At 72.2% G+C, this 99,085-nt stretch carries 79 protein-coding genes and 2 pseudogenes; 53 read left to right on the top strand and 28 right to left on the bottom strand.

The annotated features are described in order from the left end of the window. Nucleotides 1–292 precede the first annotated feature (292 nt). The 4 genes from DT019_RS33435 to DT019_RS33450 all read right to left on the bottom strand — a co-directional run bounded on the left by DT019_RS33435 (nt 293) and on the right by DT019_RS33450 (nt 6,519). On the bottom strand, nt 293–1,207 hold the full coding sequence (locus DT019_RS33435) for a LysR family transcriptional regulator (RefSeq protein WP_114040742.1): 915 nt from the start codon (nt 1,205–1,207) through the stop codon (nt 293–295). A gap of 145 nt (nt 1,208–1,352) precedes the next feature. After that, entirely contained in the window at nt 1,353–1,886 is a 534-nt protein-coding gene (locus DT019_RS33440) for a hypothetical protein (protein ID WP_114040743.1), read from the bottom strand. 29 nt (nt 1,887–1,915) lie between these two features. After that, on the bottom strand, nt 1,916–6,196 hold the full coding sequence (locus DT019_RS33445) for a trypsin-like peptidase domain-containing protein (RefSeq protein ID WP_114040744.1): 4,281 nt from the start codon (nt 6,194–6,196) through the stop codon (nt 1,916–1,918). Continuing rightward, nucleotides 6,193–6,519 (bottom strand): CU044_2847 family protein, encoded by a 327-nt coding sequence (locus tag DT019_RS33450; protein WP_189390154.1) that lies wholly within the window; start codon nt 6,517–6,519, stop codon nt 6,193–6,195. The genes DT019_RS33445 and DT019_RS33450 overlap by 4 nt, the downstream gene beginning before the upstream one ends. Nucleotides 6,520–6,944: 425 nt before the next feature. Between DT019_RS33450 and DT019_RS33455 the strand changes: the two genes are divergently transcribed. The 22 genes from DT019_RS33455 to DT019_RS33565 all read left to right on the top strand — a co-directional run bounded on the left by DT019_RS33455 (nt 6,945) and on the right by DT019_RS33565 (nt 36,787). Continuing rightward, complete coding sequence (locus tag DT019_RS33455; protein WP_114040808.1) at nt 6,945–8,243, top strand: phosphatase PAP2 family protein; 1,299 nt, start codon at nt 6,945–6,947, stop codon at nt 8,241–8,243. Between the two features lie 957 nt (nt 8,244–9,200). Then, on the top strand, nt 9,201–10,631 hold the full coding sequence (locus tag DT019_RS33465; RefSeq protein WP_223279886.1) for a sugar transferase: 1,431 nt from the start codon (nt 9,201–9,203) through the stop codon (nt 10,629–10,631). A gap of 70 nt (nt 10,632–10,701) precedes the next feature. Beyond that, on the top strand, nt 10,702–12,015 hold the full coding sequence (locus tag DT019_RS33470) for a nucleotide sugar dehydrogenase (RefSeq protein WP_114040746.1): 1,314 nt from the start codon (nt 10,702–10,704) through the stop codon (nt 12,013–12,015). Beyond that, a complete protein-coding gene (locus DT019_RS33475; RefSeq protein ID WP_114040747.1) occupies nt 12,005–13,285 on the top strand; it encodes a glycosyltransferase family 4 protein in 1,281 nt (426 codons plus the stop codon). The genes DT019_RS33470 and DT019_RS33475 overlap by 11 nt, the downstream gene beginning before the upstream one ends. Further along, nucleotides 13,282–14,646 carry a Wzz/FepE/Etk N-terminal domain-containing protein gene (locus DT019_RS33480; RefSeq protein WP_114040748.1) on the top strand — a complete coding sequence of 455 codons (1,365 nt, stop codon included), beginning with the start codon at nt 13,282–13,284 and terminating at the stop codon, nt 14,644–14,646. Before DT019_RS33475 ends, DT019_RS33480 begins: the two co-directional genes overlap by 4 nt. Beyond that, entirely contained in the window at nt 14,643–16,169 is a 1,527-nt protein-coding gene (locus tag DT019_RS33485) for a Wzz/FepE/Etk N-terminal domain-containing protein (RefSeq protein WP_114040749.1), read from the top strand. Before DT019_RS33480 ends, DT019_RS33485 begins: the two co-directional genes overlap by 4 nt. Before the next feature lie 3 nt (nt 16,170–16,172). Next, nucleotides 16,173–18,101: an asparagine synthase (glutamine-hydrolyzing) gene (gene asnB, locus DT019_RS33490; protein WP_114040750.1), complete on the top strand. Its 1,929-nt coding sequence runs from the start codon at nt 16,173–16,175 to the stop codon at nt 18,099–18,101. A 33-nt stretch (nt 18,102–18,134) separates the two neighbouring features. After that, nucleotides 18,135–20,312, top strand: a complete 2,178-nt coding sequence (locus DT019_RS33495; RefSeq protein ID WP_114040751.1) for a bi-domain-containing oxidoreductase — start codon at nt 18,135–18,137, stop codon at nt 20,310–20,312. After that, nucleotides 20,309–22,267 (top strand): heparinase II/III family protein, encoded by a 1,959-nt coding sequence (locus DT019_RS33500; RefSeq protein WP_114040752.1) that lies wholly within the window; start codon nt 20,309–20,311, stop codon nt 22,265–22,267. The genes DT019_RS33495 and DT019_RS33500 overlap by 4 nt, the downstream gene beginning before the upstream one ends. Before the next feature lie 13 nt (nt 22,268–22,280). After that, nucleotides 22,281–23,819, top strand: a complete 1,539-nt coding sequence (locus DT019_RS33505) for a right-handed parallel beta-helix repeat-containing protein (RefSeq protein WP_114040753.1) — start codon at nt 22,281–22,283, stop codon at nt 23,817–23,819. A gap of 1 nt (nt 23,820) precedes the next feature. Continuing rightward, on the top strand, nt 23,821–25,113 hold the full coding sequence (locus tag DT019_RS33510) for an O-antigen ligase domain-containing protein (RefSeq protein WP_189390156.1): 1,293 nt from the start codon (nt 23,821–23,823) through the stop codon (nt 25,111–25,113). Nucleotides 25,114–25,115: 2 nt separating this feature from the next. Then, nucleotides 25,116–26,357: a glycosyltransferase gene (locus DT019_RS33515; RefSeq protein ID WP_114040754.1), complete on the top strand. Its 1,242-nt coding sequence runs from the start codon at nt 25,116–25,118 to the stop codon at nt 26,355–26,357. After that, entirely contained in the window at nt 26,354–27,643 is a 1,290-nt protein-coding gene (locus DT019_RS33520; RefSeq protein WP_114040755.1) for a class I SAM-dependent methyltransferase, read from the top strand. The genes DT019_RS33515 and DT019_RS33520 overlap by 4 nt, the downstream gene beginning before the upstream one ends. Beyond that, on the top strand, nt 27,640–28,434 hold the full coding sequence (locus DT019_RS33525; RefSeq protein WP_114040756.1) for a glucose-1-phosphate cytidylyltransferase: 795 nt from the start codon (nt 27,640–27,642) through the stop codon (nt 28,432–28,434). The genes DT019_RS33520 and DT019_RS33525 overlap by 4 nt, the downstream gene beginning before the upstream one ends. Then, complete coding sequence (locus tag DT019_RS33530) at nt 28,431–29,078, top strand: PIG-L deacetylase family protein (RefSeq protein ID WP_114040811.1); 648 nt, start codon at nt 28,431–28,433, stop codon at nt 29,076–29,078. Before DT019_RS33525 ends, DT019_RS33530 begins: the two co-directional genes overlap by 4 nt. A 3-nt stretch (nt 29,079–29,081) precedes the next feature. Beyond that, entirely contained in the window at nt 29,082–30,107 is a 1,026-nt protein-coding gene (locus tag DT019_RS33535) for an NAD-dependent epimerase/dehydratase family protein (protein WP_114040757.1), read from the top strand. Then, nucleotides 30,095–31,378: a DUF4910 domain-containing protein gene (locus DT019_RS33540; protein ID WP_114040758.1), complete on the top strand. Its 1,284-nt coding sequence runs from the start codon at nt 30,095–30,097 to the stop codon at nt 31,376–31,378. The genes DT019_RS33535 and DT019_RS33540 overlap by 13 nt, the downstream gene beginning before the upstream one ends. Beyond that, nucleotides 31,375–32,670 (top strand): hypothetical protein, encoded by a 1,296-nt coding sequence (locus tag DT019_RS33545; RefSeq protein ID WP_114040759.1) that lies wholly within the window; start codon nt 31,375–31,377, stop codon nt 32,668–32,670. The genes DT019_RS33540 and DT019_RS33545 overlap by 4 nt, the downstream gene beginning before the upstream one ends. After that, a complete protein-coding gene (locus tag DT019_RS33550) occupies nt 32,667–33,614 on the top strand; it encodes a glycosyltransferase family 2 protein (RefSeq protein WP_114040760.1) in 948 nt (315 codons plus the stop codon). Before DT019_RS33545 ends, DT019_RS33550 begins: the two co-directional genes overlap by 4 nt. Beyond that, nucleotides 33,611–34,846 carry a polysaccharide pyruvyl transferase family protein gene (locus DT019_RS33555; RefSeq protein ID WP_114040761.1) on the top strand — a complete coding sequence of 412 codons (1,236 nt, stop codon included), beginning with the start codon at nt 33,611–33,613 and terminating at the stop codon, nt 34,844–34,846. The genes DT019_RS33550 and DT019_RS33555 overlap by 4 nt, the downstream gene beginning before the upstream one ends. After that, the gene (gene rfbC, locus DT019_RS33560) at nt 34,843–35,391 is read left to right on the top strand and encodes a dTDP-4-dehydrorhamnose 3,5-epimerase (RefSeq protein WP_114040762.1); all 549 of its coding nucleotides are present in this window, start codon (nt 34,843–34,845) and stop codon (nt 35,389–35,391) included. The genes DT019_RS33555 and rfbC overlap by 4 nt, the downstream gene beginning before the upstream one ends. 37 nt (nt 35,392–35,428) lie before the next feature. Further along, the gene (locus DT019_RS33565; RefSeq protein ID WP_114040763.1) at nt 35,429–36,787 is read left to right on the top strand and encodes a glutamate-1-semialdehyde 2,1-aminomutase; all 1,359 of its coding nucleotides are present in this window, start codon (nt 35,429–35,431) and stop codon (nt 36,785–36,787) included. Nucleotides 36,788–36,851: 64 nt separating this feature from the next. Here the strand turns inward: DT019_RS33565 and DT019_RS33570 are convergent, their stop codons facing one another. Together DT019_RS33570 and DT019_RS33575 are read right to left on the bottom strand one after the other, a co-directional pair. Then, entirely contained in the window at nt 36,852–37,511 is a 660-nt protein-coding gene (locus DT019_RS33570) for a phosphatase PAP2 family protein (protein WP_114040764.1), read from the bottom strand. Between the two features lie 126 nt (nt 37,512–37,637). Beyond that, nucleotides 37,638–39,173 (bottom strand): FMN-binding glutamate synthase family protein, encoded by a 1,536-nt coding sequence (locus tag DT019_RS33575; RefSeq protein WP_114040765.1) that lies wholly within the window; start codon nt 39,171–39,173, stop codon nt 37,638–37,640. A gap of 761 nt (nt 39,174–39,934) precedes the next feature. Here DT019_RS33575 and DT019_RS33580 point away from each other — a divergent pair. Further along, nucleotides 39,935–40,795 carry a class I SAM-dependent methyltransferase gene (locus DT019_RS33580; protein WP_114040766.1) on the top strand — a complete coding sequence of 287 codons (861 nt, stop codon included), beginning with the start codon at nt 39,935–39,937 and terminating at the stop codon, nt 40,793–40,795. Between the two features lie 16 nt (nt 40,796–40,811). On the opposite strand, the gene DT019_RS33585 is transcribed toward DT019_RS33580, so the two are convergent. Next, nucleotides 40,812–41,777 carry a pirin family protein gene (locus DT019_RS33585; RefSeq protein ID WP_114040767.1) on the bottom strand — a complete coding sequence of 322 codons (966 nt, stop codon included), beginning with the start codon at nt 41,775–41,777 and terminating at the stop codon, nt 40,812–40,814. 366 nt (nt 41,778–42,143) lie between these two features. Between DT019_RS33585 and DT019_RS33590 the strand changes: the two genes are divergently transcribed. Genes DT019_RS33590 through DT019_RS33605 form a run of 4 tightly spaced genes read left to right on the top strand, consistent with a single transcriptional unit; the run spans nt 42,144 to nt 45,588 of the window. Then, the gene (locus DT019_RS33590; protein WP_223279883.1) at nt 42,144–43,451 is read left to right on the top strand and encodes an MGDG synthase family glycosyltransferase; all 1,308 of its coding nucleotides are present in this window, start codon (nt 42,144–42,146) and stop codon (nt 43,449–43,451) included. Then, entirely contained in the window at nt 43,448–44,197 is a 750-nt protein-coding gene (locus DT019_RS33595) for a polysaccharide deacetylase family protein (RefSeq protein WP_223279884.1), read from the top strand. Before DT019_RS33590 ends, DT019_RS33595 begins: the two co-directional genes overlap by 4 nt. Before the next feature lie 56 nt (nt 44,198–44,253). Then, nucleotides 44,254–44,637, top strand: a complete 384-nt coding sequence (locus DT019_RS33600; protein ID WP_114040768.1) for a BlaI/MecI/CopY family transcriptional regulator — start codon at nt 44,254–44,256, stop codon at nt 44,635–44,637. A gap of 3 nt (nt 44,638–44,640) precedes the next feature. Then, nucleotides 44,641–45,588, top strand: coding sequence for a M56 family metallopeptidase (locus tag DT019_RS33605; protein ID WP_114040769.1), 948 nt, complete (start codon nt 44,641–44,643; stop codon nt 45,586–45,588). 3 nt (nt 45,589–45,591) lie between these two features. Here the strand turns inward: DT019_RS33605 and efeB are convergent, their stop codons facing one another. Next, nucleotides 45,592–46,863 carry an iron uptake transporter deferrochelatase/peroxidase subunit gene (gene efeB / locus DT019_RS33610; RefSeq protein WP_114040770.1) on the bottom strand — a complete coding sequence of 424 codons (1,272 nt, stop codon included), beginning with the start codon at nt 46,861–46,863 and terminating at the stop codon, nt 45,592–45,594. Between the two features lie 44 nt (nt 46,864–46,907). After that, entirely contained in the window at nt 46,908–48,947 is a 2,040-nt protein-coding gene (gene efeU / locus DT019_RS33615) for an iron uptake transporter permease EfeU (RefSeq protein WP_114040771.1), read from the bottom strand. Between the two features lie 365 nt (nt 48,948–49,312). Between efeU and DT019_RS33620 the strand changes: the two genes are divergently transcribed. The 3 genes from DT019_RS33620 to DT019_RS33630 all read left to right on the top strand — a co-directional run bounded on the left by DT019_RS33620 (nt 49,313) and on the right by DT019_RS33630 (nt 51,783). Then, complete coding sequence (locus DT019_RS33620) at nt 49,313–50,140, top strand: hypothetical protein (protein WP_114040772.1); 828 nt, start codon at nt 49,313–49,315, stop codon at nt 50,138–50,140. 107 nt (nt 50,141–50,247) lie between these two features. Further along, the gene (locus DT019_RS33625; protein ID WP_114040814.1) at nt 50,248–50,625 is read left to right on the top strand and encodes a tetratricopeptide repeat protein; all 378 of its coding nucleotides are present in this window, start codon (nt 50,248–50,250) and stop codon (nt 50,623–50,625) included. Nucleotides 50,626–50,733: 108 nt separating this feature from the next. After that, a complete protein-coding gene (locus DT019_RS33630) occupies nt 50,734–51,783 on the top strand; it encodes a M4 family metallopeptidase (RefSeq protein WP_114040773.1) in 1,050 nt (349 codons plus the stop codon). On the opposite strand, the gene DT019_RS33635 is transcribed toward DT019_RS33630, so the two are convergent. The 4 genes from DT019_RS33635 to DT019_RS33650 form a co-directional block, all read right to left on the bottom strand. Beyond that, nucleotides 51,746–52,297, bottom strand: a complete 552-nt coding sequence (locus DT019_RS33635) for an MgtC/SapB family protein (RefSeq protein WP_114040774.1) — start codon at nt 52,295–52,297, stop codon at nt 51,746–51,748. The two genes, DT019_RS33630 and DT019_RS33635, sit on opposite strands and share 38 nt — an antisense overlap. Nucleotides 52,298–52,541: 244 nt before the next feature. After that, complete coding sequence (locus tag DT019_RS33640) at nt 52,542–53,798, bottom strand: phosphodiester glycosidase family protein (RefSeq protein WP_147267376.1); 1,257 nt, start codon at nt 53,796–53,798, stop codon at nt 52,542–52,544. A 340-nt stretch (nt 53,799–54,138) separates the two neighbouring features. Then, complete coding sequence (locus tag DT019_RS33645) at nt 54,139–54,696, bottom strand: GNAT family N-acetyltransferase (RefSeq protein WP_114040776.1); 558 nt, start codon at nt 54,694–54,696, stop codon at nt 54,139–54,141. A gap of 14 nt (nt 54,697–54,710) precedes the next feature. After that, nucleotides 54,711–55,724: an ArsR/SmtB family transcription factor gene (locus tag DT019_RS33650; RefSeq protein ID WP_114040777.1), complete on the bottom strand. Its 1,014-nt coding sequence runs from the start codon at nt 55,722–55,724 to the stop codon at nt 54,711–54,713. 59 nt (nt 55,725–55,783) lie between these two features. On the opposite strand from DT019_RS33650, the gene DT019_RS33655 reads away from it, so the two are divergent. The 3 genes from DT019_RS33655 to DT019_RS33665 all read left to right on the top strand — a co-directional run bounded on the left by DT019_RS33655 (nt 55,784) and on the right by DT019_RS33665 (nt 58,867). Beyond that, the gene (locus DT019_RS33655) at nt 55,784–57,001 is read left to right on the top strand and encodes an MFS transporter (protein ID WP_114040778.1); all 1,218 of its coding nucleotides are present in this window, start codon (nt 55,784–55,786) and stop codon (nt 56,999–57,001) included. A gap of 64 nt (nt 57,002–57,065) precedes the next feature. Continuing rightward, on the top strand, nt 57,066–57,794 hold the full coding sequence (locus tag DT019_RS33660; RefSeq protein ID WP_114040779.1) for a rhomboid family intramembrane serine protease: 729 nt from the start codon (nt 57,066–57,068) through the stop codon (nt 57,792–57,794). A gap of 65 nt (nt 57,795–57,859) precedes the next feature. After that, on the top strand, nt 57,860–58,867 hold the full coding sequence (locus DT019_RS33665) for an SDR family NAD(P)-dependent oxidoreductase (RefSeq protein WP_114040780.1): 1,008 nt from the start codon (nt 57,860–57,862) through the stop codon (nt 58,865–58,867). 11 nt (nt 58,868–58,878) lie between these two features. On the opposite strand, the gene DT019_RS33670 is transcribed toward DT019_RS33665, so the two are convergent. Beyond that, complete coding sequence (locus DT019_RS33670) at nt 58,879–60,318, bottom strand: dihydrolipoyl dehydrogenase family protein (protein WP_114040781.1); 1,440 nt, start codon at nt 60,316–60,318, stop codon at nt 58,879–58,881. Nucleotides 60,319–60,445: 127 nt separating this feature from the next. Between DT019_RS33670 and trxA the strand changes: the two genes are divergently transcribed. From trxA to DT019_RS33720, 10 genes are all read left to right on the top strand, one after another. Then, on the top strand, nt 60,446–60,811 hold the full coding sequence (gene trxA / locus DT019_RS33675; RefSeq protein ID WP_114040782.1) for a thioredoxin: 366 nt from the start codon (nt 60,446–60,448) through the stop codon (nt 60,809–60,811). A gap of 294 nt (nt 60,812–61,105) precedes the next feature. Further along, nucleotides 61,106–61,639, top strand: a complete 534-nt coding sequence (locus DT019_RS33680) for a hypothetical protein (protein WP_114040815.1) — start codon at nt 61,106–61,108, stop codon at nt 61,637–61,639. Between the two features lie 566 nt (nt 61,640–62,205). Continuing rightward, nucleotides 62,206–64,317 carry a hypothetical protein gene (locus DT019_RS33685; RefSeq protein ID WP_114040816.1) on the top strand — a complete coding sequence of 704 codons (2,112 nt, stop codon included), beginning with the start codon at nt 62,206–62,208 and terminating at the stop codon, nt 64,315–64,317. Nucleotides 64,318–64,417: 100 nt separating this feature from the next. Continuing rightward, the gene (gene pelF / locus DT019_RS33690) at nt 64,418–65,968 is read left to right on the top strand and encodes a GT4 family glycosyltransferase PelF (protein ID WP_114040783.1); all 1,551 of its coding nucleotides are present in this window, start codon (nt 64,418–64,420) and stop codon (nt 65,966–65,968) included. Next, nucleotides 65,965–67,353: a hypothetical protein gene (locus DT019_RS33695; protein ID WP_114040784.1), complete on the top strand. Its 1,389-nt coding sequence runs from the start codon at nt 65,965–65,967 to the stop codon at nt 67,351–67,353. The genes pelF and DT019_RS33695 overlap by 4 nt, the downstream gene beginning before the upstream one ends. Nucleotides 67,354–67,456: 103 nt before the next feature. Then, nucleotides 67,457–68,458, top strand: coding sequence for an SDR family NAD(P)-dependent oxidoreductase (locus DT019_RS33700; RefSeq protein WP_114040785.1), 1,002 nt, complete (start codon nt 67,457–67,459; stop codon nt 68,456–68,458). 31 nt (nt 68,459–68,489) lie between these two features. Continuing rightward, entirely contained in the window at nt 68,490–69,203 is a 714-nt protein-coding gene (locus DT019_RS33705) for an NDP-sugar synthase (protein ID WP_114040786.1), read from the top strand. Nucleotides 69,204–69,210: 7 nt separating this feature from the next. After that, on the top strand, nt 69,211–70,119 hold the full coding sequence (locus DT019_RS33710) for an NAD-dependent epimerase/dehydratase family protein (RefSeq protein ID WP_114040787.1): 909 nt from the start codon (nt 69,211–69,213) through the stop codon (nt 70,117–70,119). Continuing rightward, entirely contained in the window at nt 70,116–70,778 is a 663-nt protein-coding gene (locus DT019_RS33715; protein ID WP_114040817.1) for a spherulation-specific family 4 protein, read from the top strand. The genes DT019_RS33710 and DT019_RS33715 overlap by 4 nt, the downstream gene beginning before the upstream one ends. Further along, nucleotides 70,775–71,692 carry an endo alpha-1,4 polygalactosaminidase gene (locus tag DT019_RS33720; protein WP_114040788.1) on the top strand — a complete coding sequence of 306 codons (918 nt, stop codon included), beginning with the start codon at nt 70,775–70,777 and terminating at the stop codon, nt 71,690–71,692. Before DT019_RS33715 ends, DT019_RS33720 begins: the two co-directional genes overlap by 4 nt. 10 nt (nt 71,693–71,702) lie before the next feature. Here DT019_RS33720 and DT019_RS33725 read toward each other — a convergent pair whose 3' ends face one another. The 5 genes from DT019_RS33725 to DT019_RS33745 all read right to left on the bottom strand — a co-directional run bounded on the left by DT019_RS33725 (nt 71,703) and on the right by DT019_RS33745 (nt 77,129). Continuing rightward, the gene (locus DT019_RS33725; protein WP_114040789.1) at nt 71,703–72,626 is read right to left on the bottom strand and encodes an AEC family transporter; all 924 of its coding nucleotides are present in this window, start codon (nt 72,624–72,626) and stop codon (nt 71,703–71,705) included. Between the two features lie 77 nt (nt 72,627–72,703). Continuing rightward, nucleotides 72,704–74,140, bottom strand: a complete 1,437-nt coding sequence (locus DT019_RS33730; protein ID WP_114040790.1) for an aldehyde dehydrogenase family protein — start codon at nt 74,138–74,140, stop codon at nt 72,704–72,706. A gap of 221 nt (nt 74,141–74,361) precedes the next feature. Further along, nucleotides 74,362–75,546, bottom strand: a complete 1,185-nt coding sequence (locus DT019_RS33735; RefSeq protein ID WP_114040791.1) for a thiolase family protein — start codon at nt 75,544–75,546, stop codon at nt 74,362–74,364. A gap of 150 nt (nt 75,547–75,696) precedes the next feature. After that, complete coding sequence (locus DT019_RS33740; RefSeq protein WP_114040792.1) at nt 75,697–75,990, bottom strand: hypothetical protein; 294 nt, start codon at nt 75,988–75,990, stop codon at nt 75,697–75,699. Nucleotides 75,991–76,106: 116 nt separating this feature from the next. Next, on the bottom strand, nt 76,107–77,129 hold the full coding sequence (locus DT019_RS33745; RefSeq protein ID WP_114040818.1) for a LacI family DNA-binding transcriptional regulator: 1,023 nt from the start codon (nt 77,127–77,129) through the stop codon (nt 76,107–76,109). Nucleotides 77,130–77,921: 792 nt separating this feature from the next. Here DT019_RS33745 and DT019_RS33750 point away from each other — a divergent pair. From DT019_RS33750 to DT019_RS33760, 3 genes are all read left to right on the top strand, one after another. Continuing rightward, complete coding sequence (locus DT019_RS33750) at nt 77,922–78,617, top strand: alpha/beta fold hydrolase (RefSeq protein ID WP_114040793.1); 696 nt, start codon at nt 77,922–77,924, stop codon at nt 78,615–78,617. Between the two features lie 130 nt (nt 78,618–78,747). Next, on the top strand, nt 78,748–78,951 hold the full coding sequence (locus DT019_RS33755) for a hypothetical protein (RefSeq protein WP_114040819.1): 204 nt from the start codon (nt 78,748–78,750) through the stop codon (nt 78,949–78,951). A 142-nt stretch (nt 78,952–79,093) separates the two neighbouring features. Beyond that, nucleotides 79,094–80,587, top strand: coding sequence for a flotillin family protein (locus DT019_RS33760; protein WP_114040794.1), 1,494 nt, complete (start codon nt 79,094–79,096; stop codon nt 80,585–80,587). A 72-nt stretch (nt 80,588–80,659) separates the two neighbouring features. On the opposite strand, the gene DT019_RS33765 is transcribed toward DT019_RS33760, so the two are convergent. Further along, nucleotides 80,660–82,108 carry an APC family permease gene (locus DT019_RS33765; RefSeq protein ID WP_114040795.1) on the bottom strand — a complete coding sequence of 483 codons (1,449 nt, stop codon included), beginning with the start codon at nt 82,106–82,108 and terminating at the stop codon, nt 80,660–80,662. A 159-nt stretch (nt 82,109–82,267) separates the two neighbouring features. Between DT019_RS33765 and DT019_RS33770 the strand changes: the two genes are divergently transcribed. Together DT019_RS33770 and DT019_RS33775 are read left to right on the top strand one after the other, a co-directional pair. Beyond that, complete coding sequence (locus tag DT019_RS33770; protein ID WP_114040796.1) at nt 82,268–83,443, top strand: ROK family protein; 1,176 nt, start codon at nt 82,268–82,270, stop codon at nt 83,441–83,443. Nucleotides 83,444–83,683: 240 nt separating this feature from the next. Continuing rightward, on the top strand, nt 83,684–86,440 hold the full coding sequence (locus tag DT019_RS33775) for a glycoside hydrolase family 2 protein (protein WP_114040797.1): 2,757 nt from the start codon (nt 83,684–83,686) through the stop codon (nt 86,438–86,440). Here DT019_RS33775 and DT019_RS33780 read toward each other — a convergent pair. Continuing rightward, nucleotides 86,418–87,563, bottom strand: coding sequence for an RNA polymerase sigma factor (locus DT019_RS33780; RefSeq protein WP_114040798.1), 1,146 nt, complete (start codon nt 87,561–87,563; stop codon nt 86,418–86,420). The two genes, DT019_RS33775 and DT019_RS33780, sit on opposite strands and share 23 nt — an antisense overlap. A gap of 8 nt (nt 87,564–87,571) precedes the next feature. Then, nucleotides 87,572–87,979 (bottom strand): YciI family protein, encoded by a 408-nt coding sequence (locus tag DT019_RS33785; protein ID WP_114040799.1) that lies wholly within the window; start codon nt 87,977–87,979, stop codon nt 87,572–87,574. Between the two features lie 276 nt (nt 87,980–88,255). Between DT019_RS33785 and DT019_RS33790 the strand changes: the two genes are divergently transcribed. After that, a complete protein-coding gene (locus tag DT019_RS33790) occupies nt 88,256–89,146 on the top strand; it encodes an NAD(P)H-binding protein (protein ID WP_114040800.1) in 891 nt (296 codons plus the stop codon). A gap of 263 nt (nt 89,147–89,409) precedes the next feature. Then, nucleotides 89,410–89,775, top strand: coding sequence for a darcynin family protein (locus DT019_RS33795; RefSeq protein WP_114040801.1), 366 nt, complete (start codon nt 89,410–89,412; stop codon nt 89,773–89,775). 146 nt (nt 89,776–89,921) lie between these two features. Here the strand turns inward: DT019_RS33795 and DT019_RS33800 are convergent, their stop codons facing one another. Further along, nucleotides 89,922–90,443, bottom strand: a complete 522-nt coding sequence (locus DT019_RS33800; RefSeq protein ID WP_114040802.1) for a GNAT family N-acetyltransferase — start codon at nt 90,441–90,443, stop codon at nt 89,922–89,924. Between the two features lie 161 nt (nt 90,444–90,604). Between DT019_RS33800 and DT019_RS33805 the strand changes: the two genes are divergently transcribed. Continuing rightward, a complete protein-coding gene (locus DT019_RS33805) occupies nt 90,605–91,492 on the top strand; it encodes an NAD-dependent protein deacetylase (protein WP_114040803.1) in 888 nt (295 codons plus the stop codon). A gap of 93 nt (nt 91,493–91,585) precedes the next feature. On the opposite strand, the gene DT019_RS33810 is transcribed toward DT019_RS33805, so the two are convergent. The 4 genes and pseudogenes from DT019_RS33810 to DT019_RS40505 all read right to left on the bottom strand — a co-directional run. Beyond that, nucleotides 91,586–92,185 (bottom strand): LAETG motif-containing sortase-dependent surface protein, encoded by a 600-nt coding sequence (locus DT019_RS33810; protein ID WP_223279885.1) that lies wholly within the window; start codon nt 92,183–92,185, stop codon nt 91,586–91,588. Nucleotides 92,186–92,744: 559 nt separating this feature from the next. Next, nucleotides 92,745–92,867: pseudogene (locus DT019_RS33815) on the bottom strand (IS5/IS1182 family transposase); the annotation flags it as partial. Nucleotides 92,868–92,972: 105 nt separating this feature from the next. Then, nucleotides 92,973–94,754 (bottom strand): reverse transcriptase/maturase family protein, encoded by a 1,782-nt coding sequence (locus DT019_RS33820; RefSeq protein WP_189390160.1) that lies wholly within the window; start codon nt 94,752–94,754, stop codon nt 92,973–92,975. Nucleotides 94,755–95,290: 536 nt separating this feature from the next. Next, nucleotides 95,291–95,994: pseudogene (locus DT019_RS40505) on the bottom strand (IS5 family transposase); the annotation flags it as partial. Nucleotides 95,995–96,103: 109 nt separating this feature from the next. Between DT019_RS40505 and DT019_RS41145 the strand changes: the two are divergent. Beyond that, entirely contained in the window at nt 96,104–96,937 is an 834-nt protein-coding gene (locus tag DT019_RS41145; protein ID WP_411292763.1) for a tyrosine-type recombinase/integrase, read from the top strand. After that, nucleotides 96,829–97,143, top strand: a complete 315-nt coding sequence (locus DT019_RS41150; protein WP_411292764.1) for a tyrosine-type recombinase/integrase — start codon at nt 96,829–96,831, stop codon at nt 97,141–97,143. The genes DT019_RS41145 and DT019_RS41150 overlap by 109 nt, the downstream gene beginning before the upstream one ends. Before the next feature lie 461 nt (nt 97,144–97,604). On the opposite strand, the gene DT019_RS33840 is transcribed toward DT019_RS41150, so the two are convergent. Continuing rightward, nucleotides 97,605–99,085 (bottom strand): polymorphic toxin-type HINT domain-containing protein (locus tag DT019_RS33840; RefSeq protein WP_262985359.1); only part of this gene is annotated, 1,481 nt, incomplete at its 5' end.

Here is a 99,085-nt window from a genome sequence, read left to right on the forward strand (position 1 = left end):
CCCCACATGACGCCCGCGCCCCAGCCACACGGAATCGGGGACAGTGGTCGAGAAAATACTGTTCTTGGCCATGGAATCGTTCTGTCGGAGATCAGGGCCCGACCAGTATGGTCCGCCCACCCCCCGCGGTGTAAGCAGGGCCACGTCCATGGCTTCGGAAACCTGGCGCCCGGCACGCGGGGTCGCGCGGTGGCCGGTAGACCAGCTCGTGCCCGGCGACCAGCCTGGCCCCTGGGGCAACTCGCCTTCGCAGCAAGCGCATTGGGCGTCATGCGACCGGCTCGTCCGATGATCAGCCGCGCGTGTTCTGGTCACCCGGCTCCGGCGGGGCGAGCACGGCGGCCAGGTGGTCACGGAACCAGCGGTGGCCGGGGTCGGCCGAGTTGCGGGGGTGCCAGGCCATCCCGAGGTCGACGGGGCCCACCTCGACGGGGATCGGGAAGGTGCGCAGCCCCAGTGCCGCGGTGGTTGTGGGCAGCCAGTCGGCGAGGGTGAGGGCGACGAGGTCGGTGTCCCGGGCGAGGATCATCGCGCTCGTGTGGCTGGGGACGACGACCGCGATACGACGTCGCAGCCCGCGTTCAGCAAGGGCGTGGTCGATGGGGCCGAGGCGCTTGCCGTGCCGGGAGATGCCGATGTGGTCGGCGGCGGCGAACCGGCGGGCATCGATCCGCTGGTCGAACAGCGGATGACCGCTGCGGGCGACCCCGACCAGGGTCTTCCGTGCCAGGGGCCGGGTACGGATCTCCGGATCCAGCTGTCCGAGGACGCCGAGCTCCACGTCCACCGTGCCCTGCCGCAGGGCGGGCCCGCCCTCCAGCGATTCGGGCAGGAACACCACGTCGACGTGCGGGGCCTCCGCCCGGACCCGGTCGGTCAGGGGCCCCGCGAGCCCGGCCAGCAGGAGGTCGGTCGCCTGCACGGTGAACGTGCGCTGGAGGTGTACGGCCTCGAAACCGGCGCCCGGCCGCAGGACGTTGTCGAAGCCGCGCAGCAACGCGCCCACTTCCTGGCGCAGTTCGAGGGCCCGGGGCGTGGGGACCATGCCCTGACCCGCCCGTACGAGGAGCGGATCGCCCACCGCCCGGCGCAGCCGGGCCAGGCTGCGGCTGACCGCCGCGGGCGATGTGCCGAGACGCTCGGCGGCGCGGCTCACGCTGTTCTCCTGAAGCAGGGCGTCCAGGACGCGTAGCAGATTGAGATCCATGAGCCGCCCCTGAGCTGGACTTTTACGGTGAAGCCAATGCCGGTGCGTTCATCCTCGCACTGCCGGGGGCATGGACGGTGCGCGGGAGGAGCCGAGCCGTCTGGTCACGGCCGCACCCACCGGAGGCACGGAAGTGGGCCGCCACTCAGTAGCACACGTGGTCGGGGGCGTTCGGGCCGCAGTAGGTGGTGCCTGCCGTGCTGATGCTGTCGGTGGTGGGATTCAGGGTCATGGTGAGCGGGCCGGGGCGGAGCCAGGACAGGACATTGGACTGCGCCACCTCGCCGGTGGCCGCGGTTCCGTCGACGGTGGAGAGGCGTCCGGCGGCATGGCCGCCGTCGGTGATCTGCCCGTTGGCCACGGTGTCGCACGGCGGGGCTGCCTGGCCGCAGGTGACGTACAGCCGCTTGCCGATCTCGAACGAGCCGTCCGCGTTGACCTGGAGCCAGTTGCCGTGGCCGGTCCAGTGGCCGACGAACGACGACACGTCGGCCGGCTTGGCGGGCGGCGATGAGCTGGAAGTGGCGTGGCCGGGAGCCGGGGCGGGGTGGGACGGGGCGTGCCCACCGCTTCCCGAGCACGCGGCCGTCAGGGCGAACGCCGTCAGCGCCGCGACGGCGATGCCGAGCGGTCGCAGGTGTCGCGACGGCGCGGGGGTGGGGCGCGGAACCAGGACCACGTGGACTCCTCGAGCGGGTGGGGTGGGTGTCAGGGGCGCTGTTCCTTCGGGGGGCACGCGGGGGTGTAGTCCGCGTCGGGCACGTACTGCCGCCACTGGGCTCGGCTGAGCGGATCGCCCGTGGTGGAGCAGAGGCGCTGGACGAGACTTCGGGGGTCGGTGCTCCGGATGGCGATGCCCCCTTGGGCTCCCTCGGCGATGAGGAGTCGGCCTCTGCCGGCAACCGGTGCGGTGAGCAGGAGGCTGTTGTCGACGTCGTTAGTGGCCGGGGCGAAGTCGGCGGTGGCCACGGGGTGCTCCGGGGAAGAGAGGTCCCAGAGGTGGATCCCTCCGCTGTTGTCCAGTCCGGCCAGGGCGGCGCCGTCCGGGCTGAAGCGCAGCGCCCGCAGCGGGCCGGTGGTGGCGGGCGTGGTGCCCAGCGGCTTCGGCGCGGCGAGCTGCCGGGTGTCCCACACGGTGAGTACGCCATCGGCGCCGGACGTCGCGAGCAGGGATCCGCGGGGCGACAGGGCGGTCGCGCTGACCGGACCGAGACGGCTCGTCGCGGAACTCGCGGGCACCGGGTGCGCCGGGTCGCGCAGATCCCAGAGTGCCCCGCGGAAGTCACTGGTGTCCGAGGCGGCCCCCTCGCTGACGGACAGCACGTTTCCGGTCGGCCCGAAGCTCGCACTCGGTGTTCCGCGACCGCTGGTGGGCAGGGTCGCGAGCTGGGACGGGTGGGCCGGATCGGTGACGCCGAGGAGACGCAGGCGGCCGTCGGAGGCGAACCCGGCGGCGAGCAGGCGCCCGTCCGGGCTGAAGTCCAGGGTGGTCGGTTCGTTCGCGTCGTCCTGCCTGAGGTGGATCGAGCCAAGTGCGGTGGGGTGCCGGGGATCGGTGAGGTCCCAGAGCGATACGGCTCCGCTCGCGCCGACCGCGAGCACCCGCCCGTTGAGCGCCACCGCGGCTCCGGCGCCCGGGAGACGGGTGGTGAGCCGTGGCTCCTCCGGCGTTCCCAGGTCCCAGAGCTCCACCCGGTCCGCCGAGCCGGCGGCGAGCAGTCGCCCCTCGGGGGCCAGGGCGATGCTCGGGGTGGGCCTCGACCGGTCGGGTTCTCCCGCGCCGGCCAGGGCCGTCCGCTCCGGGCCTCCACCCACCTCCCAGAGCTGCACCTCGTCATCGGGTGCCCGGAAGGCGTGCCGGGCCTGGTCCAAAGTGGCCAGGGTCCGCCCGTCCGCGGTGAAGGCCAGGGCGGCGCTGCCACCGGTCAGGGCGGGCAGCCCGACCGGGCGCGCCGGGGTGGAGATGTCCCACAGCAGGACGCCCGCGGGCTCGGGGGCCGGCACCGTCGCGGCGAGTGCCCGCCCGTTGGGGCTGAACGCGACGGCGGTCAGGGGCCCTCGCTGCCCGGGCAGGACGGCCTGCGGGCGCGGGTCGGCCGGGTCGGCGAGGTCCCACAGGTGTACGGCACCGTCGTCGCCGGTGGCCGCGAGAAAGTGGCCCACCGGGGCGAACGCGACCGCGCGCGCCGGTGCGGGGAGCGTCAACCGGGCTTTCGGCCATGGGTGTTCGGGATCCTTCAGGTCCCACAGCCGGACACCGTGGTCCAGGCTCGCGCCCGCCACCGCGTGCCCATCCGGACTGATGGCCAGGCCCGAGACCGGAGCCGCGCCTGGGTCGAGGGACGGCAGGCTGCGCGGCCGGGCGGGATCGGTGAGCTGCCAGAGGCGGATGCCGTGGTCCCGGCCCACCGCGGCGAGCAGCCGGCCCGCCAGGGCCACGGCGCGGACAGGTCCCGGTCCCACCGCCAGTTCGGCGAGCCGGGCGGGCCGGGCCGGGTCCGTCGTGTCCCAGAGGTGTACGGTCCCGGCGCCGGACGCGATCGCGAGGAGTCGCCCGTCGGGGGCGAACGCGAGGGCTGTGCTCGCTCCCGGCACCGCCAGTTCGGCCCGGTCGGCGTGGTCGGCGAGGCTCCACAGGCGCACCGTCGTGCCCTGGGCGATGGCGAGCAGTCCCCCCGCGGAGCTCACGGCGGTGACACCGGGCGCGGCGATGGTGCCGGGCAGCGGCAGGGCCGCCGTCAGCGAGTCGAAGGCGTCCTTGGAGGGCGCCAAGTGGTAGGCGGCCAGCCGTAGTTGCTTGGCGACGCCGGGCTGGGAGGCGTCGAGCGCGGCCGCCTCGGTGTCGAGCCGGTGCGCGAGAGCGGCGCGGCGACCGGCGTCACCGGCGCGGTGCTGCTGTACGGCGACGACGGCGGCGAGCGAGGCGGCGACGAGGGCCAGGCAGAGCGATACGTACCCGAGGGTGCGCCGGCGTCGGTCGCGGGCCCGCAGCCGTTCGCTGTGCCGGACGAACTCCGTTTCCTCGGCGGAGATCTCCGCCGCCCGGGTGCCGAGCCATCGCCGTGCCTCGTCGACGCGGCGCCGGTCGAGGGTGAGTCCGGGCGGCTCGCCCTGCTCCTGCCAGGCGCGCAGGGTACGCCGGAGCTCCTCCTGCCAGCCGCGGAAGTCGCGGTTGCGCTCGATCCACCGCCGGAGCCGCGGCCAGCTCTCCACCAGGGCCTGGTGGGCCAGTTCGGCCGTGTCGAGGCCCGTCGGGCGGCGGGTCACGACGACCAGCCGGGTGCTGGCCAGGCGATGGACCAACGACCAGTCGTGGTCGGTGAACTGGTCCCGGGCGGCGACCCTGCGCGTGTCGGGGCCGCGCTCCCCCGCGTCCACCTGCTCGCCCGGACGCACGAGCTGGATGAAGATGCGCTCCAGCGCCTGGTGGTCGCAGGCGTCCGCCCACTCCCACAAGGTGCGCTCGGCGTTGCCGACCAGTGCTCCCTGGACCCCGCCCAGCTCCTGGTAGGCCGTGGCGGTGAGGTAGCCGCGCTCCTGCCGGGCCCACAGCTGGCTCAGGGTGTACTCCAGCATGGGCAGCGCGGCGGCGCCGCCCGGGGTGTCGCGCAGCAGCTGTTCGGCCAGACCGTCGGCGAAGCGGACGCCCGGGTGGTCCGCCAGCGGGCGGGTGATGGTCTCGCGCAGCTGGTCCCGCGTCATCGGCGGTACGACGACGTGGGTCGCCTCCCAGGCGGCCCGCAGCACCGGCAGCCGCTCGACGTGCGGCAGGAAGTCGATCCGGGTGACGACCACGGCCTGGGCGCGGCGGGTGCCGTCGGCGCGGCGTGCGGTCAGGACGCCCAGCATCGTGTCGAGCCGGCGGGCGGTTTCCGGCGCGTCCACCAGCAGGCTCTCGAACTGGTCGGCCACCAGCAGCAGCCGGCGCCTGCCCTGGTGCGGGGCGAGTGTCCGCTCCAGCGCGGTGTGCAGCCCGTGGGGTTCCTTGAGCTGCCGGGCAAGGGCCGACCACCTCGTGTGCCAGTCCGCCGTGCGCGTGTCCTCGTCACCGGCGGAGGCGAGCGCCCAGGCCAGTAGCTCCTCGGCCGTCAGTCGCAGCCCGTGGGGTACCCGCGCGACGAGGAGGGCGGCGGGATCGGCCCGGGCCAGCAGGCCCGCCCCGATCAGCGACGACTTGCCGACGCCCGAGGCGCCGAAGACGGGCAGGACCGGAACCCGCTGCTCCTCGACCAGTTCGAGCAGCCGGCGCGTCTCGGTGGCGCGCCCGTGGAAGACCGGCCGGTCCTGCTCGGTGAACGGCCACAGCTCGCGGAAGGGACTGCCGGTGATCAGCCGCGAGCGCAGCTGGGGCCACTCGCGCGCGAGCGACTCCACGGTCAGCGCGTATCCGGTCCGGCGGCGCTGGTCCCCCTCCACCGCGACGACCACCCCGATGACGCCCTGGTACTCCTCGTCCCACACGGGCGCCCCGCTGAAGCCCCCGGCCAGCGGGAAGCCCGCCTGTTCGTCGCACGTCAACTGCCACCAGCCGGTGCCCTCGCGGCCCTCGACGGTGCCGCGGGTCCAGATCCCGGCGTCCTTGCTGCCGTTGGACCCCGGATATCTCGGGAACCCGAACGCCCGCCAGCGGTGCCCGGCCAGGTCGTCGGCCTCGAGCACGCGCATCGCCACGGCGTCCGCCGGTAGCGGCCCGACCAGCCGCAGCACGGCGACGTCGCCGCTGTTGTCGGCGGCCACCGGCACGCTGAAGTGCACCGTGGCCGACGCCTTCGGGCGGCCGGCCAGGAGGGGGAAGTCGAGGCTCACCTCGAAGCGGGCGGGCAGCGGCCGGTCGTCCGGGAGGCCGGCGACGGTCGAGACGACATGGGCGCACGTGAGCAGCAGCCGGCCGGGGATCAGGAACGCGACCCCGACCGGGTGCCCGTCGTGCAGGACCCGGGCCGTTCCCCGCTCCCACGCCGGGGCGCTGGGCGCACCCGGCCGGTTCATTCGTCGCCCTGGTGGCGGCTCCACTCCAGTTCCAGTGCGATGTGAGCGTCCCCGGACCCCTTGGCCACGACGAGCCCCGCCTCGGCCGTCACCTTGATCCCGAACTCCGCGCGGATGCGGTCGGGGCTCCTGGGCAGGTCCGTCAGCCGGTTCACCACGGCCTCGGCGACGTGCCGGACACGGGTCAGGCCCGCTTCGAAGGTATCGACGGAAGATGCGATCAGCCCCTCGCCACGGCTCGCCCGCACGACGCCGGAACCCTGGTCGTCGGACAGCTCGACGACGACCGACCCGCCGTTCTCGAAGGGCACACTCAGGTACATGCGACGACCTCTCTGGAGGCTGATGTTCCGTCAAACAACCATCATCAGAGCCAAGTTGAGAAGACCTGTCGCTGTACTGTCAATGGGCCGGGCAGCTCTCGGCGTGTCCCGAGGGCTCTTGAAGCCCCGCCTGCCGCAACCGGGCCGCGATCACGCCCGCCCGGATCTCCTCCCGCCCCGGCGCCGGACGAACGATCCCGCCAGACCCGCCGCATCGCGGCGATGGCATGATCGACCTCACGACAAGCGCCCGCATCACCCTTTCCTCACCGGAAACGACGTCCTGTCGGACAGAGGGTGATCCACGCACCACAGCATCTACCAAAACGGCCAGACAATTGATACCTACAGACTCGCGGTCACAACCGCGAATATCGCGCATACGCCGCACCATCGACTCCACCGCGTGGCGCCGGCCACGCGTGCTGTGGTGGACCACGGCGGGCGTGGTGGCCGTCGGACTCCTCATCGCCCTGGAGATCGCCGCGCGTCGCTACGGCGGCGTGCCCGGGCCGATCACCAACCAGGCGCGCGAGGTGATCTTCGCGCCCAAGCCGGGACCGCTGTACGGCGGGCTGGCGCTGATGATGGTGGTGCTCACCTGGCGGCAGCGGTTCATCGCGGCCGGCGTGGCGGTCGGTGTCGACGTCGTCTTCGTGCTGGCGCGGTGGGCGCTGGGCGCCGAGGTGCCCGAGGACCACTTCTTCGGCAACGGCGCGCTGTGGGCGATGCTGGGCTGTGCCGTCTTCGCGCTCACCCGCCGTACCGGCAAGGAGCGCGCCCTGCTCCTGAAGGGCGTCGGCCTTGGCCTGCTGCTCGTCGCCGGCCGCAAGACCGGTGACACCTGGCTGCTGATCACGTCGAAGACCCGCCCGACCGTGCTCGACCCGTATGTGGCGACCGCCGACCACGCGCTGGGCAACCCGTCGTGGCTGGCGGGCCGGCTCCTCGACGCCGCGGGCCCGCTCGTGAGCAATGCCCTCGGCCTGGTCTACGCCCAGCTCGCGGTGGCCGCGGTCGTCGTCGCCCTGTACCAATTGCGCAACGTGGCGACCGAGCGCCGCTTCCCCCGCCACCACCTGGTGCGCACCTTCCTGGTGATCGGCCTCCTCGGGCCGGTCGTCTACATGGTCTTCCCGGTGGTCGGACCGGTCTTCGCCTACGGTCCGGGCGCCTCCGGCACCGGCGGCGTGCAGTGGGCGGTGGCCAACCTGTGGCCCCACACACCGCCCCCGATCCACATCCCGCACCCGGTTCCGTACGACGGGATCACCCCACGCAACTGCATGCCCAGCCTGCACACGGCGTGGGCCACGTCGATCTTCATCCACTCCCGCAAGGGTCCCCGCCTGCTGCGGTACGCGGGGACGTTCTGGCTGGTCGCCACCCTCAGCGCCACGCTGGGGTTCGGTTACCACTACGGCGTGGACCTCGTCGCCGGTGTGGTGTTCGCGCTCACCGTCGAGACGGCGCTGCGCACCTTCGACCGCGGCTGGGACCGGTCGGGCCTGCGTCTGGTCGCGTACGGCACGGTGGTCTTCGCGGCGCTCCTGGTGTCGTACGCCTGCCTGCCGGTGCGGATGGCCACCCATCCGTGGGTGTTCGGTCCGCTCGTCCTCCTGTCGATGGCTTCAGTGATCTACGGCTTCGTCCGGACCACCGGGGCCTGGGAGGCGAAGACCACGCCGGTGCTGCTTCCGGAACCCCAGCCAGAACCGGCCTGAGGGGATCAACTCCGCCCGACCCGTGGCGGGCGTGCCTCCCGGGGTCGGCGCGGGTGACCCCCCGGGGCAGCGAGGCACCGCAGCCGTCAATGGCCCTACGGCCCAAGTCGGCGCGCCCGCACGGCCGTTGACCGGATTCGCCGAGGATCCACGCCGCGAACCGGTGGCCCGTCCGGAGGAATCTGGCCATCACCGGGACGTTCATCACCGCCCCGGCCGTCCGGGGCCCGACCGTCGTCCTCCCCCAGCCCCGGGGGTGGCCGGACACGAGAGGTCCACCCTCGTCGTCGGCCTGAACGGGCCGCGTCCGTTGCGCGGGGCCGCCTGGCGCCGGCGCGCCCGCGACACCGGCCGGGGCCGCGGACCGGCCACCCGGCCCCGGCCGGGCGGGGCCACGGCTCCGATCTGGAGGCGGTCACCGATTAACGGATTCCGTCTCAAAGCTGACCACGAATTACACACATCCCCTCTACATCCTGGCTTCGATGGTCTAAGTTGTCCGTGCTTCAGCAGCTCTGGCACGAGGCGACCGTTAATGATCATTAGGTCCGGCACCACGGACCTCCAACCGTCGCGCCCTCGTCGCCGGACAGGGGGGTGATCAGTCATGGAGCCCGGGAGGGGGGCCTTGGATGCGGGGAGCACCCGAGGCGTCGACGGGCTCCCGCGTGCCCCGAAGGTCCGGCGGGAGGTAACTCCCGTACGGCCAGGGCGAGTTGCACGCGGCTCGACGGATGACGGGATGTCCCGCGCGGGGGCGCGGGTCTTTCGAGGGGGGAAGCGGGGCGGGGGGCGGGGGCCTTCCGGCACGAAGAGAGAGCGGGTGTTGGGCGAGCACGTCGAACCACTGGTGACCTGGGGGGTCCTGTGCGGCAGACACGTCGAACCACTGGCGACCTGGAAGTTGCTTTACAGCCGGACGGAAGAGTCAGCCCGTTTCCGCCGACGCGCGGGCGTCTGGGGAACGGGGCGATCGGCCGGCCCGCGATCGACTGGGAGCAGCGGTACCGACGTACCGTGATCACCGGCGACACCCTGGCCACCGCCTTCGTGGTGGCGGCGATCGGCGGCTTCTTCGGAGTGCGGGACGCGGCCAACTGGCACGAGAAGTGGAGAATCCTCGCCTTCGGCACCGAACTCCTGGTGCTGGGAGCGCTCGCGGTGAGCCGGGCCTGGGCCCCGGCCGTACTCGGCCAGGGAGCCGAGGAGTTCCGCCGGCTCGGACGCTCGCTGTTCACGGCGGCCGTCGTGCTGGCACTCGGGGGCATCGCCCTCACCTCGCGCAACATCAAGCTCTGGATCTTCGTCGCGATCCCGGCCATCGCGCTCGTCACCATGACCGAGCGGTATCTGCTCCGGCTCTGGCTGCACAAACAGCGCAAGGAAGGCCGGTGCCTGCGTCCGGTGCTCGCCGCCGGCAGCCCGGACACCGTGCGCGACCTGATCGCCAGGACCCGCAAGTTCCCGCACCTGGGCTGGCAGGTGGAGGCGGTGTGCACGCCGGACGGTCTCGGGTTCGACGGGGACCAGGTGGACCAGGTGCCGGTCGTCGGCCCGCTCGCGGACGTCGCCAACCACGTCCGCCGCGACGGCTACCGGGTCGTCGCGGTCACGCCGGACCCGCACTGGTCGCCGGACCGGCTGCAGCGCCTGGCGTGGAACCTCGAGGGCAGCGACGCCGAGATGGTCGTCGCCCCCGTCCTGATGGAGGTGGCCGGACCTCGGCTGCATGTCGACGCGGTGCTCGGGATCCCGCTGCTGCGGGTCAGCATGCCGACCTTCACCGGAGGTCGCCGGGTGGTCAAGGAGGTCGTCGACCGGATGGGCGCGGCGGTCCTGCTGATGCTCTTCGCGCCGCTGATGGCGCTCGTCGCGCTGCTCGTGCTCGTGGACAGCCGGGGCGGGGCGTTCTACCGCCAGCGCCGGGTCGGCAAGGACGGCCGCGAGTTCACCATCCTCAAGTTCCGCACCATGGTCGCCGGGGCCCACCGGGCCCGTGCCGAACTGGCCGACCTCGACGAAGGCGCCGGCCTGCTGTTCAAGGTCCGCCGCGACCCTCGGGTGACCCGGGTGGGAGCGGTGCTGCGCCGGTACTCGATCGACGAACTGCCACAGCTCCTCAACGTGCTCACCGGCTCGATGTCGCTCGTCGGCCCCCGGCCGCCGCTGCCGGAGGAGTCCGCCGCGTACGGCCCCGACATCCGGCGGCGCCTGCTGGTCAAGCCCGGTCTCACCGGCCTGTGGCAGATCAGCGGACGCAGCGACCTGCCCTGGGAGGAGGCGGTCCGCCTCGACCTGCGGTACGTGGAGGACTGGTCGCTCGCCCTGGACTCGGTGATCTTGTGGAAGACGCTGCGTGCGGTGCTCCAAGGGCAGGGGGCCTACTGATGGGCGAGGGGCCTTCGGCCGCCGCACGGACCGCGGGCCACCAGCGCCTGCCTGGGGGGAGGAACGGGACATGAGGATCAGCGTCTTGGGGCTCGGCTACGTGGGCTGTGTGTCGGCCGCGTGCCTGGCCGGCATGGGCCACGAGGTCATCGGGGTGGACGTGAACCCGACGAAGGTCGACCTCGTCAACGACGGCAAGGCCCCGGTGGTCGAGGAGCGGATCGGCGAACTCGTCGCCGAGGGCGTGCGCACGGGAGCGCTGCGCGCCACCGTCGACGTCCGCGAGGCGATCATGGGCAGCGAGGTGTCGCTCGTCTGCGTGGGCACGCCCTCGGAGCCCAACGGCAGTCTGTGCACCACCTATCTGGAGCGGGTCACCGAGCAGATCGGCGCCGCGGTGGCCGAGCGGGGCGGGCGGCACACCGTCGTGTTCCGCAGCACCATGCTCCCGGGCACCTGTCTGAACCTGCTCGTGCCGATCCTGGAGAAGCACGTGGGCACGGCCGGGGTGGACTTCGGGATCGCGGTCAACCCGGAGTTCCTGCGCGAGGGCACCAGCGTGCGGGACTTCTTCGACCCGCCCAAGACCGTCATCGGCGAACTCGACCCGGCGAGCGGCGACGTGGTGGCCGCGCTGTACGACGGCCTGCCCGGCGAGGTGTTCCGGATGCCGGTCCCGACCGCCGAGGCGATCAAGTACGCGGACAACGCCTTCCACGGGCTCAAGATCGGCTTCGCGAACGAGCTGGGCGCGGTGTGCCAGGCGCTCGGGGTGGACGCGCACCAGGTGATGGACGTGTTCCTCGCCGACCGCAAGCTGAACATCAGCCCCGCCTATCTGCGGCCCGGCTTCGCCTTCGGCGGCTCCTGCCTGCCCAAGGACCTGCGCAGCCTGCTCTACGCGGCGCAACGGGCCGACGTCTCGCTGCCCATCCTCGCCCACGTGCTGCCCTCCAACTCCACACATCTGCAGCGCGCGGTGGAACTGGTCGAGCGCGCGGGCAAGCGGCGGGTGGGCCTGTTCGGCCTCTCCTTCAAACCCGGCACCGACGACCTGCGCGAAAGTCCCCTCGTCGAGCTGGCGGAGAGACTTCTGGGCAAGGGGTACGACCTGCGGATCCACGACGCCAACGTGAGCCTGTCGCGGCTGCTCGGCGCGAACCGCGAGTACATCGAGACCCGGCTGCCGCACATCGCCCAGCTGTTGGTGGACTCCGTCGACGAGGTGCTCGGGCACGCGGACGTGTGCCTGGTCGGCACCAGGGACCCGGCCGTGCTCGCGGCGCTGCCGCGCGGCGACGGCACGGTGCTCATCGATCTCATCCGCATGCCCGACGCCGAGGCGCGCCGGACCGAACCGGGGTACGTGGGCCTTGTCTGGTGACACATCGTTGGATGCCACGGCCGGCGGCCACCGGCCGGGCCGGCGCGCGCTGATCCTGGTGGAGAACCTGTCGGTGCCGTTCGACCGGCGGGTGTGGCAGGAGTGCACCACGCTGCGCGACGCGGGCTGGACCGTGCACGTCATCTGCCCCCGGGGCGAGAAACGGGACACCGAGCCGGAGGCCGAGGTCGACGGGGTGCGGATCCACCGCTACCCGCTGCGCGCGGCCACCGGAGGGCCGGCCGGGTATCTGCGCGAGTACGGATCGGCGCTGTGGCACACGGCCCGGCTGGCCCGCAAGGTCGGCCCGGTCCACGTGGTCCACGCCTGCAACCCGCCCGACCTGCTGTTCCTGCCCGCCCTGTGGCTCAAGCGGCGCGGCGCGCGGTTCGTCTTCGACCAGCACGACCTGGTGCCCGAGCTCTACCTCTCCCGCTTCGACCGCGGCGAGGACCTGCTCCACCGCGCCGTCTGCGCGCTGGAACGGCTGACGTACCGGGCCGCCGACATCGTGCTCGCCACGAACGAGAGCTACCGCGACGTCGCGGTCCGCCGCGGTGGCCGCAGGCCCGAGGACGTCTTCGTGGTGCGCAGCGCGCCCGCCGTCGAACGGTTCCAACCGGTGCCGCCCGAGCCGGAGTTGAAGCGCGGCAAGCCCCATCTGCTGTGCTATCTCGGCGTCATGGGCCCTCAGGACGGCGTCGACTACGCCCTGCGGGCGCTGGCGAAGCTGCGCGACGAGCTCGGACGGACCGACTGGCACGCGGTGTTCGTCGGCGGCGGTGACGCCTTCGACGCGATGGTGGAACTGGCCAAGCAGCTCGGGCTCGGCGACCAGGTGGAGTTCACCGGCCGCATCCCGGACGCCGACCTGGTGCGCTACCTGTCCACCGCCGACGTGTGCCTCTCCCCCGACCCGCGCAATCCGCTCAACGACGTGTCGACCATGAACAAGGTCCTGGAGTACATGGCCATGGGCCGGCCGATCGTCTCCTTCGACCTGCGGGAGGCACGCGTCTCCGCCGGTGACGCGGCCCTCTACGCACCCGCCAACGACGAGGGCGCGTTCGCCGGACTCGTCGCGCTGCTCCTCGACGATCCGCACAAGCGCGCCCTGATGGGCAAGATCGGCCAGGACCGCGTCACCGGACCGCTCTCCTGGCGCAACTCCCAGAAGGCCCTGCTCGACGCCTACGCCGCTGCCTGCGGTGACGGCCCCCCGGCGGCGGTCGGCGCCCCGGTCAAGGGCGTTCGAAGGAAGCGCCGTTGAGCGAGGACACGATACGCCTGGTCACCATCGGCCGGATCCTTCGCCGGCGCTGGCGGCTCCTCGCCCTCCTCACCATGGTGGGCGCACTCGCCGGCTACGGCACCTCGGCGCTCTTCCCGCCGCGCTACACGGCCTCGGCGTCGGTCCTGCTGCCGGGGCAGTGGGAGGAGCGCGAGCTGCTGACCCAGGCGGGGATCGCGACCAGCTCCGCGGTGGTCGACCGCGCGGCGACCGCACTCGGCTGGACGGCCGTCGGCGACAGGCTGCGGGACCAGGTGAGCGCCTCGGCCGCCGACGGCAACATCATCAAGATCTCGGGCACCGCCGACACCCCGGAGCGCGCGCAGCGGCTGAGCGACCAGGTGGCCCAGCAGTTCGTCGGCTTCGCCGCCCGGATCGCGGGCGGCAGCGCCGACACCGACACGACCACCGGGCCCGACGCCCTGCGCCAGCAGGTGGCGGAGGCCAACCGCCGCATCACCGACCTCGCCAACGCCGCCAACCCGGGGCAGACCGTGGAAAGCGTGCAGGCCCGCACGGAACTCGAGAACCTGCGCACCTCGCTTCAGGCGGCGATGAAGAAGCTGGACCAGAACGGCCCGGCGGCGAACAAGGCGGGCATGGTCGTCATGGGGCCCGCAGCCCGGCCGACCGGCCAGGCGCCCCCGACCAGGACGCAGCTCGTCGCGGCCGGGGCCCTGCTGTTCTTCCTGCTCACCGTCGTCGGCCATCTCACCGCCGCACGGATGAACCGCAGGCTGCGGAGCGAGGCGGAGATCGCCACGGCGCTCGGCTCGACGCTGCTCGGCACCGTCGACGTGCCCGGCGAACGGGCGGCACACCGGCTGCGGGGACATGGCCCGCGGGCCTGGATCCGCCGTCTCCTCGGCACCGACACCCGGTGGGACCTGCCCACCCCGCGGCGGTCCGACGACGAGGCCGGCCGCCGGATCCGCTACCGGCGGGTGTGCCACCGCCTCCGGGAGCAACTGCCCGCGCCGCGGCGCCTGTTGGTCGTCGTACCGGACGGCGACGAGACCGCCCGCCGGGCCGCGGCGCAGCTCGTGGCCGAGGCCAAGAGCGGTCCCCTGCTGCGGGTGGTGGATGTGCCGGTGGCCCGGCCGATGGTGCCCGACCGCGACAGCGAGTCCGGCGCCCTGGTCGTGCTCAGCGCGGGCAGCTGGACCGCGGAGGAGCTGGCCAAGATCGCCGAGGCGTGCGCGGACGCGGGGCACGACGTCGTCGGCTTCGTCGTCGCGGGCCTGGTCCGGATCCGTCCGGCGCGGACCTCCGGGCGCCCTGCGGACGACCTGCCGTTGACGCCCGCGCTGCGCAGCCACGCGAGCGGGGGTTCTGTGTGACGACGAGCAACACGTCCCCGTCACCGGACGCCGCGCCGCTCCTCGATGTGCAGGCGTTGGTGGTGTCCGTGCGCAGGCGCCGCCGCCTGTGGTGCGCCACGGCGCTGCTGGGACTGCTGATCGGCGCGGCGATGGCGGTCCTCATGCCCGCGCCCCCGGCCGCGGTGACCAAGCTCCTGGTCGCCCACCAGGAGGACCAGCCGAACGACACCGGAACGCTGATCCGCACCGACGTGGCCCTGCTCGGCACCACGCGGATCGCCGGCCAGGCCCTGCGCTCCCTCAAGTCCACGGAGAAACCGGAGGACTTCCTGCGGGAGTACCACGGCACCGGCCTGACCAACAACCTGTTGCAGATCGACGTGACGGGGGCCAGCGACACCCAGGCGGTGGCCCGGGCCAAGGCGCTGGCCGACGCGTTCATCACGGACCACGTGACACGGATGCAGGATGCCGCGAACGCCGAGGCCAAGGCCCTGCTCGACCAACGCGACCGCATGCGGGACGAACTCGCCCAGGTCAACAAGGCGATCGGGAACCGGTCGCCGGGCAGCGACCCGAAGGCCTCGGCGAGCATCGAGTCGCTCTTCGCCCGCCGGGCCGAGCTCAACTCGCGGATCGCCGACTTCGACCAGCGCGCCGCGCAGGCGCGGACCGGCGCGCCCCGGCTCGTCGCCGGCACGCAGATCGTGGACGCCCCGCGCGCGGTGGCGCACTCCCTGCCGAAGACCGCTCTCACCGACGCCGGGATCGGCCTCGTCCTCGGCCTCGTCGTCGGGATCGCGCTGGCCGCGGTCGCCACGGTGGTGGCCGACCGTCCCGTACTGCGCCGGGAGATCGCGGCGAACCTGGGCGCCTCGGTCATCGCGGAGCTGCCCCGCGTGCCGCGCCGGTCCGGCGTGCCGTGGCAGCGCCGCCGGGTGCGGGCGGCCCGCGAACGGCTCCGCGCGACCCTGGCCCGCACGGTGCGCGGTTCCGCCGAACCGCTCTCGCTCCTCGAACTGGGCTGTGCGCACACCACGAGCGTGATCGCCCTCGACCTCGCCGAGGCGCTGGCTGCGGACGGGCCCGTGGTGATCGTCGACGGTCTGCCGGGGCCGCTGCTCGCCGACCAGGACAAGCCGGGTGGCCCGTTGGTGGTCCGCGGCGAGCGCGCCGCGCGGCTGTCGCGCCAGGAGCGCTGGTTCGGCGTCGGCTCGGTCGCACCCGGCACGGCGTGGACCGACCTCCCCCACCTCGGAGGCCAGACCGTGCTCGTGGTGCGGGCCGGGCACGGCAGCGCGGCCTGGCTGCACACCGTGGCACGGCAGCTCGCCGACCTGAGCATCGTGGTCATCGGTGTCGTACTGATCGACCCCGACCCGCGTGACAAGACCGACGGCACGCTGTGGGACGGGCTGCACACCGCTCTGCGCGGGCACAACGAGCGGCTGGCCCGGCAGAGCGAGCCGGACCGGCGGCCCACGGAGCGGCTGACGACCTGGGCCTCGCGGGTCCCGGACAGCGACCAGGAGGCACGTTAGAAGATGTGCGGCATCGCAGGCACGTACCGGTGGCCGGACGGAAAGGCCGTCACCGACCGGCTCACCGAAACCCTCGTCCACCGCGGCCCGGACGGGGCGGGCCGCTACAGCCACCCCGTCGGTGACGGCGAGGTGCACCTCGGGCACCGCCGGCTCGCCATCCTCGACCTGTCCGCGACCGGGGCCCAGCCGATGGTCTCGGGGGGCCTGGCCCTGTCGTACAACGGGGAGCTGTACAACGCCCCCGAGCTGCGTGCGGAGTTGACGGCCGCCGGGGTGCGCTTTCGCGGCACCTCCGACACCGAGGTGCTGCTTGAGGCCTGGCGGCGCTGGGGCACCGACTGCCTGCCCCGGCTGCGTGGCATGTTCGCGTTCGCCGTCTTCGACGAGCGCACCGGTGAACTGGTGCTCGCCCGCGACCAGTTGGGCATCAAGCCGCTGTTCCTGCTCCGGCGCGGCATGGGCCTGGTGTTCGCCTCCGAGCTCAAGGCGCTCGCCGCCGTGACCGGGGAGTCGCTGCGGGTGGACCACGCGGCCCTGGTGGCCTCGCTGCTGTACTACTGGGTGCCGGACTCGCGGTGCGCGTTCCGCGAGGCGGAGAAGCTGCCGCCCGGAAGCTGGCTGCGGTGCCGGCCCGACGGGCGGGTGGAGCGCGGCCGGTTCTGGAACCTCCGGGACGTCGCGGCCGAGGGCCAGGAGCGGGCCCGCGCCGGCGAACGGCCCGACCTGGCGGCGATCGTCGAGGACTCGACCCGGCGCCACCTGCTCTCCGACGTACCCGTGGCGACATTCCTCTCCGGCGGTCTCGACTCCAGCTATCTGACCGCGCTGGCGGCCCGCCACCACCCCGGCATCTCCGCCTACACGATCGGGTTCCGCGCCGAGGACGCCAGGTTCGAGGCGATGCCGGACGACCTGCGCTACGCCCGGCAGGTGGCCGGACGGTTCGGTGTCGACCTGCACGAGATCGAGATCGCCCCGGACGTGCTCGACCTGCTGCCGCGCATGACGTACCACCTGGACGAGCCGATCGGCGACCCCGCCGCGATCAACACGTACCTGATCTGCTCGGCCGCCCGGGAGGCCGGTGTCAAGGTGATGCTCTCGGGGATGGGCGCCGACGAGCTGTTCGCCGGGTACCGCAAGCACCTCGCCAACCTGATCGCGCTGCGCTACCAGCGCGTCCCGCGGCCGCTGCGGCGCGGCCTCGCCAGGGGTGTGGACCGGCTGCCGGTCGCCACGGCGCGGCGGGGCTACCGGTCGGTGCGCTTCGCCAAGCGGTTCCTGTCCTTCGCGGACCTGCCGGAGGAGACCGCGTTCCGGCGCAGCTACACGCTGTACGACCAGGACGAGCTGCTCGGCCTCATCGACCCGGACCTGGCCGGCACGGTCGAGGACGTGCTGACCGAGCACGCGGACACCTACCGGGACAACGAGCTCGACGACTTCGTCAACCGCATGTGCCTGGCCGACGCCCGGATGTTCCTGCCGGGCCTCAACCTCGCCTACACCGACCGGTCGAGCATGGCCGCGTCGATCGAGGTGCGGGTGCCGTACGTGGACGTCGAGGTGGTCAGGGCGGCGTTCGCCGTGCCGGGCGAGCGCAAGATCGCCGGACGGCAGGGCAAGGCGGTCCTCAAGGAGGCGGCCGCCTCGGTCCTGCCACGGGAGATCGTCTACCGGCCCAAGGGCCTCTTCAGCGCCCCGCTGCGGGCCTGGATGAGCCGGGACCTGGCCCCGCTGGTGCGTGAGGTCGTCCACGACGGCGTGCTCGTGAACTCCGGGCTGCTGCGCCGTGACGCGCTGGCCCGCATGGTCGCCGAGGACGCCGCCGGACAGCGCGACTTCTCCAAGCATCTGTGGCATGTGCTGACCCTCGAGTACTGGTATCGCGGCGCGACCTCAGGACCCGGCCAGAGCCAAGCGGCCTGACGGTGTTGACAGTTGGAACACAGAGGAGCTCGGGTGAAACAGGTTGTTCAGAACTACAAGAGCGGCGAGCTGGCGGTGCTCGACGTGCCGGTCCCGGCGTGCAAGCCGGGCGGTGTGCTGGTCCGCACCGCCTACTCGCTGATCTCGACCGGGACCGAGCTCATGAAGGTGTCCGAGGCCGGCCTGTCGATGGTGGGCAAGGCCCGCTCCCGGCCGGACCAGGTGGCCAAGGTCATGCAGAGCGTGGCCACCAACGGCGTGGCCGCCACCTACCAGAAGGTGATCAACCGGCTGGACTCGTACACACCGCTGGGCTACTCGCTGTGCGGGGTGGTCGAGCAGGTCGGCACCGGCATCGACGACGTGGCGGTCGGCGACCTCGTGGCCTGCGCCGGCAACGAGCACGCGCTGCACGCCGAGCTGAACTGGGTGCCCAAGAACCTCTACACCCGGGTGCCGCGGGGCCTCGATCCCCGGCACGCGGCGTTCGGCACCGTCGGGTCCATCGCGTTACAGGGCGTGCGCCGCGGCGAGCCCCGACTCGGAGAGGTGGCCCTCGTCATCGGCCTCGGGCTGATCGGGCAGTTGGTGGCGCAGCTCCTCTCCGCCTCCGGGGTCCGCGTCGTCGGGGTCGACCCCGACCCGGCGCGCTGTGCCCTCGCCGAGCGCCTGGGCGCCGCGGCCTGTGGCGATCCGCAGTCCGCGGCCGTGGAGAGCGCCGTCGCCGAACTCACGGACGGCCACGGCGTGGACCAGGTGTACCTGGCGGCCGGCGGCGCCGACAACCAGCCCGTCGAGGTGGCCGCCCGGCTCTGCCGCGACCGCGGCCGGGTCGTCGACATCGGCAAGTGCCGCCTGGACCTGCCGTGGAACGCCTACTACGAGAAGGAGCTCGACGTCCGGTTCTCGCGCAGCTACGGCCCCGGGCGCTACGACCCGGAGTACGAGCTGGAGGGACGCGACTACCCGATCGGCTACGTGCGCTGGACCGAGCGCCGCAATCTGGCCTGCTTCCTCGATCTGCTCGCCCGCGGCCGCGTCGACGTGGAGCCGCTGGTCTCCCACACCGCCGACTTCGCCGACGCCGTGCGGACGTACCAGGGGCTCAAGGACGGCGACCTGAAGGCCGTCGCCGTGCTGTTCCGGTACACCGGACAGGCCCAGGAAGCGGCGGCCCCCACGGTGGCCGTGCCCGCGGTGAAGCGTCAGGGCAGCGCGGCACCCGCGCGGCCCGCCGGCACACCGGTGCGGCTCGCGTTCGTCGGCGCGGGCAACTACGCGACGTCGATGCTGCTGCCGCACCTGGCGCGGCGCGAGGGGGTGGAGCTGTCGACGGTGGTCACCACCACGGCGCTGTCCGCGGCCAACGCGCAGCGCAAGTTCGGCTTCGCCAGGGCGACCACCGACCTCGACGCCGTGCTCGGTGACAAGTCCATCGACGCGGTGTTCGTCGTCACCCGCCACAGCTCGCACGCCGAACTGACCAGACAGGCGCTGCTGGCGGGCAAGACGGTGTTCGTGGAGAAGCCGTTGGCGCTCACCGAGGACGAGCTGGCCAAGGTGCTCGCGGCCGTCGAGGAGTCCGGCAACGACCGGCTGCAGGTGGGCTTCAACCGGCGGTTCGCGCCGCTGCTGCGCGAGGCCAGGAAGCGGTTCGGCCCCCGCACCGGGCCGGCCGGCCTGCGCTATCTGGTCAACGCGGGCCGCCTCGACCACGGCAGCTGGTACCTCCAACAGGGCACCGAGGGCTCGCGGTTCGCCGGCGAGGGGGGCCACTTCATCGACACGGCGAGCTGGCTCCTGGACGCCGATCCGGTCTCGGTGTACGCGGTCGCCCCGTCCGGCACCGAGGACCTCCAGGTCCTGCTGCGCTACCCGGACGGATCCACCGCGACCATCAGCTACGTCACCACCGGCGCACCCGGCTACCCCAAGGAGACACTGGACCTGGTGGCGGACGGCAAGGTGCTGCGGCTCGACGACTTCGTCCGTGCCTCGGTCCACGGCCGCGAGCGGTGGGTCAGTTCGCGGCTGCCCAAGGCACGGGACAAGGGCCAGTCCGCCGAGCTGGCCGCGTTCATCCGGGCGGTGCGGACCGGCGGGCCGATGCCGGTGCCGCTGGAGTCGCTGGTCGCCACCACGTCGGCCACCCTCGCCGTGCGGGCCGGCCTGGCCGGTGGCGCTCCGGTCACGCTGGCGAGGACGCGATGACGGTGAGCTCGGGGAGCGCGGGCTGGTACCTGCGGCGGCTGTCGCGGATGGGGCCGCGGGAGGTCGGCGGCCGGGTGGGCGACACGCTGCGCAGGCGGCGGTGGCGCTCGGCGCCGCCCAACTGCCCGAGGGTGCGCGGCTCCCGCTTCACCTCGGTCCTGCCCGCCGGGACGCTCGCCGGGATCGCGCCGGACGCCGCGAAACGTCTCATCGCCGAGGCGGACCGCCTGATGTACGGCCACGTCGAGTACTTCGGGGTGGTCCGCGACGATGTGGACCGGCCGGACTGGTGGTACGACCCGAAGACCGGCCGCCGCGCCCCGGGGGGTTACGCCTTCGACGTCCCGTACCGGGACGAGGACGCGGTCGGGGACATCAAGCAGATCTGGGAGCTGTCGCGGCACCAGTACCTCACGGTGCTCGCCGCCGCCTACGCGGTCACCGGGAACGAGCGGTACGCCGAGCGGGTGGCCAGGCATCTGCGGTCGTGGTGGGCGGCCAACGCGCCGCTGCGCGGGGTGCACTGGACCAGCGGCATCGAACTGGGGATCCGGCTGCTGTCCTGGGTGTGGATCCGCCGGCTGCTCGACGGCTGGCCGGACGCGGCCGGGCTGTTCGAGGACAACCCGGTGGCGCGGACCCAGATCTGGCACCACCAGCGCTGGCTGGCCGCCTTCCCCAGCCGGGGGTCCTCGGCGAACAACCACGCCGTCGCCGAGGCCGCCGGTCAGTTCGCCGCGGCCTGCGCGTTCGGCTGGTTCCCGTCCTCGGAGCGCTGGCGGGCCGACGCGCTGCGCTCGCTGGAGCGGCACCTGCGCGGCAACACCTTTCCCTCGGGCCTCAACCGCGAACTCGCCACCGAGTACCACGGACTGGTGCTGGAACTGGGCCTGGCCGCGGTGGCCGAGGCGGACGCCGCCGGCGTGCCGGTCCCCGATCCGGTCCGCCTGGTGCTGCTGCGGATGACGGACGCGCTCGCCGCGATCGTCGACAACCGGCTGCGGCCGCCGCGCCAGGGCGACGCCGACGACGGGCAGGGGCTGGTCGTGGACGGCTCGGGCACCGACCGCTGGGCCTCGCTCCTGGCCACCGGCGACGCCGTGTTCGGCCGGCTCCCCTGGTGGCCGACGGTGACCGCCACCGATGTGCGCACCCCGCTGCTCGCCGCCCTCGTCCGGCCCCGCCCGCAGGACGCGAGGACCCGCCCGGCGAGCCGGCCGGCGCACTTCGCCGACGCGGGACTGACCATCCTGCGCGGTCCGCAGGAGATCTGGTGCCGCTGTGACGGCGGGCCCCACGGCTTCCTGTCCATCGCGGCCCACGCCCACGCGGACGCGCTGTCCGTGGAGGTCCGGCACGACGGGGTCGACGTGCTCGCCGACCCGGGGACGTACTGCTACCACGGGCAGCCCGAGTGGCGGCAGTACTTCCGCTCGACCCTCGCCCACAACACCCTGCGGCTGGACGGCCGCGACCAGTCCGTCTCCGGCGGCCCGTTCCTGTGGATCCGGCACGCCCGCAGCCGCGTCCTGACGGCGGACACGTCCGCGCCGGGCATGTCCCACTGGTGTGCCGAGCACGACGGCTACCGGCCCTCCGTGCACCGCCGTCGCGTTGAACTGGCCTCCGCACAAAGCGAGTTACGGGTGGTGGACGAGGTGCCCGGTCCGCGGCGGCCCGTGCAGCTGGCGTTCCACCTCGGCCCGACGATCACGGCGGACCTGTTGGGGAGCCGGGCGGTGCTCCGCTGGACCCGCGACGGCGAGGACCGCTCCGCCGTGTTCGAGCTGCCCGGTCAGCTGTCCTGGCGGGCGCATCGCGGCGAGAGCCATCCGCCGCTGGGCTGGTACTCCGCCGGGTTCGGCCGCAAGGAGCCCGCCACGGCGCTGGTCGGCACCGGGTTCACCGACGGCGCCGGGGAGTTCACCAGCGTGCTCAGGTTCCGGGGCGAGTGAGGAGTAAGGACACGTGGGGATCACATGGCGACGCTGGGCGCTGCCGACGGCTGCGCTGGCGCTGGTCGTGCCGGTGGCGACCGGCTGTACGAGCACGCCGGATCCCGGGTCGGAGCCGACCGCCTCGCCCTCCCCGACCACGGCGGCGGCCGCGAACGCGGCCCGGGTGTGCGCCAAGCCCCCGGCCGGGCCCGCGAGCGCGCCGGCGGGCGCGGTGAGCGTCGACCCCTCCGTCGCCGGCGACCTGGCGGCGAAGACCAGGAGCAGCCCCCCGAACACCACGTTCTGGCTCCGGCCGGGCCGGCACACGCTCGAACAGGACCGCTACGCCCAGGTCATCCCGAAGGACGGCGACAGCTACATCGGCGCGCCGGGCGCGGTGCTCGACGGCCGCAGGACCAACCAGTACGCGTTCGGCGGCACCGCCCGCGACGTCACCCTCCGGTACCTGACCGTGCAGGGCTTCGTTGCGCCGCAGAACGAGGGCGTGGTCAACCACGATTCGGCCGACGGCTGGGTGATCGAGCACACCACCGTCCAGAACAACTCCGGCGCCGGGCTGATGGCCGGTGCCCGCCAGCAGGTCCGCGCCAGCTGTCTGCGCGGCAACGGGCAGTACGGCATGAACGCGTACAAGACCGGCGCTGCCCTCACCGGCCTGGTGCTCGAAGGCAACGAGATCACGGCGAACAACACCGACGACTGGGAGCGGCAGAAGCCGGGCTGCGGCTGCACGGGAGGCGTCAAGTTCTGGGCCGTGGGCGGCGCCGACATCCGCGGCAACTGGGTGCACGCCAACCGAGGAACCGGCTTGTGGGCGGACACCAACAACAACGATTTCCGCATCGAGGACAACCTGCTCGAGGGCAACGACGGCGCCGCGCTGATCTATGAGACCAGCTACAACGCGGTCATCCGGAACAACACGATCCGGCGGAACAACTGGGTCGAGGGCCGCAAGTACGCCGACCGCGGCGACACCTTCCCGTATCCGGCCGTCTATCTGTCCGAGTCCGGCGGCGAACCACGGATCCACGCCCGCACCGACAAGATCGAGATCTACCGGAACGTGCTGGAGGACAACTGGTCCGGCATCACCCTGTGGGAGAACGCCGACCGGTTCTGCAACAGCCCGGCCAACACCTCCTCCGGCGACTGCACGCTGCTGGTGCCGCACTCGGACCGCTGCGCGCGGCCCGCGATCTCCGCCGCACCGCTCTACGCCGACTGCCGGTGGAAGACCCAGCGGGTGGACATCCACGACAACCGCTTCCTGCTGAACCCGTCCGTCGTCGGCTGCGCGGCGAAGTGCGACCGCATGGCGATGCTGGCCAATTACGGCACCTATCCGGACTGGTCGCCGTACCAGGGCGAGCAGGTGGCCGACGCGATCACCCTCGACCAGCACAACCGCTGGCACGACAACGTCTATGTCGGACCCTGGAAGTTCGTCGCCCACGACCCGAGCCGGGTGCTCGACTCCGGGCAGTGGCAGGGCGCGCCGTACCGGCAGGACCCGAACAGCACCTTCGACCTGCGGGCCGGTGGTTGAGATGGCCCAAGACCCGGCCCGCGGCGCGCCGCCCGCGGCGGACGCCCGGCCCGGCGACGCACCGCGCCCGCCCGGCACCCCGAAGCTCGTCGGCACGGTCTGGGGGCTGCTGATCCTCAACACCCTCGGCTCCGCCGGGGCCAGGACCATCGTCCCGCTGCCGCGCTCCCTCATCCAGCTGGTCACCATGGGCTCGCTGGTGGGCGCGTTCGCGCTGGCGCTCACCCTCAACCTCCGGCTGCGCATCCGGTCCAGTTCCTTCCTGTTCCTGCTCACGCTGCTGCTGGTGGCGAGCGTCATCTCCAGCGCCCATCTGGAGTCCGGCTTCGGCGCGCTGTTCCGGTGTTTCCGGCTGACGCTCTTCACCGGCACGCTGTGGCTGCTCGGCCGCTGGTGGGACGGCGGCCCCACCTTCGTGCGGCACCACATCCGGATGTACTTCGCGGTGCTCGGGTCGGTCGCCGCGGGCCTGGCCATCTCGCCGGGGGCGGCCATGCCCGACCTCTACGGCGGGCGGCTGGTCGGCGCGCTGTGGCCGCTCACACCGCCGCAGATCGCCCAGTACGCCGCGGTGATCGTCGGCCTGACCGTGCTGCTCGTCCTGGGCCACCGCACCGACCGGACCAGCGCGGCGGTGATCATCGTGCCGTCCCTCGTCCTGCTCGCGCTGACCCATACCCGCACGGCCACGCTCGGCCTGCTCGTCGGTCTCGCGCTGGCGATCGGCTCGCTCGTGCTGACCAGCGCGGCGGCCCGCCGGTTCTTCACCTGGGCGGTGCTGTGCGCGACGGTGGCCGCGGTCGGGTTCAGCTCCGCGCTCCAGACCTGGTTCCTGCGCGGGCAGACCGAGGAGAACTTCTCCAACCTCACCGGCCGGGCCAAGGTCTGGGACGCCCTGCTGGCAGCGCCCCGCACGACCGCGCAGCAGTGGCTCGGCGTGGGCCTGGGCGACAAGTCGTTCGGCGGGCTGCCGATCGACAACAGCTGGCTGGCCGTCTACAACGAACAGGGGCTGATCGGCATCGCCCTGGTCGCACTGATCATCCTGGTCCTCGGCACCATCGCACTGCTGCGGCCCCCCTCGCTGTCGCGGGCGTGCGCGATCTATCTGATCAGCTACTGCGCCATCGCCTCGTACACCGAGGCCGGTCTCGGCGACGCCTCGCCGTACCTGCTGCACCTGGCCGTGGCCGCCTCGCTCCTTTCGGCGCCCGCCGCGGCCGCTCCGCCCACCGCACCCGCGGCCCCTCGACGACATGTCCCGCGCTGGGCGCGGAGATCGGAGGTGACGTGAGCATGCACGTCCTCGTGGTGCACAACCACTACGCCTCGGCCCAGCCGAGCGGCGAGAACAAGGTCGTCGAGCAGGAGGTGGCACTGCTGCGCGCGGCCGGCCACCGGGTCGAGGTGTTCGAGCGGCGCAGCGACTCCATCGCCGCCCGCTCCCTCCTGTCCAAGGCGGCCGTGCCTCTCCTGGTGCCGTGGAACCCGGCGGTCCGCGCCGAACTCGCCGCGCGGCTGCGCGCCGAGCGGCCGGACGTGGTGCACATCCACAACGTCTTCCCGCTCCTGTCGCCCGCGGTACTGGCCGCGTGCGCCGACGCCGGGGTGCCCGCCGTGGCCACGCTGCACAACTACACCCAGGTCTGTCCGCCCGGCACGCTCCAGCGGGACGGCCGGCCCTGCACCGAGTGTGTCGGGGCGACGCCGCTGCCCGCCGTGCGGCACGGCTGCTACCGGGGCTCGCGGCTCGCGACGGTGCCGCTCGCCGTCAGCCTGTCGGTCAACCGGCGGCGGTGGTGGTCGGGCGTGGAGCGGTTCTTCTGCATCTCCGCGGCGCAGCGCGACGTGCTGGTGCGGGCCGGGATGCCGCCCGAGCGGCTGGCGGTGAAGCACAACTTCGTACCGGAGCCGGACACATGGCGCGAGGGCGACGGCGAACACGTCCTCTATCTCGGCCGGCTCGCGGAGGCCAAGGGCCTACGGCTGCTCATGGCCGCGTGGGACGAGATCGCGGCGAGCGGCGGCGTGGGCGTGCCGCTCGTGATCGCGGGCGCGGGGCCGCTGGAGCCGGAGGTGGCCGCGTGGGCGGCGGGCCGGGACGACGTGCAGTTCGTCGGCCTGTACGACCCGGCCCAGTGCCGCCGGGCCATCGCGCGATCGGTCGCCGTGGTGGCTCCCTCGACGTGGCTGGAGGCGTTCGGCCTGGTCGTGGTGGAGGCGATGGCGGCGGGGGTGCCGGCGGTCGCGGCCGGGCACGGCGCGTTCGTCGAACTCGTCGAGGACGGGGTGACGGGGCTGCTGCACACGCCGGGCGAGGCCGCCTCGCTGGCGGCGTGCCTGCGCCGGATCACGGCCGGAGCGGCGTCCAACCGGGAGATGGGGCAGGCGGCCCGGCGCCGTTACGAGCAGGGGTTCAGCCCCGCCGTGGGTCTTGAGCGCCTGATGGAGGAGTACCGGACCGCGATCGCGGGTCGGTCGGCACTGGCTCGCGGCGGGGACACCCGCGCGGGCAGGGGGAATGGGGACAGCAGATGACACGATGCCGACTCTGCGGCTCACAGGCGATGGCGAGCGTCGTCGACCTCGGGGCGACGCCTCCGTGCGAGAGCTTTCTCGCCGCGGACCAACTGGACCTGCCGGAGCCCGCGTACCCGCTGCACCTGCGGGTCTGCACGGAGTGCTGGCTCGCGCAGATCCCGCCGCTGATCACACCGGAGGAGACGTTCAAGGAGTACGCGTACTTCTCCTCCTACTCGACCTCCTGGGTGGAGCATGCGCGCACCTTCGTCACCGACGCCGTGGGGCGGCTGGGGCTCGGGTCCGACGCCTTCGTGGTCGAGGTCGCGAGCAACGACGGATATCTGCTCCGGCACATGGTGGACCGGGGCATCCGCTGCCTGGGCATCGAGCCGTCGGTGAACGTCGGCGCGGCGGCCCGGGACGCGGGCGTGCCCACGCTGACGGAGTTCCTGGACCCGGAGGTCGGCTCGGCCGTCCGCGCCGAGCACGGCCCGGCGGACCTGGTCGTGGCCAACAACGTGTACGCGCACATCCCCGACGTGGTCGGGTTCACCCGGGGGCTGCGCGCCCTGGTCGCCGACGACGGCTGGGTCTCCATCGAGGTGCAGCACCTGCTGACCCTCATCGAGGAGAACCAGTACGACACGATCTACCACGAGCACTTCCAGTACTACACGGTCGCCTCCGCCGCCCGGGCGCTGGCGAGCGGCGGACTGGCGCTCGTGGACGTCGAGTTGCTGCCCACGCACGGCGGCTCCATCCGGCTGTGGGCCCGCCCCGCCGAGGTCGCCGGCGAGCCGAGCATTGGGGTATCCCCTGATCGAGCGGAGCCGAGAGCTTGGGGAAGGGTCGCCGACGTGCTGGCCCGGGAGAAGGCCGCCGGGCTGCAGGAGCTGTCCGGGTACACCGAGTTCTCCGCCCGGGTGGCCAAGGTGCGCCGGGACCTGCTGCGGTTCCTCATCGAGGCGGCCGAGCGCGGCGAGACGGTCGTCGGCTACGGCGCCCCCGGCAAGGGCAACACCCTGCTCAACCACTGCGGCGTCCGCCCCGACCTGCTGCCGTACACGGTCGACCGCAATCCCTACAAGCACGGCAGGTTCACCCCGGGCACCCGCATCCCGATCCTGCCGCCCGAGCGGATAGCCGCCGACCGGCCGGACTATGTGCTCGTCCTGCCGTGGAACCTGCGGGCCGAGCTGGTCGAGCAGCTGTCCTTCGTGCACGCCTGGGGCGGCCGACTCGTCTTTCCCATACCCGAGTTGAGCGTTGTCGAGGTCGCGTCCGGAAAGGTCACAGCATGAAGGTCGTCCTGTTCTGCGGAGGCTACGGGCTGCGGATGCGCAACGGAGCCTCCGACGACATGCCCAAGCCGATGGCCATGGTCGGCCCGCGGCCGCTGATCTGGCACGTCATGCGCTACTACGCGTACTTCGGGCACACGGAGTTCATCCTGTGCCTCGGATACGGGGCCCACCACATCAAGAAGTTCTTCCTCGACTACGAGGAGACCACCTCGAACGACTTCGTCCTGCGGGGCGGGCGGACCGAGCTGCTGTCCACCGACATCTCCGACTGGACGATCACCTTCGTGCAGACCGGCGTCGAGTCGCCGATCGGGGAACGCCTGCGCCGGGTGCGCCACCACCTCGACGGCGACGACATGTTCCTCGCGAACTACGCCGACGTCCTCACCGACGCACCGCTGCCCGAAATGATCGACTCCTTCGCCCGGCGCGACGCCGGTGCCTCGATGATGGTGGTGCCGCCGCAGTCCTCCTTCCACTGCGTGGACCTGGGCGAGGACGGCCTGGTGGGTGGCATCACCGCGGTGAGCGAACTGCCGCTGTGGGAGAACGGCGGCTACTTCGTGCTCCGCCAGGAGATCTTCGACCACATCCCGGAGAACGGTGACCTGGTCGCGGACGGATGCGCCCAACTCGCCAAGCGGGGAAGGCTGGTGGCCCACCAGCACCGCGGTTTCTGGAAGCCGACCGACACCGTCAAGGAGCGCGCCGCGCTCGACGCCGCCTACGCCCGGGGCGAGCGCCCCTGGGCCGTGTGGGAGCGGGACAGCGCCGGGGCGCGGGCGTGATCCGGCTCGGGGCCGGGCCCCTGGACCGGATCGTCGCGGTGGGCGCGCACTGCGACGACATCGCCATCGGCGCCGGCGGCACCCTGCTCACGCTGTGCCGCGCGCGGCCGGGTCTCCGCGTCGACGCCCTGGTGCTGTCCGGCGGAGGCGGCGAGCGCGAGCAGGAGGAGCGGGCCGCGCTCGACGCCTTCTGCCCGGGCGCCGACCTGCGGCTGAGTGTGCTCAAGCTGCCGGACGGCCGGATGCCCGCGCACTGGGACGAGGCCAAGGCCGCGGTGGAGGAGCTGCGCCTGCGGACCGAGCCGCATCTCCTGCTGGCCCCGCGCACCGATGACGCGCACCAGGACCACCGCGCCCTGGCGAAGCTGGTGACCACCGCGTTCCGCGACCACCTCGTCCTGGGGTACGAGATCGCCAAGTGGGACGGCGATCTCGGCCGTCCGGCGGCCTATCAGCCGTTGTCACCGGAAATCGCCGACCACAAGGCGCGGCTGCTGCACGAGCACTATCCCTCGCAGCGGCACCGGTCCTGGTTCGACCGGGAGGCCTTCCTCGGCCTCGCACGGATCCGCGGCATCGAATGCCAGACGCGCTACGCCGAGGCGTTCGCCGTCACCAAACTCACTCTCGATCTGGGGGAATGAACCTTGCGCGTACTGCTCACCGGACACCAGGGCTATCTGGGCACCGTGATGGCCCCGGTCCTCGCGGCCGCCGGACACGAGGTCGTCGGCCTTGACTCCGGCCTGTTCGCCGACTGCGTCCTCGGCCCGCCTCCCTCGGACCCGCCGGGGCACCGGGTCGACCTGCGCGACGTGACGGCCGAGCACGTGGCCGGGGTGGACGCCGTGATCCACCTGGCCGCGCTCTCCAACGACCCGCTGGGCTCCCTGGCCCCGCAGCTCACCTACGACATCAACCACCACGCGTCCGTGCGCCTGGCCCGGCTGGCCCGCGACGCCGGGGTGAAGCGCTTCCTGTACGCCTCGACGTGCTCGGTCTACGGTGCGGCGGGCGGTGACGAACTGGTCGGGGAGGACGCCCCGTTGCGCCCGGTCACCCCGTACGCGGAGTCCAAGGTGCGGGTGGAGGACGATCTGCACGCGCTGGCCGACGCCGACTTCACCCCCGTCTTCATGCGCAATGCCACCGCCTTCGGCCACTCCCCCCGGCTGCGCGCCGACATCGTGCTGAACAACCTGGTGGGCCACGCGCTGCTCTCGGGCGAGGTGCTCGTCCTCTCCGACGGCACCCCCTGGCGCCCGCTGGTGCACGCCGGTGACATCGCCCGTGCCTTCGCGGCCGCGCTGACCGCGCCCCGGGAAGCGGTCCACGACCGGGCGTTCAACATCGGCAGCGAGGCCAACAACGTCACCGTCGCCGAGATCGCCGAGCAGGTCGCCGAGGCGGTGACCGGCTCCAAGGTGGTGATCACCGGGGAGACCGGCGCCGACCCGCGCTCCTACCGGGTGGACTTCGCCCGCTTCCGCGCCGCGGTGCCCGGCTTCGACTGCGAGTGGACGGTCAAGCGCGGAGCGCTCGAACTCGCCGACGCCTACCGGAGGTTCGGGCTGACGACGGAGGACTTCGAGCGGCGCTTCACCCGGCTCGCCGTCCTCCGGGCGGCGTCGGAGGCCAACACCGTGGACGAGACGCTGCGGTGGCGCCGGTGACCGCGGCCGGCGAGGAGATGCACGCGCTGGTGGAGCGGTTGTTCCCGCTGTGCCGCAGCATCACCGGCGACGGCGTGCGCGCCACCCTCGCGATCGTCGACGAGTACGTCCCGCTGGAGCTGCACGAGGTGCCGACCGGGACCCAGGTGCTCGACTGGACGGTGCCGCAGGAGTGGAACATCCGGGACGCCTACGTCGCCGACGCCGCGGGGAACCGGGTCGTCGACTTCGCCGAGTCCAACCTGCATGTGCTCGGCTACAGCGTGCCGGTGGCGGCGACCATGCCGCTGGCCGAGCTGCGGAGCCATCTGCACACCCTGCCCGACCACCCCGCGTGGGTGCCGTACCGGACCAGCTACTACGAGCCGCGCTGGGGGTTCTGCCTGGCGCAGGACACCCTGGACGCACTGCCGGACGGCGACTACGAGGTGCGCGTCGACTCCACGCTCGCCGACGGCCACCTCACCTACGCCGAGCACGTCGTGCCCGGGCAGACCGCCGACGAGGTGATCGTCTCCTGCCACGTCTGCCACCCGTCCCTGGCCAACGACAACCTGGCGGGCATCGCGGTGGCGGTGTTCCTGGCCCGGGCACTGGCGGAGCGAACGCCCCACTACACCTACCGGTTCATCTTCGCCCCCGGCACCATCGGGGCGATCACCTGGCTGGCCCGCAACGCGGAACGCGTCGAGCAGATCAAACACGGCCTGGTGCTGGCCTGCGCCGGGGACCGGGGCGACCTGACGTACAAGCAGAGCAGGCGCGGCGACGCGGAGATCGACCGGGTGATGCGCCACGTGCTGGCCGCCTCCGAACGCCCGCACCGCACAACGGAGTTCACTCCGTACGGCTACGACGAGCGGCAGTACTGCTCGCCCGGGTTCGACCTCGGTGTGGGCTCGCTCAGCCGCACCCCGTACGCCGGCTACCCCGAGTACCACACCTCGGCGGACAACCCGGACTTCGTCTCCCCCACCGCGCTGGCGGACACGCTGGCCGTGTGCCGCGAGGCGTTCGCCGTCCTGGACCGCAACCGGCGCTACCTCAACCTCAGCCCCTACGGCGAACCCCAGCTGGGCCGGCGCGGGTTGTACGACGCGCTCGGGGGGCGCAGCGACGCCCAGCAGGCCCAGATGGCCATGCTCTGGGTGCTGAGCCTCTCCGACGGCGAACACAGCCTGCTGGACGTCGCCGAGCGGTCCGGGCTGCCGTTCGGCGCCGTCGCCGCCGCGGCCGACGCCCTCCAGGGCGCAGGACTGATCAAGGCATGACGCGCGTGACCACCGGGCGGGAGACGACGACACCGGCCGGGGCCGCCCGGCGGGCCGTCGTCGGCCGGCTGTCCTGGGGACTGGCCGACCAGGCGGCGTCCAGCCTGTCCAACTTCGTGGTGGGCATGTACGTGGCCCGCTCGCTGGGGCTGACCGCGTTCGGCGTGTTCAGCCTGGCCTGGGTGACCTACGGCGTGGTCCTCAGCGTCTCCCGCGGCCTGGCCACCGACCCGCTGGTGGTGCGCTTCAGCGGCGTGCCGGACGCTTCCTGGCGCGCGGCGGTGGCCCGGTCCTCGGGCACCGCGCTCGGCGTCGGCACCGCGGTCGGCGCCGTGTGCCTGGTGGTCGGCCTGGCGCTCGGCACGAGCGTGGGGACCGCGTTCGCCTGCCTCGGCGCCGTACTGCCGGGGCTTTTGACGCAGGACGCCTGGCGGTACGCGTTCTTCGCCGCCGGCACCGGGCGCAAGGCCTTCGTCAACGACCTGGTGTGGGGCGTCGCGCTCGTCCCGGCCATGGTGGTGGCGGCCGTCGTGGGCAGCGTGGCCGCCTTCGTGCTCGCCTGGGGCGCGTCCGCCGCGGTGGCCGCGGTGTACGGCTGCTTCCAGTCCGGCATCCGGCCCCGGCTGTCCGGCGCGCGCGCATGGCTGCGCGCTCACCGCGACCTCGGCTACCGGTACTTGGTCGAGAACATCGGCGTCAGCGGCGCGAGCCAGCTGCGCGCCTATGGGCTCGGCGCCATCGTCGGGGTCAGCGCGGTGGGTGTGGTCCGGGGCGCCGAGCTCCTGCTCGGCCCGTTCATGGCCGTGCTCATGGGGCTCTCGCTCGTCACCGTCGCGGAGGCGGCGCGCGTGGTGCGGCGGGCCCCGCACCGCCTCGGCAGGTTCTGCCTCCTGCTGGGCGGAGCGCAGGCCGCCGCCGCGCTGGCCTGGGGCGCGGCACTGCTCCTGCTGCCCGACCGGCTCGGCGAGTTGGCGCTCGGCGACGTGTGGAGCGCGGCCTCCCGGCTCATCGTGCCGGTCACCCTCGGCGTGGCGGGCGCCGGGCTCGGCACCGGCGCGGCGGCCGGGCTGCGCGCGCTCGCCGCGGCCCGCCGCAGCCTGCGCTGCCAGTTGTTCGCCTCCGCCTGCTACGTCGTCGGCGGGCTCGGCGGGGCGGCCGCGGGCGGCACGGTCGGGTCCGCCTGGGGCGTCGCCGCCGCGACGCTGAGCGGCTCGGCCGTGTGGTGGCTCCAGCTGCGGTCCGCCCTGCGCGAGCGCCACCGCATCCCCATCCCCGAAGTGAGGACGTCATGACCGCCCATCCCCGGCTGAGCATCGGACTGCCCGTGTACAACGGCGAGGAGTACCTCGCCGAGTCGTTCGAGGCGCTGCTCGGCCAGACCTACGAGGACTTCGAGCTGGTCGTCTGCGACAACGCCTCGACCGACGGGACCCAGGACATCTGCCGCGCGTACGCCGCGCGGGACACCCGGGTCCGCTATCTCCGGCTGCCCCGGAACATCGGCGCCGCCCCGAACCACAACTACGTCTTCACCCAGTGCCGCGGCGAACTGTTCAAGTGGGCCTCGCACGACGACCTGTACGCCCGGGACCTGCTGCGGCGCTGCGTCGAGGCGCTGGACGAGCGGCCCGAGGTGGTCCTGGTGCACTCCGGCCAGGCGGTCATCGACGGCGACGGACAGGTGAAGGTCCCTTACGAGTACAAGATCGCCACCGACTCGCCGCACGCGCCGGAGCGCTTCCGCAGCTTCCTGTTCGAGCCCGGCGGCGACGACTTCTACGGAGTGATGCGGGCGGACATGCTCCGCCGGGTGAGGCCGCACGACAGCTACCACCACGCGGACCGCACCTTCGTCGCCGAGATCGTCCTGCACGGGCCCTTCCACCAGGTGCCGGAGCTGCTGTACTTCCGCCGCGACCATCCCACCCGCGCCGAGCGGGCGAACCCCTCCAAGCGCTCCCGCTGCGTCAACCTGGACCCGCGCCGGGCGGGCCCGCTGCACCCGACGCCCCGGCTGCTCGCCGAGTACGTCTGGGGCTTCGCCGCGGCGATCCGGCGGGCACCGCTGTCCGCGGCCGACCGGCGCGCCTGCTACCGCCACCTGGCCGCCTGGATGGCCAGCCGGGCCCGGCCGGGCGCGGGCGAGCGGGTCGAGGACCGGGCCCCGGTCGACCCGGGCCGGCTCACGGTCAGCGTCGACGCCCTCGTCGCGGGACGGGAGGGGAGGCGCGCATGACGTCGGCGGGCCGAACCCCGGTGCGCGTAGGGGTGTTCGGGCTGCTCGGCTCGGGGAACCTCGGCAACGACGGGTCGCTCGAAGCCGTGCTCGGCCACCTCCGCGCCGAGCATCCCGAGGCGGTCGTCGACGCGCTGTGCGGCGGTCCGGAGGTCGTCGCGGCCCGGTACGGCATCCCCGCGACGCGACTGCACTGGTACCGCGGGGAATACCGGACCGCGTCGCGTGCGGGCGCGGTCGCGGCCAAGGGCCTGGGCAAACTCGTCGACGCCGTCCGCACCGCCGCCTGGGTGCGTCGGCACGACGTGGTGATCGTGCCCGGCATGGGCGTCCTGGAGGCCACCCTGCCGCTGCGGCCGTGGGGGTTTCCGTACGCCCTCTTCCTGCTCTGCGCATCGGGCCGACTGCTCGGCACCCGCGTCGCCCTGGTCGGTGTCGGAGCCGCCCCGATCGGGAACCGGGCGACGCGGACCCTGGTGCGCTGGTCCGCGCGGCTCGCCTCCTACCGCTCGTACCGGGACGCCCCGTCCCGCGCCGCGATGCGGGACATGGGTGTGGACACCGCGGCCGACGAGGTGTACCCGGACCTCGCGTTCGCCCTGCCGGCGCTCCCGGCCGCCGGCCCCCGCGACGGGCCGGGCCCGGTCTGCGTCGGCGTGATGGACTTCCACGGCGGCGACGACGACCGCGCCCGCGCCGAGGACATCCACCGGCGCTACCTCGACGGGACGATCCGGTTCGTCCGCGCGCTGGTCGACGACGGCAGGCCGGTCCGGCTGCTCACCGGCGACGCGTGCGACGAGCCGGTGGTCGTCGCGATCCTCGGCGCGGTGGACTCGCCGCTCGTCACCGCCGCCACGGCGGGCTCGCTCGCCGACCTGATGAAGGAGACCGCGGCCGCCGACGCCGTGGTGGCGACCCGGTACCACAACCTGGTCTGCGCGCTGAAGGCCGGCACCCCGACGCTCGCCCTCAGCTACGCCGCCAAGAGCGACGCGCTCATGGCGCGGATGGGCCTCGCCGCCTACTGCCACCCGGCCCGCGAGGTCGACGCCGACCGCCTGCTCGACCAGTTCCGGGCGCTGGAGCGGCGCTCGGCGGAACTGCGGCGGATCCTCGCCGAGCGGAACGCCGTCGCCACCCGGCAGCTGGAGGACCAGTTCACCGCCCTGACCGCGGCCCTGTTCCCGGCCGCCCCCACCCACCATCACGCCCTGCGGGAGGCACCATGAAGGCGACCGAGGTCCCGGCGATCGACGGGGCGTACCTGTTCGAGCCGACGCCCTACGCCGACGAACGCGGCTTCTTCTGCCGCACCTTCGACGCCGAGGTGGTCCGCTCGGTGGGCCTCGACCCGGACGCCTTCGTCCAGGACAGTGTGTCCCGCTCGGCCCGGGGCGTGCTGCGCGGTCTGCACCTGCGCGCCGGCGCCGGCGAGGCCAAGCTGGTGCGGTGCTCGTACGGGAGCGTCTTCGACGTCGTCGTGGACCTGCGGGCGGACTCGCCGACCTACCGCGACGTGGCCGTCTTCGAGCTGTCCGACACGACGCAGGTGACCCTGTACATCCCGGCGGGCTGCGCGCACGGGTTCCAGGCGCTGAGCGACACCGCCGACGTCTCGTACCGGATCGACCGCCCGCACGATCCGGTCGAGGACGTGACGATCGCCTTCGACGACCCGGAGCTCGCCATCGCGTGGCCGCTGCCGGTCACCTCGATGTCCCAGCGGGACCGCGGGGCGCCGGGCCTGGCCGAGGTCCTGAAGCAGCGACCCTGACCAAGTGACCGTACGTACAGAGAGAGTTGAGGTCGGCGTGGACACCGAGGCCACCGAAGAGTTCGCCCTGCCCCGGTCGCGCCGGGCCAACGAGCGCCTGCACGCGATGGTCCCCGGCGGCGCGCACACCTACGCCAAGGGCGACGACCAGTACCCCGAGCACCTGGCCCCGGTCATCAGCCACGGCCGCGGCGCCCACGTGTGGGACATCGACGGCAACCGCTACATCGAATACGGCTCCGGCCTGCGCTCGGTCAGCCTCGGCCACGCCCACCCCCGGGTGACCGAGGCGGTGCGGCGCGAACTCGACCGGGGCAGCAACTTCGTCCGGCCCTCCATCGTCGAAGTCGAGGCCGCGGAGCGCTTCCTGGCCACGGTGCCGACCGCCGAGATGGTGAAGTTCGCCAAGAACGGCTCCGACGCGACCACCGCCGCGGTGCGCCTGGCCCGCGCCGCCACCGGGCGCACACGGGTGGCGGTCTGCGGCGACCATCCGTTCTTCTCCGTGGACGACTGGTTCATCGCCACCACACCGATGTCCGCCGGCATCCCCGCGGCGACGAGCGAGCTCACCCTGACCTTCCCGTACGGGGACCTGGCGGCGACGGAGGAGATGCTGACCCGGTACCGGGGCGAGGTCGCCTGCCTGATCCTCGAACCCGCCACCCACGCCCCCCAGCCGGGCACGAGCGCGGTCGACCCGACGGCCGAATACCTCGCCGGTCTGCGGGAGTTGGCCGACCGGCACGGCTGCGTGCTGATCTTCGACGAGATGATCACCGGCTTCCGCTGGTCCGAGGCGGGCGCCCAGGGCCTGTACGGCGTCGTCCCCGACCTCTCCACGTTCGGCAAGGCACTGGGCAACGGGTTCGCCGTCTCCGCGCTGGCCGGGCGCCGCGCGCTGATGGAGCGGGGCGGGCTGCGCCACATGGGCGAGCGGGTGTTCCTGCTGTCCACCACGCACGGAGCGGAGACCCACTCGCTGGCCGCCGCCATGGCCGTGCAGACCACGTATGCCGAAGAGGGTGTCACCGCGCGGCTGCACGCCCTCGGCGAGCGGCTGGCCGCCGGTGTCCGGGCCGCCGCGGCGAGCATGGGCGTCGGGGACCACCTCGTCGTCCGGGGCCGGGCGAGCAACCTGGTCTTCGCCACCCTCGACGAGCACCGGCAGCCGTCGCAGGGGTACCGCACCCTGTTCCTGCGCCAACTCCTCGCGGGTGGCGTGCTGGCCCCGTCGTTCGTGGTGAGCAGCGCGCTCGACGAGAGCGACATCGACCACACCGTGGACGTGGTGGCTCAGGCATGCGCCGTGTACCGCAAGGCCCTCGAAGCGGCCGACCCGACGCCCTGGCTGGGCGGACGCCCGGTGAAGCCGGTGTTCCGCCGCCAGGCATGAGGTGAGGCCAGGTCAATAAGCTTTCCGGAAAACGGGGTTGGCGCGCAGGCACGGTTCAAACCCGTCAACGGTCCTGTGGTGGGCGGGGGTCTGCCCATCGATCGACCAGCCACGCGGACGCCGGGACCACCACCAGCGCGGTGCACCAGCCGCCGAGGACATCGGTCGGGTAGTGCGCGCCCAGGGCGACCTGTGCCCAGCCCATGGCGGCGCCGGCGACCAGCGCCGCGGCGAGCACGACCAGCGCGCCCGCCGTCCGGCCGAGGCCCAACCGGCCGGCCGCGGGCAGCGCCACCGCGAGGGCGAGCGAGGTGGCGAAGGCGGTGTGCCCGCTGGGGTAGGACAGGTTGCCGTCGCCGTGGATGGTGCGTCCCACCAGGTGCTTGAGCACGGTCGCCGTCCCGACGGCCAGGCAGACGCCGACCACGACGAGCACGGCCGCGCGAGGATGCCGCATGACCAGGCAGCCCGCCGCGGCGACGGCGACCACCAGCACCGCTCCGGCGGGCTCCCCCAGGAAGTCCAGGGCCAGCGCGACGGACCGCCACGGCGGCCGCACCCCGTCCACCGCGGGCAGGATCCACCTGTCCACCCGGCCCGGCGTGTGACGACCGGCGTACAGAACCCCGAGCGCGGCGACCACGAGCGTGGCGAGCACCCCCAACAGCCCGAGCGGGGCGCGCCACGACGACGGCAGCACCGCGGCCCCCGCCCGCCCGCTCATCCACCCACCCCCTCAGCGGTCCCAGGCCCGCTGGAGACTGAGGCCGGCCGGGCACCGCAGGCTAACCCGCTCGGCAAGGCGAAGTCGATGCCGCTGCGGGTGGGAGCGACCAGCCCGCCGCCTGCCTCACTTCTGGGCCGAGTCCGGGGCCCCGGTGAGCAGGCGGGTGATCTCCCGGGCGCGCTCCGGGCCGAGTTCGCCCCAGCCCTCCTTGTAGCCGTAGACGCTGGCCAGGGTGCGGGCCTCGTAGTCGCCGTTCATGATCTCGATGTCGTTGGTGGTGATGAGTCCCGGGTGCGCGACGCCGACCGCGCCCGAGACCTTCAGCAGTTCCTTGCGCAGGGTGCGCAGGTACACGGCGGCGCGCGCGGCCTTGGACGGCGCGTCGACGCCCCGCGTCAGCCACGGGTCCTGGGTCGCGATGCCGGTGGGGCACTTGTCGGTGTGGCACTTCTGCGCCTGGATGCAGCCGATGGACAGCATCGCCTCACGACCGACGTTGATCATGTCGACGCCGAGGGCGAAGGCGACGACCGCGTTCTCGGGCAGGCCGAGCTTGCCCGAGCCGATGAAGGTCACGTCGTCGGTCAGCCCCCGCTCGGCGAACGTGCCGTAGACGCGGGAGAAGCCCATCCGGAAGGGCAGCGACACCGAGTCGGAGAAGATCAGGGGGGCCGCCCCGGTACCGCCCTCGCCGCCGTCGACGGTGATGAAGTCGACCCCGCGGTCGCCCCGCGCCATGAGGGTGGCCAGCTCCTGCCAGAAGGCCATGTCCCCGACAGCACTCTTGATCCCGACGGGCAGACCGGTCTCGGCCGCGAGCAGCTCCACGAAGTCCAGCATCGAGTCGACGTCGTGGAAGGCGGTGTGCCGAGAGGGCGAGGCACAGTCCTTCCCGGCCGGGATGCCGCGGATCCCGGCGATCTCGGACGTCACCTTCGCACCCGGCAACATCCCGCCGAGGCCCGGCTTGGCGCCCTGGGAGAGCTTGATCTCTATCGCCCTGACCGGCGCCCCGGCGACCACTTTCTTGAGCCGGTCGAGGCTGAAGGTGCCGTCCTCGTTGCGGCAGCCGAAGTACGAGGTGCCGATCTGGAGAATCAGGTCACCCCCGTTGCGGTGGTACGGCGAGAGACCGCCCTCACCCGTGTTCTGCATCGTGCCCGCCAGCGCCGCGCCCTTGTTGAGCGCGGTGATGGCCGCACCGGACAGCGAACCGAAGCTCATCGCCGAGATGTTCACCACGCTCGCCGGCCGGAACGCCTTGGCGCGCCCGCGCGGCCCGCCCAGCACCTTGGCCGACGGCAGCGGAGCCTGGAGGTCGTGCGGATCGGGCAGCGGGCCCGCGAAGGTGCGCTGCTTCACATACGCGTGCCCCTGCACATGCTCGACGTCCATGTCGGTGCCGAACCCGAAGTAGTTGTTCTCGCCCTTCGCCGACGCGTAGATCCAGGTGCGCTGGTCCCGGCTGAACGGACGCTCTTCCTCGTTGGACGTCACGACGTACTGGCGCAACTCGGGCCCGATGGTCTCCAGCATGTACCGGGCGTGCCCGATCACGGGAAAGTTCCTGAGCAGTGCGTGCTTCTTCTGGACCAGGTCCCTCGCGGCCACCAGCGCCAACGCTGTGGCGGCCGCCGCACCTATGCTTCGAGCCCGCATGGACGTTCCTCTCCCTCGTGACGCATCGCACCGATCGCGCGACCGGCCTCGGCCCTGGACGCTCCGTCCACGGCTCCTTGTGTTGCAGTGACTCCCGGCGCCCCCGCGCCCTGGGTCCGGCGGTGCCTGCCGGTGGCGATGACGAGGCGTGCCTCGGTCATGAACGTCAGACTACCGATCTCGAAATCGGCGGCCGTGACCGCCGGTTCCGATCCGGGCCAACCCGCCGACGGCACAGTCGATCCGGCCCGGGCACCCGTCGCGTGCGAACGCGACGGGGCCCGCCCGCCCGGGCCGCCCTCAGGCACCATGTTCGGCCAACTCACCTTGATGTCGCGGTGGTTGGGGTTCCGGCCAGCGGCCTTGCCGCCTCCGCAAGGTCGTCCACGGCGTCACCGGGACCCCGCACGGGCCCGAGCCGACCGTGACCGCCGGTACCGGCCAGCGCGTCCCGCGCGGCCGTCCCCCGCCCGGCGAACTGCGCGAACCTCGCCGCTTGCCCACGGTCGATGCCCCCGTCAATTTCACCGCCCCTGCCTCTCGCACCGGAATTTCTCCACCCGGCCGGGGCGGGGGCCGCACCCGAAACCGACTCGTTTTCCCCTCGAGGGACACATGGCCGTCTCCCTAGCGTGGACGCCTGCCCCACCCCGTGACGGTGCGCGGTCATCCCGCACCGGGAGCCTCGCCGTGTCCGTCACGGGCCCCGACCAGGCCTGCAACACCCCCACTGGACCTTTGCATCAGCCCTGGGAGCAGTGATGACGCCTGCCAAGACGGCACGGGCGAACCGCGGTACGGGCAGAGCGGCCCGCGACGCCGCCGTGGCCTCGCAGTATCTGACGCCGGACGACGCGACCCGCTATGCCGAGTCGTACGAGGGCCACCGGCCCGCCACGCGCTACTACTGGTCTCGGCTGCATGTGGTCGACGAAGCCCTCCGTGACGCCCCGCACGGCCGTCTGCTGGACGTGGGCTGCGGGCCGGGCATGCTGATACGACGCCTTCTGGACCTCCGCCCCGAGGACTTCCGGATCACCGGCTGCGACCGCTCCGCGGCGATGATCGACGTCGCCGCCGCCCGGACGAAGGGCTTCGGCGACGTCGAGTTGCGCGTGGCGCGCGTCGAGGACATGCCCTTCCCCGACCGGCACTTCGATGTCGTCGTCGCCATGGGCGTCCTCGAGTACGCCGACGCCAACGCCGGGTTGCGTGAGATCGCCCGCGTGGTGCGGCCGGGCGGCCTGGTCGTGGTGACGATGCTCAATCCGCTGAGCCCGTACCGCCTGGTCGAATGGTTCGTCTACTGGCCGTTGGTGCGCGTACTCGGCCGCATTGAAGGGCTGTTCGGCCCACCGCGGCACGCGGCGGCCGTGTCCGGCATACGAGCGGTCCCCCTGGCCCGGCTCCGCCGGACGATGCGCGCCGCCGGGCTGGCGCCGCGTGACGCGGTCCACTACGACGTGACCCCCTTGGTCCCGCCGCTGGACCGACCGGTCCGCCGCTGGAACCAGAAGTGGCGCGACCATCCGGAAAGGACGGTGAGCAGGGGAGCCCGCCGCTGGCTCGGCACCGCCTACCTGGTGACGGCACGGCGCGAGGAAGCCGGTCCCGCACACTGACGGGGCACCGCCCGGCTCAGCGCACCCTCCCCCGCGGCTTCAACGGCACCCCGGGCAGGGCGGGCGCCGGGATCGGGGCGCCGTCGTAGCCCTTCACCTCGCCGAAGCGGGAGCCCGTCATCCAGTCCGAACGGGCCTGGTGGATCTCCTCGTTGGAGCGGCCCACGAAGTTCCACCACATCACGATCTCCTCCTCGAACGGCTCGCCGCCCAGCAGCATCACGGAGGCGTCGGAGGCGGCTCGGAGCGGGAGTTCGGTGCGGCCGCAGCCCAGGTACAGCATGGAGCCGGGGAGCACCGGTACGTCGTCCACGTGGGCCTCGCCCGCCATGGCGAGGACGGCGTACTCGAAGTCGGGGTTCAGCGGGAGCCGCGCCTCGGCGCCCTGCGCCAGGGTGAGGTCGGCGCCGACGATCGGGGTGTAGGTGCTGCCCGGTGACACCGCGCCGTCCAGCTCGCCCAGGATGACGGTCGCGTCGACGCCGGGCGCGGTGGCGTGGGGCAGGTCCGCGTGGTGCTGGAAGTGCGGTTCGACATGGCGGTGGGCGTCGGGCAGGGCGACCCACAGCTGGGCCCCGTGCAGGAAGCGGCTGTGCGACCGGGGGGTTTCCTCGGAGTGGCTGATGGCGCGGCCGGAGGTCATCAGGCCGAGCTCCCGGGGGCGTACGGTCTGGAGGCTGCCCAGGCTGTCGCGGTGCAGCACCTCGCCCTGGTGCAGCCAACTCACGGTCTGCAGGCCCATGTGGGGGTGGGGCGCCACCTGCATGCCGGGTTCGTCGGCGATGTCGTCGGGGCCGTAGTGGTCGACGAACGCCCAGGCCCCGACCATCCGGCGGCCCAGGTTCGGCAGCAGCCTGCGCACCTCGGTGGACTCGCCGAGCTGCACGGTGCGCGGCGAGAGAAGCTCGCGCACCGGCTCGGCCACGACGAAGCCACGTCCACCGCAGACGGAGAGCGCGGGCTGGCGATCGAGATTGCTCATGCGGTCAACCTATTCCCTCGCGGGGCACGGGGCCCCAGGTTCCTGGCACCAGCCTGCCAGGTCCCGGCGAGGGCCCGCAGCCCTTCACCTTTCAGCAGGTCAGACGAGCGTCGACGGGCGGGTGTTCGTTTACGCGGCCGGCGCCTGTCCGTCACCCCGGTTGCCTTGCGCCCTCCCCTCCCCCTCCTTTCCCACCGTCCCCACGACCCGACCGCCCGCGCACCCCGGGCGCCTCCTCGCGCCCCGCGCCCGCCCCGCCCGATGTTCTACATCATGTAGTAGGTTCTCGTGGCAGCCCCCGCCGCGCCCCGAGGCCGCGGCGTCCGGAGGCGGTGTTCTGCGTGCTCTTCAGGAGGCTGATCGACCGTGCCCCGCTGTGACATCCCGGACGACCTCCGGCCCATCGGCCCGCCCCGCGGCGGCCGGATCACCATCGTGTCCGCGAGCGTGGGCGCGGGGCACGACGGCGCCGCCGACGCGCTCGCCCTCCGGTTGGAGGCGGACGGGTTCCTGGTGGACCGGCACGACTTCCTCGACCTGCTGCCGGCCCGGCTCGGCCGCCTCCTCGCCGGCGTGTACCACCGGCTGCTCACCAGCGCGCCCTCCGGCTACCAGCGGATCTACGCCGCCACCGAACGCTCGGGCTCCCCGGGACCGGTCGTCCGCGCCCTGCTCCGCGGCGCCGAGAGGCGCACGCTCCGGGCGGTCGGGGCACGGTCGCAGGCGGTCGTGTCCACCTATCCGCTCGCCAGTCAGGTGCTGGGCGCGCTGCGGCGCGACGGGCGCCTGGGCGTTCCCGCATTCACCTATCTCACCGACTTCTCGGTGCACCCCCTGTGGGTCGCGCCCGGCATCGACGCGCACCTCGCCGCGCACCCGGTCCCGGCGGAGCAGGCCGCCGCGCTCGGCGCGGCCGGGGTGCGGGTGACCGGTCCGGTGACCGGGCCCCGTTTCGCCGCGGCCGACGAGGCCGAACGCCGGGACGCCCGTGACCTGTTCGGCCTCCCCCAGGACGCCCCGCTCGCCCTCCTGGTGGCGGGATCCTGGGGCGTGGGTCCGGTGCGTGAATCGGCCGCCGAGATACGGGACAGCGCCGCCGCCGAGCCGGTGATCGTGTGCGGGCGCAACACCGCGCTGGCCGAGCGGTTGCGCGCGGACGGGTTCCGGTACGTCCACGAGTGGATCGGGGACATGCCGCGGCTGATGCACGCCTGCGACGTACTCGTCCAGAACGCCGGGGGCCTCACCTCGCTCGAAGCGTTCGCCGGCGGGCTGCCCGTGGCCAGTTACCGGTGCATACCGGGGCACGGGCAGACCAACGCGGCCGCCCTGGACGAGGCGGGGCTCGCCGTGTGGATCCGCACACCCCAGGACCTCACCCCCGTCCTGTCCGACCTCGTCAAGGGGCCGCTCGGGGAGCGCCAGCGGGCGGCCGGGCTCGCCCTCATGTCGCCCGACCCCGGCCCGGCGGCCGTCATCGCCGCCGCGGCACTCCCCCAACCGCAGGTCGGCCGGAGGCGCCACCTCGCCGTCTCCCGGGGCAAGTTGGCGGCCGCCACGCTCACCGCGGCCCTCTCCCTCGGAGTCGGGGCGCCGCTCGCCCATGCCTACGCGTCCGACGGCGGGCGCCTGCCCCGCCTCGCCCACAGCCTTGTCGAAAGGTGCGAACTGTGAGTTCACGTACCGCCAGAACCGCGCTGCTCGTCGCGGCGGGGACGCTGCCCGCGCTCGCCGTCGCGCACGCGGCGCCGGCCGTCTTCGCCCTCGGCCCCGTGCGCAACCGGACCATGCCCGGTCTCTCCGGCGTCGGGCACCCGGACCACATCGCGCTGACCTTCGACGACGGACCCGACCACCTCTCGACGCCGCACTTCCTCCGGCTCCTCGAACGGGAGGGCGTGCGGGCCACGTTCTTCGTGCTCGGCTCGATGCTCGCCCGCTCACCCGGGCTCGCCAAGGAGATGGCGGCCGCCGGACACGAGATCGGGGTGCACGGCTGGGCGCACCGCCCGCTGGTGCTGCGCGGGCCCCGCGCCACCCGGGACGATCTCGAACGCGCCCGTGACCTGGTCGGCGAGGTCACCGGCGAGCGCCCCCGGCTCTTCCGGCCGCCGTACGGGGTGATGAGCACGGGGGCCCACCTGGCCTGCCACGAGCTCGGACTCACGCCCGTCCTGTGGACGGCGTGGGGTGAGGACTGGCGCCGCCGGGCGACGCCGCGCTCGGTGCACGACACGGTGATGCGTTCGCTGCGCGGCGGCGGCACGGTGCTGCTGCACGACTCCGACTGCACCTCGGCGACCGGCTCGTGGCGCACCACCCTGGGCGCGCTGCCGGGGCTCCTCGACGCCTGGCGGGCCCGGGGCTGGCGGACGGGACCGCTGCGCGACCACGGCTGCGAGCGCCTCTACGCGGCGTAGTAGCTTGGGTCCCGCCCGGTGGCCACCGGGCGCGGCAGGGACGAAGGGGTACGGACGTGGCGGACGACGGCGCCGGAACGGCCGGGCGGCGGGCGCCCGGTGAGCTGGAGAACGAGGTGCTCGCCGCGCTCTGGGCGGCCGGGGAACCCGCCGCCGCCGGCACGGTCCGCGAGCGCGTCGCCGGTGACCCCGCCTACACCACGGTCCTGACCATCCTGTCCCGGCTGTACGAGAAGGGCCTGGTCACGCGGGAGCGGGCGGGCCGGGGCTACCTCTACTCCCCCGTGCGGGACGAGGCGGGGCACGCCGCCGCGGGCATGCGGGCACTGCTGGAGAAGGGCGGCGACCGGGCCGCGGTGCTCGCCCGGTTCGTCTCCGAACTGGGCACCGAGGACGAAGAGATCCTCGAGCAGTTGCTGCGCGGGCACAAGGAGGGCTGAGCGGTGCGCGTCGCCCTCTGCACCCCTCTCGTGGTCGGCGCGGTGCTCGCGCTCGTGGCGCCCTGGGCCGGTGGCCGGCTGCCGCCGCGCCTGGCCGCCTGGCTCCTGACGCTGACCTCGCTGGTCGCGGCGGTCGGCACGGCCGGCGCCCTCGGCATGATGGCGTTCACGCTCATCGGGCAGATCCCGGCCGTGGCCGCGGAGGGTGAGTGGTCGCCGGGTCTGCTGGCGGCGCACACCCCGGTCAACCGGCTGGTCGCGGCGGTCTGCGCGCTGGCCGTGGCGGGCTGTGCGGGGGCGTTGGCGGTGAGCGCCTGGCGGCAGGGCGTGGTGTGGCTGGCGGCCCGCCGGGAGTGCCGCGCGCTGCCGGCGGGCAGCGGGCTCGCGGTGGTCGACGACCCCGTACCGCAGGCGTTCGCGCTGCCGGGATCGCCGGGACGCGTCGTGGTCTCGTCCGGGATGCTGCGGGCCCTGAGCACGGACGAGCGCACGGCGCTGCTCGCGCACGAGCGGGCCCATCTGCGCCACCGCCACCATGTGTTCCTGCTGGTGCTGCGCCTGGCGGCGGCGCTCGATCCGATGCTGCGGCCGGTCGCGCGGGCCGGGAGTCTCGCGGTGGAGCGCTGGGCCGACGAGGAGGCCGGCGCCCTGGTGGGCGACCGGACGCTGGTGGCCCGGGCGGTCGCGCGGGCGGCCCTCGCGGCCAAGCGGGCCCCGCGCCACTCGCTCGCCGCGACCGGCGGTCCCGTACCGCAGCGTGTGCGGGCGCTGCTGGCTCCGCCGCCGCCCTTCCGCCGCGATCTGGTCGTGGCGCACGCGCTGCTCATGGTGATCTGCTGCTTCAGCCTGGCGCTGTCCGCCGACGACATGGACCAGCTCTTCGACACCGCGTCGCCCGGCCACGCGTACGCGGCCGGGCGGCCCCACCACCACCGTCACCACGAGGGCTGAGGCTCAGGTGGCCAGCAGGCCCCGGCCCAGCCAGTCGGAGGAGTCCTTCACACCCGGCAGGGCGTAGAAGTAGCCGCCGCCGGTCGGGGAGATGTAGTCGACGAGCGGCTCGTCGATGAGCCGCTCCTGGGTCGCCTCGAACTGCCGCTTGACGTCCTGCTGGTAGCTGCAGAAGACCAGGCCCATGTCGAGGTTGCCGACGTTGTCGATGCCCCGGTCGTAGTTGTAACCCCGGCGCAGGATGCGGGTGTTGTCCGTCTGCGGGGTCCTGGGGTTGGCGAGGCGTATGTGCGCGTTCATCGGGATCGCGGTGCCGTGCGGGTCCTTGGCGTACTGGGGGATGTCGGTCTCGGCGGCGCCGTCGAGCGGGGCGCCGGTGTCCTTGCGGCGGCCGAACATCTTCTCCTGCTCGGTGAGCGAGACCCGGTCCCAGAACTCGACGAGCATGCGGATCACCCGGATGACCTGGTAGCTGCCGCCGACCGCCCAGGAGGGCTCGCCCAGCGCGTCGCCGACCCAGATCAGGCGGTCGGTCTCACGCGAGGACTTCACGTCCGGGTTGACGATGCCGTCCTTGAAGCCGAGCAGGTTGCGCTGGGCGCCGGTGGGGCGCGGCGCGTTCTGGAAGCCGTCGATGCGCCACTTGATCTGCATGGCGCCGCGGGTGTGCCGGGCGATGTCGCGCAGGGCGTGCAGGACCACGTCCTGGCGGGCGCCGCAGATCTGGAGCGAGAGGTCGCCGTGGCATTCGGCGGCCTTGAGGTTGTCGTTGGGGAAGGTCCGCATGGGCGTGAGGCGCACCGGCTTGGCCTTGGCGAGTCCGTACCGGTCGTCGAAGAGCGAGGCGCCGACGCCGACCGTGACGGTCAGCTCGTCGGCGGGGACGACCGGGCCGAGGATGCCGTTGTCGGACGGCGGGGCGCCGACGCCGAGGTCGGCGGGGGCGCCGCCGGCGGTCAGGAAGCGGGCCCGTTCGGTGATGGTGCGCAGCAGGTCGCCGAGGTCCTTGCGGCTCTCGGCGATGACGTCCAGGGAGACGAAGGTGGCGGCCGCGGGCTGCGGGGTGAGGATGCCGGCCTGGTGGGCGCCGTGGAAGGGGACCGTGCCGCCGTCGCTGGCGCCGTCCGCGTGTGCCGGGGCCGTACCGGCCTGGCTGAGCGCGAATCCCCCGCCGGCCAGGACGGCACCGGCCGCGCCCGCGCCCAGGGCCGTCTTGACGAACGAGCGCCGTCCGGCGGGGCAACCGCCTTGCGGGGCGGGGGTTTCGGCGGGCATGTCGGGGTTCCCTTCGGGGCGTGCGGCAGATCGTTCGGCGGGCATCAGGCGGACTTCCGGATCTCCAGGAGGTCCGGCACCGGGGCCAGGTCCTCGAGGAGCTGGCCGGTCGCGCCGTTGAGCCGGGCGCGGGCGGTGGCGTCCAGCTTGTCGACGGGCGTCCAGGCCTGGTCGTGGTGGGCGGCGTCGAGCAGCTTCTGCACCCGGTCGATGTCGCCGTCGACCCTGGGCAGGAGCTGGGCGTCGCGGGAGGCGAGCAGCGGGCGCAGGACGCCGAGGAGCTCGCGGGTACCGGCGAGGTTGGCGTCGGCGGTGGCGAGGGAGGTTCCGCTGCCCTGGTCGGCGTCGCCGGTCAGCTCGAACTGGAGGGTGTTCTCCAGGATCTCGTGGGTGCGCAGCGGCAGGTCGCCCGGGTCGAAGTCCTGGGTGGGGAACGCCTTCTGGAGACCCGCCGCGTCCTCGGCGAGGCGGGCCGCGGGGGCGGCGAGGTCGCCCGCCGCCTGGCCGTGCCACAGGCCGTACTCGACCCGGTGGAAGCCCGTGAAGTCCTTGTCGTTCACGCCGTCGGGGCGACCCGCGGTGCGTCCGTTGATCTTCTTGTCGAAGTCCTGGAAGGTGCCGTAGGCGGCACCGAGCGAGGAGTAGGTGCGGTGCGCGGTGAGCCAGTCGGTGCGCGCGGCGTCCAGATTGCCGCCCGCGATGTCGTCGCTGAGCTGCTTGGTCTGGGCGACCAGGGTGGCCAGGTTCTGGTTCACGTAGCTCTTGTACGCGGTCAGGGGCGCGGCCAGGTCGGCCTCGGAGACCGGCACGACCGCCTTGGCCGCGCCGCCGCCGCTGACGCGTACGGAGGCGGAGGTGACGGCCTTGCCTCCGGTCGGCACGCAGCGCCAGGCGTAGGAGCCGCCCGCGACGGTGGCGACGAGGTCACGGGTGGTGCCGGGGGCCAGGCCCTCGATCTCGCCGTACACCGCGTTGCTCGCCGGGTCGATGAGGTAGACCTCGGAGGCCTTGTCGCCGGTGTTGTGCATCTGGAAGGTCTGGCGGCCGGGCTTGGGCGCGCTGAATCCCTTGCCGCACTCCTTCTCGGACACCGCGACGGTCTGGGCGTCGGCGGGCTTGGACCCGCTGAGGGCGACGACGGCGCCCGCGATGACGGCGGGTACGGCGACGACCGCGACCGGGACCACCCAGGCGGGCCGCCGTCGCGCGGGCACCCCGGCTGCGGCGGGTTCACCCTCGGCGGGTTCCGCTGCCTTGGCAGGCTTCTCGGCCACCGTGCGTACGCCCCGGACGAACAGGGTCATCACGACGGCGAGGTAGCCGACGTAGGCGACGACCTGGAGCCAGGTCATCGTCGGCGTCAGGTTGAACACGCCCTGGACGAGGGTGCTGTACCAGGCGCCCGGGTCGATGCTCTGGCTCAGGTCAACGGCGTACGCGGACTTGCCGGGCAGCACCCCGCCCTCCTGGAGATCCCGCAGGCCGTAGCCGAGCACTCCGGCGGCGATGACGATGAGCACGGCGCCGGTGGCGGTGAAGAACTTCGTGAGGTTGATCTTCAGGACCCGGCGGTACAGGCCCCAGCAGAGCCCGGCGGCGATGACGATGCCGACCCCGGCGCCGATCATCGGGCCCGCCGACTCGCCGGCGGCGCGGGCCGTGGTCCACAGGAACAGGGCGGTCTCCAGGCCCTCGCGGCCGACCGCGAGGAACGAGGTGACGACGAGCATGCCCGCGCCCATGGCCAGCGCTCCGGTGACCTTCTCCTTGATCTCGCCGGAGAGGCTGCGGGCCGAGCGGCGCATCCAGAACACCATAGCCGTGACGAAGGCGACGGCGACCACGCTGAGCGTGCCGCCGAACGCTTCCTGGGCGGTCCCGGACATGCTGGCGGCGGTGAAGGTGAGCACCGCGCCGAAGCTCATCGCGAGCGCGACCGCGGCGAGCACGCCGGTCCACACCTGGGGCAGGCGGGACTTGGCCTCGGCGCGCACCAGTGTCGCGACCAGGATCGAGACGATCAGCCCTGCCTCAAGCCCCTCCCTCAATCCGATCAAGAAGCTTGGAAACGCGTCGTCCCACATGCCGTTCTCCCCAGCCCTGCAAAGGCGTGCCTCGCCTCAGTTAGCGAAGGCATACCTTAATCACAGAGCCTGTGAGACGTCTACACAGGTGTAGTCAAGTGGTTTCCACGGGGTGGTCGGGCAGCGATCGCGGCCCCACCGGCCGGGTGCGGGGCCGGCGCCCCGCGGACGGTTTTGGCCCGGCGCGTGCTGGGCCGCGCTCCGGGCCCACCCCCTCCCCCCGGCGCCCACAGCTCCATCGTCTACAGTCGCGTAGACATTCACCGGGTGGCGATCACTCCCGGATCGGACTCATGGGCCCAACCATGCCCGCATCAGGGGCGGTTGAGGGCTGGGCGCGCTGCGCCGGGAGGGCAGGAACGACGATGGGGCAGCCGAGCAGCGAGGCGACGACCAGGCCCGCACCACGGGGAGGGACCCGCCGGGCCGCACGCGCGGGCGACTCCGCCTGGAGCAAGGTGCCCGAGGTCACCGTCCTGTTCTGGATCGTCAAGGTGCTCACCACCGGCATGGGCGAGACCGCGTCCGACTTCCTCGGCCGCACCCTCGGCCCGATCCCGGCCGGAGGGCTCGGACTCGCGGGCCTGGTCATCGCGCTGGTGGCGCAGTTCCGCAGCGACCGGTACCGGCCGTGGACGTACTGGTCGGCGATCGTGATGGTCAGCGTGTTCGGCACGATGGCCGCCGACGTCGTGCATGTGGTGGTCGGCATTCCCTACACGGTCTCCACGGTCGCCTTCACCGTGGCGCTGGCCGCCGTCCTCATCGCCTGGTACGCCGGCGAGCGGACGCTGTCGATCCACAGCATCCGCACCCGCCGCCGCGAGGTCTTCTACTGGGCGACCGTGCTCGCGACCTTCGCGCTGGGCACCGCGGTCGGCGACCTGACGGCGGGCACGCTGAAGCTCGGCTACCTCGCGTCGGGCTTCCTCTTCGCCGCCCTGATCTCCGTGCCCGCCCTGTCCGGCCGCTTCCTCGGGCTCAACGCGGTGGCCGCCTTCTGGTGGGCGTACGTCCTGACCAGGCCGCTCGGCGCGTCCTTCGCCGACTGGATGGGCGTCCCCACCACGCGCAACGGGCTCGGCTGGGGCACCGGCCCGGTGACGCTGGCCCTGATCGTCCCGATCGTCGCCCTGGTCGCCTACCTCGCGGTCAGCCACAAGGACACCCCGCCCGAGCAGCCCGCCGCCTGACCGGAGCCCACTTCCGCGCCCCGCAAGATGGTGGAATGTTCAACAACACCGCGGTGTTGAGCGGGGTGCACGGCCCCGGCATCCGGGGCCCGGGACAGGACGAGCCGATGACCGCCGTACGCAGTGAAGCACCCGACAGCTACTACGAGTTCGGGACCCCCGCCGAGCGCTGGGAGCGGGCCCGGATGTTCTTCGAGGCCAAGGAGTACGTCACGGCCGCGGACATCCTGACCGGCCTGGTCGCCGAGGTGCCCGAGCAGGTGGCGCCGCGCCTGCTGCTCGCGCGGGCCTACTACCACTCGGCCCGCCTGCGGAAGGCGGAGGCGGAACTGCGCACGGTCCTCGAACGCGACCCCGTCGAGCAGTACGCCCTGCTCATGCTGGGCCGCACCCTGGAGCGCCAGGGCCGCCCGGTCGAGGCGGCGCCGTACCTGCGGGTGGCCGCGGCCATGGCGGGCGACCTCCCCGCCCCCGACCGAGCCTGAGGGCGCGGGGCGCCCCTCGTCGGCGAGGGGCGCCCGTCGGGCAGCACTTTCCGGCCAACCCGACTGCACCCAGTGACAGCTTCATCACGCTGTGCCACATTGCTGCGCATGAACCAATCCGCCGTTTTCTGCACCGTCGTACCTCCCCACATCCTCGAGCACCTCGCCCAGCACGAGGACCCCGCCCTGCACGAGCCCGCGCGCCGCACCCTGGAGCACGACTCCCTGCTGCGCACCCAGCGCCGGATCACCACCGTCCGCGGCGCCGCCGCCCCCGCCGGCACGCCGTCCGACAAGCCCCAGCGCACCATCTACGACGCCGGGCACCTGGAGACGCTGCCCGGCAGGAAGGTGCACGCCGAGAGCGATCAGCCCTCGGCCGACGCCACCGTCAACCGGGCGCACGCGGGCCTGGGTGCCACGTTCGAGTTGTATCTCAAGGCCTACGGACGCCACTCCATCGACGGCTCGGGGCTGCCGCTGAACGCGAGCGTGCACTACGGCGCGAAGTACGACAACGCCTTCTGGAACGGCGAGCGGATGGTGTTCGGCGACGGCGACGGCGAGCTGTTCCTCGACTTCACGCTGCCGGTCGACGTCATCGGCCACGAACTGACCCACGGCGTCACGCAGTACACCGCGAACCTGGAGTACTTCGGCCAGTCGGGCGCGCTCAACGAGTCCGTGTCCGACGTGTTCGGCTCGCTGATCAAGCAGTACGCGCTGGGCCAGAGCGCCGACCGGGCGGACTGGCTCATCGGCGCGGGGCTGCTCGGCCCGGACGTCCACGGCGACGCGCTGCGCTCGATGAGGGCCCCCGGCACGGCGTACGACGACCCGCGGCTCGGCAAGGACCCGCAACCGGCCGCCATGGACGACTACGTGCGCACGAGCAGCGACAACGGCGGGGTGCACATCAACTCGGGCATCCCCAACCACGCCTTCTACCTGGTGGCCACGGCACTCGGCGGCAACGCCTGGGAGCGGGCCGGGAAGATCTGGTACGCCGCGCTCACCGGCGGCGAGCTCGCGGCGGACGCCCAGTTCGCCGACTTCGCCCGGCTGACCGCGGCGACGGCGCGCGGCCTGTTCGGCGAGGGCGACGAGATCGGGGCGGTGCTCAAGGCCTGGTCCCAGGTCGGCGTGCCGGCGACCTGACGCGGGCACGCTCCACGACCGGCCGGGCGCACGGGACCGTCGCGCGCGTCTCGTCCCGCACGTCCTCGGCATCAAAGGCGTCCGGATCGCGCTGGGGCGCGCGGTCGATCAGCCGCCCGGCCGGTCGCAGCAGCAGGTGCACGGCGAGCACGGTGACGGTGCCGAGCAGCGCGAGGTCGAGCCGGCCCGAGGCCGCGAGCACCCCGAGCGCCGCCGAACACCACAGGGTGGCGGCGGTGTTGAGGCCGTGGACGGAGGCGCCGTCGCGCAGGATGACGCCTCCGCCCAGGAAGCCGACGCCGGAGACGACGTAGGACGCGACCCGGGTGGGGCTGCCCGCGTCGCCGACCGCCTCGCTGTAGAGGACGAACAAGGTGGCCCCGGCGGCGACGAGGGCGTTGGTGCGCAGCCCCGCGGTGCGGGCGCGCCACTGCCGCTCGACGCCTACCAGGGCGCCGCAGCCGACGCCGACGGCGAGCCGCAGGGCGAAGTCGAAAGTGGTGAGGGTGGACACGGGGAGCTCCTCTCACCCGGCCGGGACCGGCCGGACGCACCGGCCCGGCGGCGCGTCGTGGGCGCTACCGCCGACCGGAGGGGTGTGGGGACGGGGAGCGGGGGGACCGTCGCCGGTCCGCGCCGCTGTGACTTCGCTCCATGTCCTCACCCCCTTCCCGGGCTCCTGGTCCCGCTGGGGACCGGCTGTCGACCCTACCCGCTATTTGCATATCTGCGCAAATACCCGGGTGCCGGACCGCCCCTCACTTCCCGTACACGGCCACGAAGTCCCGGGTCGCCTGGTTGTAGTAGCGCTCGGGCGGATTCTCGAAGTCGAGCAGGTTGGTGGGCTTCGGGTCGGCGGGGTCCTGCGCCGGGTCGTAGCTCATGAAGGAGGGCCAGGCGCGGTTCATGTCGAGCGGCATCGCCCGCACGGCCCCCGCCTGCTGCATGAGTTCGGCGAGGCTCCGGGCGGTGAGCGCCTGCCCGACGACCATGATGACGTCGCCCTGCGCCGTCACACCGACCCCCGAGCGCTCCACGAACATCCGGCTCTGGTCGGTGGCGCCCCACTTGGAGTCGACGTCGATGTCGGGCACGACCCTGCCGTTGTCGACCATGAGCTCAAGACACTGGCGTACGCCGACCACGTCGCGCGTCATCGCCATGTCACGCCCCCACACGCCGATCCTGATCGAGCCGTCCCGGTAGAAGACCTCCGAGGCCGCGCCGTCGCGCAGCCTCCCCGCCGTCTCGCCGTCGAGGTAGAAGCCGCCGCGCGAACCACCGTCGGTGATCTTGAAACCGCCGTTCCATGTGGCGAGGAGGCCGGTGCGCCTGCCCTTCGGGATGGTGGGCGGCACGGAGAACGTGCCGCCGGGCTCGCGCACTCCCGGGTGCAGTTCGAAGCGGGCCTTCGTACCGCTGATCCAGGCGACGGCCGCCTGATAGGAGGTGTGGTCGCGGTCGGGCCGTACGTAGGTGCCCTGCACCACGGGTTCACCGTGCGCGGCGCTCAGGACCCGCCACACGCCCTCCCCCGGCAGCGCCGGGGCGACCAGCGGCCGCATCGGGGCGCGCAGCGGGATCTCCTGGTGGCGGACCGGCACGGCCGGGGCCGTCGCCTTCATCCGGGCCAGCGCCTCACCCGGCAGGTCCCCGCCCACCTGCGGCGGGTCGAGTTCGTACTGGAGGTTCTCCAGCTTGTCGACGACCGGACCGAGCCGGTGTTCGCGGGCCCAGCCGGCCAGCCGCGCCGCCGTGCTGTCGTCACCGGGGTAGGTCAGCGCCTCCCCCACCGAGTAGCCGAGGGTGCCGACACAGAGCACGCCCACCGCGAGCGCGCCGCGGGTGGCCAGCCTGCGCCGCTTGAGCTGATGCGGCGTCAGTGCGCTCCGGGGCCGCCACGGCACCAGGCGCCGTCGGCGGGGTGGTGCCGCGTCGCGCGGGGCCATCGGGTCGGGTCCGTTCCGTTCGCCCTCGACGCCGCCGCCGTTCGGCCGTCCCGACCTGTGCGCCATGTCGCCCTCTCTCGGCCTGCTCGGGACCTCGCGGTCCATCGCACGGAGGTCTCGCTCCTCCGCGGACGACAGTCGTGAGTCGGCCGCCGTGCCGTTTCACAACCTAAGCGCGCTTTTCCGACATATCGACCGGGGCCGGGCGACCGGATTACCCTCTGGCCGCCGCCGGCGCGCACGACGCTGCGTGAGGTGATGGGGTTTCATCCGGCCCGGAGCAGGGGGCGGCTGCCGGTGGGCGGAGCTGTCGGACACGGCCGCAGGGACGATCTCCCGGCCGTGCGGTGAACCTCTCGGAGCCCGCGCACCGCGCCGCCCGGGCCTGCGGCAGGCCACCTGCCGACTACACGACCGAGGACGCCCCGTCGGCCCCGAAGGGGGCCTGGCCGAGCGGCCCCGAAGACACCAACGGCCCTTCCCCCGTGGGAAGTTCGAGCTCGGGACGGTCCCACATCACCGCGGGCGGGCGGGCCACGACAGTACCGACGCGCCGCGCCCCCACGCCGAGGTAGAAGCCCTCGGCGGGCGGATGGGAGACGATCCGCACGCCGGCCAGTCCGGCCGCGCGCGCCTCGCGCTTCATGTGGTCCATGAGGAGGCGCCCGATCCCCCGGCCCTGTGCGTCGTCCGCGACGAACATCAGGTCCAGTTCGGGCGGGCTCAGGACCAGCGCGTAGAAGCCGAGGATCCGGCCGTCCTGGCCGACGGCGACATGGACCCGATGGGTCTCGATGTAGTCCGGGCCCACCCGGTATCCGGCGATCATCGGCGCGTACGGGCCCTCGTAGGCGCTGGAGGTGCGGACCAGGCGGGTCAGCCGTCTGGCGTCGCGGGCGCTCGCCCGGCGGACGCTCGCCCCGGCGCGCTCGTCGCGGCCCCCACCCGTAACGCGTGAAGTCATGAGGAGAGTATTACTCACCGGATCTGCGCCCCTCCTTCCGGGCCGGGCCGCACGCCTGCGCCCCCGCCCGGCGCCGCGACCAGGACCTCCCCGGCCGGGGTCCGGTAGTAGAGGACCGAGCGGCCCGAGCGGCGCCGTCCGACCAGCCCGGCGTCGAGCAGGATCCTGAGGTGGCGGCCCACCGAGCCGAGGCCCTGGCCGGTGAGCGCCACCAGGTGGCTCGTGCTCTTCGGGGCGTCGAGCAGGGCGAGCACGCCCGCGCGGGCCGGTCCCAGCAGCGCGCCCAGGGCCTGGGGCGCCGCCGGCCGGGCGGGCTCGGCGAGCGCTCCCGCACACGAGTAGACGATGCCGTAGTGCCCCCGGTCGTCCCAGGTGACCCAGCAGGGGCGCGGGGTGACCGGCAGGAACAGCAGGTGGGCCGCCGAGATGTCCCGCGGCGGGCGGTCCTGCACGTTGATCTGGAGCCGGCTGTCGCCGAGCCAGCGCATCCCGGGCCGCATGTCGTCGAGCACCGCCGCCCAGCCGCCCCGGCTCAGTTGCCCGGTGCGCGCGATGATGTCGGCCTCCATGATCCGGCGCCGCCGGGCCCAGTCCGGGCCCACCACCCGCGTCCACAGCCAGTCGAGCAGGTCCGCGGTGCGGTGCTGGAGATCGGGGCCGCGCAGGGAGGCGGGCAGCGGGCCGCCGATCGTCTCGGCGAGGTCGGCGTGCACGACCGCGGCCGGGGTGTCCCTGATCTCCGCCAGCTCCTCGTGGAACGACCGCTCACCGTCACCGGTCGGTGTCGGCACGAGATAGTCCGCCGTCCAGTGGGCGCTGCGCACGGCGCGCACGAGCCGCGCGGTGACCGGGTCGGCCGCCAACCGCGCCCGGAACGCGGGCAGATGGGCATCGAACCAGGCCCGCTCGCCGGGGTGGCGGGCCACCGGGGCGAGGAGCGCGAAGAGGGTGGCCGTGGTCTCGGCCAGCGGCGAGACCAGGAACCGGCTGCCCGCGAGCGTGTCCGCGCCGACCTGCCACCACCCCATGTTTCGCCTCCCCGCGCAACAGTAACGTCCGCGCGGTACGCACCCCGAGACTCCCCGTCATGCCCACCTACCGCGGCCTGCTGCGCACCCCGGAATTCACTCCGTTCTTCCTCGTCTGCTCCCTCCAGGTCGCCGCGGCGACGGTCAGCGGCCTGGCACTGGCCACCCTCGTCTACGCGGCGACCGCCTCGCCGCTGCTCTCGGCGCTGAGCATGTTCGGCACCTCCTTCACCCAGGTGATCGGAGCCGGCCTGCTGATGTCGGCGGCCGACCGCGTCGCACCACGCGCCGCGACGACCGCGATCGCGCTGACCTGCGCGGTGAGCACCGCCGTGCTCACCGTCCCGGGCCTGCCCGTCGGCGCGGTGTTCGCGGTGCTGCTCTGCCAGGGCCTGGTGACCTCGGTGGGCGGCGGCGTCCGGTACGGGCTGCTCGACGAGATCCTGCCGAGGGCGCATTACCTCCTGGGCCGCTCGGTGCTCAACATGGGCACGGGCCTCACGCAGATCTGCGGATTCGCCCTCGGCGGCGTCCTCGTGGCCGCCCTCTCCCCGCGCGGCACCCTGCTCGCGGGCGCCGCCCTGTACGCGGCCGCCGCGGGCGTCGCCCGCCTGCGCCTCGCCCCGCGCCCGCCGCGGGCCTCGGGGCGGCCCTCGGTCAGCCAGACATGGCGCGTCAACTCCCGCCTGTGGGCGGACGGTTCACGCCGCCGCCTCTACCTCGCCCTGTGGGTGCCGAACGGCCTGGTCGTCGGCTGCGAATCGCTCTTCGTGCCGTACGCACCCGACCACGCGGGGCTGCTCTTCGCCTCGGCGGCGCTGGGCATGCTCACCGGGGACACCGTCACCGGCCGCTTCCTGCCCCCGGGTTGGCGCGCCCGGCTCGCCACCCCGTTCCTGCTGCTCCTCGCCGCGCCCTATGCGGCCCTGGCCGCGCACCCGCCGCTGCCGGTGATCGTCGCTGCCGTGTCGCTGGCCTCCGTCGGATACGCGGCGAGCCTGCTCAACCAGGAGCGGCTGATGGCCCTGGTCCCGGACCGCATGACGGGCCAGGCCCTGGGGCTGCACACCAGCGGGATGCTCACGTTCCAGGGTGTGGGCGCCGCCCTCGCGGGCACGGCCGCCCAGCGGACCTCGCCCGGGACGGCCATGGCGGTGATGGCGGCGGCGTCGATCGTGGTGACGCTGCTGCTCACGGCGGGATCAGGCCGAATTCGCGGTCGCCGGGGGCCCGTTGAGGCCCGGGGCCGCGCACCGCAGCCCGTGTCCGAGGCGTGAGGCGGGCATGGCCGATACCGCGTGGTGTCGGCAGGACGCGAAGGCCACGGGGTAGATAGGGGTCATGACCGACCATCTTCTGTCGCCCGCCCTCTACGTCTTAATGATCGTCCTGGTCATGAAGGTCATGGACGGGTTGCCCCAGCTCACGTTCAGTCCGCGCAGGCCGCCGAGGGTGGCGGTCGGTCTCTGGCTGATCGTGGCGGTCCCCTCCCTGCTCCAGTTCGCGTTCCCGGGGATCTACGACGCCCTGCACCGCGACTCCGACCAGATCATCGACCACGGCCAGTGGTGGCGGGCGTACACCTCCTTCATGGTGCAGGACGGCGGGGTCGGCGGAACCGCGTTCAACCTCTTCGTCCTGGCCCTGATCGGCTACGCCGCCGAGCGCGTGTGGGGCACCCGCATGCTGCTGGCGCTCGTGCCGGCGCTCCTGCTCGTGTTCAGCGTGGACACCTTCCTGGTCCACGGGCCGCCCGGGGGCGGCAACTCGGGCCTGACCTTCCGCCTCGCCACCAGCATCGCCGGGCTCGCCCTGCTGACCCGCCCCGGGCGGCGCCACTCGCTGCTCGCCGCCGCCATCTGCGTGGACGGCGCGGTCCTGCTGCTGCTCGGCGACGGCCACGGCGAACCCATGATCACCGGCATCGTCGCGGGTCTGCTCGCGGCCCTCGTGCAGCGCCGCTGGCCGCGCGTGTGGAAGCCGGTCGCGGCCGACCCGGCGGCGGTGCGACCGGGCGGGCGCGCCCCCGAGGACGCCCCGGAACCGGAGCGCGACCTGGAGGGCCACTGAGTCCAACCCCCGTACAGAACGGGGAGATTGACTGAGAGCGCACTCCAACTCGTAGCGTCTTAGGCATGACCCACTCCGCACAGCACACTCCCCAGCACGCCATCGGATCCGGATTCGGGGCCCACAGCACCACCACGGACGTCCTGGCCGGGGCCGACCTCACGGGGCGGCTCGCCCTCGTCACGGGCGGATACTCGGGGCTCGGCCTGGAGACGACACGTGCGCTCGCCGGGGCGGGCGCACGCGTCGTGGTGCCCGCCCGCCGGCTCGATGTGGCCCGCGCCGCCGTGGCGGGCCTGCCCGGCGTCGAGGTCGACGCGCTGGACCTCGCCGACCTCGACAGCGTGCGCGCCTTCGCCGACCGCTTCCTCGCCACCGGCCGCGCCCTCGACATCCTGGTCAACAGCGCCGGGGTGATGGCCTGCCCCGAGACCCGGGTGGGGCCGGGCTGGGAGGCCCAGTTCGCCACCAACCACCTCGGGCACTACGCGCTGGTCAACCGGCTGTGGCCGGCCCTCGCCGCGGGCGGGGCCCGGGTCGTGTCGGTCTCCTCCCGCGGCCACCAGCTCTCCGCCATCCGCTGGGACGACCCGCACTTCACCCGGGGCTACGACAAGTGGCAGGCGTACGGGCAGGCGAAGACGGCCAACGTGCTGTTCGCCGTCCACCTCGACGCCCTGGGCCGGGACGCGGGCGTGCGGGCGTTCTCGCTGCACCCGGGCGAGATCAACACGGCACTCGTCCGCCACGTGTCCGACGAGGAGCGCGTCGCCGCGGGCTGGGTCGACGAGCAGGGCAACTGGTCGCTCGACTTCAAGACCCCCGAGCAGGGCGCCGCCACCCAGGTGTGGGCGGCGACCTCCCCGCGGCTCGCGGGCCTGGGCGGCGTCTACTGCGAGGACTGCGACCTCGCGGAGCCCGCGGCGCCGGGCGCGAACGGCGTCGTCGGGGGCGAACTCGACCACGACGCGCTCACCCCCGGCGTCCGCCCGCACGCCACCGACCCCGAGCAGGCCGCCCGGCTGTGGGCGCTCTCGGCCGAGCTCACCGGCGTCGACGCGTTCGCGGCCTAGGGACGGGGTCCTCAGCCGCGGTACGTCTCCAGGAGGCGCAGCCACACCTCGCTGATCGTCGGGTACGAGGGGACCGCGTGCCACAGGCGCTCCACCGGGACCTCTCCCGCGATGGCCACCGTCGCCGAGTGGATGAGCTCGCCGACGCCGGGGCCGACGAAGGTGACACCGAGCACGACGCTCCGGTCCTCGTCGACGATCATGCGGGCCCGGCCGCGGTAGTCGTCGGCGTACAGACCGGCTCCCGCCACGCCGCTCATGTCGTAGTCGACACAGCGCACCCGGTGCCCCGCGGCCTGCGCCTCGGCCAGCGTGAGCCCGGCCGAGGCGGCCTCGGGGTCGGTGAAGACGACCTGCGGGACGGCCGCGTGGTCGGCCGTCGCGGCGTGCGCGCCCCAGCGGTCGCTCTCCAGGACCGGAGCCCCGGCGGCGCGGGCCGCGATGGCCGCTCCGGCGATCCGGGCCTGGTACTTGCCCTGATGGGTGAGGAGCGCACGGTGGTTCACGTCGCCGACCGCGTACAGCCAGTCGCTTCCCTCGACGCGGCAGGAGTCGTCGACGGGCAGCCAGGAGCCCGGTTCGATGCCGATGGTGTCCAGGCCGATGTCGTCGGTGCGCGGCGCGCGGCCGGTGGCGAAGAGGATCTCGTCGGCCTCCAGCCGCTCGTCGCCCTCGGGGCCGCGCACCGACACCGTCACCGCGCCGGTCGCCACGTTGCGTACGACACCGGTGACCGAGGTGCGCATGCGCAGCTCCGCGCCCGCCTCGCGCAGCGCGTCGGCGACCAGCTCCCCGGCGAAGGGCTCCATCCTGGGCAGCAGCCCGTCGCCGCGCACCAGCAGCGTCACCTCGGCGCCGAGGGCCTGCCAGGCGGTGGCCATCTCGACCGCCACCACTCCCCCGCCGACCACCACGAGCCGGCCCGGCACCTGCTGGGCGCTGGTGGCCTCGCGGCTGGTCCACGGGTTCACGTCGGCCAGGCCGTCGAGGTCGGGGAGCTGGGCGCGGCTGCCCGTGCACACGGCGACCGCGTGCCGGGCGGTGAGGACGTGGTGCTCGCCCTCGGGGCTGGTGACGCTGACCTTGCGGGTGCCGTACAGGCGACCGTGGCCGCGGTAGAGGTGGGCGCCGATGCCGTCGAGCCAGGCGACCTGGCCGTCGTCCTTCCAGTGGGAGGTGTACTCGTCGCGGTGGGCGAGGACCGCCTGCGCGTCGAGCGGGCCCTGCACCGCCTGGCGCAGCCCCGGCACCCTGCGGGCCTCCGCACGGGCGACGACCGGGCGCAGCAGCGCCTTGCTGGGCATGCAGGCCCAGTACGAGCACTCGCCCCCGACCAGTTCGCTCTCCACCACCGCACAGCTCAGGCCGGCCGCCCGCACCCGGTCGGCGACGTTCTCGCCCACCGGCCCCGCGCCCAGCACCACCACGTCGTATTCCTCGGCTTCCGTCATGGGCCCAGTCTGGTGTGCGGTGTACACGGAGGCCACAGGGGGCACCCGCCCAGGATGGAATACCGCGTCGGCGAACGCGGTTGTGCGAGGCGGCCCCACCCCCCGGGGCCGGGAAGAGGTGTAAGTGATGGCGACTGTCGAGCTGACCAAAGAGAACTTCGACTCGGTCGTGTCCGACAACGGATTCGTGCTGATCGACTTCTGGGCCTCCTGGTGCGGCCCGTGCCGGCAGTTCGCCCCGGTGTTCGAGGCCGCCTCCGAGCGCCATGAGGATCTGGTCTTCGCGAAGGTGGACACGGAGGCCCAGCAGGAGCTGGCGGCGGCCTTCGAGATCCGGTCGATTCCGACCCTGATGATCGTCCGGGACAACGTGGCGGTCTTCGCGCAGCCCGGCGCGCTGCCCGAGGCCGCCCTTGAGGACGTCATCGGACAGGCCCGCGGCCTGGACATGGACGAGGTCCGCAAGTCGGTCGAGGCGGCGCAGCAGCAGTAGCCCCGCCCCCGCCAAGCGTTCACCCGTGGCCTCCTCCCCCGACGGGGAGGGGGCCGCGGTGATGTCCGGGCCGGAATCCGCCATTGCTGGGCGCCGCCGGGGCGTCGGTTACCGGTCAGCCGCCCGGGTGCGGGCGCCCGGGTCCCTTCCGCACGCTGTGGCCGAGGCCGGGTCAAGATGGCAACCGGCGCCAATCCACGGCCAGTTCGCCCCCGCCGGGTTCGAGCCAGCCGAGGGTGGGCGGTGTGAGGATTCGGCGGACGTGGCGTGTGCCTGCTCCTACTCTCCGTCCTCATGCGAATCACACACCTGAGGCGTTTCGGCCTCGCCGCGGCACTCGCCTCCTCCCTCGCCCTGTTCGGCGTGGGGCAGTCGGCGAGCGCCGACACCGCCGCCGATGTCAGCATCAGCGCCGACCAGGCGTCGACGGCCCCCGGTGGCACGGTCAACCTGAAGATGACCTTCACGAACAACCAGACCACCGACGTCTGGTTCGTCTACCAGTCGGTACAGCCGACCTGGGCGACCACCCAGCGTCCGGACCTCAAGTACGCGCTCGCCTCCTGTTCCGGCGAGGGCGTGACCTGCACCGGGACCGGCACCACCTCGATCGGCGTGAACTACTCCGTCCCGGTCGCGCCGGGCACCAGCCGCACCGTCACCGTCCCGGTGCAGATAGCGGCGGACTCCGGCTGCAACGGAAACATCGCGTTCTACAGTTACGTCTACTACGAGTACAACGACAGCCAGAGCCACAAGGACGGCGTCTTCAACTCCCCGACGACGCGGGTCAATTGCGCCACACCCGTCCCGGCCGGCACTCGGTAGCACCCGGCCGACCGCCCGCTCGGGCGGTCCACGTCCGCCGGTCGGCCCCACCCCCCGGGTCGGCCGGTTTCGTGTGTCCGGGGGGCGACCCTCGCCCGCCCCGTTCGAGCGCCCGTTTCGCGCGCATGGCCGAAAACGGGACACGACTCTCACAGGTAAGTTGTCTGGACCATTGTTGGTTCGCGCCCGCGTGCGCCCCCTGCCCCGAAAGCGTTTACTCCGCCGGGTCGCTCCGATTTCCCCGCCCCGGCGCATCCCGCGCGGGGCGGCCGGAAGGCGCCGCACCAACCTGTGCACCGGTCTGCGCCCCATCACGACGGCTACCGTTTTTCGTCATGTTTCACAGTAGCCACTCGAAAACTCCTCGCAGACCCGCACTATGTGACGCGTCAGAGCGGAACGGCGGGCCCTTCTCATCGGGGCGTGCCCGTTGCGTCGTACATGGGGCCCGGGCAGGCAGGGGAGTCTCAACGGGCCTCCAGGGGAGGGGACTTCACCGCGTGAAGCGGAACAGACACCGCGGCAGAAACATCACCGGCCTGGCGGTCGGCGGCGTTCTGCTCGCCATGGGCTTACCGGCCGCGCCGGCGTATTCGGCGACGTCCGCGCCGCGCGTCGACTTGTTGGTCCTCGTCGTCTCGGACGGCGGGCCCGCCACCGAGGCCATCACCGCGGAACTGGACGGCGAGGGCACGCCGTACACCGTGGTCGACCTCCAACAGTCGGGCCGCCCCGTGATCGACCAGGCGTTCCTCGCCGACACCGTCGACGGCGCCCCGCGGGCCAGATTCCAGGCCGTGGTGCTGCCCAACGACAACCCCTTCCCGACCGGCTCCGCCGAAATGGCCGCGCTCGCCGCGTACGAGAAGGCCTACGCGATCCCGCAGGTCGACGCCTACACCTACGCGCGGCCGCAGGTCGGCCTGGAGCCGGCCGCGAGCTCCGGCTACAGCGGCCCCGTGGACGGCGTCAAGGCTCAGGTGACCGCGGCGGGCCGGAGGTCCGGCCCGTTCGGCTACCTCAACGGCGGCGTTCCGTTCGAGGACAACTCGCCTGCGGTGAGCGAGAGTTACGCCTTCCTCGCCCGGCCCGCCGCGGGCGCGGACTTCACGAGCTACGTCGAGGCGCCCATGCCCGGCCGGACCGGCAACGGCAGCCTCGTCGGCGAGTACCGACACGACGGGCGCCGGGAACTGGTCGTCACCTTCGCGTACAACCAGTACCAGGAGCAGTTCAAGCTGCTCGCCCGGGGCATGGTCGACTGGATGACGCAGAACGTGCGGCTCGGCGCCTCGCGCAACTACTTCGCTGTCCACGTGGACGACGTGTTCGCCGGTGACGACCGCTGGGACTCCGCCCTCAACTGCACCCCGGGCGACGTGGACTGCCCGCCCGGGCAGGGCGTCGAGGACTCGATCCGGATGACACCGGCCGATGTGCGCAACGCCGTCGCCTGGCAGAAGTCGCGCGGCTTCACGCTCGACCTCGCCTACAACGGCGGCGGCAGCGTGGAGTACCGCGAGAACCACAACGGGACCGACGGCCTCGCCGACGAACTCGTCAAGGACAAGGCCGAGTTCCGCTGGGTCAACCACACCTACGACCACGCCTTCCTCGGCTGCGTGCAGGACGTCTCGGCCGTCCCCTGGAAGTGCGCGACCAACCCGGACGGTTCGACCCGCTGGGTGAGCCAGTCCGAGATATCCAAGGAGATATCCGACAACGAGCAGTGGGCGCGGGGCGCCGCACTGCCCACCGAACCGGATGAGCTCGTCACCGGGGAGCACTCGGGGATGAAGCTCCTGCCGCAGCAGCCGCAGGACAACCCGTACCTGGCCCCCGCGCTCGCCGCCAACAAGATCGACTGGCTCGGCGCCGACATGTCGCGCGACCCCGAGCAGCGCCAGGTCGGCTCCGCCTCCACCGTGGCCCGCTATCCGATCAACATCTTCTACAACGCGGGCCACGTCTCCGAGCAGGTCGACGAGTACAACTGGATCTACACGAGCCGCACCCAGGGCGGCAGCGGGCTGTGCGACGACCTGCCCGACACCACCTGTCTTCCGGCGCCGCTCAGCACGGCCACCGGCTACGCCGACCACATCGTGCCCCTGGAGACCCGGGTCGCCCTCGGCCATGTGCTGGGCAACGACCCGCGGCCGCACTTCATCCACCAGTCCAACCTCGCCGAGGACCGGATCGGGTACCCCGTACTCGACGGGGTGCTCGACCAGTACAAGGCCCTCTACGCGCCCAGCGCCCCGCTGGTGAACCTGCGGATGAAGGACATCGGCGCCGAGCTGCGCCGGCGCGGAGCCTGGAACACCGCGGTCAAGTCCGGCCGGGTCACCGCGTACCGGGTCGGCGACCGCGTGACCGTACAGGCCCCGGCGGGCGTGGCCGTCACCGCGACGATGCCCGACGGCACCGTCCAGGTCGCCGGCGGCACCACCGTGGCGTTCGGCCAGGCCTACGCCGGGAGCGTGTCCGGCTGGGTGTCCGCGCCGTCCGGGCAGAGCAGCCTCACGCTGGCCCTCGCCCCGGCCCCGGCCGGAGCCCTGGCACCGCTCTCCCGCCCCGCACCGCCCGCCAATCACGGCACGCCGCAGCGCGCACCGCGCACGCCGGTCCCCGCCGGTGTCACCAAGCCGGTCCCCTACGCCGCCGAGCGGCGCTGACCCCGGCCCCACCCGGCTTCGAAGGCCCGCCGTCGCCGCGGCGGCGGGCCGCCGGGCCGCCTTCACCACCCACCGCTCTCTTCAGCCGCGGAGCGCATGCATGCACGTACGACACCGCGCGCCCCGCTCCGGCGCGGCGCGGGTCACTCTGCTCACCGAGGGCACCTATCCGCACAGCCACGGCGGGGTGAGCGTCTGGTGCGACCAGCTCGTCACCGGAATGCCCGACATCGACTTCGACATCATCGCGGTCACCGGCACCGGCCGGGAGCCCACCGTGTGGGAGCTTCCGCCGCACGCCACGGAAGCCGTCTCGGTCCCCATGTGGGGCCCCGCGCCCGGCGGCACGGCCCCGCGCGGCCGTCAGGAGCGACGCCTGATGACGGCGTACGAACGCTTCCTGACCGCGCTGCTCGACCCCTCGGCCGAGAGCGGGTTCGCGCCCGCCCTGTACGAGATGGCCCGGGCCGCGCGGGACGGCCTGCTCAGCCCCGCGCTCCGCGGCGACCGGGCGATACGCGTCCTGACCGAGGTGTGGAACAGGCCCGGTCTCGCGGTGCGCGAGGCCCGCCCCACCCTGCACGACGCGGTCACCGCGACCGCGCTCCTGGAACACGCGCTGCGGCCGCTCGCCGCGACACCGCCCAGCCAGGGCGTCTCGCACGCCGTCAGTGGCGGAGTGGCCGTCCTGCCCGGGCTCGTCGGGGCCGAACTCCACGGCGTACCCCTGCTGTTGACCGAGCACGGCGTCTATCTGCGCGAGCGCTACCTCGGCTACCGGACCGCCCCCTACCGCTGGCCCGTCAAGGCGGTACTGCTCGGGTTCTTCCGGCTGCTCGCCGAGGAGACGTACCGGCAGGCCGCGCTGATCACGCCGGGCAACCAGTACAACCGGCTGTGGGAGGAGCAGGGCGGCGCCGATCCGCAGCTCATACGCACCGTCTACAACGGGGTCGATCCGGCGGCGTTCCCGCCCGCCGGGCCCGAGCCCACCGCGCCGACCCTCAGCTGGGCCGGGCGGGTCGACCCGATCAAGGACCTGGAGACGCTCATCCGCGCCTTCGCGAAGGTACGCGGCGAGCTCCCCGGGGCGAGCCTGCGGCTGTTCGGCGGCACGCCCCGGGGCGGCGAGGCCTACCGCGAGCGCTGCGAGGCGCTGGCCGACTCGCTCGACCAGGGCGGCGCGGTCACCTTCGAGGGCCGGGTCGACGACATCAGGGACGCCTACGCCGCGGGCAACGTGGTCATGCTGTCCAGCATCAGCGAGGGCTTCCCCTTCACCCTGATAGAGGCCATGAGCTGCGGGCGGGCCACCGTCTCGACGGACGTGGGCGGGGTGCGCGAGGCGGTCGGTCCGGCCGGTCTCGTGGTGCCGCCGCGCGATCCGGGCGCGATGGCCGCGGCCGCGCTCGAACTCCTCGGTGATCCGGCGCGCCGGGCCGCGATGGGGGAAGCGGCCCGCCTCCGGGTGGTCGAACAGTTCACCCTGCGCCAGACCGTCGACACCTTCCGGGCCATCTACCTCGAACTCTCCGTACGCGGCGGGTCCGTGCCGGTGCGGCGAGGGGACGACGGCAACGCCACCACGATGGCGCTGCGCCTGGTGCCGGCCGGTCCGCCGGCCGCCGAGCTGAGCCGGGTGGCCGGGTGAGCGGGCCCCTGCGTCTGGAGCCGCCCGACGGCCGCGAGGACACGCTGACGCTCCGGCTCTCCACCGAGTCCATGATGACGCTGCGCCTGCCGGGACGGGGGCCGCGCCGTTCGGGCAAGGACGCGGCGGTGGACCGGCTCGCCGCCGAGCTCGCCGAGCAGATCGGGCCCGCGGTGCACGCCTACGAGGTCGCGGCCCTGCTGGAGTCCGAGGGCCTGACGGCCCAGCAGATCGCCGACGAGTACGGCCACCGCAATCTGTTCGCGCTCGCCGAGGACCTCTACCGCAGGGTGCCGCGCAGCTTTCCCGAGCCGCCCGTCGCCGCCGACCCCTGGGCACCCGACCCGGTGCGGTGCGCCCTGCGCGGCGCCCTGTTCGCGCTGCCCGGGCTCGCCTATCCGCTGACCGCGCAGCTGTGGCAGAGCGACCGCGCGGTGCTCGCCCTGGTCGTGGCGGGCCTCGTGTCGTGGGCGTGGGGGCAGGGGCTCGGCCACCGCGCCTATCTGCGGATGGCGTCCGGCCGGGCCGAGGCGGCCCGCACCCTGCTGGCGGGCGCGCCGCTCGGGGCCCTGCTCGCCTGCGTCACGGGCTTCGCGATCGTCGGGCCGAGCCGCGCCGCGTTCTTCGTGGCGGGCCAGTCCTGCTATCTGGCCGCCGCCGGAATCCTGCTGGTCCTCGCCCGCGAGCGGCTGCTGCTCGGCGCACTGACCCCGCTGATGGCGGGCGCCGCAGCGCTGCCGTTCCGGGAACCGGGCCCGCCGCTGCGCGTGGGGCTCAGCACGCTCACGCTGGTCCTGGTGCTCGCGGCCGTCGCCCACTGCCTGCGGGAGACGCTGAAGGAACCGGCCGCGGCCGCCCCGGCCACTCCCCGCCTCGTGACGTCGCTGCCGTACGGACTGTTCGGACTCGCCGCCGGTGTGCTCGTGGCGTTCGCCGGACAGCGCCATCCGCTCGCGGTGATCGCGCTGACGCTCAGCATGGGGCCCGCCGAATGGCTGCTCTACCGCTACCGGGGCCTGTCGGTCGCCGCGCTGCGGGCCACGGCCACCCCGGCCGCCTTCCGGTGGCGCTCGGCCGCGATCCTCGCGGGCTGCCTCCTGGTCTATCTGCTTCCGCTGTTCCCCGCGGCACTGCTCACCGGGGCCGAGCCCGCGCCCCTGCTCGCGCTCGCGGTGCTGCTGTGGACCGCGCTGCTGCTCCAGGCGTTCGGGATCGCCTGGCTGCCGGCCGCCGTCAGCCTGGCCGCGGCGGCCGGTGTCGCCTCGTCCGCCCTGCTGGCACCGCCCTCGGCGCCGCTCACCGAACTCCTCTGTTGTACGGCCGCCGCCACCGCCCTGACGGGCAGCACCTGGCATCTGCTCGGGCGGCCAACCGCGCACGCCTGACCTCCGCACCCGCGCCCCGCCCGGCCCCGGCCGGGACCCCAGCCTCACGCACCGCACCCGAATGATCACTTCATGCTGTGAACAGCCCTGAAAGGAGCGGCAGTTGACTTCCGCACCGCTTGTCGCCGTCACCGGAGCCGAAGGCTTCATCGGCTCCCACCTCACCGAGGCCCTCGTCGCCTCCGGGCACCGCGTCCGCGCGATGGCCCAGTACAACTCGTTCTCCTCCTACGGCTGGCTGGAGACCCTGCCGGCCGACGTCCTGGACCAGGTGGAGATCGTCCTGGGCGACGTCCGCGACCCGGGCTCCGTGCGCGGGCTCGCCGAAGGCGCCGAGGCCGTGTACCACCTGGCGGCCCTGATCGCGATCCCGTACTCCTACCAGGCGCCGCACAGCTACGTGGACACCAACGTCACCGGCACGCTCAACGTGCTCGAAGCGGTCCGCGCCCTGGAGACCCCGCGCCTGGTGCACACCTCGACCAGCGAGACCTACGGCACCGCCCAGACCGTGCCGATCACCGAGGACCACCCGATCAACACCCAGTCCCCGTACGCCGCTTCGAAGGCCGGCGGGGACCGGCTCGCGGACAGCTACTACGCGAGCTTCGCGACGCCCGTGGTGACGCTGCGCCCGTTCAACACCTACGGGCCGCGGCAGTCGATGCGGGCCGTGATCCCCACCGTCATCGGCCAGGTCGCGGCGGGCTCGCGCACCATCACGCTCGGCGACCTGCGCCCCACCCGCGACTTCACCTTCGCCGCCGACACCGCGCAGGCCTTCCTCGCCGTCGGCACCGCCCCCGCCGAGCGGGTCGTGGGACGGACGTTCAACGCCGGGACCGGCACCGAGATCTCGGTCGGCGACCTCGTACGGCTCATCGGCAAGGTGATGGGCGCCGAACTCGACATACAGGAGGACGGGCAGCGCATCAGGCCGGCCAACTCCGAGGTGATGCGCCTGGTCGCGGACGCCAGCCGGCTCACCGAGGCCACCGGCTGGCAGCCGGGGCACGGCCTGGAGGCGGGTCTGGAGCGGACCGCGGAGTTCTTCCGCGATCCGGCCAACCTCGCCCGCTACAAGACCGGCATCTACAACATCTGAGCCCGCAAGGCCCATTCTCAGGGAGGCTTCCATGCACGCAGTGATACTCGCCGGAGGCAAGGGCGTACGGTTGCGGCCCTACACCACGGCGCTGCCCAAGCCGCTCGTCCCGATCGGCGACCAGCACGCGATCCTGGAGATCGTGCTGCGCCAGCTCGCGGCCGCCGGGTTCACCGGATGCACCATCGCCATCGGTCACCTGGGCCAGATCATCCGCGCCTACGTGGGCGACGGCGAACGCTGGGGTCTGAACATCGACTACAGCACCGAGGAGAGCCCGCTCGGCACCATCGGCCCGCTCCTGACGATGCGGGACCGGCTGCCCGAGTCCTTCCTCGTGATGAACGGGGACATCCTCACGGACCTCGACTACGCGGACGTGCTCACCCAGCACCGCACCAGCGGCGCGCCGCTGACGATCGCCACGTACGCCCGCAAGGTGCACATCGACTTCGGGGTGCTCACCACCGACGACACCAAGGTGGTGGCCTTCACCGAGAAGCCCAGCATGGACTACCGGGTCTCGATGGGCGTGTACGGACTGTCGCTGAGCACCCTGGCCGCCTACACCCCGGGCCTTCCGCTCGGCTTCGACGAGCTGGTGCTCGACCTGCTCAAGGCCGAGACCCCGCCGCGCGCCTACGCGTTCGACGGCTACTGGCTCGACATCGGCCGCCCGGACGACTACGACCGGGCGAACGCCGAGTTCACCTCCCACCGCGCCCTGCTGCTCAAGGGGGCCTGACCCGCCCATGCGCATTCTCGTACTGGGCCACAGCGGCTACCTGGGCGGCCATGTCGCCCGGGAGCTGCGCGCCCTGCCCGGCGTGCGGTTCTTCGGCGGGGGCCGGGGTCCGTCCGCGGACCTCGACGTGGACCTCGCCACCGTCGGCCCCGACCCGCTGGCCGAGCGGCTCTTCTCGTTCGCCCCCGACGCCGTCGTCAACTGCGCGGGCGCGGTGGGCCCGCAGTCCATGGCCCTTGCCGAGGTCAACGTCCGGGGCCCGGCCGTGCTGTGCGCGGCCCTGCGCGAGGCCGCGCCGACCGCCCGGCTCGTCCACTTCGGCTCGGCGGCCGAGTACGGGCCGAGCGGGATCGGCGAGCGCGTCACCGAGCAGGTCGCGGCCCGACCGAGCACCCTGTACGGCGCCACCAAACTGGCGGGCACCTTGGCCGTCACCTCGTCGGGCATGGACGCCGTGGTCCTGCGGATCACCAACCCGGTCGGCCCCGGCGCGCCCGCCGCCGGGCTGCCGGGCCGGCTCGCACGGCAGTTGCGCGATCTGGCGCCGCGCGCGACGGTGCGCCTCGGCGACCTCTCGGCGCACCGGGACTTCGTGGACGTCCGCGACGTCGCCCACGCCGCGGTCCTCGCGGCGACCGGCGGCGCCCCGCTGCCGCCGGTGCTCAACATCGGCAGCGGACAGGCCGTCCCGGTAAGGGAGTTGGTGGCCGAACTGGTCCGCGCCGCCGGGTTCACGGGCCGGATCGAGGAGAACGCCGAGGGCTCGGCCCGCTCGGCGGACGTGCCCTGGCAGTGCTCCGACCCTGGCGCGGCACGCACCACCCTCGGCTGGTCGCCCCGGTACACCCTCGCCGATTCGGTGTCCGCGCTGTGGGCGGCCGTGCGCGCCGAGCCGCGTCGGGAACCGGTGCACTGATGCTGCTCGTTCCGCTCTACGTCCACCCCGCGCAGGACCCGGTCGCCTGGCAGCGGCTCGCCGAGGAGGCGGCCGGGCTCTACGGGGTGGTGCTCAACACGGCGGACGGGCCCGGGGCCGCCCCGGACCCGGCGTTCCTCGAGCCGGTCGCGGCGCTGCGCTCGGCCGGGGTGCGGGTGCTCGGCTACGTCGACCTGGACTACGGCGCGCGGCCGCCCGCCGCCGTGGTGCGCGACGTCGAGCGACACCGCGCGTGGTACGGGGCGGACGGCTTCTTCCTGGACCGGGCGCCCGCCGACCGCAGCGGCCTGCCGTTCGTGCGGCGGGCCGCCCGGGCCGCGCGGCAGGCGGGCGCGACCACCGTGGTGCTCAATCCGGGCGTCCATCCCGCGCCCGGCTATCTGCGGATCGCCGATCTGATCGTCACCTTCGAAGGACACTGGACGACGTACGTGTCCGCCTTCACCCGGCCCGGCTGGGCCGACCGCCAGCCGCCGGAACGCCTGTGCCACCTGGTGTACGGCGTGCCCGGAGCGCTCCTCCCGCTCGCCCTGCGCACGGCGGGGGAACGCGGCGCGGGCGTGTGCTGCGTGGTAGAGCGCGAGTTACCCAATCCGTGGGCGGAACTGCCGCCCGTGCTTCCCGGAAAGACGCCATGAACCGCACCCTGGCCCGCAATCGGACGGCGCTGCTGTGCACCGCCACCGCCCTGCTGCTGCTCGCCACCGCCTGTTCCTCCGGCACCCCGGACGACGACGCGGACGGCCCGGACACCCCGCGGCCCACGACCACCCCCGCCCCCTCCCACTCCTCCCCCGGCGCGCCCTCGCCGAGCCGGTCCGCGCCTCCCTCGCCCAGCGGTTCGGCCCCGGCGAAGGTGTGGCAGCCCAAGCCCGGCACCGCCTGGCAGTGGCAGCTCAACGGCCGGGTGGACAACGGCCCCGACGTGCCGGTGTACGACATCGACGGCTTCGAGAACACCGCGGCCGACGTCGCCAAGCTGCACGGCCAGGGCCGCAAGGCGATCTGCTACATCAACGCGGGCGCGTGGGAGAACTTCCGGCCCGACAAGGACGCCTTCCCGGGCGCGGTGCAGGGCGAGAACAACGGCTGGCAGGGCGAGCGCTGGCTCGACATCCGGCGCATCGACGTGCTGCGGCCGCTGATGGAGCGCCGGTTCGACATGTGCAAGGAGAAGGGCTTCGACGCGGTCGAGCCGGATCTCATGGACGGCTACCTCAACAAGACGGGCTTCCCCCTCAAGGCCGCCGACCAGCTGGCGTACAACCGCATGCTCTCCGGGCTCGCGCACGCGCGCGGCCTGGCGGTGGGCCTCAAGAACGATCTCCAGCAGATTCCCGACCTGGTGGGGTCCTTCGACTTCGCGGTCAACGAGCAGTGCGCCCAGTACGACGAGTGCGCGCTGCTCACGCCGTTCGTGAAGGCGGACAAGGCGGTGTTCCACGTCGAGTACGAGCTGCCCACCAAGGACTTCTGCGCCGAGTCCGACAAGCTCGGACTCTCCTCGATGCGCAAGAACCTCAAGCTGGACGTCTGGCGCCAACCCTGCTGAGCGGGCCGCGTCAACCGAGGAGGACGGTGATCAGGGAGAGGGACGCCATCGACAGGAGGGTCGAGAGGAGCACGGTGTCCCTGGGGAGCGCGGTGTCCAGCCGGTATTCGGAGGCGAAGATGAAGGCGTTCTGCGCGGTGGGCAGTCCCGCGCAGAGCACCACCGCGAACAGCTCGCGCCCGTCGAGCCCGAAGCCCCACCGGCCCAGCGCATAGGCGAGGAGCGGCTGAACCGCGGTCTTCAGGGCGACCAGCAGGGTGCGCTCGGCCCGCGCCCCCGGGTCGGCCGCCGCCCGCGCGGTGAGCGACATGCCGAGGGCGAACAGGGCCGCGGGGACGGCGCCGCCGCCGAGGATGGTGAGCGGCGAGGTCACCTCGGCGGGCAGCCGCAGGCCGAGCGCGGCGACGGCCACCCCGGCGGCCGAGGCGCCGACCACCGGGTTGCGGATGGGGAGTTGGAGCATGCGCAGTCGGCGTCCGCCCGCGTCTGGCCGTACGTCGAGCTCGATGAGCACCAGGATCAGGGGCGTGATGAACAGCATCTGGAAGAGGGCGGCGGCCACGATGAAGGACGTGTCGTGCAGGACGTGTACGGCGACCGGGATGCCGAGGTTCGCCGAGTTCACGTAGGACGCGGCCATCGCGCCGATCGCCTGCTCGGCCTTCTTGCGGCCGAAAAGCCGCCGGCTCGCGATCAGCCCGGCGGCGAAGACGGCGAGCAGACTGAACGCGAACACCGCGACGTCCGGTTGTGCGAGCTCGCCCGGCCGGGACTTCGCCATCGTCAGGAACAGCAGCGACGGCATGGCGAAGGTGAACGCGAAGCGACCGAGGACCTGTTGGGCCTGGTCGCCGAGCAGGTTGAACCTCCCGGCGGCCCAGCCGAACGCGGTGATGGTCCAGATGGGCAGGAAGCCGGAGAGAACCGAATGCACCGGCCAAGGATGCCTGACCGGTGTCCGCCGGGCGCCGCCGGGGTCGCGCCGCGCGAACTGCCCCGCGTGCGCGGCGCTCAGAAGGGGTGGTCCGCCGGTTCGCGGCGCACGGTGGTCCAGCGCAGATCGGTGAACGCGTCCAGATTGGCCGAGCCGCCGAACCGGGCGCCGGTCCCGGAGGCCGCGATCCCGCCGAAGGGCGCGACCGCCTCGTCGTTGACCGTCTGGTCGTTGATGTGCGCGATCCCGGTCGGGACGCGTTCCGCGAACTCCAGGCCGAGCGCGGTGTCCCGGGTGACGACGCCGAGCGAGAGCCCGTACGGTCCCGCGGCGGCCAGGGCGGCGGCCTCGTCGAGGGTGGCGAAGGAGCGGACGGGCGCGACCGGGCCGAAAACCTCTTCGGCGTAGGCGGGCGTGTGGTCGTCCACGTCGGCGAGCACGGTGGGGCGGTGGAAGAGGTCCCGGTGCGTGCCGCCCGCCGCGAGCCTCGCGCCGCGGCCGGTGCTGGCCTCCACCAGGCCCTGGATCTTGGCGAGTTGGTGCCGGTCGATGACCGGGCCGAGGTGGACCTGCTCGCGGTACGGGTCGCCGACGGCCAGCGCGTCGGCCTTCTCGGCGAGCCGCTCGACGTACTCCTCGTACAGCGAGGCGTGCACGAGGTGGCGGCCGGTGGTCATGCAGATCTGGCCCTGGTGGAAGAAGGAGCCCCAGGTGGCCTGGGCGACCGCGCCCTCGATGTCCGCGTCGGCGAGCACGACGAGGGCGGAGTTTCCGCCCAACTCCAGGTGGACGCGCTTGAGTTGGCGCCCGGCGGCCTCGCCGACCCGGCGCCCGGCCGCGGTCGATCCGGTGAAGGAGATGACGGGTATCAGCGGGTGGGCGACGAAGGCCTGGCCGGTTTCGGCGCCGCCGGGCAGGATGTGCAGCAGCTCCACGGGCAGCCCGGCCTCCGCGAACACGGCCGCGAGGGCGAGGCCGCCGCAGACGGCGGTGCGCGGGTCGGGCTTGAGCAGGACCGCGTTGCCCAGCGCCAGCGCGGGGGCCACCGAGCGGATGGAGAGGATGAGCGGGGCGTTGAACGGGGCGATCACTCCGGTCACGCCGACCGGGACCCGGCGGGTGTAGGAGAGCCGGGGCTGCTCGCTCGGCAGCACCTCGCCGAGCGGCCGGGAGGCCAGGGCGGCGGCCTCGTAGCACTCCTGCGCGGCGACGTGCAGCTCGAAGTCCGCCTTGCCGGAGACCGAGCCGGACTCGCGGATCAGCCATTCCCGCAGCTCGTCGGCGTGGTGGGTGAAGAGGTCGCCCGCCCGGCGCAGGACCGCCGCGCGCGCGAAGTGCGGGGTGCGCGCCCAGGCGGCCTGCGCCGCGGCGGCGGCTCCGGCGGCCGCGTCGACGTCCTGTTCCGCAGCGAGGGTGACGGCGCCGAGCGCCTCGCCCGTGGCGGGTTCGACGACCTCGTACTCACCCCCGGCGAGCGGTGTGGGCTGCCACGTCTTGGGGTGGAGCAGGGTCATGGAGGATCTCCCGTCTCACGGTCGGGCGAGGTGAAGTCCCGTACAGGGCACGGTAGTTGAAGGCATACGGCAGCCCGGTCGGGGCGCCGCGCGCGGGGCTCATCGTAAGATGCTTCACCGCTCAACGAAACCTTGGGGCCCCTGGACGCCGTCCCCGCGGCGAAGCCCGGGGTCGGACAGCTCCTGCCCCGGGGCTTCGACTCCCGCATGTCCTCGGCGGGTCAGCGTTCCAGCACGAGGGCGAGGCCCTGGCCCACGCCGATGCAGAGGGCGGCCAGGCCCGTGCCGGAGCCGGCGGCGGCGAGCTGGTGGGCGACGGCGCCGGCGAGCCGGGCTCCGGAGGCGCCGAGCGGATGGCCGATGGCGATGGCGCCGCCGCGCGGGTTGACCACGGCGGGGTCGAGGCCGGGCCAGGCGGCGAGGCAGCCGAGCGACTGGGCGGCGAACGCCTCGTTCAGTTCGAAGGTGGTGAGGTCGCCGAAGTCCTTGCCCGCCTTGGCGAGCGCCTTGCGGACGGCCTCGACCGGGCCGAGCCCGAAGAGCTGGGGTTCGATGCCGGTCACCGCGGAGCTGCGGATGCGGGCGAGCGGCTCGCGCCCGGTGGCGCGCAGTCCTTCCTCGTCGACGAGGAGCAGGGCCGCGGCGCCGTCGTTGAGCGGGGACGCGTTGCCCGCGGTCACCGACCCGTCCTTGCGGAAGGCGGGCTTCAAGCGGGCGAGCGCTTGTGGCGTGGAGGACTCACGGATGCATTCGTCACGGGCCAGGTCGACGCCCTCGTAGGGGACGACCTCGCCGTCGTAGAGGCCCTTGGCCCAGGCCTCGGCCGCCTTGCGGTGACTGTCGAGGGCGAAGGCGTCCTGCTGTTCGCGGGTGATGCCGTGCCGCTCGGCGATGAGTTCGGCGCCCTCGCCGAGCGCGACCGTCCACTCGGCGGGCATCTTCGGGTTGGTCATGCGCCAGCCGAGTGTGGTCGAGTACATCTGCTGGTGGCCCGCGGGGAAGGCGCGCTCGGGCTTCTGCACCACCCAGGGGGCGCGGGACATCGACTCCACGCCGCCCGCGACGGCGATCGAGGCGTCCCCGACGGCGATGGCGCGGGCCGCCTGGATCACGGCTTCCAGGCCGGAGCCGCAGAGGCGGTTGACGGTGACGCCGGGCACCGAGACGGGCAGCCCCGCGAGCAGCACCGCCATGCGGGCCACGTCGCGGTTGTCCTCGCCCGCGCCGTTGGCGTCGCCGAAGTACACGTCGTCGATCCGGGCCGGGTCGAGCTCCGGGGTGCGGTCCACGAGCGACCTGACCACGTGCGCGGCGAGGTCGTCGGGCCGCACCGGGGCGAGCGCACCCCCGAACTTGCCGATGGGGGTGCGGACGGCGTCGACGATGTACACGTCGCGGATGCTCATCGGGTCTCTCCCACGGATCTCTTCACCGCTCGGGGCCGCCGGCCGCCAGGCCAGCAGCCTGTTCGCCCAGTGAAGTGATGTTCATGAATGGCTGCGCCCGAGTCTCTGCCCACCTCCGTCCGCTGTCAACGGGCCCCGGCCGAAACATGATCACGGCCGCTCCGGGACCTCCCTGACCACCACGCTCAGCCCGAGGTCGAGCTCGGATCCGTCGACCAGGAGCGCCTCGACGGCGTGCGTGGCGGAGTCGATCTCGGCCACGATGCCGTGCCCGGCGTAGCGCGGGTAACCCGAGACCCCCGCCTCACCGGTCGCCTCGACGACGGCGGACCGCACGGCACTGTCCGCGACCGAGGCGTTGCCCCGGTCCTCGACGTGTTCGGGAACGAGCAGGATCTCGAAACGCCGGGGGTGCCGGCTCGGGCGCTCTGGTTGGTTACTCATGCTCCGACGCTAGACACCCGGGACGCCGGACGCACGTCCTTGCGACCCATGAACCTCCCACGCCCCGTCCGGCACGGGCAGGCCACCGAGAGGGCCGCTGCCACCGGAGCCGCCGCTCAGCTCGATTCGCGCGGCAGCGCCCGGGCGCCCATCAGGTCGTGGCGCTCCGGGGTGCCGTCCGGGTCGCGCACCACGCGGTCCACCAGCTCGGCCAGGTGGCGCCCGGTCACCATCTCCACGTGGACCGTGCTCAGACGCGGCCGCAGCAGCCTGCCGAGCAGAAGATCGTCGGCGCCGATCACGGCGGTTTCGCCCGGGACATCGATGTCAGCGTCCTGGAGGGCGCGCATCAGGAGCATCGCGTACTCGTCGTTGTAGGCGAACACCGCGTCGAGCCCCAACGCGCGCCACCGCCCCGCGAGTTCGGCCGCTGATTCCTCCGTGTACGCCATCGCCAAGGGCTCGATCACCGCGTCGCTGCCGTGCACGGCCTTGCGGGCGCCCGCAAGGCGCGGCTGGGAGAAGAGTTCGAGGCCGGGCTCGGCCGGCATCAGCACACCGATCCTGCGGCGGCCCCGCTCGCGGAGGTGGACGACCGCGCTCTCGCCGATCTCGCGCTGGTCCATCACGAGCGCGTGGGCGCCCTCGACGCGCTGCGGGCCCAGCGTGATCACAGCCCGGGCCCCGGAGCGCTTGAGGAGCTGGATGCCCTGGGGGGTGAGTTCGATCTCGCCCAGCGAGACCACGGCGACCGGGCGCAGCTCGGCCCACGCGCGGGCCGCCTCGTCGGCGCCGAGCCCGAGGCTGCCGTACTGGACGACCGTGTAGTCGAGCCGGCGCAGCTCCCACAGGAGCTCGCTGAAGAACCGGCTGTAGAGCGGGCCGACGGGGATGTGGGCCGTGGGCAGCAGCACGATTCGGGTGTGGCCGGCGCGCAGGCTGCGGGCCGCGGCGTGCGGCACGTACCCCAGCTCCTCGGCCGCGGCACGGACCCGGACCCGGGTGGGCTCGCTGATCCGCACGGCCGAGGTGTTGTTGAGCACGTAGCTCACGGTCGCCCGGGAGACCCCGGCCAGGCGGGCCACATCGGCGCTGGTCGGGACGGGACGGTCGGCAGGCTGCTTGGGTGTCTGGCTCATCGCGCTCGGCATCTTTCCAGACGCCTCCTGCCCGGGGTCGAGCGGATGGCCTGAATTCGATGCCGGACCGTGCTTACACGAGCAATTGACACGTGTCATGATGACGGCCAGACGACCTCGGCCCTTGCGGTCACCGGTGTCACGCGGTTCGCCTTCTCGTCGGGACCCCTCAATTCCGGCCGGTCAGGACGCCGTTTGGGGGCGGCTCGCGATTTGCGTCCGCCTCTTCCCACTCCTGGAGGGCAGCGTGGTTCTTTCCCCCGGCACCGGCACCCCGGAGGCCTCCCCCGCCTCCGCTCCCCGGCCCGCACGCGGACCGCTGCGGCTGCTCCTGTTCGGCGGCGCCCGAGCGCCCTGTGCGTCGGCGCGCCCGGTGTCCCGCTCGCGCTCCGGACGGCGCTCAACGTCCACCAGGCCGCCCTCGCCTGCGCCGTCGCCACGTCGCCGCGTTCGCCGGGGCGCCGCGCGACCTCGACGCGCGCCGGGCGTTCATCGGCCACCCGTCGCCGGCCTTCGGCCGCTTCGCGGTGGCTGGATATCGGCTCCGCATCCCTCAGGCCCGTGCACCGAGACGTACGGAACCCGGGCCGGTGCGCACCCGACGGGCGCGGCAGCCGGGGCCCCTGTCCGTACGGGTCGCCGGGGCGGGCACGCAGCGGCGTGCCGGTCCGGGACCCGTATTTGTACGGTTCCGGGGCTGGCTCGCGCCCGACCGCGCCGCCCGCCCCGGTCCGTACGCCGACCGACCGACAGCACCACCCGTACCGAAAGCCCTTATCGAAAGGCAGCACCGTGCAGCTCAACACCCGTACCTGGGGAGAGGGCGACCGTGTCGCGCTCCTGATCCACGGGATCATGGCCGACCACCGCACCTGGCGGAAGGTCGGCCCCGCGCTCGCCGAGCGGGGCTACCGCGTCATCGCGGTGGACCTGCGCGGCCACGGCGCGAGCGGACGCGGCGAGTACACCGCCGAGCTCTTCGCCGACGACCTCGTCGAAAACCTCCCCGCCGAGGCCGAGTTGGCCATCGGGCACTCCCTCGGCGGGCTTTCGCTCTCGCTCGCCGTCGAGCGGCTGCGACCGGCCCGCGCGGTGTACTCGGACCCCGCCTGGAACGTCAACACCCAGGACTCGGGGGTCAGTCCGGAGCTCTTCGCCCAGTTCAAGTCGGTGAGCCGCGAGATGATCGCGGATCTCAATCCGCGCTGGGAGGCCGAGGACGTCGACATCGAGGTGGAGACGCTGAGGCTCTGGGACGAGAACTCCGCGATAGGCCTCGCCCCGGTGTTCGGCACGGACCAGGTCCCCGCGAAGGCCGTCGTGCCCTCGCTCGTCCAGTTCGCCGACGCGAGCTTCCTGTTCGACGCGGCCGAGGTGGCCCGCCTCGAAGCGCGCGGTTTCGAGGTCCGTACGGTCAGGGGCGCGGGGCACACCATCCACCGCGACGACTTCGAGGGATTCATGGCCTCGCTGGACGGCTGGATCTGACGCGCCATCAAACACGTCGGGCGGCAGGACACCCGTACCTCTGCCGCCCGGGGCGAGGTCCACCCGGGCAGGCATGCGTTCCCGCCGTCCAGGAGGGCCGGTCGGCTACGCTTCCCCGATGAGCGAGGACATGGTGGGGCTGCTCGGGCGGGTGACGGGAACGGTCGGGCCCGGACTCGTGGGTGAGGTCATTGTCAGGATCCGGGGCGGGGCCGAGCACTTCCTGGCGCACCCGGCCGCCGGCACGGACCGGCTGGAGACCGGGACGGTCGTCACGGTGGTGGAATATCTGCCTCCGCGCACCGTGTACGTCATGGCCGCGTACGACAACTGAGCATCCCCACGCTCAGGTTGACCAGCGCTTTCACCGGTGCGTATCAAGATTGCGACAAGGATCCGTCAGCGTCTTCACGCCACCTCCGGCCAGGAGCAAACTCCCACCGTCAGTGCCGAACGGCACTGCGTGAAGGGGGCGTATGCCGATGGTCATCGGCGTCGCAACGGGACTCGTTCTCGCCGCCATCATCGTTCTGGTCGGCCTGTTCAAGCTCATGTGGCGGGTGGCCGAACCGAACGAAGCACTCGTCATCTCCGGTTCGAAGCACAGGACCGAGGGGCTCGGCGAGGGCATGGGGTTCCGGATCGTCACGGGCCGGGGAACCCTCGTACTGCCGGGTGTGCAGGCCGTCCGGAAGCTGTCGCTCGATCTCAACGAGACGGAGCTCTCGGTGGACTGCGTGACGCAGCAGGGCATTCCGCTGCGGGTACGCGGCGTGGTCATCTTCAAGGTGGGCGACGACTTCGTGTCGATCGCCAACGCGGCCCGCCGCTTCCTCGACCAGCAGAAGATGATGTCGGACCGCGTGCACAACGTCTTCGCCGGTCATCTCCGGTCCATCGTGGGCGGGTTGACGGTCGAGGACATGATCCGGGACCGGGAGAAGCTCACCGGGCAGACCCGGGCCGCCTGCGGTACGGAGATGGAGAAGCTCGGCCTGATCGTCGACTCGTTGCAGATCCACGAGATCGAGGACCCGACCGGTTACATCAAGAACCTGGCGATGCCGCACGCGGCCGCGGTGCAGCGGGACGCGCGGATCGCGCAGGCCGAGGCGAACCTGCGGGCGACCGAGGCCGAACAGGCCGCGTTCGCGCGGATGTCGGAGGCGACCCGGGACAGCGAGATCCTCCAGGCCGGCTACCAGGCCGAGCGCGACAAGGCCGCGGCCAGCTCCCGTCAGGCGGGGCCGCTCGCGGACGCCGCGGCCCGGCAGGAGGTCGTGGTCCAGGAGACCCGGGTGGCCGAGCTGGAGGCCCACCGGCGCGAGCAGCAGCTCCAGGCGGACGTGCGCAAGCCCGCCGACGCCCAGGCCTACGAGAAGCGGACGCTGGCCGAGGCCGAGCGGGACGCCCGCATCTCGGCCGCCCAGGCCAAGGCGAAGGAGACCGAGCTCGCGGCGGCCGCCGAGGCGACCCGGGTGAAGGCGGCCGCGGCCGCCGAGGCCCAGGCCACCGAGGCGCGTGGAATCGCGGCCGCCAAGGCGACCCGGGCGACGGGCGAGGCCGAGGCTGCGGCCACGCAGGCCAGGGGGCTCGCGCAGGCCGAGTCGGCGAAGGCGCAGGGCCTGGCCGAGGCCGAGGCCATCAAGGCCCGCGCGGCGGCGCTCGCGGAGAACCAGGAGGCCGTGGTCGCCCAGCAACTCGCCGAGAACTGGCCGCAGATCGTGCAGGCGGGCGCGTCCGCCTTCGGCAACGTGGAGCACATGGTGCTGCTCAACGGCGCCGAGGGCATGTCGGAGATGTTCGCGAAGGCCCTGACGATGGGCGGCACCGGCCTCGGTCTGGCCCGCCAGCTGCTGGCGTCGATGAACCAGAACGGCGAGTCCTCCAACGGGCACTCGCCGGTGACGGGTTCCCCTCTGTCGACCTCGATACCGATCACTGAGGAGGCACGGCGCGGGGACAAGTGACCTGCGCGATGGGCCAGTTGGCCCCCGTCCGGGCATCCGGGCGGGGGCCGTCGCGCGGGAGTGGCGTCCGGCTCAGACGGGGAGCGTCTGCCCGGGCGGCTCGTCCGCGTACTCCTCGGTGATCTCGCGCGGACCGAACGGCCACACCTTCTCGAAGCGCGCCCACAGGAGGAAGGCGACGCAGCCGAGCGCCACCCAGGCCAGGGACCATTCGATGGGGTGACGGCCGGGCGAGTTCTTGTCGGCGTAGCCGTAGATGACGAGCCACCCGACCAGCGCGATCATGCTGGGCAGCGGGTAGAGCCACATCCGGTACGGGCGCCGCAGCCCGGGCTGCCGCGTGCGCAGCACCGTCACGGCGAGGATCTGCGCGAGCGCCTGCACGATGACCATCACGGTGGTGAGCAGCTGGATGAGGGTGGTGAGATCGGTGTGGCGGCCGATCATGAAGCCGATGGCGGTGACGACACCCATGGTGACCAGGCCCAGCATCGGGAAGCGGTGCCTGGGGTGCAGCCTGGCGTACGGGCGGAAGAACACCTTGTCGCGCGCGGCGTCGTAGGGGACCCGGGAGCCGCCGAGCAGTCCGGTGAAGACCGAGGCGAACGCGGTGACCAGGATGAGGACCGTGACGACGTCGGCGGCGCCCTTGCCCCAGGCCTTCTCCAGGACCGCGGAGGCCACCGAACTCGACGCGATGTCGTTCGGGTCCAGCATCCGGTTCCAGTCGATGACGCCGAGGGTGCCGATCTGGAGCAGCAGGTAGATCACCATGATGCCGAGGACGGAGTAGACGATGGAGCGCGGCAGGGTGCGCCCGGGGTCCTTTATCTCCGCCCCCATGTAGGCGGTGGTGTTGTAGCCGAGATAGTCGTAGATGCCGATGGTGAGGCCCGCGGCGAATCCGATCCAGAAGTGACTGCCCGTCAGCTCGAAGGCGCCCGACGGGTAGGTGAAGGCCAGGTGCGGGCTGAAGTCGGTGGCGGCGGCGACGATCACCAGAGCCACCGACGCGATCATCACGGCCCACATCACGGCGGCGAGCCGGGCGATGTTCTCAATGCCGCGCCAGAGCAGCAGGACCACGAGGACGATGACCGCGAGCCCGATCAGGTCACCGGCCGTCTGCCCGAGGTGCGGGGCGAGGTAGCCGAGGTACTGCACGAAGCCGACCACGCCGGTGGACATGGCCAGCGGAATGAACAGCATGGCCGTCCACACGAAGAGGAACGGCATGAGGCGGCCCGTGCGATACTGGAAGGCCTGGCGCAGGTAGACGTAACTGCCGCCGGATCCCGGGAGCGAGGCGCCGAGTTCGGCCCATATCAGACCGTCGGCGAGGGCGAGTACCGCTCCGGCGACGAAGCCGATGACGGCCTGCGGGCCGCCGAAGGCGGCGACCATCAGCGGGATGGTCACGAAGGGGCCGATCCCGCACATCTGGCTCATGTTGATGGCGGTGGCCTGGAAGAGTCCGATCCTGCGGACGAAGCCGCCGGCCGGCGGAGGGGTTCCGGACACTGGGGTCCTCCCTGGGCTGATGACGAGAAGAGGGAGCTACTGCCGATTCGCCAGTGCGGGGATTCTCCCGGCGGAGGGCGTGCTTAAGTTAAGTACCTTTACTTGGACCGTCAAGGGGCCTTCCGTCAACCGCCCGGACCGATGCGTGAGAATGATGCGATGACCAGCAGCGACGAGGGCGGCGACCTGCCCTGGACCCCGCAGCGCCAGCGCAGTTCCAACGAGCGGCTGCTGCTCGACCGGCTGCGCGCCGAGGGCCCCGCGTCCCGGGCCCAGCTCGCGCGGGACACCGGCCTGTCCAAGCCCACGGTGTCCAGCGCGCTCGCCTCGCTCGAACTGGCGGGCCTGGTCCGCGAGGCGGGCACCATGACCCCCGAACGGGGCCGGGCCGCCGTGCTCTACGCACCCGATCCCACCGCCGGCTACGCCCTGGGCATCGACATCGGGCGGGCCTGGCTGCGGATCGCCCTCGCCGACCTCGACGGCACGGTCGTGGCCCGCTCCGACGTCCGCAACCACGCCCGCACCTCGGCCACCCTGGCCGACCTGGTCGTCACCAGCGCGCACCGGCTCGTGGACGACTCGGGCGTGGACGCGGACAAGGTCGCCCAGGCGGTGGTCGGGACGCCCGGCGTGTACGACGCCGACAAGCGGCGCGTCCGCTACGCGCAGCACCTTCCCGGCTGGGGCAGGCCGGGGCTCTTCGACCAGATGAGGCAACGGCTCGGCATACCGCTGGCCGTGCAGAACGACGCCAACCTCGCGGCGCTCGGCGAGTACACCTTCGGCGTCGGCGCGGGCAGCAGGCTCTTCGTGTACGTGATGATCGGCACCGGTCTCGGCATGGGCGTGGTCAGCGAGGGCCAGCTCTTCACCGGGGCGCACGGCGGCGCCGGGGAGATCGGCTTCCTGCCGTGGCCCGGCCACCAGAAGTCGGACACACTGGAGGACGCGGTCTCCGGGGACGCGGTCGTCGCGGCCGCACGCTCGCTCGGCATGGCGGGTCCACTCACCGCGAAGGACGTCTTCGACGCGGCGCGGACCGGAACCGCCCCCGCCGTCAAGGCGGTTCAGCTGGAGGGCGAGCGGATCGCGCACACCGTCGCGGTGGTCGCCGCCGTGCTCGACCCCGATCTCGTGGTACTCGGCGGAGGCGTCGGACACAGCGCGGACCTGCTGCTCCGTCCGGTGCACGAGACGCTGCGCGCGCTCACCCCGCTGCGGCCGAAGGTGGCGCCGAGCTCACTGGGCGAGGACGCGGTGCTGCTCGGCGCGGTGGCGACGGCCCTCGGCACGGCTCGGGACGTGGCCTTCGAGCGGCGCTCGGCGCACTGATGAGGCCCCGTCACCACGGCGGACACCGATTGACATGCCCTATTCACCCCTCTAGCGTGCAGATACGGGTTAGTAAGGCTTCTTTACTTGCGCGGCTCCGCACGGAGCCGCTCCTGAACCCGGACCGTTCCCAGCCCGAGCCGCTCCTGAACCCGGACTGTTCCCGGCCCGAACCGTTCCCGGCGTGACCCGTTCACCACTCGCGCTGTTCTCCAGCCGAGTCGCCCTAGCGATGCGCGGATGTTCCGACCAGCCCTCTGGGAGACGACCGTGTTCCACCGCCCCGCCCCCGCGCGCCGAAGGACCGCCGCCGTCGCGGTACTCGGCCTGCTCCTCACCCTCACCGCCGGCACCTCGACGGCGACCCCCGGCGCGCCGCCCGCCCGCGGCCCGGTGACGCAGGTCGGCCCGGGGCCGGGCAGCGCGACCGCCCTCGCCGGATACGCGATCCAGTCGACGGCCAAGGTCACCGACTCCCCCGCCGCCGTGTCGCGCCCCGGCTACCCCGCCACGGGCTGGGTCCCGGCCGGGCCGCGCTCCACGGTGCTCGCGGCGCTGCTGGCGGCCGGCACCTACGCCGACCCCTTCTACTCGACCAACCAGGAGAAGATCCCCAAGGCGGACTTCACCGTCCCCTGGTGGTACCGCTCGGACTTCGCCGTCACCGACACCTCCTCCCGTACCTACCTCGACTTCAGCGGGGTGATCTCGGCCGCCGACGTGTACGTCAACGGCACCCAGGTCGCCGACAAGTCCACGGTCACCGGTGCGTACCCCCGGCATGAGCTGGACGTGACGAGGCTGGTGCGCGGCGGCACGAACACGGTCGCCTTCCGGATCCAGCCCAACGATCCGAAGAAGAACCTCACGACCGGCTGGATCGACTGGCTGCAGCCCCCGCCCGACCAGAACATGGGCATCGTCCGCGATGTACTGGTCAGGCGCGGCGGCCCGGTCGCCCTGCGCGACGCGCATGTGGTGACCGCGCTCGCGGTGCCCTCGCTCGCTTCGGCGGAGCTCACCGTGAAGGCGCGGGCCCGCAACGACTCGTCGGCCCCGGTCACCGCGACCGTGTCCGGCACGATCGGGCAGGTCGCCTTCAGCCAGAGTGTCACCCTCGCGCCGCACGAGACGAAGCCGGTCGCCTTCACCCCGGCCGCCTTTCCCCAACTCCGTCTGACCGCACCGCGGGTGTGGTGGCCCGCGGGCATGGGCGGGCAGCCGCTGTACGCCCTGGACTTGACGGCGTCGGTCGCGTCGAGCACCTCCGACACCACCCACGAGTCGTTCGGCATCCGGGACGTGAAGGCCCCGCTGAACACCGACGGAGCCCGCCAGTACTCGGTCAACGGCCGCCCCCTGCTGATCAAGGGCGGCGGCTGGTCCCCCGACGAGTATCTGCGCTGGGACCGCACGTACGTGGAGGACCGGCTCAACTACGCACGCGACCTCGGGCTCAACACCATCCGCCTGGAGGGGCACATCGAGCCGGACGAGTTCTTCGATCTGGCCGACCGCCACGGCATCCTCACCCTGCCGGGCTGGGAGTGCTGCGACAAGTGGGAGGGCCAGGTCAACGGAAGCGAGCCGGGCGAGAAGTGGACCTCGGCCGACTACCTGGTGGCGAAGGCGTCGATGGCCGCCGAGGCCGCCCGTCTGCGCGATCACCCCAGTGTGATCTCGTTCCTGATCGGCAGCGACTTCGCCCCCGACGCGAAGATCGAGAAGACGTATGCGGACGCGCTGGCGGCGGCCGACTGGCCCGCTCCGGTGGTGGCCGCGGCCTCCGACAACTCGGCCCCGATCAGCGGGAGTTCGGGCATGAAGATGACCGGCCCCTACGACTGGGTCCCGCCGAACTACTGGTACAACAAGCAGGAGGGCGGAGCCACCGGCTTCAACTCCGAGACCAGCGCGGGCCCCGACATCCCCACGCTCGACACCCTGCGCCGCATGATGTCACCGGCCGAGCTCGACACCCTGTGGCGGTCCCCGTCGGCGAAGCAGTACCACCGCTCCCCCTCCTCGACCTTCGCCACGCTCAAGCTGTACGACGACGCTCTGGCCGGCCGCTACGGCACCCCGACCGGTCTCGACGACTACGTACGCAAGGCACAGCTCGCGCAGTACGAGAACGTGCGGGCCCAGTACGAGGCGTACGGCCGCAACGCCAAGGACGCGGCCAAGCCCGCGACCGGCGTCGTCTACTGGATGTTCAACAGCGGATGGACGTCCCTGCACTGGCAGTTGACGGACCGCTACCTCGATCAGGGTGGCGCCTACTTCGGCGCGAAGAAGGCGAACGAGCCGCTGCACATCCAGTACTCCTACGACAACCGCGCGGTGTCGGTCGTGAACGGCCGCCCCGCCGCGGCCTCCGGGCTCACCGCGCGGGTGACGCTCTTCACCACGGACGGCACCCAGAAGTACGACCGGACGGTGAGCGGGGTCGCCGTCGGGGGCGACGGGGCGAGCACCACCGCGCTGACCGTCCCCGCGTCGGTGAGCGGCCTGTCGACCACGTATCTGGCCCGGCTGATCCTGGCCGACGGCTCCGGCAAGGAGGTGAGCCGGAACGTGTACTGGCTCTCCACCGAGCCGGACGTCCTCGACTACGCGAACACCGACTGGTACTCCACCCCGACCACGGCGTACGCCGACCTGAAGGGCCTCGCCTCGATGCCGAAGGCGGCGGTGTCGGCGACCGGGACGACCACGACCGGCACGTACGGCACGTCGACGACGACGGTGACGGTACGGAACACGGGCCCGGGGGCGGTACCCGCGCTCCTCACCGATGTGCACCTGGTCGACACGGCGGGCGCACCCGTCCTGCCGGTGCGCTGGTCGGACAACCAGGTGAGCCTGTGGCCCGGCGAGTCGACGACCCTGACGGCGACGTACCGCACGGCGGACCTGCACGGTTCGGCGCCCCGGCTGCGGGTCTCGGGGTGGAACACGGCGACGGCCACGGTCAGTGGCGCAACCGCGTATTGAGGCGCGCGGCCTGACGGGTCAGGTAGTCGCGTTCGGCGAGGTTGGGCGCCTTGTGCGAGGCCTCGGCGTACAGGCGCGCCGCCGTGGACAGGTCGCCCGCGCGTTCGTGGAGGTAGGCGGCCACCGCGGTGTGGCGGGGCAGGGTGTCGTCCAGGGGCGCGAGTTCCGCGAGGCCTGCGCGGGGGCCGTCGGCCTCGCCGAGGGCGACGGCGCGGTTGAGCCGGACGACCGGGCTGTCGGTGAGGCGCGCGAGCTCGTCGTACCACTCGACGATCTGCACCCAGTCGGTCTCCTCTGCCTTGGGCGCGTCCGCGTGGAGCGCCGCGATGGCGGCCTGGGCCTGGAACTCGCCGAGTTGGTCGCGGGCGAGCGCCGCCTGGAGGATCTCGACACCCTCGGCGATCAACGCGGTGTCCCACCGGGCGCGGTCCTGCTCGGCCAGCGGCACCAGACTGCCGTCCGGCGCGGTGCGCGAGGCGCGGCGGGCGTGGTGCAGCAGCATGAGGGCCAGCAGCCCCGCGACCTCGGGGTGGTCGATGGCGGCCGCGAGCTGCCGGGTGAGCCGGATGGCCTCGGCGGCGAGGTCGATGTCGCCGGAGTAGCCCTCGTTGAAGACCAGATACAGGACGCGCAGCACGGTCGCGACGTCCCCCGCCCGGTCGAGACGCACCCCCGAGACGGTGCGCTTGGCCCGGCTGATGCGCTGGGCCATGGTCGCTTCGGGCACCAGGTAGGCCTGGGCGATCTGACGCGTGGTCAGGCCGCCCACCGCGCGCAGGGTGAGCGCGACGGCGGACGACGGCGTCAGGGAGGGATGGGCGCACAGGAAATAGAGCTGAAGCGTGTCGTCCACGGCGGACGCCGGCCCGGGCTCGGGTTCCTCGTCGACGAGGTCCTCGCGCCTGCGCCGGGCGGTGTCCGCGCGGGACGCGTCGAGGAACTTGCGCCAGGCCACGGTGACGAGCCAGCCCTTCGCGTCCCGCGGCGGGTCTGCGGGCCATACGCGGACGGCCTCGATCAGGGCGTCCTGGACGGCGTCCTCGGCCGCCGCGAAGTCGGCTCCGCGGCGGACGAGGACGGCGAGCACGCTCGGGGTGAGGCTGCGCAGCAGGGCCTCGTTCATAGGTGGGGTCACTCCGTGATGGTGGGCGGGGCCGCCATGAGCGGGCGCAGCTCCAGCCACTCGTGGAGCGGCTTGCCGCCCGCGCCGGGAGCGGCCGACAGTTCCCCGGCCAGTTCCAGGGCGCGCTCGTAGGTGTCGACGTCGATCACCATCCAGCCCGCGATGAGGTCCTTGGTCTCGGCGAAGGGCCCGTCGGTGACCGGCGGCCGCCCCTCTCCGTCGTAGCGCACCCAGGTGCCCTCGGGGGCGAGGCCCTGGGCGTCGACGAACTCGCCAGTCTTCTCCAGCCGGTCCGCGAAGTCCTGCATGTACTTCACGTGTGTTGAGATCTCCTCGGGCGTCCAGTCGCTCATGGGCACGTCATTGGCACAGGCCGGAGCGCCACGGTAGTGCTTGAGCAGCAGGTACTTGGCCATGATGTCTCTCCTCGGTGCGGTCCTGGTGCGGCCCATTGTGGCCGCCTGCACCCCTGGGACGGAGCCGGGCACTGGATCTCGACATGGGCGCGGAACTTCTTTCCAACTTTCTCCCCCGGCCAACCCAAAACGCCCGGGGCACGAGGACGTACGCGCCCCTGGCCAGCATAATTCCACTTTGAGCAATGATTGCGTGCCAAAGTTTCTCTTGTGGCCATACCGGGTGTCTCCGCAGGATGAGGGTGTTCCGAACCCGCACCATCCAGGGAAGTTTTCATGATCGTCATTACCGCACCCACCGGGAACATCGGCAGCCACCTGCTCTCCCTCCTCCTCGCATCCGCTCCGGCCGAGGAGCACCTGCGCGTGATCGTGCGCGATCCCGCACGGCTCCCCGACGACGTACGCGATCGCGTCCAGGTGGTCACCGGCTCCCACGGCGACCCGCGGATCGTCGACCGTGCCTTCGAGGGCGCGGACGCCGTCTTCTGGCTCGTCCCGCCGGACTCCTCCCTTGCTCCGGACGCGTGCTACAGCGGCTTCACCCGGCCCGCCGTGCAGGCACTCGCCTCTCACGGCGTCGGCCACGTCGTCGGCGTCTCCGCCCTCGGCCGCGGCACTCCGGTCGCCGACCGGGCCGGACTCGTGACCGCCTCACTCGCCATGGACGACCTCATCGCCTCCAGCGGCGTGGCCTACCGCGCGCTCGCGAACGCCTCGTTCTTCGAGAACCTCCTGGAAGAGGCCGACTCCATCCGGCAGAAGGGCGTCTTCACCGACACCGTCGACGCGCACCGCAAGGCGCCCCTGGTGGCCGTCGCCGACATCGCCGCGACTGCTGCGGCCCTGCTTCTGGACCGCACCTGGACCGGCGTCGACAGCGTCCCGCTCCTCGGACCCCAGGACCTCTCCCCCACCGACCTGGCCCGCATCATGACCGAGCAGCTCGGACTGCCCGTCCGCTACGAGCGCGAGTCCTACGCCGACCTCCACACCGCCCTCACCGGCTACGGCCTCAACGAAGCGTTCGTCCGGGGCGTCGTGGACATGAAGCGGGCTAAGGACGAGGGGCTGGACGCGGGGGTGCCCCGCACCGCCGACTCCTCCTCCCTCACCTCCTTCGAGCAGTGGTGCGTGCAGGTACTCAAGCCTGCCGTGCTCGCCTGACGCGACGTCAGGCCGCCAGGGCTACGGGGCCCGGGCCGCCATCCGGGCGGGCTCTCCGGACCCGCGTCCAGGCGCGCCCCACTCCGACCGGCGCCCAAGCCGGACGTACGAGCCGGACGTACAGGTCGCGCGTACAAGCAGTGCATACAGGTCGTGCGCACAAGCAGGGCATGCAAACCGGACGTACACGCCGACGCCTTGCTGACCACCACCACAGGACCGGTCAGCCCTTCTCCACTTCCCACCTCTGTGAAAGGCACCCCATGCCTGTCGAGACATCCGAGACGCCGGTCACGGCGTTCATGCTCGTCAAGACCACGCCCGAATGGCTGGCCCTGACCGTCCAGGAAAGGATCGAGGCCTTCACCACGCAGGTCCTGCCCGCGATCAAGTCCCGGACGACCGGTGTCCGGTCCCGCTTCTACGACACGGAGTTCTACTCGGCACGCGTCACCGACGTCTGGGTCTGGGAGGCCGACGACCACGGCGCCTATCAGCTCCTGATCGACGCCCTGCGCGAAACCCCTTTCTGGGACCGCTACTTCGAGGTCGTCGACCTGCTCGTCGGCACCGAGAACGGCTACGCGCGCACCTACGGCGTCGACGCCGTCGCCACCATCAGCACCTGACGCCCGGCCCCGGCGGGCGCACGCCGCCCAACTGAGCAGCGGCAGGCAGCACGCGACCGCTGCTCAAGGACAGGGGTCGCGACGGGCGTTCGCCCATGTGCCGCCCGAACAGGCGCACCCGCCGGGGGCGGCACATGGTCGGGGCTTCAAAGGCCCTTGCGCATGAGGACGCACATCGTCTCGTGGCGACGCAGCGTCCCGTCGGGATCCTCCACCTCCCAGGAGTCCAGCGCGTGGCCATGGGCGACGTAGCCGAGGCGTTGGTACAGGGCCCGGGCCCGGGGGTTGTCGTCCTCGACAGCGAGTTCGGCCCGGCGCAGACCACGCTGCCGGATCCGCTGCTCGGCGGCGCCGACCAGCAGGGTTCCCAGGCCGCGGGACTGCAGGGCCGGAAGCACGGCGAGCTGCCACAGGACCCCGGCTCCTCGGGACACCTGGTAGTCGACGCCGCCGATCGCCACCGGCAGGTCCATGGGCGTGCATACAGCCAGGTAGTCCACCTCTCCGGCCTCGGCACGTGCGAGCTCGCGCTCCACGTGACGCAGATGGGTGGCCGAGCCGGACCACGTACACGAGGGCAGGTCCCCGGGCCGGAGATCGCGTACGTGGACGGGCAGGCTGACGATGGCGCCAGGGTGTTCCTCTTCCTTGGTCACGCGTTGCAGCATGCCGACCGCGGTGAGGGCACGACAACGCATTTCCCCTCGCGTGGTGGGGTGCGCCGCACGGAACGGCCGACGGCGGTCGGCGGTGGCGCGCCATCTGTCCGCCGCCGAGCCCAGGATCATGCCCTGTACCGATGCCGCACCCGGTTTCGTAGGCTGGCGGTATGCGCATGCGCCCCACCCTGAGCTGGACGCCCCCCGAGGGCCTACGTCCCGGCAGCACGGATCCGGCGCCGGTCGCCGAAGCGTTGCGGGCCGGCGGGGTGCTGGTGCTCAGCGGGGCGGGCATCTCCACGGAGTCGGGCATTCCCGACTACCGGGGCGAAGGCGGGAGCCTGAGTCGGCACACGCCGATGACCTACCAGGAGTTCACCGCCGACGCCCCGGCCCGGCGCCGGTACTGGGCGCGCAGCCATCTCGGCTGGCGTACGTTCGGCCGCGCCCGGCCCAACGCGGGGCACCGTGCGGTGGCGGCGTTCGAGCGGCACGGCCTGCTGACGGGTGTGATCACCCAGAACGTCGACGGACTGCACCAGGCCGCGGGCAGCGAGGGCGTGGTGGAACTCCACGGCAGCCTCCACCGGGTCGTCTGCCTCTCCTGCGGCGCCCTCACCCCGCGCCGCGAACTCGCGCGGCGGCTCGAAGAGGCGAACCCGGGCTTCCAGCCGGTGGCCGCCGGACTCAACCCGGACGGCGACGCCGACCTCACCGATGACCAGGCGAAGGACTTCCGCGTCGCGCCCTGCACCCGGTGCGGCGGCATCCTCAAGCCCGACGTGGTCTTCTTCGGCGAGGCCGTTCCGCCGCAGCGGGTCGCACGCTGCCGCGACCTGGTCGCCGAGGCGTCCTCCCTGCTGGTCCTGGGATCCTCGCTGACCGTGATGTCGGGACTCCGCTTCGTCCGGGAGGCAGCCCAGGCCGCCAAGCCGGTACTGATCGTCAACCAGGCCCCGACCCGAGGCGACCAACACGCCGCGGCCCGAGTCGCCCTCCCCCTGGGCACCACCCTCACCACAGTGGCCGACGCGCTCCACATCCCCGTGGAGGGGTGACCTGCGGGGTGCGGCGTCTTCCCTGTCTCGGCGGGCCGCTCGCCCGCAGCGCGGAGCGCGGTGGCGTTGCGCCCGCGTCCTGGATGGGAGTACTCAGGAAGGGCCGTCAGTCCTGCGCCGCCGTACGAGGAAGACAGCCCCGGCCCCGACGGCGACAGCCGCAGCACCCGCGACAGCAAATGCCGGAAGAGCCGTCGAGGAGCCCGTCTCGGCGAGGTTTCCCTGAGGGTTGAGCTGGGTGCCACCCGTCGGCTTCGTGGTGGGAGCCGGAACCGGCTTGCCGCCGGCTTCCTTCGGCTTTGCCTCGTTGCCCGTGCCAGGTTCCGCACTGCCTGCCGGGAGGATCTCGAACTCGACGTATTTATGGCCGCCGGTGACTGCGCACTTACCCGCGTCGTCGCCGTAGTCGCCGGTGCTGAAGGCGAAGCCGCGACCCGCGGGGGCGTCCTTGGCCACGGCCAGTCGCAGGTCGAACGTGACGGATTCGCCTGGCTTGATGCCCCTCCACCCCAGATATCCGCCGTCGGCGACGGAATCGCCCTCAGGGATGCTCTTCCATGTGCCGGTCTCGGGGTCCTTGAGTTCGACGGCGACGTACTTGAGGTCCGCGCGGCCCCTGGAGTCGAGCACTCCGGTGATGAAGCTGAAGTCCACCCGCTTGTAGGCGGCTTTCCCGTGATTGGAGACGTTCACCTTCAGAGCGTGGGTACCACCCCCCGCGACGATCTTGGCCGGAATGCCGGCGAGGGAGGTCTGGAGGTTCTCGTCTGTCTTCTTGTCCGGTTCGTCACCCGTGCACGTGGTTCGGGTCGGAGTCGCGGAGGGCTTCGTGCCGGTGGCAGGGCCGGCCTTGCTCCCGGAAGGCGAGGCCTTGTCAGCGGCGTGGGGTGCCAGTGGCGGCTCTTGCGATGACGCCACCGATGGCGAGGCAGAGGGGGCCTCGACGGCGAAAGCGCCTGGCGCGGCCAGAAGCACTGCCGGGGCCATTGCGGAAGTCACGGCAGTGGCAGCGATGGCTAGACGGAGTTTCATGACGACCTCAGGGCAACGGAGTTGGTGGGCGCGTGCACAACCTGGGCTGGAGGTTACGTACGGATGACCCGTGGTGCGGGGGATTGGTTGTAGGGCCTCACACGTCCCTCTGGTGACGTGCGTCACGTCGCCGAACGTCTGGTTGGGACACCAGACCCGCGGTGGCTCGACGCGTGCCATCATCGGGCCCTTGTGGTGTCGAGGTCTACTGTTAGAGGTCCTAACAAAGGCGTTGGAGGTGTCGGTGGGTGATGAGGCAGGTGGCGAGGCCGAGGAAGGCTTCGTGGATGTCATCACGTCGTTCCCAGCGGATGCGTAAGCGCCGGAAGCCGTGGAACCAGGCGGTTGGGTCGGCCGCGTGGCGAGGTGCCTGTGGCCAGGCCCTTTTCCTCGCGGCCTCCCGCCGAACCGGACTTGATGGTTTCCCGATCATCCGGCTCTCCAGTAGTTACGGCGTGAATGATCTGGCCGTCTGCGCCTCATGGATGCGGTCGTGGCAGGTGTCGCAAGCCACGACCGTCTTGCGGCGCCGATCGAGCATGACGCGCGCCCAGTCGGACGGCAGCCACCCGGCATGAGCAAGATCGGCGAGGGCACGGATGTGATGCACCGTGACATCACCAGTGCTGCCGCAGATCTCGCAGATGTCCGCCAAGAGCCGTGTGACGAGCTCTTTGTGCGGATAGTCCACCCAGACCGGCCGACGATCCACAATCTTCGCCGACCGCTGCCGGTAGAGAGGGATTCCTCCGAACCGTGCCACCAGTGGCTTCCTGTTCTTCCGCTCGATACGGGCCTCGAAGCAAACTCGGGCGCCCTGATCAGTGTCGATTCGGGTCTTGTGCTTGGCAGCCATCTTCGGCACAGACGAGCGGTGCTTGGCCGCGAGAGTCTTGAGCATGGACGTCTCCATGACCCATCGCAGCCGGTGCAGCCGGGAGACATCCCCGGCAAGCAGGTAGTACTGGACGATGCCCCGGTAAACGGACCCGAACGTGGCAACGATCGCGTGGACGCTGCTGTTGACGAGATCCTTTCGTTTCGCGGGCTTTCCGCGGGCGAGATAGGGCACACTCTTGGCCTTGATCACGTCCAAGGGAACACGCAGTGCGATCCGACCGTTGACCCGTCGGTAACGGCCGGTCTTCTTCGTGTCGTTGTGCTGGACGGTGATCACGTAGCCGAGGAACCTGGCTGCCCGGGTGCGGGCATGAGTGATCAGCGTCTTCTCCTGGGAGAGTTCCAGTTTGAGTTCGTCATGAAGGAACGCTGCCAGGCGCAGCTTGATCAGCTCGGCTTCGGCTTTCGGTCCGGTGAAACCGAAGAGGTGATCGTCTGCGTAACGGATGTAGCGCAGCCTCCGGTAGTGCGGGTCATTCGGGTCCGCACTCGAAAGACTGGTCATCCGTTGGCGCAGCGTCCGAGCCTGGGCCCGGTCGCCGCGTCGGCGAGCTTTCGCCAGCAGATTCGCCAACTCCAAATACGCCGGGTTACGGGCCCGACGTTCCCCTCGGGTGTACTCCGGAATCAGTACTGTCTCTACGAACTCGTCCAACTTGTGCAGGTAGATGTTGGACAGGACCGGGGAGGCCACTCCGCCCTGCGGAGCTCCGGAGAGCGTGGCTCCCCACCTCCAGTCCTCCAAATATCCGGCCGTCAGCATGTTACGCACCAGCCGCAGAAATCGCCGATCATGGATCTTTTCACCGAGTATCGACAGCAGGACCTGATGGTCCAAGCTGCCGAAACAGTCGGCGATATCGGCCTCAATGAACCAGGCCGTTCCGGTCCAGGTTTGAGTCACCTCGCACAAGGCGGTGTGGCAGCCCCGCCGGGGCCGGAATCCATGCGATCGGTCGGAGAATGTCGGCTCGTAGTAAGTCTCTAACAAGAGGCGGACCACTTCGCCGACGAGCTTGTCCGACCAGGTGGTAATGCCGAGCGGACGCATCTTCCCGTTCTTCTTCGGGATTTGGATGCGCCGAACCGGACGGAAGCGGTAACGCTCATGGCGTACCGCCTCGATGATCCGGGCGATTTTCCGCTGGGACATACCGTCCACGGTTTCCTGCGTGACCCCGGGTGTCATAGCGCCATGGTTGGCATAGATGCGCCCGTAGGCCAACAGATACAACTGCGGGTTGAACAACTGTCGGTAGAGCTCACTGCACGGCAGGCCCCGCCTGCCGCGTTCACGCAGGACACCCAGCACCGTTGCGGCGCTCTGCATTTCGCATACCTCCCGAGTCTCGGGTGTCCGAACCACCTGGCCCCCTTCGCCCTGCGGACGGCTTTCCCGTCCTCCCTGGCCGGGCGTCGCTCCGGCGACTACTACGGGGCCTCCGTCGCCGTAGGACTCGCGTCCCGTAGGCGATCCCACGTTCGTCTCTGCTGTACGTCGTAGCGCGACGTAGGCGTCCCACTCATCTCCTTGAATGCCCTCGTTGGGCATCGCTCCGTGCTCCGGAAGTTGCGTCAGTCATCACAATAGAAACTGTCGCAGAACATGGCACCGGTTACAGCTGTCTTTCCGGTAGATGGGAACTTGCATCCGCTGGAGATTGGGCTTCAAACAACCCAGTCTTCGCCATATCGCGCGGGCCACCCAGTACCCCGTCCCTGACAGCTGGACCCGGTTACTGGTTTCCTGACATGCTCTTGTCCCCTTCACCTTTCGGATCCAGGTAAGTCATCGGCCCAGGAACCTCCTTCCGAGTTCCTCCCAGCTCAGCCGGGAATACAGACAGAGCGCCTCGTGCCGCACATGGTGCGTTCAACCACCCAGCGGTAGACGCCGAGCCCGGAGCCGTGTGGGACGCCGCGGCGGGCGATCACTGTTCTCACGCCCAGCTTTCGTACCTGCTCGCGGTAGATGTCGTGGTCGTAGCCTCGGTCGGCGAACAGCAGGACCGGCCGTTTGCGCGGCCGGCCGACCAGGCCGGCGACCGCGGGCACCTTGTTCAGCAGCGGGATCAGCTCGGTGACGTCGTTGCGGTTGCCTCCGGTCAGTGACACCGCGAGCGGGATGCCCTGGGCGTCGGTGAGGATGTGGTGCTTGCTGCCCGGCCGTCCACGGTCGACCGGGCTGGGGCCGCTTTTGGGCCCCGCCGTGCCGCCCGGACGTGGGAGGAGTCGATCACCGCCCGCGACCAGTCGAGCTGCTTCGCCGACCGCAGCTTCCTGAGCAGGACCAGGTGTAGTTTGTCCCACACGCCGGCCTCGTTCCAGGCCGCCAGGCGCCGCCAGCAGGTCATGCCGGAGCTGAAGCCGAGCTCCTGGGGCAGGTACTCCCACTGGATCCCGGTGTGCAGCACGAACAGGATGCCGCACAAGGCCTGCCGGTCCGGCACCCGCGGTCTGCCCTCGGCCCGCTTCGGCCCCGGCTGCGGCAACAACGGCTCCACCAGCGACCACAGTTCATCCGACACCACCCACGGCGGCGACTGTCTCCTGCCCACACCAACGAGCATCCAAGCCGACAGTCACACCAACACCCGCTTTTGTTAGGACCTCTTAATGTCCCGGTACTTCGCATGGGGGGCTGTGCCTGGGGACTTTCTTCACTTTCGCTGCCTCGCCATGCCTTCATCTGCGAGTCGGAGTACGTGTGACGATCACGAAGAGGCATTTGCTGCGCAGCATCCTGGGAACGGCGGTCGCGCCCACGCTGGCACTCGGACTGGTGGGGCCCTCAATCCTGGTGGCTCCGCCGGCCTTTGCCGCAACGATCGAGGCGCAGCCGTGGGGGGGGCGGCCACCGAGCTGACTGACGGGTCGGCGACGGAGAGCGTGGTCGACGTCAAAACCGCCAAGGACGGGGCCGCGGTGGCCCTTTGGTACCGCACGGCGAAGGACAGGTCGAGCCGGTCCCTCCTGGTCGCGGTCCGTCTTGCGGCCAAGTCGACCTGGGGAGCCCCGCAGACCCTGTTCACCTCTACCTTCGAGGTGCCCCTCACCGACAAAGAAGCCCGCGCCTGCCTCACCGCCACCGACGGCCACCGGCTCAGCTCACTGTTCGAACTCGCCGTGTGCACCGGGCTCCGCAGAGAAGAACTCCTCAGCCTGCGCTGGGAAGACCTCGACTCGGCCGACGGCACCGCCAGCATCCGCCGCAACCTCCAGCGCACTCCCACCGGCGGCCTGACCGCCCTCCCCACCAAAACGGTCGGCTCGCACGCCGCATCGCCCTCCCGGCCCCTGCCAGCTCTCACTCCGTGCCCACCGGGGGGCGGCAGGCTCAGGAGAAAGTCGGCGCGGGCTGGGTGGACAGCAGCCGCGCCTTCACCCGGTCCGACGGGCACTCCATCGAACCCGCCACTCTCACCCGCCACTTCAATGCGAACCTCCGCCGCGCCCACCTCCGCCAGATCCGCTTCCACGACCTGCGACACTCGACCGCGACCAACCTCCTAGAGCAAGGCGTCGAACTCGTTGTCATCGAGGAACTCCCAGGCCACGCCCACATCGGCGTCACCGCCACCGTCTACGCACACTTTCGACTCCGCCTCCAGCGCGACGCCATTGACACCCTCAGCACGGTCCTCGACGGCCCGACAGGTGCCAAGGCAGATGGGCTCGACGGCGATGCACTACCAGCCCACGCTGCTCTCGTCCGTTGACGTTGCCGTCAACTACTGCCGTCCCTCATGCAGAAGCCCCACCAGGAGTCACCTGGCGGGGCTTCTGTTTGCTCGTGTTACGAAATGATTGACACTCTGCTACCGCGTCCAGACGACGCATTGCGGCAGCACGCCGTCCTCCCAGAGTTGGTCGAGCCTAGCGAAGAGCCTGGGCAGGCTGGTGTCGAACTGTTCCCACGCCGCCGGGTCCAACTCCCGCCATGGATCCGAGATGGTCAGACCGGGCGGCAGAGGGCCGGTTGAGCCAGACATCTTGCGGCATGCAGCACACCACGTGTAGCTGATTACTGCGGGGCGATTCGCGTGTTTCGTATTTCTGAGGTAGGTGCGAACCGAAACCTCTCCACACGACGGGCAAAGCCACTCTGACTGGTCTCGGAGGAAATTTCGATCTCTCCCGAGCGCCTCTACTTCCGAGGGAGTGAAGCGCGTTAGCTGAATCATGAACCCGTCCTTCGACTGAAAACGCCGAGCATAGCTTGCCCGAATTCCTCCGCAGCGGACTCTGTTCCACCCATGGATCCTGGCCAAGTGGCATACATCCGGTGATGATGGATCTCGTGGAAGATCGTGGCCACAGCCGTATCCATATCAGCCAGTCCCATGTTGGAGATCTGAATTACCGGACGTCCTCGCGGGCCCAGATTCGGCATCCCATTGCCGTCGTGCGGGCTGTTCCCGTAGGCAGGCAGACCATCTCCTGCAGTGCGAATCTCTGGCACGTGCACAATGTCGTACTGGGAAACGCTCATGTCAGCCCTGCCCAGTGCCATTTTGACCTGCTTAATGCTAACGGCAGCGCCGTTCTTCCCTCCGGGGGCACTCTGGGGATCCACATTGCAGTTGTGAACCAGGACCGGCGTGGCCCCCGCTAGCACATAGTACGTGTGGATGTGCTCAACGGTCAGGTTGTACGTAGTAACGGCCCGGTGATAGCTGCGTACGCCGACGACCCTGATCACGGCACCATCCGACTGGCGCAGTCGTTCGCCAAGCTTCAGTTCGGCTGCGTCTACCCACTGTTTGCGGCTGGCGTCCCAGTACGGGTGGTGCTGGGTGGAGGTGATTGTCTGGTCGCCGGTGGGGGTGTGGACCGTGGTGTCGGTGAAGTCCTTGTCGGTCAGGGTGACTTCGACGTGGGTGACCTTGTCCGGCTTGGTGGTGTTGGTGAGCGGGTCCGTGGCCTGGACCGTGTCGCCGACCTTGACCTGGTCGATCGGGATGGCGGCGCCACTGGCGAGGAGTACCGTCGTCGGGGCGGGGAAGCTGTTGCAGCCTCCTGACGACGCTGGGGCTTCCTGTCTTCCAGCGGCCAGGCCGCCTCCCTCGCTGCTGGCGGCTGCGGCGCCGGCTTCGCCTTCGCCTGCTGCCTTGCCGGCGCCGCCCTTCGCTGCCTTGGCCGCCTTGGCCGCGCCGGCGACCACAGCAGCGCCCGCGCCCGTCACAGTTATCGCCTCGGCGCCTGCGCTGACGGCGGCTCCCACGACCGCTGTGGTCATTCCGAATTCCGCACCTGTCGCGAATCCGTCTGCCGCTGCCACGAGTACGCCGGCACATGCTCCTGCCGTAGCGGCTATGCATCCGACGACCACCGAGACAACGACCACGGTGATGGCGATCTCCACGACGTGGTCGGCGGCCCAGTCAAGGGCCTTGTCCCACAAATGGTGGTGCTTCTTCGGCTTCGGCTTGCTGACGTATGTCGTCTTCGGCTTCGGCTTGTCGTTGGTTGTGGCCCGGTTGCCGTCGGTGTTGGCCGTGCCGTCGGTGTTCCAGTCGTCGGGGTAGCAGGCCGCGCCGCCCTCGCCGCACATCTGCATCAGGCCGGTCGGGTCGCTGCTGGTGACCGGGGTGTTGCCCGAGTAGGCGTAGCCGTTGATGGACTGGGGGTTGGTCGGGTCGAGGATCGGGTCGACGGAGA

This window comes from Streptomyces sp. SDr-06, from assembly GCF_003324565.1.
Lineage (GTDB): Bacteria > Actinomycetota > Actinomycetes > Streptomycetales > Streptomycetaceae > Streptomyces.

Excerpts from the sequence above, each read along its gene's own strand:
- DT019_RS33780 (WP_114040798.1), bottom strand. The coding sequence starts at position 87,563 with ATGAACGAGGCCCTGCTGCGCAGCCTCACCCCGAGCGTGCTCGCCGTC.
- DT019_RS33555 (WP_114040761.1), top strand. The coding sequence starts at position 33,611 with ATGACGTCGGCGGGCCGAACCCCGGTGCGCGTAGGGGTGTTCGGGCTG.
- DT019_RS33630 (WP_114040773.1), top strand. The coding sequence starts at position 50,734 with ATGAACCAATCCGCCGTTTTCTGCACCGTCGTACCTCCCCACATCCTC.
- DT019_RS33575 (WP_114040765.1), bottom strand. The coding sequence starts at position 39,173 with ATGCGGGCTCGAAGCATAGGTGCGGCGGCCGCCACAGCGTTGGCGCTG.
- DT019_RS33730 (WP_114040790.1), bottom strand. The coding sequence starts at position 74,140 with ATGACCCTGCTCCACCCCAAGACGTGGCAGCCCACACCGCTCGCCGGG.
- pelF (WP_114040783.1), top strand. The coding sequence starts at position 64,418 with ATGCACGTACGACACCGCGCGCCCCGCTCCGGCGCGGCGCGGGTCACT.
- rfbC (WP_114040762.1), top strand. The coding sequence starts at position 34,843 with ATGAAGGCGACCGAGGTCCCGGCGATCGACGGGGCGTACCTGTTCGAG.
- DT019_RS33645 (WP_114040776.1), bottom strand. The coding sequence starts at position 54,696 with ATGACTTCACGCGTTACGGGTGGGGGCCGCGACGAGCGCGCCGGGGCG.
- DT019_RS33550 (WP_114040760.1), top strand. The coding sequence starts at position 32,667 with ATGACCGCCCATCCCCGGCTGAGCATCGGACTGCCCGTGTACAACGGC.
- DT019_RS33445 (WP_114040744.1), bottom strand. The coding sequence starts at position 6,196 with ATGAACCGGCCGGGTGCGCCCAGCGCCCCGGCGTGGGAGCGGGGAACG.
- DT019_RS33570 (WP_114040764.1), bottom strand. The coding sequence starts at position 37,511 with ATGAGCGGGCGGGCGGGGGCCGCGGTGCTGCCGTCGTCGTGGCGCGCC.
- efeU (WP_114040771.1), bottom strand. The coding sequence starts at position 48,947 with ATGTGGGACGACGCGTTTCCAAGCTTCTTGATCGGATTGAGGGAGGGG.
- DT019_RS33795 (WP_114040801.1), top strand. The coding sequence starts at position 89,410 with ATGCCTGTCGAGACATCCGAGACGCCGGTCACGGCGTTCATGCTCGTC.
- DT019_RS33785 (WP_114040799.1), bottom strand. The coding sequence starts at position 87,979 with ATGGCCAAGTACCTGCTGCTCAAGCACTACCGTGGCGCTCCGGCCTGT.
- DT019_RS33500 (WP_114040752.1), top strand. The coding sequence starts at position 20,309 with ATGACGGTGAGCTCGGGGAGCGCGGGCTGGTACCTGCGGCGGCTGTCG.
- DT019_RS33655 (WP_114040778.1), top strand. The coding sequence starts at position 55,784 with ATGCCCACCTACCGCGGCCTGCTGCGCACCCCGGAATTCACTCCGTTC.
- DT019_RS33805 (WP_114040803.1), top strand. The coding sequence starts at position 90,605 with ATGCGCATGCGCCCCACCCTGAGCTGGACGCCCCCCGAGGGCCTACGT.
- DT019_RS33580 (WP_114040766.1), top strand. The coding sequence starts at position 39,935 with ATGACGCCTGCCAAGACGGCACGGGCGAACCGCGGTACGGGCAGAGCG.
- DT019_RS33660 (WP_114040779.1), top strand. The coding sequence starts at position 57,066 with ATGACCGACCATCTTCTGTCGCCCGCCCTCTACGTCTTAATGATCGTC.
- DT019_RS33755 (WP_114040819.1), top strand. The coding sequence starts at position 78,748 with ATGGTGGGGCTGCTCGGGCGGGTGACGGGAACGGTCGGGCCCGGACTC.
- DT019_RS33790 (WP_114040800.1), top strand. The coding sequence starts at position 88,256 with ATGATCGTCATTACCGCACCCACCGGGAACATCGGCAGCCACCTGCTC.
- DT019_RS33510 (WP_189390156.1), top strand. The coding sequence starts at position 23,821 with ATGGCCCAAGACCCGGCCCGCGGCGCGCCGCCCGCGGCGGACGCCCGG.
- DT019_RS33640 (WP_147267376.1), bottom strand. The coding sequence starts at position 53,798 with ATGGCGCACAGGTCGGGACGGCCGAACGGCGGCGGCGTCGAGGGCGAA.
- DT019_RS33775 (WP_114040797.1), top strand. The coding sequence starts at position 83,684 with ATGTTCCGACCAGCCCTCTGGGAGACGACCGTGTTCCACCGCCCCGCC.
- DT019_RS33720 (WP_114040788.1), top strand. The coding sequence starts at position 70,775 with ATGAACCGCACCCTGGCCCGCAATCGGACGGCGCTGCTGTGCACCGCC.
- DT019_RS33650 (WP_114040777.1), bottom strand. The coding sequence starts at position 55,724 with ATGGGGTGGTGGCAGGTCGGCGCGGACACGCTCGCGGGCAGCCGGTTC.
- DT019_RS33520 (WP_114040755.1), top strand. The coding sequence starts at position 26,354 with ATGACACGATGCCGACTCTGCGGCTCACAGGCGATGGCGAGCGTCGTC.
- DT019_RS33585 (WP_114040767.1), bottom strand. The coding sequence starts at position 41,777 with ATGAGCAATCTCGATCGCCAGCCCGCGCTCTCCGTCTGCGGTGGACGT.
- trxA (WP_114040782.1), top strand. The coding sequence starts at position 60,446 with ATGGCGACTGTCGAGCTGACCAAAGAGAACTTCGACTCGGTCGTGTCC.
- DT019_RS33450 (WP_189390154.1), bottom strand. The coding sequence starts at position 6,519 with ATGTACCTGAGTGTGCCCTTCGAGAACGGCGGGTCGGTCGTCGTCGAG.
- DT019_RS33665 (WP_114040780.1), top strand. The coding sequence starts at position 57,860 with ATGACCCACTCCGCACAGCACACTCCCCAGCACGCCATCGGATCCGGA.
- DT019_RS33685 (WP_114040816.1), top strand. The coding sequence starts at position 62,206 with ATGGGCTTACCGGCCGCGCCGGCGTATTCGGCGACGTCCGCGCCGCGC.
- DT019_RS41145 (WP_411292763.1), top strand. The coding sequence starts at position 96,104 with ATGCCTTCATCTGCGAGTCGGAGTACGTGTGACGATCACGAAGAGGCA.
- DT019_RS33435 (WP_114040742.1), bottom strand. The coding sequence starts at position 1,207 with ATGGATCTCAATCTGCTACGCGTCCTGGACGCCCTGCTTCAGGAGAAC.
- DT019_RS33760 (WP_114040794.1), top strand. The coding sequence starts at position 79,094 with ATGCCGATGGTCATCGGCGTCGCAACGGGACTCGTTCTCGCCGCCATC.
- DT019_RS33800 (WP_114040802.1), bottom strand. The coding sequence starts at position 90,443 with ATGCTGCAACGCGTGACCAAGGAAGAGGAACACCCTGGCGCCATCGTC.
- DT019_RS33820 (WP_189390160.1), bottom strand. The coding sequence starts at position 94,754 with ATGCAGAGCGCCGCAACGGTGCTGGGTGTCCTGCGTGAACGCGGCAGG.
- asnB (WP_114040750.1), top strand. The coding sequence starts at position 16,173 with ATGTGCGGCATCGCAGGCACGTACCGGTGGCCGGACGGAAAGGCCGTC.
- DT019_RS33705 (WP_114040786.1), top strand. The coding sequence starts at position 68,490 with ATGCACGCAGTGATACTCGCCGGAGGCAAGGGCGTACGGTTGCGGCCC.
- DT019_RS33515 (WP_114040754.1), top strand. The coding sequence starts at position 25,116 with ATGCACGTCCTCGTGGTGCACAACCACTACGCCTCGGCCCAGCCGAGC.
- DT019_RS33680 (WP_114040815.1), top strand. The coding sequence starts at position 61,106 with ATGCGAATCACACACCTGAGGCGTTTCGGCCTCGCCGCGGCACTCGCC.
- DT019_RS33545 (WP_114040759.1), top strand. The coding sequence starts at position 31,375 with ATGACGCGCGTGACCACCGGGCGGGAGACGACGACACCGGCCGGGGCC.
- DT019_RS33620 (WP_114040772.1), top strand. The coding sequence starts at position 49,313 with ATGGGGCAGCCGAGCAGCGAGGCGACGACCAGGCCCGCACCACGGGGA.
- DT019_RS33470 (WP_114040746.1), top strand. The coding sequence starts at position 10,702 with ATGAGGATCAGCGTCTTGGGGCTCGGCTACGTGGGCTGTGTGTCGGCC.
- DT019_RS33670 (WP_114040781.1), bottom strand. The coding sequence starts at position 60,318 with ATGACGGAAGCCGAGGAATACGACGTGGTGGTGCTGGGCGCGGGGCCG.
- DT019_RS33735 (WP_114040791.1), bottom strand. The coding sequence starts at position 75,546 with ATGAGCATCCGCGACGTGTACATCGTCGACGCCGTCCGCACCCCCATC.
- DT019_RS33525 (WP_114040756.1), top strand. The coding sequence starts at position 27,640 with ATGAAGGTCGTCCTGTTCTGCGGAGGCTACGGGCTGCGGATGCGCAAC.
- DT019_RS33625 (WP_114040814.1), top strand. The coding sequence starts at position 50,248 with ATGACCGCCGTACGCAGTGAAGCACCCGACAGCTACTACGAGTTCGGG.
- DT019_RS33745 (WP_114040818.1), bottom strand. The coding sequence starts at position 77,129 with ATGAGCCAGACACCCAAGCAGCCTGCCGACCGTCCCGTCCCGACCAGC.
- DT019_RS33710 (WP_114040787.1), top strand. The coding sequence starts at position 69,211 with ATGCGCATTCTCGTACTGGGCCACAGCGGCTACCTGGGCGGCCATGTC.
- efeB (WP_114040770.1), bottom strand. The coding sequence starts at position 46,863 with ATGCCCGCCGAAACCCCCGCCCCGCAAGGCGGTTGCCCCGCCGGACGG.
- DT019_RS33770 (WP_114040796.1), top strand. The coding sequence starts at position 82,268 with ATGACCAGCAGCGACGAGGGCGGCGACCTGCCCTGGACCCCGCAGCGC.
- DT019_RS33740 (WP_114040792.1), bottom strand. The coding sequence starts at position 75,990 with ATGAGTAACCAACCAGAGCGCCCGAGCCGGCACCCCCGGCGTTTCGAG.